General features: G+C 44.6%; 103 protein-coding genes (2 of these 103 cut by a window edge). 43 read left to right on the top strand and 60 right to left on the bottom strand.

The window, feature by feature from the left end:
• The 8 genes from rseP to rpsB all read right to left on the bottom strand — a co-directional run.
• Positions 1-570 carry the 5' portion of a sigma E protease regulator RseP gene (gene rseP / locus AC3CID_RS11925; protein WP_017093243.1) on the bottom strand. Its footprint begins 789 nt before the window's first position, so the window shows 570 of its 1,359 coding nt (coding positions 1-570); its start codon is at positions 568-570; its stop codon lies off the left edge, out of view.
• Positions 567-1,775 carry a 1-deoxy-D-xylulose-5-phosphate reductoisomerase gene (gene ispC, locus AC3CID_RS11930; protein WP_065205031.1) on the bottom strand — a complete coding sequence of 403 codons (1,209 nt, stop codon included), beginning with the start codon at positions 1,773-1,775 and terminating at the stop codon, positions 567-569. The genes rseP and ispC overlap by 4 nt, the downstream gene beginning before the upstream one ends.
• 51 nt (positions 1,776-1,826) lie before the next feature.
• Positions 1,827-2,669, bottom strand: coding sequence for a phosphatidate cytidylyltransferase (locus tag AC3CID_RS11935; protein ID WP_017084153.1), 843 nt, complete (start codon positions 2,667-2,669; stop codon positions 1,827-1,829).
• A 15-nt stretch (positions 2,670-2,684) separates the two neighbouring features.
• A complete protein-coding gene (uppS, locus tag AC3CID_RS11940; protein WP_488526597.1) occupies positions 2,685-3,437 on the bottom strand; it encodes an undecaprenyl pyrophosphate synthase in 753 nt (250 codons plus the stop codon).
• A gap of 98 nt (positions 3,438-3,535) precedes the next feature.
• Positions 3,536-4,093: a ribosome recycling factor gene (gene frr / locus AC3CID_RS11945; RefSeq protein WP_004734349.1), complete on the bottom strand. Its 558-nt coding sequence runs from the start codon at positions 4,091-4,093 to the stop codon at positions 3,536-3,538.
• Between the two features lie 98 nt (positions 4,094-4,191).
• Entirely contained in the window at positions 4,192-4,923 is a 732-nt protein-coding gene (gene pyrH / locus AC3CID_RS11950; RefSeq protein WP_017072669.1) for a UMP kinase, read from the bottom strand.
• 156 nt (positions 4,924-5,079) lie between these two features.
• Positions 5,080-5,925 carry a translation elongation factor Ts gene (tsf, locus tag AC3CID_RS11955; RefSeq protein ID WP_017084154.1) on the bottom strand — a complete coding sequence of 282 codons (846 nt, stop codon included), beginning with the start codon at positions 5,923-5,925 and terminating at the stop codon, positions 5,080-5,082.
• Between the two features lie 137 nt (positions 5,926-6,062).
• A complete protein-coding gene (gene rpsB / locus AC3CID_RS11960) occupies positions 6,063-6,794 on the bottom strand; it encodes a 30S ribosomal protein S2 (protein WP_032500394.1) in 732 nt (243 codons plus the stop codon).
• Positions 6,795-7,252: 458 nt separating this feature from the next.
• On the opposite strand from rpsB, the gene map reads away from it, so the two are divergent.
• The 3 genes from map (at position 7,253) to AC3CID_RS11975 (ending at position 11,493) form a co-directional block, all read left to right on the top strand.
• Positions 7,253-8,131: a type I methionyl aminopeptidase gene (gene map / locus AC3CID_RS11965; RefSeq protein ID WP_004734352.1), complete on the top strand. Its 879-nt coding sequence runs from the start codon at positions 7,253-7,255 to the stop codon at positions 8,129-8,131.
• A 138-nt stretch (positions 8,132-8,269) separates the two neighbouring features.
• Positions 8,270-10,891 (top strand): bifunctional uridylyltransferase/uridylyl-removing protein GlnD, encoded by a 2,622-nt coding sequence (gene glnD / locus AC3CID_RS11970; RefSeq protein WP_065205032.1) that lies wholly within the window; start codon positions 8,270-8,272, stop codon positions 10,889-10,891.
• Positions 10,892-11,109: 218 nt separating this feature from the next.
• On the top strand, positions 11,110-11,493 hold the full coding sequence (locus tag AC3CID_RS11975) for a DUF3461 family protein (protein ID WP_004734354.1): 384 nt from the start codon (positions 11,110-11,112) through the stop codon (positions 11,491-11,493).
• 110 nt (positions 11,494-11,603) lie between these two features.
• Here the strand turns inward: AC3CID_RS11975 and truC are convergent, their stop codons facing one another.
• Together truC and AC3CID_RS11985 are read right to left on the bottom strand one after the other, a co-directional pair.
• Positions 11,604-12,368 (bottom strand): tRNA pseudouridine(65) synthase TruC, encoded by a 765-nt coding sequence (truC, locus tag AC3CID_RS11980; RefSeq protein WP_488526598.1) that lies wholly within the window; start codon positions 12,366-12,368, stop codon positions 11,604-11,606.
• Positions 12,368-12,682 carry a YqcC family protein gene (locus AC3CID_RS11985; protein WP_146457440.1) on the bottom strand — a complete coding sequence of 105 codons (315 nt, stop codon included), beginning with the start codon at positions 12,680-12,682 and terminating at the stop codon, positions 12,368-12,370. The genes truC and AC3CID_RS11985 overlap by 1 nt, the downstream gene beginning before the upstream one ends.
• 87 nt (positions 12,683-12,769) lie before the next feature.
• Between AC3CID_RS11985 and AC3CID_RS11990 the strand changes: the two genes are divergently transcribed.
• Together AC3CID_RS11990 and AC3CID_RS11995 are read left to right on the top strand one after the other, a co-directional pair.
• A complete protein-coding gene (locus AC3CID_RS11990; protein ID WP_488526599.1) occupies positions 12,770-13,810 on the top strand; it encodes a DUF3549 family protein in 1,041 nt (346 codons plus the stop codon).
• A gap of 97 nt (positions 13,811-13,907) precedes the next feature.
• The gene (locus AC3CID_RS11995) at positions 13,908-14,216 is read left to right on the top strand and encodes a DUF3301 domain-containing protein (RefSeq protein WP_102453323.1); all 309 of its coding nucleotides are present in this window, start codon (positions 13,908-13,910) and stop codon (positions 14,214-14,216) included.
• Here the strand turns inward: AC3CID_RS11995 and AC3CID_RS12000 are convergent.
• Positions 14,182-14,700, bottom strand: coding sequence for a GNAT family N-acetyltransferase (locus AC3CID_RS12000; protein WP_102447344.1), 519 nt, complete (start codon positions 14,698-14,700; stop codon positions 14,182-14,184). The two genes, AC3CID_RS11995 and AC3CID_RS12000, sit on opposite strands and share 35 nt — an antisense overlap.
• A 768-nt stretch (positions 14,701-15,468) precedes the next feature.
• On the opposite strand from AC3CID_RS12000, the gene AC3CID_RS12005 reads away from it, so the two are divergent.
• From AC3CID_RS12005 to AC3CID_RS12015, 3 genes are all read left to right on the top strand, one after another.
• Complete coding sequence (locus AC3CID_RS12005) at positions 15,469-15,756, top strand: hypothetical protein (protein ID WP_488526600.1); 288 nt, start codon at positions 15,469-15,471, stop codon at positions 15,754-15,756.
• A gap of 86 nt (positions 15,757-15,842) precedes the next feature.
• On the top strand, positions 15,843-16,286 hold the full coding sequence (locus tag AC3CID_RS12010) for a YaiI/YqxD family protein (RefSeq protein ID WP_004734361.1): 444 nt from the start codon (positions 15,843-15,845) through the stop codon (positions 16,284-16,286).
• Positions 16,287-16,404: 118 nt separating this feature from the next.
• Positions 16,405-17,175 carry a MipA/OmpV family protein gene (locus AC3CID_RS12015; protein WP_488526601.1) on the top strand — a complete coding sequence of 257 codons (771 nt, stop codon included), beginning with the start codon at positions 16,405-16,407 and terminating at the stop codon, positions 17,173-17,175.
• Positions 17,176-17,280: 105 nt separating this feature from the next.
• Here the strand turns inward: AC3CID_RS12015 and AC3CID_RS12020 are convergent, their stop codons facing one another.
• The 3 genes from AC3CID_RS12020 to AC3CID_RS12030 form a co-directional block, all read right to left on the bottom strand.
• Positions 17,281-18,867, bottom strand: coding sequence for an AbgT family transporter (locus AC3CID_RS12020; protein ID WP_016800687.1), 1,587 nt, complete (start codon positions 18,865-18,867; stop codon positions 17,281-17,283).
• Positions 18,868-19,255: 388 nt separating this feature from the next.
• Positions 19,256-19,381 (bottom strand): type B 50S ribosomal protein L36, encoded by a 126-nt coding sequence (gene ykgO, locus AC3CID_RS12025; protein WP_010436457.1) that lies wholly within the window; start codon positions 19,379-19,381, stop codon positions 19,256-19,258.
• Positions 19,381-19,641 carry a type B 50S ribosomal protein L31 gene (locus tag AC3CID_RS12030; protein ID WP_016800686.1) on the bottom strand — a complete coding sequence of 87 codons (261 nt, stop codon included), beginning with the start codon at positions 19,639-19,641 and terminating at the stop codon, positions 19,381-19,383. The genes ykgO and AC3CID_RS12030 overlap by 1 nt, the downstream gene beginning before the upstream one ends.
• Positions 19,642-19,765: 124 nt before the next feature.
• Here AC3CID_RS12030 and tsaA point away from each other — a divergent pair, with 124 nt between their 5' ends.
• From tsaA to AC3CID_RS12060, 6 genes are all read left to right on the top strand, one after another.
• Positions 19,766-20,461: a tRNA (N6-threonylcarbamoyladenosine(37)-N6)-methyltransferase TrmO gene (gene tsaA, locus AC3CID_RS12035; protein ID WP_488518166.1), complete on the top strand. Its 696-nt coding sequence runs from the start codon at positions 19,766-19,768 to the stop codon at positions 20,459-20,461.
• 101 nt (positions 20,462-20,562) lie between these two features.
• Positions 20,563-22,278, top strand: coding sequence for a proline--tRNA ligase (locus AC3CID_RS12040; RefSeq protein ID WP_019821597.1), 1,716 nt, complete (start codon positions 20,563-20,565; stop codon positions 22,276-22,278).
• A 205-nt stretch (positions 22,279-22,483) separates the two neighbouring features.
• Positions 22,484-23,173: a tellurite resistance TerB family protein gene (locus tag AC3CID_RS12045; RefSeq protein ID WP_488526602.1), complete on the top strand. Its 690-nt coding sequence runs from the start codon at positions 22,484-22,486 to the stop codon at positions 23,171-23,173.
• A 204-nt stretch (positions 23,174-23,377) separates the two neighbouring features.
• Entirely contained in the window at positions 23,378-23,581 is a 204-nt protein-coding gene (locus AC3CID_RS12050) for a YaeP family protein (protein ID WP_065205042.1), read from the top strand.
• A 1-nt stretch (position 23,582) separates the two neighbouring features.
• Entirely contained in the window at positions 23,583-23,774 is a 192-nt protein-coding gene (locus tag AC3CID_RS12055) for a DUF4250 domain-containing protein (protein ID WP_004736793.1), read from the top strand.
• A 232-nt stretch (positions 23,775-24,006) separates the two neighbouring features.
• Entirely contained in the window at positions 24,007-24,333 is a 327-nt protein-coding gene (locus tag AC3CID_RS12060) for a hypothetical protein (protein ID WP_004736794.1), read from the top strand.
• 338 nt (positions 24,334-24,671) lie between these two features.
• Here AC3CID_RS12060 and glyA read toward each other — a convergent pair whose 3' ends face one another.
• Complete coding sequence (gene glyA, locus AC3CID_RS12065; protein ID WP_102516430.1) at positions 24,672-25,922, bottom strand: serine hydroxymethyltransferase; 1,251 nt, start codon at positions 25,920-25,922, stop codon at positions 24,672-24,674.
• Between the two features lie 347 nt (positions 25,923-26,269).
• Here glyA and AC3CID_RS12070 point away from each other — a divergent pair, with 347 nt between their 5' ends.
• The 3 genes from AC3CID_RS12070 to AC3CID_RS12080 all read left to right on the top strand — a co-directional run bounded on the left by AC3CID_RS12070 (position 26,270) and on the right by AC3CID_RS12080 (position 29,545).
• Positions 26,270-26,872 carry a YitT family protein gene (locus AC3CID_RS12070; protein WP_016784986.1) on the top strand — a complete coding sequence of 201 codons (603 nt, stop codon included), beginning with the start codon at positions 26,270-26,272 and terminating at the stop codon, positions 26,870-26,872.
• Positions 26,873-26,961: 89 nt separating this feature from the next.
• Positions 26,962-28,470 carry a winged helix-turn-helix domain-containing protein gene (locus tag AC3CID_RS12075; RefSeq protein ID WP_488526603.1) on the top strand — a complete coding sequence of 503 codons (1,509 nt, stop codon included), beginning with the start codon at positions 26,962-26,964 and terminating at the stop codon, positions 28,468-28,470.
• A gap of 145 nt (positions 28,471-28,615) precedes the next feature.
• Positions 28,616-29,545, top strand: coding sequence for a hypothetical protein (locus tag AC3CID_RS12080; protein ID WP_171312514.1), 930 nt, complete (start codon positions 28,616-28,618; stop codon positions 29,543-29,545).
• A gap of 98 nt (positions 29,546-29,643) precedes the next feature.
• Here AC3CID_RS12080 and treC read toward each other — a convergent pair whose 3' ends face one another.
• The 5 genes from treC to gmhB all read right to left on the bottom strand — a co-directional run bounded on the left by treC (position 29,644) and on the right by gmhB (position 35,118).
• Positions 29,644-31,329 carry an alpha,alpha-phosphotrehalase gene (gene treC, locus AC3CID_RS12085; protein ID WP_488526604.1) on the bottom strand — a complete coding sequence of 562 codons (1,686 nt, stop codon included), beginning with the start codon at positions 31,327-31,329 and terminating at the stop codon, positions 29,644-29,646.
• A 120-nt stretch (positions 31,330-31,449) separates the two neighbouring features.
• A complete protein-coding gene (gene treB, locus AC3CID_RS12090) occupies positions 31,450-32,874 on the bottom strand; it encodes a PTS trehalose transporter subunit IIBC (RefSeq protein ID WP_016791314.1) in 1,425 nt (474 codons plus the stop codon).
• Between the two features lie 204 nt (positions 32,875-33,078).
• Positions 33,079-34,023, bottom strand: a complete 945-nt coding sequence (gene treR, locus AC3CID_RS12095) for a trehalose operon repressor TreR (RefSeq protein WP_488526605.1) — start codon at positions 34,021-34,023, stop codon at positions 33,079-33,081.
• 89 nt (positions 34,024-34,112) lie between these two features.
• A complete protein-coding gene (locus AC3CID_RS12100; protein ID WP_054547584.1) occupies positions 34,113-34,448 on the bottom strand; it encodes an MliC family protein in 336 nt (111 codons plus the stop codon).
• A 118-nt stretch (positions 34,449-34,566) separates the two neighbouring features.
• Positions 34,567-35,118, bottom strand: a complete 552-nt coding sequence (gene gmhB / locus AC3CID_RS12105; RefSeq protein ID WP_004734374.1) for a D-glycero-beta-D-manno-heptose 1,7-bisphosphate 7-phosphatase — start codon at positions 35,116-35,118, stop codon at positions 34,567-34,569.
• A gap of 240 nt (positions 35,119-35,358) precedes the next feature.
• Here gmhB and metN point away from each other — a divergent pair, with 240 nt between their 5' ends.
• The 3 genes from metN (at position 35,359) to AC3CID_RS12120 (ending at position 37,985) form a co-directional block, all read left to right on the top strand.
• Positions 35,359-36,393: a methionine ABC transporter ATP-binding protein MetN gene (gene metN / locus AC3CID_RS12110; protein ID WP_054547583.1), complete on the top strand. Its 1,035-nt coding sequence runs from the start codon at positions 35,359-35,361 to the stop codon at positions 36,391-36,393.
• On the top strand, positions 36,383-37,066 hold the full coding sequence (locus AC3CID_RS12115) for a methionine ABC transporter permease (protein ID WP_004734372.1): 684 nt from the start codon (positions 36,383-36,385) through the stop codon (positions 37,064-37,066). Before metN ends, AC3CID_RS12115 begins: the two co-directional genes overlap by 11 nt.
• Before the next feature lie 109 nt (positions 37,067-37,175).
• Positions 37,176-37,985 (top strand): MetQ/NlpA family lipoprotein, encoded by an 810-nt coding sequence (locus AC3CID_RS12120; protein ID WP_488526606.1) that lies wholly within the window; start codon positions 37,176-37,178, stop codon positions 37,983-37,985.
• Between the two features lie 92 nt (positions 37,986-38,077).
• Here the strand turns inward: AC3CID_RS12120 and AC3CID_RS12125 are convergent, their stop codons facing one another.
• The 3 genes from AC3CID_RS12125 to syd all read right to left on the bottom strand — a co-directional run bounded on the left by AC3CID_RS12125 (position 38,078) and on the right by syd (position 41,013).
• A complete protein-coding gene (locus tag AC3CID_RS12125; protein ID WP_061022375.1) occupies positions 38,078-39,283 on the bottom strand; it encodes a carbohydrate porin in 1,206 nt (401 codons plus the stop codon).
• Between the two features lie 403 nt (positions 39,284-39,686).
• Entirely contained in the window at positions 39,687-40,463 is a 777-nt protein-coding gene (locus tag AC3CID_RS12130) for a Zn-ribbon-containing protein (RefSeq protein WP_017089735.1), read from the bottom strand.
• 4 nt (positions 40,464-40,467) lie between these two features.
• The gene (gene syd, locus AC3CID_RS12135; protein ID WP_054547577.1) at positions 40,468-41,013 is read right to left on the bottom strand and encodes a SecY-interacting protein; all 546 of its coding nucleotides are present in this window, start codon (positions 41,011-41,013) and stop codon (positions 40,468-40,470) included.
• Positions 41,014-41,144: 131 nt separating this feature from the next.
• Between syd and queF the strand changes: the two genes are divergently transcribed.
• From queF to xni, 5 genes are all read left to right on the top strand, one after another.
• Complete coding sequence (gene queF / locus AC3CID_RS12140; RefSeq protein ID WP_488526607.1) at positions 41,145-41,990, top strand: NADPH-dependent 7-cyano-7-deazaguanine reductase QueF; 846 nt, start codon at positions 41,145-41,147, stop codon at positions 41,988-41,990.
• A 58-nt stretch (positions 41,991-42,048) separates the two neighbouring features.
• Positions 42,049-44,307, top strand: a complete 2,259-nt coding sequence (locus tag AC3CID_RS12145) for a tetratricopeptide repeat protein (RefSeq protein WP_054547576.1) — start codon at positions 42,049-42,051, stop codon at positions 44,305-44,307.
• A gap of 118 nt (positions 44,308-44,425) precedes the next feature.
• On the top strand, positions 44,426-45,991 hold the full coding sequence (locus AC3CID_RS12150) for a GGDEF domain-containing protein (protein WP_017091057.1): 1,566 nt from the start codon (positions 44,426-44,428) through the stop codon (positions 45,989-45,991).
• 376 nt (positions 45,992-46,367) lie between these two features.
• Complete coding sequence (ppnN, locus tag AC3CID_RS12155) at positions 46,368-47,735, top strand: nucleotide 5'-monophosphate nucleosidase PpnN (RefSeq protein ID WP_004734386.1); 1,368 nt, start codon at positions 46,368-46,370, stop codon at positions 47,733-47,735.
• Positions 47,736-47,876: 141 nt separating this feature from the next.
• On the top strand, positions 47,877-48,650 hold the full coding sequence (gene xni / locus AC3CID_RS12160; protein WP_065205054.1) for a flap endonuclease Xni: 774 nt from the start codon (positions 47,877-47,879) through the stop codon (positions 48,648-48,650).
• Between the two features lie 93 nt (positions 48,651-48,743).
• Here the strand turns inward: xni and rlmM are convergent, their stop codons facing one another.
• From rlmM to pomA, 7 genes are all read right to left on the bottom strand, one after another.
• Positions 48,744-49,835 carry a 23S rRNA (cytidine(2498)-2'-O)-methyltransferase RlmM gene (gene rlmM, locus AC3CID_RS12165; protein ID WP_488526608.1) on the bottom strand — a complete coding sequence of 364 codons (1,092 nt, stop codon included), beginning with the start codon at positions 49,833-49,835 and terminating at the stop codon, positions 48,744-48,746.
• Positions 49,832-50,230 (bottom strand): DUF423 domain-containing protein, encoded by a 399-nt coding sequence (locus AC3CID_RS12170; RefSeq protein WP_488526609.1) that lies wholly within the window; start codon positions 50,228-50,230, stop codon positions 49,832-49,834. Before AC3CID_RS12170 ends, rlmM begins: the two co-directional genes overlap by 4 nt.
• Entirely contained in the window at positions 50,220-50,843 is a 624-nt protein-coding gene (locus AC3CID_RS12175; protein ID WP_488526610.1) for an alpha/beta fold hydrolase, read from the bottom strand. Before AC3CID_RS12175 ends, AC3CID_RS12170 begins: the two co-directional genes overlap by 11 nt.
• Complete coding sequence (locus AC3CID_RS12180; protein WP_017080068.1) at positions 50,836-51,744, bottom strand: transcriptional regulator GcvA; 909 nt, start codon at positions 51,742-51,744, stop codon at positions 50,836-50,838. Before AC3CID_RS12180 ends, AC3CID_RS12175 begins: the two co-directional genes overlap by 8 nt.
• 663 nt (positions 51,745-52,407) lie before the next feature.
• A complete protein-coding gene (thiI, locus tag AC3CID_RS12185; protein ID WP_474356201.1) occupies positions 52,408-53,856 on the bottom strand; it encodes a tRNA uracil 4-sulfurtransferase ThiI in 1,449 nt (482 codons plus the stop codon).
• 373 nt (positions 53,857-54,229) lie between these two features.
• Positions 54,230-55,177, bottom strand: a complete 948-nt coding sequence (locus AC3CID_RS12190) for a flagellar motor protein MotB (RefSeq protein WP_488526611.1) — start codon at positions 55,175-55,177, stop codon at positions 54,230-54,232.
• Between the two features lie 12 nt (positions 55,178-55,189).
• Positions 55,190-55,954, bottom strand: coding sequence for a flagellar motor protein PomA (gene pomA, locus AC3CID_RS12195; RefSeq protein WP_004734406.1), 765 nt, complete (start codon positions 55,952-55,954; stop codon positions 55,190-55,192).
• 298 nt (positions 55,955-56,252) lie between these two features.
• On the opposite strand from pomA, the gene xseB reads away from it, so the two are divergent.
• Genes xseB through dxs form a run of 3 tightly spaced genes read left to right on the top strand, consistent with a single transcriptional unit; the run spans position 56,253 to position 59,305 of the window.
• Entirely contained in the window at positions 56,253-56,495 is a 243-nt protein-coding gene (gene xseB, locus AC3CID_RS12200; RefSeq protein WP_004734405.1) for an exodeoxyribonuclease VII small subunit, read from the top strand.
• 20 nt (positions 56,496-56,515) lie between these two features.
• Positions 56,516-57,400, top strand: a complete 885-nt coding sequence (gene ispA / locus AC3CID_RS12205; protein ID WP_004734404.1) for a (2E,6E)-farnesyl diphosphate synthase — start codon at positions 56,516-56,518, stop codon at positions 57,398-57,400.
• A gap of 21 nt (positions 57,401-57,421) precedes the next feature.
• The gene (gene dxs, locus AC3CID_RS12210; RefSeq protein WP_488526612.1) at positions 57,422-59,305 is read left to right on the top strand and encodes a 1-deoxy-D-xylulose-5-phosphate synthase; all 1,884 of its coding nucleotides are present in this window, start codon (positions 57,422-57,424) and stop codon (positions 59,303-59,305) included.
• A gap of 125 nt (positions 59,306-59,430) precedes the next feature.
• Here the strand turns inward: dxs and AC3CID_RS12215 are convergent, their stop codons facing one another.
• The 16 genes from AC3CID_RS12215 to vcdP form a co-directional block, all read right to left on the bottom strand.
• Positions 59,431-59,790 carry a putative quinol monooxygenase gene (locus AC3CID_RS12215; RefSeq protein ID WP_004734402.1) on the bottom strand — a complete coding sequence of 120 codons (360 nt, stop codon included), beginning with the start codon at positions 59,788-59,790 and terminating at the stop codon, positions 59,431-59,433.
• A gap of 50 nt (positions 59,791-59,840) precedes the next feature.
• On the bottom strand, positions 59,841-60,347 hold the full coding sequence (gene pgpA, locus AC3CID_RS12220) for a phosphatidylglycerophosphatase A (RefSeq protein ID WP_029222303.1): 507 nt from the start codon (positions 60,345-60,347) through the stop codon (positions 59,841-59,843).
• Positions 60,347-61,321 carry a thiamine-phosphate kinase gene (thiL, locus tag AC3CID_RS12225; protein WP_488526613.1) on the bottom strand — a complete coding sequence of 325 codons (975 nt, stop codon included), beginning with the start codon at positions 61,319-61,321 and terminating at the stop codon, positions 60,347-60,349. Before thiL ends, pgpA begins: the two co-directional genes overlap by 1 nt.
• A 115-nt stretch (positions 61,322-61,436) precedes the next feature.
• Positions 61,437-61,904, bottom strand: a complete 468-nt coding sequence (gene nusB, locus AC3CID_RS12230) for a transcription antitermination factor NusB (RefSeq protein ID WP_004734399.1) — start codon at positions 61,902-61,904, stop codon at positions 61,437-61,439.
• On the bottom strand, positions 61,904-62,374 hold the full coding sequence (gene ribH, locus AC3CID_RS12235; protein WP_004734398.1) for a 6,7-dimethyl-8-ribityllumazine synthase: 471 nt from the start codon (positions 62,372-62,374) through the stop codon (positions 61,904-61,906). Before ribH ends, nusB begins: the two co-directional genes overlap by 1 nt.
• A gap of 280 nt (positions 62,375-62,654) precedes the next feature.
• Positions 62,655-63,764 carry a bifunctional 3,4-dihydroxy-2-butanone-4-phosphate synthase/GTP cyclohydrolase II gene (gene ribBA / locus AC3CID_RS12240; protein WP_004734397.1) on the bottom strand — a complete coding sequence of 370 codons (1,110 nt, stop codon included), beginning with the start codon at positions 63,762-63,764 and terminating at the stop codon, positions 62,655-62,657.
• 108 nt (positions 63,765-63,872) lie between these two features.
• Positions 63,873-64,529, bottom strand: coding sequence for a riboflavin synthase (locus tag AC3CID_RS12245; protein WP_004734396.1), 657 nt, complete (start codon positions 64,527-64,529; stop codon positions 63,873-63,875).
• A 52-nt stretch (positions 64,530-64,581) separates the two neighbouring features.
• Complete coding sequence (gene ribD, locus AC3CID_RS12250) at positions 64,582-65,697, bottom strand: bifunctional diaminohydroxyphosphoribosylaminopyrimidine deaminase/5-amino-6-(5-phosphoribosylamino)uracil reductase RibD (protein WP_488526614.1); 1,116 nt, start codon at positions 65,695-65,697, stop codon at positions 64,582-64,584.
• Between the two features lie 10 nt (positions 65,698-65,707).
• Entirely contained in the window at positions 65,708-66,157 is a 450-nt protein-coding gene (gene nrdR, locus AC3CID_RS12255; protein WP_004734394.1) for a transcriptional regulator NrdR, read from the bottom strand.
• Between the two features lie 156 nt (positions 66,158-66,313).
• Positions 66,314-67,564, bottom strand: coding sequence for a glutamate-5-semialdehyde dehydrogenase (locus tag AC3CID_RS12260; protein WP_488526615.1), 1,251 nt, complete (start codon positions 67,562-67,564; stop codon positions 66,314-66,316).
• 92 nt (positions 67,565-67,656) lie between these two features.
• Positions 67,657-68,841: a glutamate 5-kinase gene (gene proB / locus AC3CID_RS12265; RefSeq protein ID WP_017099520.1), complete on the bottom strand. Its 1,185-nt coding sequence runs from the start codon at positions 68,839-68,841 to the stop codon at positions 67,657-67,659.
• 76 nt (positions 68,842-68,917) lie between these two features.
• A complete protein-coding gene (gene crl / locus AC3CID_RS12270) occupies positions 68,918-69,307 on the bottom strand; it encodes a sigma factor-binding protein Crl (RefSeq protein ID WP_004734391.1) in 390 nt (129 codons plus the stop codon).
• A gap of 143 nt (positions 69,308-69,450) precedes the next feature.
• Entirely contained in the window at positions 69,451-70,704 is a 1,254-nt protein-coding gene (gene frsA / locus AC3CID_RS12275) for an esterase FrsA (protein WP_488526616.1), read from the bottom strand.
• Positions 70,705-70,793: 89 nt separating this feature from the next.
• Positions 70,794-71,258: a xanthine phosphoribosyltransferase gene (gpt, locus tag AC3CID_RS12280; RefSeq protein ID WP_017076234.1), complete on the bottom strand. Its 465-nt coding sequence runs from the start codon at positions 71,256-71,258 to the stop codon at positions 70,794-70,796.
• A gap of 84 nt (positions 71,259-71,342) precedes the next feature.
• The gene (locus AC3CID_RS12285) at positions 71,343-72,632 is read right to left on the bottom strand and encodes an NCS2 family permease (RefSeq protein WP_488526617.1); all 1,290 of its coding nucleotides are present in this window, start codon (positions 72,630-72,632) and stop codon (positions 71,343-71,345) included.
• Between the two features lie 521 nt (positions 72,633-73,153).
• Complete coding sequence (gene vcdP / locus AC3CID_RS12290) at positions 73,154-73,240, bottom strand: small protein VcdP (protein ID WP_004734412.1); 87 nt, start codon at positions 73,238-73,240, stop codon at positions 73,154-73,156.
• A gap of 456 nt (positions 73,241-73,696) precedes the next feature.
• Between vcdP and AC3CID_RS12295 the strand changes: the two genes are divergently transcribed.
• Positions 73,697-75,169: an aminoacyl-histidine dipeptidase gene (locus AC3CID_RS12295; protein WP_488526618.1), complete on the top strand. Its 1,473-nt coding sequence runs from the start codon at positions 73,697-73,699 to the stop codon at positions 75,167-75,169.
• Positions 75,170-75,337: 168 nt separating this feature from the next.
• Here the strand turns inward: AC3CID_RS12295 and AC3CID_RS12300 are convergent, their stop codons facing one another.
• Positions 75,338-75,877: a DUF3332 family protein gene (locus AC3CID_RS12300; RefSeq protein WP_065205066.1), complete on the bottom strand. Its 540-nt coding sequence runs from the start codon at positions 75,875-75,877 to the stop codon at positions 75,338-75,340.
• 271 nt (positions 75,878-76,148) lie between these two features.
• Between AC3CID_RS12300 and AC3CID_RS12305 the strand changes: the two genes are divergently transcribed.
• Positions 76,149-77,195, top strand: coding sequence for a succinylglutamate desuccinylase/aspartoacylase family protein (locus AC3CID_RS12305; protein WP_004734415.1), 1,047 nt, complete (start codon positions 76,149-76,151; stop codon positions 77,193-77,195).
• 194 nt (positions 77,196-77,389) lie between these two features.
• Here AC3CID_RS12305 and AC3CID_RS12310 read toward each other — a convergent pair whose 3' ends face one another.
• The gene (locus AC3CID_RS12310; protein ID WP_009847480.1) at positions 77,390-77,707 is read right to left on the bottom strand and encodes a DUF3622 domain-containing protein; all 318 of its coding nucleotides are present in this window, start codon (positions 77,705-77,707) and stop codon (positions 77,390-77,392) included.
• Between the two features lie 354 nt (positions 77,708-78,061).
• On the opposite strand from AC3CID_RS12310, the gene AC3CID_RS12315 reads away from it, so the two are divergent.
• Entirely contained in the window at positions 78,062-79,072 is a 1,011-nt protein-coding gene (locus AC3CID_RS12315) for an adenosine deaminase (protein WP_123311979.1), read from the top strand.
• Between the two features lie 91 nt (positions 79,073-79,163).
• Here AC3CID_RS12315 and AC3CID_RS12320 read toward each other — a convergent pair whose 3' ends face one another.
• The gene (locus AC3CID_RS12320; RefSeq protein ID WP_123311977.1) at positions 79,164-80,348 is read right to left on the bottom strand and encodes an NnrS family protein; all 1,185 of its coding nucleotides are present in this window, start codon (positions 80,346-80,348) and stop codon (positions 79,164-79,166) included.
• Positions 80,349-80,656: 308 nt separating this feature from the next.
• Here AC3CID_RS12320 and AC3CID_RS12325 point away from each other — a divergent pair, with 308 nt between their 5' ends.
• Positions 80,657-81,211, top strand: a complete 555-nt coding sequence (locus AC3CID_RS12325; RefSeq protein ID WP_123311975.1) for a gamma-glutamylcyclotransferase family protein — start codon at positions 80,657-80,659, stop codon at positions 81,209-81,211.
• 148 nt (positions 81,212-81,359) lie between these two features.
• Here the strand turns inward: AC3CID_RS12325 and AC3CID_RS12330 are convergent, their stop codons facing one another.
• The gene (locus AC3CID_RS12330) at positions 81,360-81,692 is read right to left on the bottom strand and encodes a tRNA-binding protein (RefSeq protein ID WP_004734420.1); all 333 of its coding nucleotides are present in this window, start codon (positions 81,690-81,692) and stop codon (positions 81,360-81,362) included.
• 197 nt (positions 81,693-81,889) lie between these two features.
• Between AC3CID_RS12330 and AC3CID_RS12335 the strand changes: the two genes are divergently transcribed.
• Positions 81,890-82,888, top strand: coding sequence for a substrate-binding domain-containing protein (locus AC3CID_RS12335; protein ID WP_017080052.1), 999 nt, complete (start codon positions 81,890-81,892; stop codon positions 82,886-82,888).
• Between the two features lie 219 nt (positions 82,889-83,107).
• On the opposite strand, the gene galM is transcribed toward AC3CID_RS12335, so the two are convergent.
• The 4 genes from galM to galE form a co-directional block, all read right to left on the bottom strand.
• Complete coding sequence (galM, locus tag AC3CID_RS12340) at positions 83,108-84,187, bottom strand: galactose-1-epimerase (protein ID WP_102463148.1); 1,080 nt, start codon at positions 84,185-84,187, stop codon at positions 83,108-83,110.
• 111 nt (positions 84,188-84,298) lie between these two features.
• On the bottom strand, positions 84,299-85,459 hold the full coding sequence (gene galK / locus AC3CID_RS12345; protein WP_123311971.1) for a galactokinase: 1,161 nt from the start codon (positions 85,457-85,459) through the stop codon (positions 84,299-84,301).
• 322 nt (positions 85,460-85,781) lie between these two features.
• Positions 85,782-86,834 carry a UDP-glucose--hexose-1-phosphate uridylyltransferase gene (locus AC3CID_RS12350; protein WP_052878877.1) on the bottom strand — a complete coding sequence of 351 codons (1,053 nt, stop codon included), beginning with the start codon at positions 86,832-86,834 and terminating at the stop codon, positions 85,782-85,784.
• 119 nt (positions 86,835-86,953) lie between these two features.
• Entirely contained in the window at positions 86,954-87,964 is a 1,011-nt protein-coding gene (gene galE / locus AC3CID_RS12355) for a UDP-glucose 4-epimerase GalE (protein ID WP_123311969.1), read from the bottom strand.
• Between the two features lie 393 nt (positions 87,965-88,357).
• On the opposite strand from galE, the gene ebgR reads away from it, so the two are divergent.
• From ebgR to ygjK, 7 genes are all read left to right on the top strand, one after another.
• The gene (gene ebgR / locus AC3CID_RS12360) at positions 88,358-89,341 is read left to right on the top strand and encodes a transcriptional regulator EbgR (protein ID WP_017060801.1); all 984 of its coding nucleotides are present in this window, start codon (positions 88,358-88,360) and stop codon (positions 89,339-89,341) included.
• Positions 89,342-89,665: 324 nt separating this feature from the next.
• Positions 89,666-92,782, top strand: a complete 3,117-nt coding sequence (gene ebgA, locus AC3CID_RS12365; RefSeq protein ID WP_488526619.1) for a beta-galactosidase subunit alpha — start codon at positions 89,666-89,668, stop codon at positions 92,780-92,782.
• 3 nt (positions 92,783-92,785) lie between these two features.
• Positions 92,786-93,238 (top strand): beta-galactosidase subunit beta, encoded by a 453-nt coding sequence (locus AC3CID_RS12370; protein WP_488526620.1) that lies wholly within the window; start codon positions 92,786-92,788, stop codon positions 93,236-93,238.
• 166 nt (positions 93,239-93,404) lie between these two features.
• Complete coding sequence (locus AC3CID_RS12375; protein ID WP_004734429.1) at positions 93,405-94,829, top strand: amino acid permease; 1,425 nt, start codon at positions 93,405-93,407, stop codon at positions 94,827-94,829.
• Positions 94,830-95,404: 575 nt separating this feature from the next.
• On the top strand, positions 95,405-96,838 hold the full coding sequence (locus AC3CID_RS12380; RefSeq protein ID WP_017080740.1) for an amino acid permease: 1,434 nt from the start codon (positions 95,405-95,407) through the stop codon (positions 96,836-96,838).
• A gap of 427 nt (positions 96,839-97,265) precedes the next feature.
• On the top strand, positions 97,266-98,330 hold the full coding sequence (gene ygjJ / locus AC3CID_RS12385; protein ID WP_488526621.1) for a protein YgjJ: 1,065 nt from the start codon (positions 97,266-97,268) through the stop codon (positions 98,328-98,330).
• Between the two features lie 15 nt (positions 98,331-98,345).
• On the top strand, positions 98,346-100,739 hold the full coding sequence (gene ygjK / locus AC3CID_RS12390) for an alpha-glucosidase (protein WP_488526622.1): 2,394 nt from the start codon (positions 98,346-98,348) through the stop codon (positions 100,737-100,739).
• Positions 100,740-100,933: 194 nt separating this feature from the next.
• On the opposite strand, the gene AC3CID_RS12395 is transcribed toward ygjK, so the two are convergent.
• The 4 genes from AC3CID_RS12395 to AC3CID_RS12410 all read right to left on the bottom strand — a co-directional run bounded on the left by AC3CID_RS12395 (position 100,934) and on the right by AC3CID_RS12410 (position 107,401).
• Positions 100,934-104,065 (bottom strand): beta-galactosidase, encoded by a 3,132-nt coding sequence (locus AC3CID_RS12395; RefSeq protein WP_488526623.1) that lies wholly within the window; start codon positions 104,063-104,065, stop codon positions 100,934-100,936.
• Between the two features lie 161 nt (positions 104,066-104,226).
• Positions 104,227-105,453: an ABC transporter substrate-binding protein gene (locus AC3CID_RS12400; protein WP_004734434.1), complete on the bottom strand. Its 1,227-nt coding sequence runs from the start codon at positions 105,451-105,453 to the stop codon at positions 104,227-104,229.
• Between the two features lie 176 nt (positions 105,454-105,629).
• Entirely contained in the window at positions 105,630-106,481 is an 852-nt protein-coding gene (locus tag AC3CID_RS12405) for a carbohydrate ABC transporter permease (protein WP_004734435.1), read from the bottom strand.
• Entirely contained in the window at positions 106,481-107,401 is a 921-nt protein-coding gene (locus AC3CID_RS12410; RefSeq protein WP_004734436.1) for a carbohydrate ABC transporter permease, read from the bottom strand. The genes AC3CID_RS12405 and AC3CID_RS12410 overlap by 1 nt, the downstream gene beginning before the upstream one ends.
• Positions 107,402-107,697: 296 nt before the next feature.
• Here AC3CID_RS12410 and AC3CID_RS12415 point away from each other — a divergent pair, with 296 nt between their 5' ends.
• Complete coding sequence (locus AC3CID_RS12415) at positions 107,698-108,780, top strand: ABC transporter ATP-binding protein (RefSeq protein ID WP_488526624.1); 1,083 nt, start codon at positions 107,698-107,700, stop codon at positions 108,778-108,780.
• 281 nt (positions 108,781-109,061) lie between these two features.
• Positions 109,062-110,402, top strand: coding sequence for an MATE family efflux transporter (locus AC3CID_RS12420; protein ID WP_488526625.1), 1,341 nt, complete (start codon positions 109,062-109,064; stop codon positions 110,400-110,402).
• 94 nt (positions 110,403-110,496) lie between these two features.
• On the opposite strand, the gene AC3CID_RS12425 is transcribed toward AC3CID_RS12420, so the two are convergent.
• Together AC3CID_RS12425 and AC3CID_RS12430 are read right to left on the bottom strand one after the other, a co-directional pair.
• Positions 110,497-112,191 carry a solute:sodium symporter family transporter gene (locus AC3CID_RS12425; RefSeq protein ID WP_016796738.1) on the bottom strand — a complete coding sequence of 565 codons (1,695 nt, stop codon included), beginning with the start codon at positions 112,189-112,191 and terminating at the stop codon, positions 110,497-110,499.
• Positions 112,192-112,293: 102 nt separating this feature from the next.
• Complete coding sequence (locus AC3CID_RS12430) at positions 112,294-114,396, bottom strand: alpha-galactosidase (RefSeq protein ID WP_488526626.1); 2,103 nt, start codon at positions 114,394-114,396, stop codon at positions 112,294-112,296.
• A 248-nt stretch (positions 114,397-114,644) separates the two neighbouring features.
• Here AC3CID_RS12430 and AC3CID_RS12435 point away from each other — a divergent pair, with 248 nt between their 5' ends.
• On the top strand, positions 114,645-115,343 hold the 5' portion of the coding sequence (locus AC3CID_RS12435) for a LacI family DNA-binding transcriptional regulator (RefSeq protein WP_488526627.1). The gene runs 375 nt beyond the window's last position; the window shows 699 of its 1,074 coding nt (coding positions 1-699); its start codon is at positions 114,645-114,647; its stop codon lies beyond the right edge, outside the window.

Here is a 115,343-nt window from a genome sequence, read left to right on the forward strand (position 1 = left end):
AAAGCCAATATCGTCTTGAGAAGAAACCGTTACTGTCATGGATTGGTCACCAATATGTGAGATCAAACCCATATTGACTGATTCCCAATCTGCGGTTTTGATTCCTGAAATAGATTTAAGTTCCATTCCAGTTTCAATTCCGGCTTGTGCAACAATAGATTGCGGGGTGACCTCACCGATCACCGGTTTAACCGCAGGCACGCCAATCAAAAATACCAGCCAATACGCAAACACAGCAAAGATAAAGTTAAATGCTGGGCCTGCACCGACTATGGCCGTGCGTTTCCACAATGGCTTCTTGTCAAAAGCGTATTGCTGCTCTTCTTCAGAAAGGTCGTCAACACGCCCATCGAGCATCTTAACGTAGCCGCCCAGCGGAATCACTGACAAGCTGTATTCAGTACCATCACGGCCGATCTTGCTCCAGATTGATTTACCAAAACCAATCGAGAATTTTTCTACTTTCACACCACAACGACGAGCAACCCAGAAGTGTCCAAACTCATGAACAGCAACCAGAATACCAAGCGCTACAATAAAAGATGCGAAGTTCCACAGAATTCCACTCATGCTAGCTGCTCTTTAATAAATTGAATGGCTATTTGACGAGACATATTATCTAGCTCAAGAAGGCTTTCCAAGCTATCTAAGCCCTCAGAGCTATATTGTTCACATACTTTGCTCATAACATGCTCGTTAATGACAGCAATATCGGTAAACTTAACCCGATTGTTCAAAAAGGCATCGACTGCAATTTCATTGGCAGCATTAATTGCTGTTGTTGCATGCTGCCCTAAGTAACACGCTTCAATTGCTAATCTTAAACATGGGTAACGGCTAAAATCGGGTTCTAGAAAAGTAAGCTCGCCCACTTTGGTGAAATCCAGAGGCTTAACGCCAGCTTCTGTACGCTCAGGATAAGACATCGTCAAAGCGATTGGCGTCGCCATATCGGGTTCACCCATTTGAGCAAGTACCGAGCCATCCTTGTACTGGACCATTGAATGAATCACAGACTGAGGATGAATAATGACTTTTAACTGTTCTTGAGAAGCATTAAATAGCCACTTAGCTTCAATGTACTCAAGACCTTTATTCATCATGGTCGCAGAGTCAACAGAGATCTTAGGGCCCATAGACCAGTTAGGGTGTGCAATAGCGCGAGCCGGTGTTACCGATTCTAACTCAGCAACATCCGTATAGCGGAAAGGACCACCAGAACCCGTCAAGAGAATATGGTTGATACCGTTCTCTTCCAGATTACAACGACCTAGATGGGTTTGTACATTTTGCGGTAGGCATTGGAAGATAGCATTATGCTCACTGTCTACAGGAAGTAGTTCAGCACCGTACTTTTCCACGGCGTCTATAAACAACTGCCCTGACATCACTAAAGCTTCTTTATTAGCAAGCAAAATACGCTTACCAGCCTTAACCGATGCCATCGTAGGAAGCAAGCCTGCTGCTCCCACAATCGCAGCCATTACCGTGTCCACTTCCTCTAGAGAAGCAACCTGACACATGCCTTCTGGGCCTGAAAGTACTGTAACGTTAGGGTAATTAGCGGACAGCATTTCAGTCAGCTGAGATGCTGCATCTGGGCAAGCCATAGCAATATAGCTTGGTTGCCACTTTTCAACTAACGCCAACATCTTTTCGACATTCGACCCGGCAGCCAGTGCCACGACCGAATAGAGATCTGGGTTTTGTTCAACGACTTTTAGTGTACTTGCACCAATTGAGCCGGTAGCACCAAGGATAGTTAGATTTCGCATCACATATGACCGTAGAAATGAAATAAAGGGCAGAATCACTGCCCTTTATTATTAGAATGCTAAATAAAGCAGAGCAAAGACAGGGAATGCAGCCGTTAAGCTATCTATTCTATCAAGTATACCACCATGACCAGGAATCAGATTACTGCTGTCTTTCACCCCGGAAACACGCTTAAACATGCTTTCAACAAGGTCACCAAGAACAGAGATAACGACAGTCACAAGGGTAATTACAATCATGTGAAGAGGACTTGTGAATTGGATATCAAACAAGTCAGCAAAAATCCAAGCTATGATCACCGCTGTAATAATGCCACCAATAAGACCTTCAATCGTCTTATTAGGGCTTACCGCCGGTGCCATTTTACGCTTACCAAAACTCTTTCCTGAAAAATAAGCACCGCTGTCAGCAGCCCAAACGAGCAAACAAACAAACATCACCAATTTTGCGCCGTGGTAAGGATCAACATCGATACCGTTAGCGCGCAGAATAACCACACTCCAGAAAAATGGCAGCAGAGTCAGCACGCCAAATGCGTGACGAAGGAGAGAAGAATCTTTCCATGCGGGCATAGACTTAGGATAAGTCACTGCCATACCACTCGCTATTACCCACCAAATAGAACCAATCGTTAGAATGGTGTAGTGAGCGCTAGATAAATGATTAAGGCTAAATGCATCAAAAGGGATAAAAGCAAAACTTGCAGCACTGACTACAACCGTTGGAATCAGCGCTAAATAACGCGATTTGCTTTCAACAAACTGAGTCCACTCCCAAAAGCCCAATAGCGAGATTACTGCTAGTGAAAGAATAAACGTGGGAAGTGATAACTCGAAAATACCTAGAATAACTAGGGGAGCTAAAATCAACGCTGTAATAATTCGTTGTTTCAAACCAAAAAATCCTTATTAACTGTCCATCAGAGCTTTAATTTGCTCACCAGTGCATCCAAAACGACGCTCGCGGTTTACAAACCAAGTCACAGCTTCTACTAAGCTGTCTTCATTAAAGTCTGGCCAGAATTGTTCAGTGAAATACATTTCGGCGTAAGCCAATTGCCAAAGCATAAAGTTACTAATGCGGCACTCGCCACTGGTGCGGATAAGTAGGTCAACTTCAGGAATATCTGCCATAGTCAGGTGCTGTGTAATCATAGCTTCATCAATGTCATCTACATTAATATCGCCAGACTTTACCTGTTGAGCAATTGAGGTCATTGCCTGCTGGATATCCCACTTGCCGCCATAGTTAGCAGCAATATTAATAACCATACCCGTATTGGTACTAGTCAAAGCTTCTGCTTCTTCTATCTTCTTTTGTAGTCGATCATTGAAACGACTTTTATCACCAATAACACGCAATTGTAGATTATTTTTATGAAGTTTTTTGACTTCACTCGACAGCACTGAAATAAACAGTTCCATCAAGATACCGACTTCTTCTTCAGGACGACGCCAGTTCTCGCTACTAAACGCAAAAAGTGTAACGGCCTTAATGCCAAGTTTGGCAGATGAAGAGATGGTTTTACGAACGGCTTGAACACCGTTTTTATGACCAAAGACGCGAGGCTTGCCCTGAGCTTTTGCCCAGCGGCCATTACCATCCATAATGATAGCAATGTGTTTAGGAAGAGAGTCTGTGAACGCTTGAGAATTATGCATAAAAGAGTGAATCAAATTCTAATAGTCGAACAGAGTAGCATAAAAAAACGCTGAACCGTGAGTACAGCGTTTTTCCGGAAAGAAAAGAATATGGAAAATTAAACTTCCATCAACTCTTTTTCTTTAGTTGCTAGAACTTCATCTACGTTCTTAACCGCAATGTCAGTTAGCTTTTGAATTTCGTCTTGTGCTCTACGATCTTCATCTTCAGAGATTTCTTTGTCTTTCAGAAGTGCTTTTAGATCGCCATTCGCGTCACGACGGATATTACGGATAGCAACACGGCCACCTTCAGCTTCACCACGAACGATTTTAACGAGGTCTTTACGACGCTCTTCCGTTAACGCTGGAAGTGGTACACGAATAACCGTGCCAGCAGACATAGGGTTTAGGCCTAGGTCAGATGTCAGGATTGCTTTTTCAACTAAAGGAGTCAGTGTTTTATCAAACACTGTAATTGCTAGTGTACGTGCATCTTCTGCAATAACGTTAGCAACTTGAGCCAAAGGCGTTGGTGCACCGTAATACTCTACAGTAAGACCAGACAGTAGGCTTGGGTGAGCACGGCCTGTACGAATCTTTTGCAGGCTATTTTTAAGTGCATCTACACTTTTATCCATACGCTCTTGAGCGTCTTTTTTGATTTCGTTAATCACAATTTCACCTTGATTATGTTCTTTCTTCAAGAAAGCTTTTTATTTGGAGTGATAAGGATAAGCTTACCAAAGCATAACACCTCAGTAAGCCCGAAAAATTAGTCAGCGTCGCTGATTAATGTACCTTCAGTTTCACCCATAACCACGCGACGTAATGCGCCTGGTTTATTCATGTTAAATACACGGATTGGCATTTTGTGATCACGTGCTAGCGTAAATGCAGCCAAATCCATCACTTTAAGTTCTTTTTCAAGAATAGTGTTGTAAGACAACGTATCATACAGCTCTGCGTCTGGGTTTGCTACTGGGTCAGCAGTAAATACGCCATCTACCTTTGTCGCTTTTAGAACTACGTCAGCTTCAATTTCGATACCACGTAGACACGCAGCAGAATCTGTAGTGAAGAATGGGTTACCAGTACCCGCTGAGAAGATCACAACACGACCTTGACGTAGTTGGCTGATTGCATCTGCCCAGTTGTAGTCGTCACACACACCTTTAAGAGGGATAGCTGACATTACACGTGCATTTACGTAAGCACGGTGCAGAGCGTCACGCATTGCAAGGCCGTTCATTACCGTTGCTAGCATACCCATGTGGTCACCAACAACGCGGTTCATACCTGCTTCAGCAAGGCCTGCACCACGGAAAAGGTTACCGCCACCGATAACAACGCCTACTTGAACACCTAGTTCAACCAATTCTTTTACTTCTTGAGCCATACGATCAAGGACCGTCGCGTCAATACCAAAACCTTCTTCGCCTTGTAGTGCTTCGCCGCTAAGTTTTAACAGAATACGTTGATACGCCGGTTTAGGGTTCGTAGTCATGGAGTTTACCTTCCAAAGAGTTGATGATTAACAGTCATGGATAAAAACTGAAGAGCTCAGTTTGCATTCATAACAGCTAACAGCCAAAAAATAATTCATTATTCATAAAAAGACCGCAGCATTTGCCACGGTCTTTTTCAATCAATACACTAAGGATTAACCTTGTTGTACCGCTGCAACTTCGTCTGCGAAGCTCATTTCAGCCGCTTTCTCGATACCTTCACCAACTTCTAAACGAACGAAGGTAGTAACTGATGCGCCTTTCTCTTTAAGAATGTCAGCAACAGTTTTCTTAGGTTCCATGATGAAAGCTTGACCAGTAAGAGATACTTCGCCCGTGAATTTCTTCATACGGCCGATAACCATTTTCTCAGCGATCTCTTGTGGTTTGCCTTCGTTCATAGCGATTTCAACTTGAACAGCTTTTTCTTTTTCTACTACGTCTGCAGGTACGTCAGATGGGTTAACGTACTCAGGCTTAGAAGCAGCAACGTGCATAGCGATGTGCTTAAGCGTTTCAGCTTCGCCTTCACCAGCAACAACAACACCGATTTTCTCGCCGTGACGGTAAGAAGCTAGTGCAACACCTTCAACAAGCTCAACGCGACGGATGCTGATGTTCTCACCGATCTTAGTTACTAGAGCGATACGTGCGTCTTCAAATTTAGCTTGAAGTGCAACGATGTCTAGACGTTCAGCTAGAGCAGCTTCAGCAACTTCGTTAGCGAATGCAAGGAAACCTGCATCTTTAGCTACGAAATCAGTTTGGCAGTTCACTTCAAGAAGAGCAGCAACGCCAGCGTCTTCTTTAATGATGATTGTGCCTTCAGCAGCAACGTTACCAGCTTTTTTAGCTGCTTTCGCTGCGCCAGACTTACGCATGTTTTCAATTGCTAGCTCGATGTCGCCTTCAGCAGCAACAAGCGCTTTTTTACATTCCATCATGCCCGCAGCTGTGCGTTCACGAAGTTCTTTAACTAGAGCTGCAGTTACAGTTGCCATTCTCTATTCCTCAGTAAATTCTAAAAAAGATAAAAAACAGGGGCCTAATTAATTGGCCCCTGATATTGACTGTATTCAGTTCTTAAGCCATCGATTATGACCGCTTAATGTGAACTAAATATGGCTCAGAGCCGCTATTATTCAGCTTCTACAAAACCGTCTTTTTCAGCAGCTACAGCAGCAACATCTTTGTTACGACCTTCTTTAACCGCGTCTGCAGCAGCGTTTAGGTAAAGCTGTACTGCACGGATTGCATCATCGTTACCAGGGATAACGAAGTCAACACCGTCTGGGTTAGAGTTAGTATCAACTACAGCGTAAACTGGGATACCTAGGTTGTTTGCTTCTTTAACTGCGATGTGTTCGTGATCAGCATCGATAACGAATAGAGCGTCTGGAAGGCCGCCCATGTTCTTGATACCACCAAGAGATTTCTCTAGCTTCTCCATTTCACGAGTACGCATTAGAGCTTCTTTCTTAGTAAGCTTGTCGAAAGTACCGTCTTGAGCTTGCGCTTCAAGTTCTTTCAGACGCTTGATAGACTGACGAACAGTTTTGTAGTTCGTTAGCATACCGCCTAACCAGCGGTTGTTAACGTAGAACTGGTTGCTGTTGATAGCAGCTTCTTTAACAGCTTCAGATGCAGCACGCTTAGTACCAACAAAAAGAACTTTACCTTTCTTCTCGCCAACTTTAGCAATTTCAGCTAGAGCTTCGTTGAACATTGGTACAGTTTTTTCTAAGTTGATGATATGAACTTTGCTACGAGCACCAAAGATGAATGGCTTCATTTTTGGGTTCCAGTAACGAGTTTGGTGACCGAAGTGAACACCAGCTTTAAGCATATCGCGCATTGATACAGTTGCCATTTTAAAATCCTCTATGGGGTTAGGCCTCCACACTCCCCATGAATCCGACCCCTAACAACTAACCACTTTTCAGCCGTTATCTGTGTTGTTGAGGCACCCCGGAACATGTGTCGGAATGTGTGTGATTTAAAGAAATAAGTTAGTGGACACAAAGCTTGTTTCGCCAAATGGAGAAAACAGTCCTGATGTCCGGCGCGCTTTATACCATATTTTGTCTATCTATGGCTAGAAAAAAATCTAAAAATGGCGACTGCTATACTGATCCCTAGCGGTGAATTTTCTCTATAAAATAGTGTCCTATTCAAATCGCGTCTGCGTCATTAAACCGAACATTATCTACTCAGACTGAGCAGTATCCACCAACATTGTGCGGACATGGGAATGTTGCGCTAAAATGCTGCACTGATAGAATAGCCCCAATATGCACACTTAGGTGCTACCAAATTAAGAGATATGCAATGGCTGTAAAAATTAAAACTGCTGAAGAAATTGAAAAAATGCGCGTTGCCGGCAAGCTGGCTTCAGAAATTCTAGAGATGATTGAACCTCACATCCAAGTGGGTACAACGACAGAAGAGCTAAACCAAATCTGTCATGAGTACGCTCTAGAAAGAGGCGCATACTCAGCACCACTTGATTACCACGGTTTCCCTAAGTCAATCTGTACGTCTATCAACCACATCGTGTGTCACGGTATTCCAGCATCACAAGATGAGACGGGTAGCACAGGTCAATTCAAACCTGCAGTATTAAAAGATGGCGACATTCTCAACGTTGATATCACTGTGATTGTTCCTGATGACGAAAATGCTGATCTAAGTGTTCGTCCACAAGGCTACCACGGTGACACCTCTAAGATGTTCCTTGTGGGTGAAGTTTCTCCAGCAAACAAACGTCTGTGTATGGTTGCTCAAGAAGCACTTTACGAAGGCATGCGTCAGGTTAAACCAGGTGTTCAACTTGGCCAAATCGGTACTGCTATTGAGAAGTACATCAAAACAAACAACAAGAACAACCCACGCGCTAAATTCTCTATTGTAAAAGATTACTGTGGCCACGGTATTGGTTCTGAGTTCCACGAAGATCCACAAGTCGTTCACTACAAAAACAGTGACCGTACCGTACTGAAAGCAGGCATGTGTTTCACAATCGAGCCAATGATCAATGCGGGTAAGTTTGGCTGTCGTCTAGATGACGAAGATAGCTGGACAGTGTACACAGCAGACAGCAAGAACTCCGCTCAGTGGGAACACACTCTAGTTGTGACCGATACTGGTTGTGAGGTACTAACACTACGCAGCGACGATACGATCCCACGTATCATGAAGAACGCTTAGTTCAACAAGCTGAATACCTCAGACTTTTAAAAATATCCTCGCCTGTCGAGGATATTTTTTTATCCCCTCAATTTCGATTTTCCATCAGCTTCTGTTAAATTGTTTACTATTCTCATTTGCTTGCACGGATAGCAGACTATGCCTTATCAATGTCCCCTTACGTTCAATGACGAACAAATTGAAATCTGCGAAATAAAAAATCAGCTCGAAATCTTCACGCAGTATCAAAAAAATGAATTTCTCAATCATCATCCAGTCACCGATTTGGTGCTGCTTCGTTCCGAATACATGGATTTGCTTCTCAATCGTTTATGGGAGCATTTTGGGTTCAACAAACTGCCTCATATTTCACTTGTTGCGGTGGGAGGCTATGGCCGTGGTGAACTACACCCTTTGTCCGATATTGATATCCTCATCGTCTCGCAAAAAACACTGCCACCCGCACTGGGTGAAAAAGTCAGTCAATTCATTACCCTACTCTGGGACTTGAAACTCGAAGTCGGCCACGCGGTGCGTACCATTGCAGAGTGTCTTGATATCGGCACCGATGATTTAACCGTTGCCACTAACCTGCAAGAGTCACGCTTACTGTGTGGCAGCGAAGACACCTTTCAAGAACTTAAGCTAAAGATTCATTCTGATTCATTTTGGCCAAGTGAGACCTTCTACAAAGCCAAGATTCAAGAACAGAGAGAGCGTCATGCTCGCTACCACGACACCACCTATAATCTAGAACCGGACATCAAATCGACTCCGGGAGGGCTCAGAGACATCCACACCCTGAGCTGGGTTGCGCGTCGACATTTTGGTGCAACGTCTTTATTGGAGATGAGCAAATACGGCTTTCTAACGGATGCTGAATATCGTGAGTTGGTCGAGTGCCAAGATTTCTTATGGCGTGTTCGCTTTGCACTGCACATTGAACTGCGCCGTTACGACAACCGTCTCACGTTTGCCCATCAAGCTCAGGTAGCGGAACACCTGGGTTACAGTGGTGAAGGTAACCGTGGCGTCGAGATGATGATGAAAGAGTTTTATCGAACACTTCGTCGCGTAGCCGAGCTCAATAAGATGCTGCTTAAGCTGTTCGATCAAGCGATCATCAATGGCGGCCAAACACAAGAAGCCGAGATTCTCGACAACGACTTCCAACGTCGAGGTTCATTAATCGAAGCGCGTAAGCCGGCTCTATTCCAAGCGAGACCAGAAACGATTCTCGATATGTTTATCCATATCGCGAATGACTCTTCTATCGAAGGGGTAAGCCCACCAACATTGCGCCAACTGCGAACCGCACGTCGCCGATTGAATCGCTTCTTACATACCATTCCTGAAGCTCGTGACAAGTTCATGGATTTGGTTCGCCACCCAAATGCACTGCACAAAGCCTTTAGTTTGATGCACAAATTGGGCGTGCTATCGGCCTATTTGCCACAGTGGAGCCAAATTGTTGGTCAAATGCAGTTTGATCTGTTTCATGTTTACACCGTGGATGAACACAGTATTCGCCTACTCAAACACATCAACCGCTTTGGCCAAATCGAGAACCACGATAAGCACCCTATCTGTTGTGAAGTGTATCCACGAGTTCAAAAGAAAGAGCTGTTGATTCTGGCGGCTATCTTCCACGACATAGGTAAAGGCCGCGGCGGAGACCACTCAGAAATTGGCGCTGTTGAAGCTTACTCTTTCTGTATTGAGCACGGGCTATCAAAACCAGAAGCCAAACAAGTCGCGTGGTTAGTACAAAACCACCTGTTAATGTCAGTGACCGCTCAACGCCGTGATATCTACGACCCTGATGTCATCACAGAGTTTGCTAAAAAAGTCCGCGACGAAGAATCATTAGAGCTACTGGTGTGCTTAACCGTCGCTGATATCTGCGCGACTAACCCTGAGTTGTGGAACAGCTGGAAACGCACCCTGTTAGCCGAGCTATTCCACTCTACGCAGCGCGCACTACGTCGTGGCTTAGAAAACCCAGTCGATGTCAGAGACCGTATTCGTCATAACCAGCAAATGGCATCTGCACTGCTGCGTAAAGAAGGCTTCACGGCTCGTGAGATTGAGGTGTTGTGGCAGCGTTTCAAAGCTGACTATTTCTTACGTCATACACACACTCAAATCGCATGGCACTGTGAACACTTACTTCGCTTAGAAGATCCGAGCCAACCTTTAGTGCTTATCAGCCAAAAAGCGACACGTGGCGGCACAGAGGTATTCGTTTACTGTAAAGACCAAGCGGCACTTTTTGCGACCGTGGTTGCCGAGCTCGACAGACGCAACTTTAACGTTCACGACGCACAAGTCATGGTCAGTAAAGATGGCCACGTTTTGGATACCTTTATCGTACTGGATCAGCACGGTGAAGCGATTGATGAAGCAAGACACAAAGCCGTCGCTAAGCATCTAACTCATGTTCTGGCTGATGGCCGCCCAACTAAGATTAAGACTCGTCGTACGCCACGTAACTTGCAGCATTTCAAGGTAAAAACCTTAGTTGAGTTCCTACCAACCAAGAGTAAAAAACGCACCTTGATGGAGTTAAGAGCTCTTGATACGCCGGGGTTGTTGGCTCAAGTCGGTGCAACCTTTGCTGAATTAGACATTAACTTGCACGGTGCGAAAATCACCACCATAGGTGAGAGAGCTGAAGATTTGTTTATTCTGACCAGTGACGCGGGAGGAAGACTGTCTGAAGAACAGGAACAAGCGCTAAGAGAAAGGTTAACAGAGCATGTTTCAGAACTCGCACCTTAGAAAGCTAATTTAGTGCTAGAAGTAAGTTATGACTAGGAAACAAGTTTAGCTTTAGGAACAGCTTTAATAGCCAAATAAGTGTGGGCAAAGATAGAGAGCGATCTTGCCCACAACTTACAATCAATTCCCATATATCAACTATCTAGCTCGTCATTAGGCTGCTACATTGATTAAGTCAATTACATAAAAGTATTACATTCATAAACTAGAGGTCGCTTATGTATCCAAACCTCACTGGCTTAGGTATCCACGAACCTAAACAGATTGAACGTTACTCCCTTCGCCAAGAAGCACATAAAGATATTCTCAAGATTTACTTTCGTAAACAGAAAGGCGAATTGTTCGCGAAAAGCGTTAAGTTTAAGTACCCACGACAAGTAAAAAGTGTGCTTGTTAGCGGCGGCAATAATCAATACAAAGAAGTGACAGAGATTAACCGCAACCTCACTCTTGTGATTGATGAACTCAACAAGATCACCAAACCTACGCCAACCGCTGAGGTCGATGTGAAGCAGAAGATCCTTACCGACTTACGCCACTTAGAGAAGGTTGTATCAAGTAAGATCGCAGAGATCGAAGCCGATCTAGAAAAGCTAAAATGATCCCGCGATGAGCGACTAGCTAACATTAGTTTTACCGCTAAGATTGCATAGACACAAAAAGGGCTGATATCACTATCAGCCCTTTATTTTTATTCTATTTTCTATGTTTACTAGACGCCTGGTCTTGACTTAGACGACCGTGCTTCAGCATTCACCAAGCTCGCATCCCACTCAAAGGTTTCAAATAACCTTAACCACGTTTCATCTAGGCTGGCCTTCATTACTAATTCTTTCTTTGTAAAAGGATGAATGAAACACAACTCAGAAGCGTGCAACAACAGACGGTGTGAGTCTAAATCATCGCGGAACAGTCGGTTGTGCTTACCATCACCATGTGAAGTATCGCCCACAATCGGATGTCTTAGATGAGCCATGTGACGACGCAGCTGATGTTTACGTCCTGTCTTAGGCATCATCTCAACTAAGCAATAACGACTGGTAGGAAAACGGCCTGTTGAATACGGCACTTCGACTTTCGCTAACGGCTCGTAAACGGTGACAGCTTCTTGTGGTTCTTTATCTTCTTTTGCAAACTTGTCTGCGATCTTATCCAACTCGACCTTGAGTGCGTAGTCGAGCGTATCACCTTCTTCTATCCAACCACGCACAATCGCATGATAGGTTTTTTGCATCTCATGGTTAGCGAACATCGGCATCACCTGTGAAGCAACCTCGCTCGACAACGCAAACACCAACACACCAGATGTCGGTCTGTCTAAGCGATGCAATGGAAATACATGCTGACCAATTTGATCACGCAGTGTCTGCATAACAAATTGAGTCTCGTGTTTATCGAGCCATGAGCGGTGCACCAGCATGCCGGCTGGCTTATTCACCGCGACAAAGTACTCATCTTGATAAATGATCTCTAACATTACGCACATACCTCATCAATGCTCTGAATCGTCACTAGCAGTTCAGCTTTGTCTGCCTCATTTTTCCATACTTCACCAAAATAAGGATGAATCGCAAAGCCTTTCGGTAGGCTCATTTGGGCATTCATCATTGCGTTGATCTTTACGATAAAGATCCACTGTAACCACTCTTCTGGCTGTAGCGAGTCAATCGCAAAAGGCTCAACGCTCGCCAGAGCTTCATCCGAAGGCGAAACATCGCTCCATAGGGAACATTGGCGCATTTGTTGTTCTAATTGTTGAAGTAAAAGAGGTAACTTTGTGGCAGCTGTCATTTTTCACCAAGTTATTTATCTAGTGACCTTGAAATTGGGGCATAGAGTACCATCTATTTAGGAAAGAAAGTTAGGAGCTTTATTACTATGGAAACGATTCACACGCTCACTCAGTTGCTAAAGAATAGCGGTTGCCAATACGACATCTACGACCTAGGTCGTCGTATCCAGAAAATCGACAACACCCTATTCTCTGATGTTGAGCAGGGGAAACAGCCATACCCGTTTCCACTTCAGAAACAAGCTCACTTAGCGATTAGCTACTGGAACGAACACAAGCAACCTTGGATCTGGTTTCTAAAATTCAAACTAGACGAAAGAGGCCTACTGCATCAAGGTGATGTGGGTAATTTTCTTAAGTTTGTTATCGAAGCAATGGGCACGCGTTTGAACGGCGATATCAGCGAAGAGCAACAGCAAAAGCTGTCAAACAACCCTTATACCTTCAAGCCTTCTGAAGACAAAATGGCTGTATTTCATAGCCAAGTAAGAGCAGGTTTAGACCTTGCGACGAGCCAATATTACGAGCACGCTCAGCATTACTTCACTGGCGAGCTAGGCTGGGATAACTGGAAAACGGTTGGTCTACAAGGCATCACCGATATGTGTGCGCGTTTAGGTAGCCAACAAAACGGTGTTTCTATTCGCAAAGCCATCAATAAGCTGCCATCAGAACCACTATACGCGACGTTAGGTGCGCTTGAGCATACACAAATCAATGACAAACTCGCGCAACGCTTACAAGAGCTTGCAGAGAATGAGATAGCTAGTAAAGAGCCTGATTTGTTCTTACTTTCAGCTTTGGTTCGTGCCCTTTCCGGTGCAGAACAAGGGATCGCGAATAACATCATTAACCAAGTTCTCGCTAGTCCACGCTTGAGCCACCAAGAAGTGTTGATTGGTTTAGCAGGTCGCAGTTGGCACGCACTACAAGACCCTGCTATTGCTGAGCAATTCTTACTGCGTCTCGCACAAACGGGCAATCAAAACCTGTTCAATCAGTTATTTGCAGATTTAGTGATGATTCCGACACTAAGAATGGTATTTTTACCCTTGTTGAATTCGAACCCATCACCTGAGCTCGCAAACGCATTGATTGAGTTACAACAAGCGACTAAGTCTCAATAACGAACTGACGACTAACTCAGGAACGGGCTTGCTCTATAGCTCGTTGAAATACGCTGTAATGACAATTGGAATAGAGATAAAAGGAAGTATGGATTAAATGATAGATAACTTATTGGCTATTTTGATGCTGTGCTTCTTTTGCTTTTTCTTTTGGCAGCAGCGCAGGCAATCAGAGCTTGCGAAAACTGCCATTACGAGAAAATGTAAAGAGCTCGACTTGCAGCTATTAAGCGTTGCCTTCAGTGGTCATAAATTTAAGATGCGCCATGAACTAACCACCATTTGGCGCTGGCACACTGTGTACCAATTTGAGTTTTCAGCATTGGGTGATGACCTGTACCAAGGAAAACTGACCATGGTGGGGTTCCGCTCTATGCGGTTTGAGCTACAGCCTCATAGAATGTAACGTCGCAAAACTCGGTATAACGATATTCATGATAAGGGCCAAACTGATCTTGTTTGGTCTCTTTAAATGCAAAGCCTAACTTTTCGAGTAACTTAATCGATGGGTTATGACCGACATTAACGGTCGCAACAACATTCGTTAGGTGCTCTTCAAAACACACCAAACTGAAGAAAGGTTTTAGCACTTCGCTAGCAAGACCTTGATTCCAAAATTCTTTATCCAAAATAAAGCCAAGCTCATGCTGACCCTCTTCTGATGAAACAAAGACATGTCCAAGATATTCACGGGTTTGGTTATGGATAATCGCGCGGCAGAAGCCGACGTTATCGTTCAGTATTTCTTGAAATAGGTGTTTTGCAGAGGCGATAGAGTGCGGCCCATTCATTTCAGCTCGATTAATGGGGCAGCAATTCAACTTGATAAAGTCGTGTTGTAGCTGTTCGGTATAAGGTACCAACAGCGTTCTTGAGGTTGCTATCGTCATAAAACACTCCTTGTGTTGACCATTAGCAGAAAAGCAGATGTCGCGCTCTTAGATATAAGCTCCTGAATTAAAGAGAGCCCCTAGATAGAGAAAAGCCTCAGATAAAGAAAAGCCCCGACACCGAAGTGTCAGGGCTAGGGTCTTACTCGCAGCAGTCCGGCTACTAATAAATGCTCCATGCATCATCCATAATAGTGGCTGTAATCCTTCAGCTCTTTCCTTTACTTCGCCGTCTTAGCGGTGTCCAATCATCCTGAAAGCTAACAATCCTAGTTAGCGCACATCACTTGTTCCGTGAGCGGTGTCCTTTACATCGTCCTGATGCTAATCCAACCCTTTAAACCCTAAAGGTGTCCATTGTCATTCCGTTGCAGCCAACTTCCTGTTAACTGACTGTATCCCTACAATGTCCTTACGCTCCATGCTTGACTACTCAATCCTAAGTAACCAAATCTTCATCCTGAAGATAACCAAATCCTTGGTGCTTTCCTGTTCCGTGTCAGAATCCTTCCGACAAGGTTTAATTTACGCGATTTAGGATTTTGGACAATAGATTTGCATCACACTTTCAATTCAATAAAGTTGTTAATTATATAAAACAATTAAAATTCAGCAATTTAACCATATGCACTTAAATCTCTCTAGTGATGTATTCGTGTTATCTCACAGCCTTTGTAAGAGATCTCTCACAAGCTATGGGCGGTTTTATGATTCGCTATCATTCACCGGAGCGAGTAAAATGACCAAAGACTAAAAATGGAGGTCAACATGCTGACAAAAGATGTGTCTGAAGAGTTGAAATCAGTGCTTGAAGGACTGCAAGCACAAGGGAAAGAGCCGACAGTTGCTTTAGTTAAAGCTCGTATGAGCACATCCGTTCCGATGCCAGCTTTAATCATGACTATCAAAAGCTGGAAAAGCGCCAATCGCGTCCCTAAAGTGGAAGTCGCGACACAAGAAGCGCCGACACTTGATCGTGTTAGCCAACTAGAAAAGCAAATCCTTGAACTTACCACTCGCGTTGCCACGCTTGAAGCTAAGTTAACGAAACAATAAGTTAACTGAACAATAAGCTAACTGGTCAATAAGGCAACTGAGCAATAAGTTGACCGATAAATAAGCTAACAGAGAAATAGAACACTATGAAGATATGGGTTGATGCGGACGCTTGTCCTAAGGTTATCCGAGAAACAATCGTACGCGCAGCTGAACGCACAGGGGTGGAATGTACCTTTGTCGCGAACCATTTGGTTCCCGTTCCCAAGCGTAATAACATTCACTCAATTCAAGTTCCAAGCGGATTTGATATTGCAGATGATGAAATAGTAAAGCGCACTGAACCCGGCGATCTCGTGATTACCTCCGATATCCCTCTCGCTGATGAAGTGATCACCAAAGGTGCGCTTGCTTTAAGCTCTCGCGGCGAGCTTTACACCAAAGAGACCATTAAAGCGCGTCTCAACATTCGTGACTTTATGGATACTATGCGTTCAAGCGGTATCCAAACTGGCGGACCAAGCACTCTTTCTCAAACCGACCGTCGTGAGTTCGCAAACCACCTCGATCGCCTACTAGCTAAACGCTAACCGCAGTCTTTCTAATGACGACAACTTTAGAAATCGTCACTTAGTCGATACAGCCCCGATGAAATTTTAATCGACATACTCCGTTCTTAATATTTATTACAATAACGGAGTATTGCTTATGATTCGTCGAATCGCCCTCTCACTATCCATTGTTTTTGGCAGCACCCAACTTTCTTTTGCCGGTGAGGACTTTGCTGATGAAGTCTTTGCCAATGAAGACGTTGCTGATCAAGAATACGGAATCATCGGAGGCAGTATCACCTATGGTGAAAGTGTTTTCTCCACTAAAAGTGCCCCTCAATTTAGCGCGACACCAAACCTATTCTACTCAGGTCCAAAAGGTTTCATCGATGGCAGCCTAGCCAATTGGCAACTGCTACCTTATGTGGGGTTATCTGGAAACTGGCGCTTTGCAGAGGTGTCAAACACTTTTGTAGACCTACCTAACGGCATTCAAGACAGAGATGGTAATGGAGAACTGGGGATAACTTTAGGAACGGTAGGGGCACGCCTCACCTACTTACACGATGTGACTTCAGAACATAACGGCTACGAAGTTCAGCTTCACTTAGGCAGAACATTAGAAACCTGGACGCAACCATTTACTATTACGCCTTACATAGAAATCGACTATCGAGACAAAAAGCTCTCAAATCATCTTTACAGTATTTCCAGCGCCGAATCTTCTTCCTCAGGATTGAGTCAGTTTGATTCTGGGTCAACCTTTGTCTATCAAGCCGGGTTCATCGGACTCTACGAGTTTACGCCGACTTGGATTGGTATCGCGAGAGCAGACCTTATTCATCATGATAGCGACAGTACTTTAATCCAACGAGATTTGGGCTGGTCATTGGAGTTTGGCGTCACCTATCGGTTTGCAGGATTGTAAGTTTACTGGCTCATACAAAAAGAGCCTGCATCAATGCAGGCTCTTGGGTATACCATCTTTTATTCAGTTAATAAGCGAATCGAAATGTTCGCCCATCACTGTTAACTAAGGCGTGTAGAAAGTTGCAGCGCCTGGACCTACTGGTAGACCGAATACGAATACCCATAAGTAGAACAAGATACTCCAACCGAACATGAATACCATTGAGTAAGGTAGCATTGTCGCAATCAGTGTACCAATACCTAGGTTCTTCATGTAACGAGTCGCTACTGCAAGGATAAGACCGAAATAGCTCATCATTGGTGTAATGATGTTGGTTGTTGAATCACCGATACGGTAAGCCGCTTGAATCGTTTCTGGTGCATAGCCTACTAGCATCAACATTGGAACGAAGATTGGTGCTGTTACTGCCCACTGTGCAGACGCTGAACCGATCATCAGGTTAATGAAGCCACACATTAAGATAAACGCGAAGAACAACATTGGACCCGTTAAGCCAATATCTTGTAAGAAGCTAGCGCCACCTACAGCAACGACTTGACCAAAGTTCGTCCACTTAAAGAAAGCAACAAACTGTGCAGCAAAGAAGACAAGAACAATGTACATGCCCATTGAAGACATAGACGTCGCCATTGCATTAATCACATCACGGTCATTCTTCATTGAACCGGTAACTTTACCGTAAACAAAACCAGGAATAGCAAAGAATACAAAGATAAACGCGACGATACTTTTCAGGAATGGAGAGCCTGAAATCGTGCCCGCCTCTGAACGTAGAACACCATCAGCAGGAACAACAGTCCAAGCTAAAAGCGCACTGACGATTAATACTGCAACACCCGCAAACTTAAGGCCTTTCTTCTCAGTATCATTGAGCTTACCCATTGAGTCATTTGAAAGGTCTTCAGACGCGTCTTCGTCGTTGTATTTACCCAGCTTAGGTTCAACAATCTTCTCTGTTACAAATGCACCGGCAATCGAGATAAAGAAGGTCGAAACAAACATGAAGTACCAGTTTGATTCAGGGCCAACAGAGTAAGAAGGATCAAGCATTTGTGCCGCTGTTTCTGTGATACCAGAAAGCAGTGGATCAACCGTACCGATAAGTAGGTTTGCAGAATAACCACCAGATACACCAGCAAATGCTGCAGCTAGACCTGCTAATGGGTGACGACCCAATGAGTGGAAAAGCATTGCTGCAAGAGGAATAAGAACTACGTAACCCAGCTCAGATGCCGTGTTAGAGATAATACCGGCAAATACCACGGTTACAGTAACCATACGCTGAGATGCGCCCATTACCATGCCGCGCATTGCAGCAGATAAAAGACCAGAATGTTCAGCAATGGCTACACCTAACATGGCAACAAGCACGGTGCCTAAAGGAGCAAAGCCAACAAAATTTGTAACGAGATTTGTAACGATAAGTTGTAGGCCTTCAGCATTAAGCAGGCTTACAACGTGGATCATACCATCAGCAGCACGACCGCTAGCACCTTCTGGGCGAGGATCCATTACAGATACTTCGAAGTAACCAGCAATTCCTGAAGAGACTAGGATTGCGACACAGAAGATTGCAAAAAGAGTGATTGGGTGGGGTAAAAGGTTCCCCAAATATTCAACGCTGTCTAAAAAGCGAGTGAAAATAGGTTTCTTTGGTGCGTTGTTTTTTATTGAAGCAGATGAACTCATCTGTTCCCTCCTTGTGTAGTGATTCCTGTGCAATTGTGACAAAGATGTTCAAATTGCCAGCGAAGGGTACGCGACAAAATTATCAATTAGAAATTCAAAATGTTACAAGATGTGTAACAAACAACTACTTTTAACTCCATTTGAACAATTAATTAGCAAATAAATCTACATTAAATACAAAAACTAGATTTATAATTTACAATCACACATTCACTACAGATATAACTAATGATATAACTCATTGATTCATTTAAAAACAAAGCACAGCGTACTTTAAATAAGCACTCAATATTCAGCAAGGTTCCTCTCGAAGGAAAAGAAAAACAGACAAATGAATGAAGTTTGACTTTCCCCTCGTTTTTACACACGTGTCACATCATATTGACGGTTATTTTTGAACCGCTTTAAATCTTGGATTGGATTTACAGATCACATAGTGACGCCCTCTACGCTTAACTATCTGGCAATCAGGGTGACGGCTTTTCGCACTTTTAAGTGATTTAACAACTTTCATTATTTAGATCCCTTACCTAATTGACCAAAGCGACGAGTAAAGTTAGCAACACGTCCCTCTTTATGTAGCACTCTCTGTTTACCCGTATAGAAAGGATGCGATTTTGCAGACACTTCAATCGTGAAATAAGGGTAAGTATTGCCATCTTCCCATTCGATAGTACGTTCTGTTTTCAACGTTGAGCCAATCAAGAAGTACTCATCAACACTGGTGTCGTGGAACACCACTGTGCGGTAGTCAGGGTGGATATTCGGTTTCATTGTATTTCCCTAAATATTAAAATTGATACGTTATAACATATCAAGTGATAATTATTATCAAAAGAAAAACAAGCGATTTTATGATATTTTTCCGCCATAGATCGTAATTAGAGAACGTCCACTCATGTACTCCATTGAACCAATTGGCTTTATAGAGTCTCCCTATAAAGAGAAGTTCGCGGTACCCAGGCAGCCTAGATTGGTGCCAACATCCACCTCAAGAGTCAAGTTGGTTGACGCAGCAAACTGCCTTGAGTCTGTGCGAGATATTGAGCAATTTAGCCATGTGTGGTTGTTGTTTTTGTTCGATAAGAACCTTGAAGCAGGCTGGAAACCAACAGTGAGACCACCTCGCCTTGGCGGGAATGAACGTATTGGTGTCTTCGCGTCTCGTGCCACATTCAGACCGAATGGAATAGGCATGTCTGCAGTTGAACTCAAAGGGGTATCTCAAGAAAAGGGACAAACTTGGTTGGACTTAGGCAGTGTTGATCTCGTTGACAGCACACCTATCATCGACATCAAGCCTTATATCCCCTACTCGGATTCGATTCCCGATGCACTAGGAGGGTTTGCCGCCGATGAACCTGAAGTGTTAGATGTGAGCTTCTCGCAGCAAGCCCAAAGTAAGCTGTCTGGTCACCCACAGGCGCGCCATATCATTCAGGTGATCAAAGAAGTGTTAGGCCAAGATCCACGACCCGCCTATAAGAAAGACAAGCCAGACAGTAAAGAATATGCGGTAAATTTGTTCGATCTTAACGTGAAATTCGTTGTCGAAACGCTTTTCATCAATGTTACCGACATTGAACGCTTTTGAGATCCCAAATAGGCTGATATTATATACGGCTATATCAGATTTGCTGTCGTCACTAACTGCAGCAAGTTTTCTTTTATCAATGATGAAACGGATACCATAGAATGCGTACCAGTAACTACCTTCTTTCTACTCTGAAAGAGACTCCAAACGACGCAGAAGTTATCAGCCACCAGCTGATGCTACGTGCAGGTATGATCCGTAAGCTAGCTTCAGGTTTATATACTTGGCTACCTACTGGTCTACGTGTACTGCGTAAAGTCGAAAATATCGTTCGCCAAGAGATCGATAATGCAGGTGCCGTTGAAATCTTGATGCCCGTAGTTCAACCATTTGAGCTTTGGGAAGAGACTGGCCGTTCTGAAAAGATGGGTCCTGAGCTACTTCGTTTCACAGACCGTCATTCTCGTCCGTTTGTTCTTAGCCCAACAGCAGAAGAAGTGGTAACGAGCCTAGTACGTAACGAGATCAGCTCTTATAAACAGCTTCCTCTAAATCTGTACCAAATCCAGACTAAATTCCGCGATGAACGCCGCCCTCGTTTTGGCGTAATGCGTGCACGTGAATTCTCTATGATGGATGCGTACAGCTTTGATATCGACAAAGAAGGCTTAGAAAAGTCTTACCAAGCGATGCACGATGCTTACTGTAAAGCATTCGACCGCATGGGCCTTGAGTACCGTCCAGTATTGGCAGACTCTGGCGCAATCGGCGGCAGCGGCTCTCAAGAGTTCCACGTTCTTGCTGAAAGCGGTGAAGACCTAATCGCATTCTCTTCTGAGTCTGATTACGCAGCGAACATCGAGAAAGCAGAAGCACTAGCTCCAACGACTGAAGCGGCAGCGCCAACTCAAGAGATGGAACTTGTTGATACGCCAAACGCAAAAACAATCGCAGAGCTTGTAGAACAACACGGTCTAGCAATCGAGAAGACAGTTAAGACTCTATTCGTTAAAGCTTCTGATGAAGTAGATGCAGACATCATCGCACTGATCATCCGTGGCGACCACGAACTGAACGAAGTGAAAGCAGAGAACCTTCCACAAGTTGCTTCTCCGCTAGAGATGGCTTCTGAAGAAGAAATCCGCGCACTTGTTGGTGCAGGTCCTGGTTCACTTGGCCCTGTTGGTCTAGAGCTACCATTCATCGTTGACCGCTCTGTTGCTGTAATGAGTGACTTCGGCGCTGGCGCAAACGTAGATGGTAAGCACTACTTTGGCATCAACTGGGGTCGTGACGTTGAACTTGCTCAAGTTGAAGACCTACGTAACGTTGTTGAAGGCGACCTTAGCCCATGTGGTCAAGGTACTATCCAGCTTAAGCGCGGTATCGAAGTTGGTCACATCTTCCAACTAGGTAATACTTACTCTAAAGCAATGAACTGTAACGTGCTTGGTCCTGATGGTAAGAGCGTAATCCTAGAAATGGGTTGTTACGGTATCGGTGTTTCACGTGTTGTTGCATCTGCTATCGAGCAAAACCACGATAAATTCGGTATCACTTGGCCAGACGCACTAGCGCCGTTCCAAGTTGCTATCGTACCAATGAACATGCACAAATCTGAGCGCGTTAAAGAAGCAGCTGAGAAGCTATACGCTGAATTAACAGCTATGGGTATCGAAGTACTATTCGATGACCGTAAAGAGCGCCCAGGTGTAATGTTTAAAGATATCGAGCTAGTGGGTATCCCTCACACTATCGTTATCGGTGATCGCAGCATGGACGAAGGTAACTTCGAATACAAAAACCGTCGTACTGGTGATAAAGAAGCTATCGCAATGGACACGGTTATCGAGCACCTTAAAGCTCAACTAGCTTAGTAATCCGATTGCTTGTGCTTGCAAGCTGATAGATAGATAAACATTGAAAGGCTGCCATTAGGTGGCCTTTTTTGTGCCTGTTGTTTCTCTTCAAATTCCCTTCTATTTATCACAAGAGTAAATAACGTAAGTTAATCCCCTGTTCATCTTTATATCCGTATATTGGTCTCAACTACTCTTTGACACATTTACATTGGAGGTATCGATGGATATCAAAAGCTTACTGAACCAAGCACTTAAATCAGATCTCGTTAAACAAGGCACTCAGAAACTGTCACAAGGGTCTTCAAGTTTAAGTGGCCTTTCTAAAGGCAGCAATGGCAAGAGTAGCAGTAAAAGTACACTAGTAGCCTTCGGTGCAGGCGCAGTTGGCGGCGGTCTGTTAGGTGCGTTAATGGGCTCTAAGAAAACCAAGAAAATGGGTAAGAAAGCCGCTGGTATTGGTGGTGCAGCGGCACTTGGCGCACTCGCTTACAAGGTCTATAACGACTATCAATCTAAACAAGGCCAAACACCGAATGTCGAACAAGCTCAATTTGATGAGAACGACTCAAACCATAGTGTGCTGATTCTAAGATCTATGATTGCTGCGTCCAAAGCCGATGGTCATGTCGATGAGGAGGAAATGGCCAAGATCGAGCAAGCGGTCGAAAATATGGGTGCGGACTATCAACTGACTAAATTGGTCTCTGAAGAACTTCACAAGCCACTCGACCCAAGCGAAATCGCTCAACTGGCAACGTCGCCTCAACAAGCGAGTGAGATTTATTTAGCCTCTTTGATTGTAGCGGATGAGCAAAACTTCATGGAGAAGGCTTACCTCAAAGAACTAGCTAAGCAACTCAACCTTGCTGATGAAGTTACTTATCAACTTGAACAACAAATATCCGGCTAATCATTAGATACTAAGCGACTCAATAAATACCAGCGAATCGTAAAGAACGACTCAAATGGCAAGCTAGCAAAGTAATACATTGAGCATTAACAGAATGAGATATTGAGCAAGAACAAACTAACTCTGAACTTAATCAGATCCACTTTGTTTTTGCTTATCTCTATGTGTATATTGAGATCAGTTATCATTTGGTTAGGTATAAAAATGAAAGTATACGATTGTTGTGATTTGGTGCGTGCACTGTATTCTCAAATTGGCAGTGGCGACCAAGGCTATATCCCTAAAGCGATCACCTGCGCGGTAAAAACATTGAATGACCTTGCTGCAGATGAATCTCTTCCTAAAGAAGCACGTGATCGCGCTGCATTTGCCGCAGCCAATCTGCTGATCTCAGATTTCGAGGACTAATATGAACCTCGCTAACTTTGAAAAGATGGACTCTGTGATGTTGATGAGCATCGTCAACATGAAGCTACGTGACGACTTCGGCGGTGATTTGGATCGAGTAGTCAACTTCTACGAAATCGACAAAGCAGCCTTGATCGCTAAACTTGCATCTGCTGGTTTTGAGTTCCTTCCAGAAGCCAAACAGTTTCGATAGCCATTTAAAACAAGCTTGATTTTGAAAGGCCAGCCTCAGTGTTGGTCTTTTTTATTGGTGATACGTATTGGATAAACATGTAGTTAGCCAGTTATAAATTATCTGTCTACATCTATACTTTTATATCTTAGAGTCAACGAACGCTCCTTGAACCAAAGCGTATTGTTGTATAGGCTACCTCAAATAGCATATAAAACTCATCACCCAATCTGATGATAGCGAAGGATTAACAATGAAAAGACTCGGACTTTTGGCAGTTTTCGCTGCAACACTGACTGCAGGTTGCGCTTCAAATACTCAGCAAGACAACTTTCGTGAAGCCTCTTTTGAGCTGTGTAATACCGAAGTCGATATCTACTCAGTAAGCCATGATGAGCGAATTCGTATCGTCTGTTCTGATGGTTCTAAATTCGCTTTGAACAGCGAAGATACACTAGAAGTAATGCGTGATATCAACATCGACTATTGTGATGGCGAAGGCTTAGGCAAATTCAACGAGAGCCGCAGCTACTACTCGTTTAGATGTAAGTCAGGTACTTTACTGAGCATCAAAAAGTAAAATCGATACCAACAAACAGCAAAGGGTTGATGTGCAAACATCAGCCCTTTTTAGTACCTGCCTTTCTGTATTCTCAGATAACCCAACGCTCATACCGACAAATACAAAAAAGGCCCCTATACAGGAGCCCTTCAAATCGTATGTTTCAATCAAATAGATTTAGTTCAAGGAAAAGGCGCGGAGTTTTCAGCACCTTTCCCTAAAACAAAAAGGGACTCAATGAGCCCCTTTAAAAGTACTTTTCAAAGTAGTCGTTTGAAATTTTAGGAGAGCACGCGGAGCTTACGGATGTAAGTGAGCATGCTCGACAACGAAGTTCAAATTACTACGAAGAAAAATTAAGCGTAAACCGGTAGACGCTTACAGATCTCTAGTACTTTTGCTTTAGTTGCTTCGATAACAGACTCATCACCCATGTTATCTAGGATGTCACACATCCAACCTGCTAGCTCTTTCGCGTCAGATTCTGAGAAACCACGACGAGTGATAGAAGGAGAACCGATACGGATACCTGAAGTAACGAACGGGCTACGTGGATCGTTTGGTACTGAGTTCTTGTTCACTGTGATGTTAGCTGAACCTAGTGCTGCATCTGCTTCTTTACCTGTGATGTCTTTGTCGATTAGGTCAACTAGGAACAGGTGGTTCTCTGTAGAACCTGAAACGATGTTGTAACCGCGTGCTAGGAATTCAGCAACCATTGCTTTTGCGTTAGCAACTACGCGAGCTTGGTATTCTTTGAACTCTGGCTCTAGAGCTTCTTTGAACGCTACTGCTTTACCAGCGATAACGTGCATTAGAGGGCCACCTTGGCCGCCTGGGAATACTGCTGAGTTCAGCTTCTTGTATAGATCTTCACCTTCGTTAGAAAGGATAAGACCACCACGAGGACCAGCAAGCGTTTTGTGCGTTGTTGTTGTTACAACGTGAGCGTGTGGAACTGGGTTCGGGTAAACGCCTGCAGCGATTAGACCGGCAACGTGAGCCATATCTACGAAGAAGTAAGCACCTACTTTGTCAGCAATTTCACGCATTCGCGCCCAATCACAAACTTGAGAGTAAGCTGAGAAACCACCGATGATCATCTTAGGTTTGTGCTCGATAGCGAGAGCTTCCATCTCTTCGTAATCGATTTGACCTGCTTCATCGATACCGTAAGGGATGATGTTGTAAAGCTTACCAGAGAAGTTTACTGGAGAACCGTGAGTTAGGTGACCACCGTGCGCTAGGCTCATACCTAGAACAGTATCGCCAGCATTCAGTAGTGCCATGTATACAGCGTTGTTTGCTTGAGAACCTGAGTGAGGTTGTACGTTCGCGTATTGAGCGCCAAACAGTTCACATGCACGTTCGATTGCTAGAGTTTCAACTTTATCTACGAACTCACAACCACCGTAGTAACGCTTACCAGGGTAGCCTTCAGCGTATTTGTTTGTAAGTTGAGAACCTTGAGCTTCCATTACACGTGGGCTTGTGTAGTTTTCTGAAGCGATAAGTTCGATGTGCTCTTCCTGACGAAGAGTTTCTTCTTGGATAGCTGCGAATAGGTCCGCATCGTAATCAGCAATGTTCATGTCACGCTTAAGCATCTGTATCTCCTGACTCAGATTGTACTGAAAGTTTCAAAAAAACCACACAACGACCGAAAGCAAACGTTTCCGTCACCGTTTTGATGTGACGCATTCTACATAATTTGATCTAGGTCATAAAGAGCTAATTGCAATTTTATCATGCAGTTTTTTCATAATCACATATAAGATTCATCATGGTTATTAAGCTTATCCAACCAAAGATGACGCTTACTGTCAATTTTACGCTTTACACCCTGTAAAACGCAGATTACATAGGTTTACCTTAATTTTACCCCTCAAGCTACCGAAAGCTAAGGTTTTTCTCTACTATGCACGCCTTTATTGGTTAGGTAATTATTAAAACGATGGAAAAACACTCACGTAAAGAAGATTGGGTAGCTATTCTCACTGGCACGTTTTTAGTGGCGTTAGGCGTCTTCTTTTTACAGTCAGCGAACCTGCTTACCGGTGGTACTACTGGCTTGGCTCTGCTTTTGAGTCAATTCTTACCTGTAACCTTCGGTATTTTGTACTTTGTGGCCAACTGTCCATTCTATTTATTAGCGTGGAAACGATTTGGCCGTAGCTTTGCCATTAGCAGTGCAATTGCTGGTGCGTTAGTTTCTGTGTTTGCCGATCATTTATACCTAGTTATCTCACTAGAAGTTCATAACGAGATCTACTGTGCTGTTGCCGGTGGCTTATTAATGGGCTTAGGTATGTTAATCCTATTCCGTCATCGCTCCAGCTTGGGTGGCTTCAACGTATTATGTTTGTTCATCCAAGACCGCTACGGCATCTCTGTAGGTAAAACTCAGATGGGCATTGATGCCTGTATTCTGTTTGCTTCTTGCTTCTTCGTATCGCCTTGGGTAATTGCCGTTTCGGTATTGGGCACCGCAGTATTGAACATCGTATTGGCAATGAACCACAAGCCTACTCGTTATTCGGTCAACTACGCGTCTTAATTCCAGTTATCCAATCAATGAATTACTAGCTGTTTTTCATAACAAAAACAGCTAGTATTTAGCTTTTATAAGCTACCCTCTCTTTTCTTATGCAAGATTACCTCTCTAACGCCAAAGACACTCAAACCTCGATCTCTATTGAAGGTTTAGAATTCAACCCAGTCACACGTGTCTTGAGTAGCAACGAGCAGGTCATCGATTTAGAACCTCGTTCTATTGAATTACTCGAACTGTTTCTTACTAGCGTGGGTGAGCCTATCGCAGCTGAGCAGATCATCGAATCAGTTTGGCAAAGTAACTTCATTTCAAAGAATGTTCTCACTAATAGAATCAGTACATTGCGTTCTGTATTGCAAAAGCACCTACCAGAAAGCGATGCTACTAAGATCTTGGTGACCTATCCACGCAAAGGATACTTTCTCAATCCGAGCTCAGTGAGTCTGGCCAATACAGCAGTCGAAATTACAGAAGTAACCGAGCCACCTCAGGCCAGCCAAAAGACGTCACCGCTTAACCTCTTATTACTGTCATTCTCTGTTGTGTTGCTGATAAGCACCGCGACTCTAGGTTATATGTTTTGGCACTCGTCAAACCAAGCCTCCGAGCTAGAACGCACACAGAGGCTGATTCCTAAGGTCGAACTATTACTGAACCGCATCGATGCCATTGGTGATAATGCGAGAACGCGCCGAAAATCCGTTAAAGCGCTACTGCTCCAACAGCAAATTGAATACGCTTATACCGATTTAGCCAACCAAGATGCGCCGAGTTACTTCGTTGACCCAATAGACAGTACTCCTTTCTTTCCGGGCGCAAAAAACATGCGTACCAGTGACTACCTGCTCAATATTCAATTAAAGGATCAGGAGGTCGATACACGCCTTGCAGCTAAAGTCAGCCTTATTTATCCAAGCTCGGGCAAGCTTGCCTTTCGTGGGGTCTACTCAATAGAGTTAGATAACCTCAATGAAGACTTGATGGAGATAAATAGAGAGCTGGCAAACTACTTTGCTCTACCTGCTCCGCTATCACCAGAATGGTCTGTCAGCGATAAAGAACTAAACCATTTGCTTAATGAACAAACGCTAAAGCTGGATAGCGTGCCAATCAACGTGATGACTGCAACATTGATTGCACGACAAATGGCGCTCTTTGAGACTGACCACCAGCGACTGATCAGTTTCACTAGCCTTGTGCAAACACGCTTTAAGTTGATTCCCGATGAGCTCAAACTCTGGCTTGGGATTATCCACTTCAAGTTAAGAGACCTGCAAACTGCCAAAGAGTTTCTGACCAATACGGCGGGTAACTCGACCATCGAGAACGCACTGGTCTATATGATGATTTCCCATATTGCCTACAAGCAAGGGGATATGGATAAGTTTCGCCTCAACTACATGGAATCCTTGGTCGCGTTACTGCGAGTGGTTCCTTCAGAAGAGTTGTTTGCCCGCTTATCCAAACCTGAGTCGAAATCGACCTGTCTCCAGCCTTGGAAAAATCTAAAATTGAGCATCAAAGAGCCACTGATCATCAAGCAATGGGAAAACCTAATGCTTAACTACTGCACGAATGTCGGCCATCAATTTTCCGAATGAATAAATATAAAGCACTTAAAAACAATAATTTAAACATAAATTAAGATCTTATGTATCTTCGTTTTTTGCCCTATTAACCCTCTCAACAATAGCATTCCTAAAAACAACAGGCCGCTCTAGGCCAACTATATTAGGAATGCTCAACATGAATAAATCTATGACGCTGCTTGCGACTTCTCTCTTTGCTTTATATGGCTGTGGAGGTGGCTCTTCTTCATCAGGCTCAACTGGTACAACTCAGTTCGATTACCCGATCAACAACTCTCAGTTTGCACCGAAGAACATCACACTATTATCGTACCTAGTATCAGAAGATGGTGAAGAGAACACAGTGTTGGATCTTGCATACCGAGACATCAGTTCTGAACTGATGTTGGCCAATATTCAGTTGGAATTGGATAAGCTAGCTATCTCTAACACTACTAAAGGTGTTGCTGAACTAGAGAAGCTAAAGGCAACGGTAGAGAGCATGGTAAACAGCGGTATCAACGACTTCTATGCTGCAGATGTGACGGTGCAAAGTGAGACAGACAGTGAGCTGTTTTACAAAGGCAGTGATGGCTTTGTTAACTCAGTTGATGCCAATATAGAATTGAGCAACGGTGAGACTGTCGACTTTTTAGTGACCAACCCAGTATTCAAATCCTCAGGCAGTACAGTAAAAGAAAAAAGCCCAAATATTAGCCACAGCAGTAGTTCAGTCGGGCTTTCGTTTGAGGTTACTACTGGCCAACTAGAAGCCTTGCTTGATGATTTTTATGAAGGTGATATTGATGATTTAGGACCGTCAGACACACAATGTGAATTCCATTGGCAGCAACAAGTTTCTGAAAATGGTCAGCGCTCAACGGTAACGGTTAAAGGTAAGAAAATTGAAACGGCGTACCTGAAAGTTGAAAACACTTACAACGTTGTTTGTGATGGGTATGATTCAGCTGAATTTCAAAGCAATACCGAGACATGGTTTAACCCAAACTTTGGCGTTGTGAAAATGATGGACTGGGATGAAAAGAATGGCACGCAACTGAGCGAAACAGTGTGGGTTCTCGATTCATTTACGGTCAATAAAGGCTAAGCAATCGAATAAGACTTCAATGTTAAATTAGAAGAAAGCTTTGAGCCTAACATCTAGAGTTCAGGCTCAAAGCTTATACTCGCATAGGGGTACGAGTATTATTGCTCTATCAAGAAAATTCTTGTTTCATATGGTCGTAAGGTCATCGTATATTCAGAAACTGGCGACTGATCATCAGGGTAATTCCCCAATAGCAATTGCGCTTTATCCAGCTCAAGTTCATTAGGTAACTCAACCTGACACGCTTCACCATAGTAGTTATTAATACAAACCAAAGTCTGGCTTTTACTCTCACGAGAGTACGCAAATACCGACGGGTGCTCAGGCAATAAATCTTGATAGCTGCCATAAGTAATCACGGGCACTTCTTTACGTAACTCAATCAAACTCTTATAGAAATAGAATACCGAGTCTTTATCTTCAAGCGCTTGCTCAGCGTTGATCTCAGTGTAGTTATTCGCAACATCTAACCATGGCTGTGATAGCGAAAAGCCAGCGTACGTTTCACTGTTCCATTGCATTGGTGTACGAGAATTATCACGTGATTTCTGAGCTAAAATAGCCATCATATCTTGATGAGCCACACCATCACGGTTCACCATGATGTCGTACATATTGGTACTCTCTACATCACGATACTGGCTGATCTCGGTGTAACCCGGGTTGGTCATACCAATCTCTTCACCTTGATAGATATAAGGTGTGCCTTGCATCATGTGGACTGACGCAGCAAGCATCTTGGCTGATTCAACGCGATATTGCTGGTCGTTACCCAAGCGGCTCACGACTCTTGGTTGGTCGTGGTTACACCAGAATAGTGCGCCCCAACCTTTGCCGTTCAAACCGGTTTGCCAGTGATTGAAGATCGACTTGAGCTGTAAGAAATCAAACGGCGCATTGGTCCACTTCTCACCATTGGTGTAATCGACCTTGAGGTGGTGGAAGTTAAACACCATCGATAGCTCGCTGTTATCAACGTTTGAGTATTTCTGACAATGTTCCAACGTGGTTGAAGACATCTCGCCGACGGTCACGCTGCCGTATTTCTGGAATACCGCTTCGCTGATCTCTTTCAGGTATTCGTGCACACGTGGACCATCGGTATAGAAACGACGACCATCACCGATATCATCGTTAGGGAAATCTTGTTGCTTCGAAATTAGGTTGATCACATCCAAGCGGAAACCGTCAACGCCCTTCTCAGCCCAGAAGCTGATAACGTCTTTCACTTCTTCGCGTACAACCGGGTTCTCCCAGTTGAGGTCAGCCTGTTCTTTGGCGAATAAGTGTAGGAAGTATTGCCCTGTCGCCTCATCGAGTTCCCACGCATTACCACCGAACTTAGACTGCCAGTTAGTTGGTGCTTGGCCATCTACGGGATCTTTCCAGATATAGTAATCGCGATACGGGCTGTTTTTATCGCCCAAAGCAGATTGAAACCATGCATGCTCTGTCGAGGTATGGTTTACCACGATATCCATCACGATGCGGATACCACGTTGATGCGCTTCAGACAGCAGTAGGTCGAAGTCTTCCATGGTGCCGAATTGGGGGTTAATCTCATAATAGTCTGAGATATCGTAACCATTATCGATCATGGGTGACGCGTAAACTGGGGTTAGCCAAATCGCATCCACGCTCAAATGTTTGAGGTAATCCAGTTTCGAAATGATCCCTTTGATATCGCCAGTACCTTTATTGCCGCTGTCACAAAAGCTCTTTGGGTAGATTTGATAGATGGTTGCGGTTTTCCACCAACTTTCATCATGCTCAGTCATCGCCATCTCTAACACTCACTTACCAGAAAATATAAATAAAAAATCACCATGCTTACATGGTCAAATAGGAATCATTCCTAAGAGAAAAAGCGATGACTCACTTGAAGTCATCGCTTGCTAAATCCATTACGCGTTGGCGGTTTCTAGTTCGCCTTTCATCTGTGCTCGCTTATAGAAGAACAATGTCAGCGTTATCGGCAGTACAACCGCCACCAGCATCGCGACTAAGTAAATCGACCAATATTGAGGTTGAATCGATAAGATACCCGGCAAGCCACCAACACCGATACCATTCGCCATCACACCTGCACTACCACAGATTGCAGCCGCTGCGGCACTGCCGATCATTGCGCTCAACATAGGGAATTTGTATTTAAGGTTGATGCCGTACATCGCAGGTTCCGTTACACCTAGGTAAGCAGAGATTGCTGCTGGTACCGAGATGTCTCGTTCACCTTCACGTTTACTCAAAATAATGATGCCGACAACCGCTGAAGCTTGTGCAATGTTTGATAGTGCAATCAAAGGCCAGATTGGTGTGCCACCTAAGTCTTGCATTAGTTGTAAGTCCACAGCGTTGGTTGTGTGGTGAATACCCGTAATAACCAAAGGTGCGTATAGGAAGCCAAATACCACTGAACCAAGAATCGCGAAGTCACCAGTCATTGCCACTTTGGCAGCGAAAGCCACACCATCACCCAACATACGACCAAATGGGCCAATAAAGGCGTGAGCTAGAATCACAGATAAGATGATCGAGACAAATGGCACAACAACTAGATACAGATAAGAAGGTACAATGCGCTTAAGGTTGGTCTCGATGAAGGCCAGAGCCACACCCGCTAACATCGCAGGGATCACCTGAGCTTGATAGCCGACTTTCTCAATCACGAACAAACCAAAGTCCCATACTTCAGGCACCGATTTACCTATCATGTAAGCGTTCATCAACTGTGGAGAAACCAAGGTCACACCGAGTGTGATACCCAGAATTGGCGTTCCGCCGAGTTTCTTAACCGTCGCCCAACACACACCAACCGGTAGGAAGAAGAAAATCGCTTCGCCAATCAACCATAAGAAAGAATGAACGGTTGCCCAAAACTGGCTGATCTCAACCAAGGTTTTGCCGTCGAACATGCGAATGTCGCCAATCACATTACGGAAACCAAGAATCAAACCACCAGTAATAATGGCAGGCAGCAGTGGTACGAAAATTTCGGCTAAATGGGAGATACCACGCTCAAGGAAGTTCATATTTTGACGAGCAGCCAACTTCGCCTCATCTTTTGATGATGCATCTTTACCAGTTTGCTCAATCAAAAGTGCGTACACCTCATCAACTTCGGTGCCAATCACGACTTGGAATTGACCTGCGTTAGTAAAGCAGCCTTTTACCAGTTTAAGCTTCTCTAACTCTGCTTTGTTCGCTTGTTCCGTATCGTTCAATACAAAACGCAGCCGAGTTAGACAATGGCTGACACTCGCAATATTCTCTTTGCCACCGACTAACTCGATAAGACGCGCAACGTCTTGCTTCGCTATCTTACTCATACTACCCCACCCTGGTTTCATTCAATTGCTCTTCTAAACCATGCAGCTATAACCACTTCGATTTAGATTAATGGGAACATTCCCAATTACGGTTATTATAATGCCCACATGAATGATAAATTAAAATGGGAACAGTCCCATTAATTGAAAGAGATCACACTCTAATTTTAATCTAAGCGGTTCAATTTCGCTTGATTGAGTGGATTATAAAATCGGAGATTGAGTGTGATGAGAGATCTCTGAATTGCCTAAGAGCTGAGAGATCAATAGATTAGCGGCCAATTTACCTGCAGATTGATACCCAGGATCAATGCTAAATACTCGAGGGAACAAGAAAGAGAGAAGATCATTGCCACCGACACCAGTCACCACCACATCTTCACGTTGTAACTCTTGCAAACGCTTGATTACGCCAAGAGCCAATGTATCACTCGCACAGACAATCGCTTGAGTCGTAGGAACAAGCACCTCATCCACCAACTGATAAGCGCTTTCATGATGAAGTTGACCAGTACGATAGTTCGCAATTGAACCTGTATTTTCACACCACTCGAGATAAGCCTTAAGACGCAGTTCACCGGTTGATTTGTCACTAGGATCAACGCCAATGAAGCCAACATCAGAGATCCCCTGCTCCGATAGATGCGTTAACGCACTATTGATCACTTGTTGATTATCATAGTTAATCGACGTCACGTTCTCGGTATCCAGAGCAATCACTACCGCTTTGTGTTCCCAAGCTTCAATCGCAGGAATGTCACAATCCGTAAAACCAAACACAATGATACCGTCTACATTGCGACGCTTGAGAACCTGCAGATGCTCATTGGCTTTTTCTCTATCAAGCTGACTTTCCATGATCACCACATCGTAATCCGCTCGATACAATTCGGCCAGCATCGTACTTACCGCTTTGTTTTCAGAAGGAGAGTCCAGACGAGAAATGATTACGCCGATGACTTTTTGACTGCCACCGCGCATAGACTGTGCAGACTTTGAAGGCGAGTACCCAGATTCTTGAATTACTCTTTCCACCCTTTCACGGGTTTCAGGTTTCACTTTTGGATCATTGGTCAGAACGCGAGATACGGTTGACTTACCAACACCGGACAGCTTAGCAATATCGAGAATAGTGAGTTTTTTGCTCATAAAAAGTCTAACGTTAAAGGGAAGAGAGGAAAAAGCGAGGGTATAACCCCTCACTTAACTGTTTGTAAATCCTAGAAGTTAACTATGACTTACTTTCGGCAATTTTTATAGACGACACGACCAAGTTCTAGACGTGCGTTGTCACCTTTAGTGCGTAAAGTGACGCTATTGATCAGTTCAGAGGTTCCATCATCTAAGATGTACTTCGTTCCTGAACCTGCCGCTATTTGAGTTAGGCGATATTCATTCTCTGGCAAACGTAATACCGCTTTTTCATTACCAAGGTAAGCGACCTTAAATGAAGCGTCAGACTCACATTGATAAGTCACGAATTGGTCATCCGAGACTGCACCATCAGGCGCCGCGGATTTAGAACACCCAACTAACGCTACCGTACATAGAGATGCTGCCAACAATGCTTTCATACTGCGTTCCTCATCTTTATATAGTTAACGGCGCTGATATCTTATTTATGGGTTAGTACCCCAGTTGACTGGTTAGAACACACGAAATAAGTAAGCCTGTTAACGATAGGAAAATGTATCAGCCTTTCAGGAAAGCTGGTACATCCTTAATGCTATCCAGCACAACACTGGCAAGTGCTTCACCCTTTTCAGTCACGGGTTTACCGGTTCTCACCAACACTCGGGTACCAACACCTGCAGCTTCTGCTGCCATCATATCTTCAGCTTTATCACCGATCATGACAGAGTTCGCCATATCAATTTTCAGAAAGTCACGCGCTGAAATGAACATACCAGGTTTAGGCTTGCGACATTCACAATCTTGCTTGTAGTCGCCAATGCCGTGTTCAGGGTGATGAGGACAGTAATAGATACCATCTAACTCAACGCCATTATCGACAAAGTTCCAATCCATCCACTGCGTCAAAGAAAGAAAACGATCTTCGCTAAACTTGCCACGAGCAATACCAGATTGGTTGGTCACAAGTACCAATAAATAGCCCATATCTTTAAACGCTTTTGCCGCTTCAAACACACCATCGATGTATTCAAAGTCATGCTCATCATGTACGTAGCCATGATCAACGTTAATCACACCATCACGATCTAAAAAAACAGCAGGTTTAGACAAAATTCAGTTCTCTATTAACTCTCTATTAATCATTAATTATTACACGCTTTATTTGCTTCATCACTATCTATTTAGTTTTGCGTTCGTTAACGATTTGTTTCTACCTTAGCAACACAATCGACGTTTAGCCGTCTAGACGTAAAAATATCTATTGACTTAGATCATAGAACACCATAGCATCGTCTGTAAATCGAGCGAGCTATCGACATATTATTCTGTTCCACCTGCACGGGTTTCTCTATGATTAAAGTGAATCAAGTCAACAAGGTTTTTTATCAAGGCACTAAAGAAATCAATGCCTTAATCGATATCAACCTTCACATACCTCAAGGTCAAATCTTTGGAGTTATCGGCTCTTCAGGTGCAGGCAAAAGTACCCTGATTCGTTGTGTAAATATGTTGGAAGCCCCGACCTCAGGTGAAGTGATTGTTGACGGTATTGACCTGACAAAACTCAGCAAATCAGAACTCAGCGAAGCTCGCCGTAACATCGGCATGATCTTCCAGCACTTCAATCTGCTGTCTTCTCGTACTGTATTTAACAACGTAGCACTGCCTTTAGAGCTTGCTGGTAAAGATAAAGCTGCGATTGAAGCGAAAGTGAGTGAACTACTTGAGCTTGTTGGTCTATCAGATAAGCGTGATACCTACCCTGCGAACTTAAGTGGCGGTCAAAAGCAGCGTGTCGCGATTGCTCGTGCGCTAGCGTCAGACCCAAAAGTACTGCTATGTGATGAAGCGACCAGTGCGCTGGATCCAGCAACGACTCAATCTATTCTTGAGCTGCTACGTGAAATCAACCGTAAGTTGAGTATCACTATCCTACTGATTACTCATGAAATGGATGTGGTTAAAAGCATCTGTCACGAAGTCGCAATCATCGGCGGCGGTGAGTTAGTAGAGAAAGGCACCGTAGGTGAAATATTCGCACACCCTAAAACAGAACTGGCACATCAGTTCATTCGTTCAACGCTCGATCTAACGATTCCTGAAGATTACCAAGCACGTTTGCAAGAGACTCGCGTAAACAGCAGCTATCCACTGGTACGCCTTGAGTTTACAGGCGCAACGGTCGATGCTCCGTTGATGACGCAAATCGCACGCAAATTCAACATCGACGTCAGCATCTTAAGCTCTGACCTTGATTACGCCGGCGGCGTGAAGTTCGGCATGATGGTTGCTGAATTGTTCGGCAATGAAGCAGATGATAATGCTGCTATCCAATTCCTACGCGACAACAATGTAAAAGTAGAGGTGCTTGGTTATGTCCTTTAGTTTCAACGAGATTGCTGACTGGATCAGCCTTAACGGTAACCTTCTATTAGGCGCAACAGGCGAGACTCTTTACATGGTTGCTGTTGCAGGCATCGTTGGTTTCGCTGTCGGTATCCCATTAGGCGTGATTCTACATACGACTAAAAAAGGTGGCCTATTAGAGAACACCAAGCTAAACAAAATTCTTGGTGCGGTTGTCAACGTAGGCCGTTCAGTGCCCTTCTTAGTACTGATGGTTGCGATCATCCCACTGACTAAGATGTTGATTGGTACCTTCATCGGTACAACAGCAGCGATTGTTCCATTGACGATTGGCGCTATCCCATTCGTGGCTCGACTTATCGAAAGTGCACTACTAGAAGTACCAACAGGTCTAGTGGAAGCAGCTCAATCAATGGGCGCAACACCAACACAAATCATCAATAAGGTTCTGCTTCCTGAAGCGCTACCGACTATCATCAACTCAGTAACGATTACATTAGTAACGCTTGTGAGCTACTCAGCAATGGCAGGAACTGTTGGTGGTGGTGGCCTAGGTGATGTCGCGATTCGTTACGGATTCCACCGTTATGATGTGACCATCATGGCTGTGACGGTAGTGATGTTGATTGTACTGGTACAAATTATTCAATCAATCGGTGATTCATTAGTTCGCCGCGTTGACCACAGATAAAAACTGACAGCGTTATGCATTAATACCAAGCTATTGATCAATAACGAGTTATTAAAAGACGTAACGTCATCTGAACCAAATTAAATAGAGTTATTAAAAGGAGATTATTATGAAATTTAACCTTAAAGGTTTACTTACTATCGCAGCAGCGGCATCAGCGCTAGTACTAGCAGGTTGTGGTGACAAAGAAGTCGACACTTCTAAAGTAAAAGTTGGCGTAATGGCAGGTGCTGAAGCACAAGTTGCTGAAGTTGCAGCTAAAGTAGCAAAAGAGCAGTACGGCCTAGATGTTGAACTAGTAACTTTCACAGATTACGTAACACCAAACGCAGCACTGGATGACGGCTCTATCGACATCAACGCATTCCAACACGCACCGTACCTAGATCAGCAAGTGGCTGACCGTGGTTACAAGCTAACTATTGCTGGTAACACGTTTGTTTACCCAATTGCGGGTTACTCTAAAGAAGTTAAATCGGTAGACGAAATCCAAGACGGTGCTCGTATTGCTGTACCAAACGATCCAACTAACCTAGGTCGTTCTCTACTGCTTCTTGAGCAACAAGGTCTACTTGAACTTCGTGAAGGCGCAGGTCTTCTAGCAACCGTTCGTGACATTGTGGGTAACCCTAAGAACCTAACGATTGTTGAACTAGACGCAGCTCAACTGCCACGTTCTCTTGATGATGTTGCACTGTCTATCATCAACACAACTTACGCGAGCTCTATCAACCTGACTCCGCAAAAAGACGGCATCTTCGTTGAAGACAAAGACTCTCCATATGTAAACCTAATCGTTTCTCGTGAAGAAAATCTAAACGCTGAAAATGTACAGAACTTCGTAAAAGCTTACCAAACTGAAGAAGTGTACAACGCAGCTTCTGATATCTTCCAAGGTGGCGTAGTTAAAGGTTGGTAATCAACTAAACGACAGCAACCTATAGATACCCGAAGGGGCTGACATAACGTCAGCCCCTTTTTTAATGGTTATGATTTACAAGAAAGTTCGACTTACCACCAAGCTTCCACTTGCATACCAACGCTCATTTCACTGTTTTTACCTTCACCGAAGGCATTGTCATTTTCAGCATCGTTTAGGTAAGTCGCAAAGATACGGAATTCAGGACGAGACCAGAAACCCACTTGTGGAACCCAGGCCTGAGCGATTGTAAATTTACCACCCGCCCCATCTTTGTTATCGATAGTTTCAACAAAGCCACCAATTTCAAGAATGGTACGCATACGCTTGTCCCACTTGTAAAGCGGGCGAATTACCGCACTGAAAGAATCATCATCGCTATTATTGGCGCCAACACCAGTTGATGCTGCATAACGAACAGTGTGGCCAAACTCGATGTTCTCGCCAATCGCAAGCACGCCCCAGTTAATCAATCGGAAGCCCTCGGCGTCATTATTGTTTGCATCACGTACGATGCCCTTACCGGTACCAAAGGTTGTCATCTGCTCTGCATAACCAGAGTTAGCAACCTGTAGAATCGTTTTATTGAAGCCACCAGAAAGGTTTTGATTCAAGCTTGCCGTTAGCATTACGCTGTCATCCGCGTCGATCGTTTGACCTTGTTTTTCATTGGCGAAGTTCATATCAATACCGACCTCAAGATCCGCATTTTTCCACAGTGGAATCCCGGCATAGCGCACGTCTGCAATCATGGCTGTGGTTTCTTTGCCATCAAATACATCACCAGTAACGGTGTCTTGAATCAAAGCGACCGATAATTTACCTGGTCCCATATTGATGTGCTCTACGCCAGCACCAATACCGCTTACATCCCAGTAGTAGTTATCAACGATGTGCACATCATGACGTTGGTAGTAACGTTCACCTGCCCAAATTCCAATGTCCTTATCTTCAAATAGCCCGACCGCCTGAACATTCAATTGCACCACATCAACGCTTTTATCCGCCGCGTTTTCATCTTGGCCTTGCCAGTACGACAACATGGAATCAACTAAAAATGAAACGTCGTCCTCTGCATACACCTCTTTCTTAAAACCAAACTCACCATACAGGTCATTTTCGTTGCCGAGTCGGCCAACTTTACTCACTTCCCACTTGCTGTTTGAGCCGCCTTCATTACTCAGGCCAACGCCTCCGCGCATGTAACCATTGAACTCCAATGGCGTGGTTTCATCAGCGTATAAATTAGGGGCAAGTAAAGCAGTAGAGAGTGCAGCAGCAATAGGTAACAGTTTCATCGTCCATTCCTTTCAGATCTAGAATCAGGTTGTTTTTATGAATGGGAACATTCCCATGGGATCGATCCCATTTATATTGAGAAGAATATAAATTGAAAGAGAACTGATTGATTATTGTGATCAGGCTAACTATTGAGGTAACTAAAAGTTGATGGGTGTTGGATTATTTCTATGAATACGTTGGAGCTACAGAAAGAGGGAAATATCACGTTCTGTACCTACTTGGGGGAACAGTAGTTAACAATTAGGGGGAATAAAGATTGGGAAAAGATAGCTTGTGAGTCGCGAAATCGAGTAAGAAAACAAGATGGTAAACGATTAATATAAAAGGGAAAATCGATATCGGAGCACTTAAGCAATACTCCGACACCTAAAATATGACGTTTAAATAACCGCCAAAGGGTTACTTCAGGTGATCCCAAGAGATGTTTGACACCAATCGGCAGTCATCACACTTGAAATAAAAAATATCGTGAATAGGCGCATCAAGCAGCCATTCACCACCACATTGCGGGCATTTACGCTCTTTTTCAGCTTTCAGGCTAATCCCACCGACACGATATAAGTAGTAATAAGTTGGAATCTTAGTCAAAAATTCAATGCGCCCTCTCAAGCCCCAACCGCGTTTAAATAATACGCTTTTGGTATCACTGATCTCGGTTAAGGTTGCATGTTCAGCTCGACAACCACCGCCCATTTGTACTTCATCACAGGCTTGCCATTCTGTCTGCCATTTCAACACGGCTTTATGGTCACCATTGAAGGTTGGCGGGTTGCGGTACAAAGGGATCGGCAACAAGCTATCGCCACTACGCAGCGGCGAACAGGTATGCACGAATGTCGTGTATAGCACCTGCCAACTTGGCGTTTCATCTTCTGCCACTTCTTCTGAGTTCAGATCTCGACCAAGCAGACGCATCTTAGGCGCTAATAAACTCGCAGCTGATAAGCGTTCAAAACAGACCTTTACGAAATCTGAATGATTACGTGGGTGTAAGCTGTCTTGCTCAGGGCACACAACGCGAACATAGAATTCGCCGTCGCCCATCACGATTGGAAACTCACGACCTAACACTTGTCCGTTGTAACGAAGTGCATCCATTAAGCCATTAACTGCCTTATCGACAGCGCTGACCGTTGTGTTATCAAAACACTCAAATTGAAGTTCTAGTACGTACATCTATTTATACCGCTGGTTGTAGCTTTTCTAAAAATTCTGCCAATGTCTCGGCTAGTACATCACGATTTTTGGTGCCTAAGCGCTCTAGGATCACGTTACCCGTCAGATTACAGATAGAGATAACATCAAGCTCTGCATCGGTCGCGGCAATGAAAACCGTTGGTTTTAGCTTTAAACGACGCTGAGTGACTAGGTGACCTAAAATATTTTCTTGCAGGCATTCGAAGTCTTCATCACTCCAAATCTGTAACAGAGTCAATTCGTTACCATCGAAGGTCGCGTTCATATCTGCGCTGAATTGTGCACCGTAGAAAGTCTTAATGTCTTCATGCAGAGTCAACTCAATACCGGTTTCAACGTTGGTGAAATCCGCAAATTGCTCACGTGGATAGTGCTTCCACAACACGGCATCGCCACTCTTTTCTTCTACGCATGGCGATACGATGTCCACCAATTCCTCATTACGAGGTAAGCTTTGATGTTGCTGCTGCCACGCGTCAATGTATCGCTGACTAAAAGAAAGTAGTGCGTCTTGAGCACGTTGAGTCATGAAAATCTCCTAAACACAAAATAATAAATAGAATCCGAGCCCTTTCAGCACCGATTAAGCGATGACTTAATGACAGGGTAATGGGGATTCAGTAAAATCGACCCCATTCTAATCGAATTTGAAACGAAAGTATGAGCAAATATTCTGACGCAAAAGAGCTAGCGGGTTTAACCCTTGGCCAAAAAACTGAGTACTCTAACCAATACGATGCAAGTTTATTGCAGCCAGTACCTCGTAGCCTTAATCGCGATGATCTTGCGCTAAACGGCGAGCTGCCTTTTGTTGGTCATGATATTTGGACGATGTACGAGCTTTCGTGGCTAAACACCAACGGCCTACCACAAGTAGCGGTGGGCGAAGTTTTCATCCCAGCCACCAGCCAAAATTTAATTGAATCAAAATCTTTCAAGCTGTACCTAAACAGCTATAACCAGACTCAATTTGAAAACTGGGCTCAAGTCACTGAGCGTCTTACTCAAGACTTGTCGGCATGCGCTGGCGAAGCCGTGACTGTGAACGTTAACTCGGTAACCGACTACACCAACCAACCTATCGTGACGATGGAGGGTGACTGTATCGACAACCAAGACATCCAAATCACCAGTTATGATTTTGAAGCGTCATTACTTGAAGGTGCTGCTGGCGAGCAAGACATAGAAGAAACACTGCACAGCCACCTATTAAAATCGAACTGTTTGATCACCAACCAACCCGATTGGGGCAGTGTTGAGATCGCATATTCAGGCAAGAAAATTGACCGTGAATCACTGCTACGTTATTTAGTTTCTTTCCGTGAGCACAACGAATTCCACGAACAATGTGTTGAGCGTATCTTCACTGACATCATGAAATACTGTGCACCATCGAAGCTAACCGTGTTCGCACGTTACACGCGTCGTGGAGGTTTAGATATCAACCCATACCGTTCAACAGAGCAAGATAGACCAAGCCACAATAAGCGTATGGCTCGCCAATAATCAGGCGTGAACCACCCACACTTATTTGAACCTACCAAATCTTTAAAGGGACATTGAAATGCGTTGGTTATACGTTGTTAGTCTATTTATTTTAAGCTTAAGCACATCGGTCAATGCGTCGGTTTATTCGTCGGCGCTACTCAACGAGGCTAACAACCTTGTAGAGATTGAGCCGAGCCAAGCAAAACAAATGGCCAACAGTTACCTAACGCTGCGTGTCCTTTCTGATCAACGCGAGAAAAGCCCATCGGCGATTTCTCGCGAAGAGACGGACTCTTCAATTAGAACACCAAACAGCAGTATCGATGCGTATAAGATCTTAGCCAAAGCGGAATACAACCTAGGCAACATTCGTATTGCGATTAAAAACATCGACAAAGCCTCTGAGCTCGCAAAAACCTATAAGCTTAATTACTTAAAGCTGGATCTTCAGATCCTAAAAGTTCGCTTACTTTGGCTGAGTGACAGAAAGTCAGCCACAGCAACAGCAGAGCTGACAAGTATTGAAGCAAACCTAGAATCGGTGAATAAAACCTTACGTTTAACAGAGGGTATTACCTATCGTTTGATCATGCTGAAAGCTGATATCGCCTCTTATGACAATAAGGTCGACGAAGCCGAGAAGTTCTACCAAGAAGCGAAAACCTACCTCGATCAGCGTTACTCAGAAAAAGTTACCATCGACTACCACATCACGGTCGGTGAATTTTATCTGACTCACAAAGAGTACAATCACGCGTTATCTGAGTTACTGTATGGCTATTGGAAATCAGTAGAAGGCAATCTGAGTTCACGCTTAGCTAAGGTAAACCGCCTACTTGCGCAACTTTTCTTTGAGCGCCAAGTGTTAGATAAAGCATTAGAGCACCTCTCTCAAGCCGCTGATTTTTATGATAACTTTGAAAACTCCCCCATATTAGCTCAAGTACTTAAAAAGATGGGTGATGTGTACTTCTATCAAGGAAAATATAACCTTGCCCTAGTGCACTTTTTCAACGTTCTTGATCACGAAAGTACCGACAGAGATATACACCAAGTCATCGATATTCGTCTAAGTCTATCGGCAACTTACTTACGCCTCTATAATTACCCTCTAGCTGAGCAGTACTTAACCCGGGCCCTTGAACTACTAGAGTACACCGACATTCCAAAACTGGAAGGTCGTGCCGCGCTATTATCAGCAGGATTGGCTTACCACCTGCAAGAGAGCGAAGATGTGATCAAGCATGCGACACGTGCACTTGAGATATCGCGTCAAGTAGAAAATATGCGTCTGTCGCAACGCTCATACTATTTACTTTCTTTGGGTTATGAACAGGCAGGTCGTCCACAGCAAGCATTGGCAAATCTCAAGCAATACAACAGCCTTGTCTCTTTAGAGCAGCAAAAACTCAACCGTGTTGGGGAAGACGCATTCCGCCAACAAAAAGAGTTTGCCGAACAAACCCTGCACTATGCAGGCCAAGAACAAGAGCTAGAGAAATACAAACTAGAACATCGTAAGTTCCAAAAGATTTCGTTTGCCCTATTCTTGTTCAGCATTGTCTTATTCTTCTTTGTGCTGCGCCGAGGCTACCTCATTCAAACCTTAGCCAAAGAGGTCGATTCACTACGTACCGACCTCTTTACGCATTCCCGTTCTAAGCTTCCTAATCTAAGAATGCTGAATGCGAAACTCTCAAATTCATTGGAACAAACCAGCCAAACCTTTGAGCAGTGGCAGCTTGGTGAACTGATTCATGAACCGCTCAACGACCGTTTACGCTTCGTGATGATTGACTTACCTTTCCTACGTAATATGTACACGCAGAACGGTTACAAAGCGGGTCTAGAACTCGAAGATGCTTTTGGCGAATTCCTCAAATCTAAGCTTGAAGGCCCAGCTCGTGTCTACCATTTCTCGGATGCGAACCTGCTTTATATCGAGCCCAACGCTGACCGTGATTTATCACCTGAGGCCCTGTTCAGAAAGATTCAATCTTGGGTTAATAACTTCGAACCCGAGCGAAACATCAATCGAACCGTCCGTATGGGCATCGCTGACTACCCGTTCCTACCACGTGCTTACACTGCAATTAACGACCAAGAACTGCTCGATGTGTTATTGATGTCGACCAATCTAGCGCGTGAGATCAGTCTCAAAGAGCGCAGCAGTCAATGGGTATACTTAAAAGCTATCGATAATGCGCCCGCAGCGAGCCTTGCAACTGGTAACATAAGAGAAGCGTGTAAACATGCGATTAATCAAGGGTTAATAAAGATACAATCGTCATACCAGAATGAGGACAACATCAAAAAAATGCTAAAAGATGACTGATTTGCGAGCGGTTAAGAGCGGCAAGCCGTGACCTTATTTTTAGTTTTGTTATTATCGATGCAACGGAATTTCATCAAAATGATCGAGCTCGGTCTACGCGGCGCTAATTAATACATCTATGGGCATTCTTGAAAAAGACATTCAGGCGCAACTCCACCAGCTGAAACTTCAGTTGGAGCAGGTCCGTTTGACGCAAAGAGACACCTCGTTCAAATTTATTAGAGAACAAAAAGTTCTAAAGCGTATCGTCACATCTTTAAGTGACGCATGTGTTGGCAGTAACAGCCATTTAGATGAAAACCTCATTGCCCTTCGGGAAGAGCTAGAAAAGCAAAAAGACATTAGCTCGATGATCCCAAAGCTGGCAGTATTAGAAAGGATGCTTAAGCAGAAAACGTTGGCTATGGATAAACAGAACGGATATCTGGACGATAGCATTAAGCACAGTGGGGAAACGCTGCAACGCATAACAGGCCTTCCAGCGCAGCTTAAACGCGACCTACGAAACTTACTTAGCTTCTCCGAATGCAATGGCAGTCAGAAAGTCGACCATGCCATGAAACTTCTCGGTATTTATGAGCGTGCCATTAAGATTATGGCGAATAACTCACGCACTCATTTTGCCGACGTTACGCATTCTCCGGAACAAGAACTCCTTTCCGACCTATCAAACGAATTACAACATCTGATCACTGAACTCGATTTCGAGGGTGAGTCGGGTGATTTGCTTACCGATATTCGAGCGAAACTGTTACTGGGTGTTTCCACACAAAATCTGCTTGAGCTGACACTTCAGATCCTCAAACTGGTAATTGAAGGCACCAACCTAGAGCGTAAGAAGTCTGAACAATTTATCGATCAGCTAAACTCCTCGCTGGCCTCCAGTATCAAAACGGCAGACCAAAATTCCGATCAGAGCCAAAGTTACTTTGAGCACCGCCAAGGCCTTAACTCTGAGTTAAGTGAACTTGTCATTAAGAGCCAGAACTCTGTAGAGAAAGCGAAGGAAATTGATAGTTTAAAGCGAACGATTAATCCGCTACTCACTGAAATCGCCTCTCTTTCAGAAAGACTGAATCACGCAGAACAGAAAGAACAAGCTCTAATAGAGAGAATGAGTTATGGAAAGACTCAGTTAGATTCACTCTATGAAGTCACCCAAGATTACCGCAAGCGCTTAGAAGATCAGGCTCAGCGTATGCTACTTGACCCGCTCACAAAAGTTTACAATCGCACCGCCTTTACTGATCGCTTAGAGCTTGAGTATCGCCGTTGGATTCGTGCACAACACTCACTGCGCGTAGTGCTGCTCGACATCGACAACTTCAAAGCCATCAACGACAGCTTTGGTTATACCGCGGGTGATAAGGCACTTAAAATCATCGCGAGAACTATTACTAAAGAAGCAGGCACAACCGATACCGTGGCTCGCTTTTCTGGTGAAGAGTTTGTCTTGCTGTTGCCAGAACAAACCGATGAATATTGCCACCAGGTGATTCAAAACATCCAAGCTCAAGTAAGCCGCCTACCCTTTAAGTTCCGTGACCAACAAATCACGATTACCTTGTGTGCGGCAAGTACTCAGTTTAAAGAGTCTGATACGCCTGAAGAAGTATTAGAGAGACTTAATAAGACGCTAAACAAAGCAAAGCAACGCGGTACCAACCAACTTGTTTGGAACTAAGTCAGCCTTAGATTTAATTTATTTCATTTTTTCAAATACTTATCACATACCATTTCCCTCAATGTTTGCTAAGCTAATGATTAACATTCGCTTAACAAGCATTCTTGGCAAGCAATGCTGTATATACGCTCTTAATTTATTTTATATTAGCTCTTAAGCATCTATACATCTGCTATTAAGCACCCATGTATATACCGTTAAGCACCTGCATATAGACTGTTAAGCAAGATTATATAATCCATTAAGCAACGCTGTCGTAACGGTTTCGTCTGGTTAACTCTCTCACCTTTAACCAAACACTTTCAACGTTTGCTTCTCACTCTCGAGCCAGAGGGTCACTTCAACGTCCCCCTGCTCTTTTCAACAAGGAGGCACTATGATCACTCATATCAGCCCTGCCGGTAGCATGGATTTACTCTCTCAACTTGAAGTTGAGCGTCTTAAGAAAACCGCATCTAGTGATCTGTACCAACTGTATCGTAACTGTACGTTAGCGGTACTTAACTCGGGTAGCCACACCGACAACTCCAAAGAGTTGCTCGACAAGTATCAATCGTTTGATGTTGAAGTCGTGCGACGTGAGCGTGGTATCAAGCTCGAACTGAGCAACCCACCAGAGCACGCCTTTGTCGATGGTGAAATCATCAAGGGTATCCAAGAGCACCTATTCTCAGTGCTGCGTGACATTGTCTACGTCAACATGCATCTTGCAGACAACCAAAGACTCAACCTGACTAATGCCACTCATATTACCAACCTCGTATTTGGTATTTTGAGAAATGCAGGCGCACTTACGCCGGGCATCGAACCGAACCTGATCGTGTGTTGGGGTGGTCACTCAATTAATGCCACTGAATACCAATACACTCGCGAAGTAGGTAATGAACTTGGCCTACGTGAACTCAACATCTGTACGGGTTGTGGACCAGGTGCAATGGAAGGGCCAATGAAAGGCGCGGCGATTGGTCACGCTAAGCAGCGCTATACTGATCATCGTTACTTGGGGCTTACTGAACCTTCAATCATTGCTGCTGAGCCGCCAAATCCGATAGTGAACGAATTGGTGATCATGCCAGATATCGAGAAGCGTCTTGAGGCATTCGTTCGTATGGCGCATGGCATCATTATTTTCCCTGGTGGCCCCGGTACGGCTGAAGAGTTGCTGTATATCTTAGGGATCATGATGCACCCAAATAACGTCGACCAACCCATGCCGATTGTATTAACGGGTTCAAAAGAGAGTGAAGCTTACTTCCGCTCTATCGATAAGTTCATCGGTGAAACCCTCGGGGAAGAGGCTCAGAAACACTACGAAATCGTGATTGATGATCCAGCACGCGCAGCGAAAATCATGAAACAAGCGATGCCAGATGTACGCTCTCACCGTAAAGAGACCGGCGATGCTTATAGCTATAACTGGTCACTGCATATTGAGCCTGAGTTCCAACTGCCCTTCGATCCGACACATGAATCTATGGCGGCACTTGATCTTCATATGGACCAGAAAACAGAAAGCCTTGCGGCTAATCTACGTAAAGCGTTTTCTGGCATTGTGGCAGGTAACGTCAAAGCCGAAGGTATTCTAGAGATAGAGAAACACGGCCCATTCCTGATTGATGGCGACAAAGAGCTGATGACCAAAATGGATCAACTGCTGAATGACTTTGTTGAACAACATCGCATGAAACTGCCGGGTGGCACTGACTATGTTCCTTGCTATAAAATTATGCCTAGCAGCGAATAACGACAAGTGACTGATAACAGGCCACAAGCATAAAGCTAAACAAGTCATGACGTTTACGTCGCCAACGTTTCAACTCACCAAGTGATACGTTACTATAAGGGGCTAGCAGCCCCTTATTTATTGCCTATTTAGTGGAAACTTATGTCTATCCATCTTGTTATTATCGATGCTTTGAATCTCATCCGACGCGTTCACTCTGTTCAGCCGGACCCAACCGATATTGCAAGAACCATCACCACTACTGCTCGTACTCTTAATCGCATCCTAAAAGAATCAAAGCCAACCCATATCATTGCGGTATTTGATCATCACCTACAAGATCGAGGCTGGCGCGCTGAAGTCCTTCCTGCCTACAAGCAAAACCGCAAGCCGATGCCTGAACCATTAATGAAAGGCCTTGATGCTATCCAACAAGCTTGGTGGGAATTAGGGATTGATTCACTGCTATCTGATGGTGATGAAGCGGATGACTTAGTAGCAACACTCGCTAAGAAAGTGGCAGACCACGGCGAAAAGGTCACAATAATCTCTACCGATAAGGGCTATTGCCAACTGTTATCACCAACGCTACAGATCCGTGATTACTTCCAACACCGCTGGTTAGACAAGCCCTTTATTGAAGCGGAATTTGGCGTAAAACCTGAACAACTCGCTGACTACTGGGGATTAACTGGCGTTAGCTCAAGCCAAGTACCGGGGATTCCTGGAGTTGGACCAAAAGCTGCCAAAGAGATATTAACAACGTATCCAGATATAGAAACGGCATTCCTAGCTGAAGATTTACCGAAAAAGTATCGTAAGAAATTCGATGAGCATATTGAATCGGCTCGCGTATGTAAGCTCGTTTCAGCACTCAAAACCGACATCGATTTGGGCTTCAACCTTCAAGATATTCGCTACGAAGCTCATTCTTAACTCCTGATAATGGATGAGCAGATACAAAAAATGCCCCTTAAAGGAGCATTTTATTTGTCACTGGCAGTACTAAACTTTCACTTAAGTAAATAATTAGTACGGCGAGATATTCGAAAGCGACTTAATATGCACCGTGATCTCTTCGCGATCGTGGTATAGGTGCTTCGCCTGCATCTTGAATTTAACTTTGTTATCAATCAGGAACTGTTTCAGGTTCTCGATATCCTGCAGTACTTCATCGTAACGGCCTTTCATTGGCAGTTTAAGGTTGAACAATGCTTCTTTCGCCCAGCCTTTGATGATCCACTCACCCATTAAGTGAGCAACACGAGCTGGCTTCTCAACCATGTCACAGATAATCCAAGTCACGTTCTTACGGTCAGGTTCAAATTTAAAGCCATCCACCATATGGTGCTTGATTTGACCCGTTTCCATTAGGCTGTCCGCCATCATGCCGTTGTCAACACAGTGAACGAACATAGAACGCTTAACCAGCTGGTAAGTCCAACCACCTGGACACGCACCTAAATCTACGCCCCACATACCTGGAGCAAGACGCTCATCCCACTCATCACGAGGGATGAATACGTGGAACGCTTCTTCTAGCTTCAATGTAGAACGGCTTGGCGCATCTGATGGGAACTTCAAACGAGGAATGCCCATAAAGAACTGTGAGTTGTTAGTTGGGTAAGAGTAACCCACTAAGCAGTGACCCGGAGCGATAAAACATAAGTGAAGCACAGGCTTCTTAACATTGTCTTTCGCAGTCATCAGGCCTTTACCACGCATAGCTTGACGCATTGGCACGGTAAACTTACGGCAGAACTTCAAAAGCTCTTTCGCTTCATTGGTGTCTGGCGTTTCAATACGGATATCGCCACAACGTGGGAAACCTTCTTTCTCAGAAAGCGCCTCAAGAATTGGAGAGATACGATCATCAGTCGGCAGATCTTTGATTTCAACCGCTACCGCGATCATTTGACGAGCAAAGATCAGCGATTGGAAGTCGATCTCTTTAACCAGTTTATCGGCTTCGCCTGCTTGATAACATTCAAACAATACAAAGCCTGTATTGTTCTTTAAGCGAGGAAAACCAAACACTTCCAGTTGTGTTGCCTTGTCTTGAATTTCGCCAGCACATTCTTTTTCAAAACCAGAGCGACAATAAAGTAGTACGTGTTTCACTGAGTTACCTCTTTTATATTCAAAGCAGCGAAGGAGAAGACTCCCCAACCAATGATAAATAGTAGACCACCAAACGGAGTGATAGGGCCAAACCATTTTATTCCTGTCAGTGCCAAGCCATAAAGGCTGCCACTAAAACAAAGGATGCCGATGATAAAGCAAATTGCCGCAATGAAAAAATATTTTTGTGATTTAGCGCCAAGTTTCGTCTGCAGCAGAGCGCCACACGCCAATATCGCCAAAGTATGGATAAACTGATACTGAACACCCGTCTCAAACACGCCTAGCAGATATTCAGGTAAAATAGCTTTCAACCCATGAGCCGCGAAGGCACCAAGCATCACAGCAATCGCGCCAGAGATACCTGCAAACGTGAGTAAATACTTACTTCTCATCGAGTACCTCTTTGATAAACGCCGACAGCTTCTCAACGGTTAAGGCAATATTCTGCTGCTCTGTATAACCAGAGCTCTTACGAGGCTTAAAGCTGTGGTCGCCATCAGGAATAAATTCAACACGAATAGAATCAGACAGATTAAAATCAGCAAACTCTTCACGCTTACCAAAGGTATCGCGTTCACCCTGCAGAATAAGACATGGCTTTTGTAACTCAGCTAAGTGCTCACCTTTGTACTTCTCTGGCTTACCAGGAGGGTGGAAAGGAAAGCCTAAACACGCCATCGCTGCCACCTTATCAACTTCAGACAAATGGCTCGCCATGCGCCCTCCCATCGATTTACCGCCAATCACAAGCTTATCGGCATCGCACTGCTCAATGATGTCTTGGTAAGCTTCAAGCAGCTTAGGGGCTCTGTCAGGTGGACGACGTTTGCCATCTTCAGCACGTTTAATCATGTAAGGGAAATTAAAACGAATCACTCGTATCCCTTTAAAGGCTAACCCTTTTGCCACCGACTGCATGAATTCATGATCCATACCTGCGCCAGCACCATGTGCAAAGACAAAGGTGATTGGATTGTTTTCACCATCAATGATGACGTTATTCATCGAGTAAATCCTCTTGTTCACTTTGCGCTTTCGCCAGCATCCAATCGCGGAAGGTGGCGATACGGCCCATATCGGCTTGTTTCTCATGACAAACCACATAGAAGGCATTCTTGCTCACCAACACTTCGTCAAAAGGCGCAATCAAACGACCCGCTTCGATTTCAGGTTGCGCCAACACGTTGTTACCCAGCGCAATACCTTGGCCGTGAGCTGCCGCCTGCAACACCATGGTTGAGTGACTAAAGATAGGACCGTGATTGACGTTTACCCCATCGATGCCATTTTGCTTAGCGAACTGTTTCCAATCCTTTCGAGAAGTATCATGTAATAGCGTATGACATGCCAAATCGCTTAGAGATTCTAATGGTTTCGTACCAAGCAACACTGAAGGTGAGCAAAGAGGGATCAAGTATTCTTGATAAAGCTTATCGGCTCTAAGCCCCGACCAATTGCCTCGACCATAATAAATAGCTACGTCTACGTCATCGGTCAGCGAGCCTTCATCCATATCAACGGCTTTAATTCGTACGTCGATATCAGGTTCTTGCTGATTAAAGTCTGCAAGCCTTGGCACTAACCATTGAATGGCAAAGCTTGGCGGTAAGCTGATGGTCAATGCGCCCTTCTCACTTCGCTCAAGCACTTTATCCGTCGCTTCTGCCAGTGATGTAAAAATATCTTTGATGTCTAAGAAGTAGCTCTGACCTTCTTCAGTCAGCAGCAAAGAGCGATTTCTTCGACGAAACAGCTTCAAAGACAAGAATTCTTCAAGCGCTTTAATCTGATGACTCACTGCAGCTTGAGTAACAAACAACTCTTCTGCAGCGCGCGTAAAACTCAAGTGTCGAGCAGCGGCTTCAAACACTCTTAGCGAGTTTAATGGGGGTAATCGACGAGACATAGGTACTCTCTAAATAAGCATTAGTTTTTTTTATCTGAAACATTATAATTTGTCCATTGCCTAGCGGCCAGAGAAATTCTATATTTCATCCCGCAGCAGCTAGCCTGAACGGCTTGATTCTCTCTAGAATCAATTGGTTTAGCTCCTGCGATGTTGTGTTTGCAAACTCGTTCTTTTCGAGTTGGGTAGAGTTCTACCAAATGTTTTGTTGCAGTTCTATACTGAAACGAGACATGTACTTCCTGTATTTATTTTGACCTGTCTGTCAAATTTGTTTACACCGCCTTATGGGCGGTGTTTTTTTATGTGCAAAGAAAAATAACAACAAGTTTATCAATAGCTGTACTAATTAATCTTTGTTATTTTTCATCGTTAATCACAGAATCAGACACCCACTCAAATAATCAACTGAACACATACAAATACAACCATTGAATAGCACTAAAAAGTAACAGAGTTCCTCAGGTACTCACACTTCTTCGGTCACCTACAAGCCAACTCAAACCCCATCATTTCAATCTCAGAATCTCAAGACAGAGCATGATGATAACTCGACAAACTCGCGCCTCTTACTGCCTACTGTAAAACAATCACAATAGAAAATAAAAAAGCCGCTTACTTTTCAGTAAACGGCTTTGCAAAATATTCGGCTACTCTATACCACTATGGGCGGTAAACCTTCACGTTATGGAAGCCTTGCTCTTTTAGATAAAGTGCCTGTAGACGGCTCATTACACCACGATCACAGTACAGCAAGTACTCTTTTGCTTGGTCCAAGTCGCCAAACTGAGTCGAAAGCTTGAAGAACGGGATATGTTTAATTTCAACACCATCGATCTCTAGTGGGCTTTCGTCTTCTTCGTCTGGGCTACGGATATCAAGAACGATCGAGTGCTCAGCAACAGCTTGAACTTGTTCAACTTCAGGCGCTTGCTCTTGGCTCTCTTTCTCGATGTCACGGATATCCATAACTCGAGCGTTCTCGATCACTTGCTCTAGCACTTCGAAGTTAAACTTAGCTTCTTCCGCTTCTAGTTTGCCTTTCTTCGCTTTCACGGTTGGCTTCTTAGAGATAACACCACAATACTCAGGCATTACTTTAGCGAAGTCTTCAGTACCAATCTTACGAGACAGATCGATGATGTCTTCTTTGTCCCAGTTAATAAGCGGACGAAGGATCAAAGTATCGGTCACGTTATCGATATGACGCAAGTTAGTTAGTGTTTGGCTAGAAACCTGACCAAGAGCTTCACCCGTTACTAACGCTTCAATGCCGAAACGCTCTGCAACCATACCACCAGCACGCATGAACATACGCTTAAGAACAACGCCCATTTGGCCGTCTTCAACGTTCTCAAGGATCTCTGCAACTACCGGTTCAAAATCGATAGAGATAAACTTCACCTTTGCAGATGAACCGTATTTATCCCATAGATAGTGAGAAACTTGCTTAACACCAATCTCGTGAGCAGGGCCACCAAGATTGAAGAAGCAGTAATGCACTTTAGAACCACGTTTGATGTGTAAGTAGCTTGAAACACCAGAATCAAAGCCACCAGAGATCAAGCTAAGCAGATCTTCTTGAGTACCAAGAGGGAAACCACCTAGGCCTTTATGACGTTCAATAACTTGGTTTAGCTTCTCGTTCTCGACTTCAACTTTAACGGTAATATCTGGATTTTTCAGTTTTACTTTTGCTGATTCAACCGCTTGGTTTAAACCACCACCTACGTAGCGTTCTAGCTCAATAGAGGTAAAGTCATGTTTACCACGACGCTTAGCACGTACAGAGAAAGTCTTACCTTCAATAAGAGCACCGCTTCGTTCAAGAACTTGCTCGTAAATATTGTGCAGGTCTTTAAATTCTGATTGCTGAACCTCAAGGGAGTGATGAATACCCGGAGTTTGCGTCAATACTTCGAGTGTTTCTTTAAAGTACTTGTCGCTCTCAGACGTCACTTCGATGTAGTCACGGCGGTTGAAGACAGCCACAGACTCAGTACGACGCTGAAGAATAGTACGAATATTACGTTCTAGAATCTTTGTGAAGCGCTTACGCACCGATTCACTTTTAATAAAAATTTCCGGATGAGGCTTAACAATAAATTTCATAGTACTTTCACGCCAATAAGGTTCACAAATTTTAGTAGGTTCATCACCACGTAAAAGGTCATTTCACATAGTTATTGAAGCAATAATAGATCAATATTAAATCTAAGGGCGCGAATTATACATGAGAAAGTGAAGCAAGGAAAAGAGTGGTTGCTTTAACCCGATAATTAAACTGCCTGTTATTAAAAGTAGCAGGTTTCAAAACGACATAAATACCGCTGAGAGCATCATTGAAGACCAGAAAACAAAAAGCCCAACCTCATCACAAGGTTGGGCTTTCGATGCTATCTGCTGACTAACGTATGTGTATCTAACTAACGTCTGTATATCTTACGTATGTGTACCTGAAGACTAATCGCTGTCTCTCTGCCTACTACTGACCAATAACAGGCACTTCATCACTGTAAAGCGGCTCACCCTGCATAATGCTGATTTCAACACGGCGGTTGAGGCTACGCTGCCATTCAGTATCGTTCGGCTCTACTGGCTCTGTGTCGGCCATACCGCGCACTCTCAAGCGTTGATGAGAGAAGCCACGCACCTTTTCCATCTCTTGAGCCACAGACACCGCACGCTGCGATGATAAGTCCCAATTAGAACGATAAAGCTCTGAATCCAGTCTCTGGTTATCGGTGTGACCAGAAATACGAACAATACCTGGTACATCTTTTACCAATTCAGCCACCTGTCTAACCAATGGTCGAAACTTAGGTTGTAGGAAAGCAGAACCCGACGGGAACGCACCTTTCTCACGAATTCGAATGACGATCTGCTGGCCAAGGTTTTCCACCTCAATCGCGCCTTGGTCGATCTCTCGCTCCAACGCTTTCTTGATACTTTCCATCAAGGTTTCCACCTCTTGCGATTGAGCTTCGGCTTGCTGTTGCTGTTGGTCTGACTCAGAGTTTTGATTGTCGTGAGTTGAAACCTCTGGCGACTTGCCTCCCGTCATCTTGCCTTGGTCACGCATTGTGCCGCCAGCACGCTCAGATTCACCTTCATGAAACTCAAGCGTTTGCTGCGTAATATCAATGGTCTGCTGCATGATCACATCGATAGGAGTCGGCTCTGGGCGACCAGGGCGAAACTCTTGCGCAATGATGCTAGTCCCTTTAGGAATATCTTTCACTTCCAAGCGGTTTTGTACACCAAACGCAAATTTCATCGATCCAGCGATCTGTTTGAACTTCAGTACGTCCATCTCAGAGAATGAGAGCAGCAGTACGAAGAAACACATCAGCAGTGACATCAAGTCAGCAAATGTCCCCATCCATTGAGGTAACCCCGGAGGAGGACATTTACATGGATTTTCTTCATCCATCTTCAAATCCTCTTACGCGGGTTCACCATCAATCGTGCGCTTACCTTCATTGAGGTAGCTCTTGAGGTAACCATCGATAACTCGTGGGTTCTGACCATCTTGAATCGCTAATACACCATCCATAACCAAACGACGGTTGAGTGTCTCTTGGTCACGACGCAGCGCAAGCTTGTCCGCAATTGGAAAGAACACCATGTTCGAAAGAATTGCACCGTACAGGGTCGTTAAAAGTGCCACCGCCATCGCAGGACCGATCGCTTTTGGATCATCCATGTTAGAAAGCATGGCAACTAAGCCAACCAAGGTACCAATCATACCCATCGCGGGTGCTACATCACCAAATGCAGAGAACACCTTCGCGCCCTGCTCATGACGCTCTGTGGTTAATGCGATGTCTTTTTGCAGTGCAGCACGCACCACATCACCATCATGGCCATCTACCAATAGGTCGATGCCCTTTTGCATGAAACTGTTGCTGATTTCCATTTCTTCAAGTGCCAAGAAGCCACCTTTACGTGCTGCATCCGCCATCTCTACCACTTTAGCGATAAGATCTTCAGGCTCATCGGCCTTAAACATAAATGCTTTGCCAGCGATTTTGGTTGCTCCAAAGAATTGTCCCATGGTGAACTTCATTAGAACAACAAACGTTGAACCACCCACCACGATCAAAATGGATGTCGTGTCATAGAACATCCCGAGGCTTCCACCTAGGATCATTGCCATGATTACAAAGGCAAATCCACCAATCAAACCTATTAGGGTTGCTAAATCCACTGAGCACTCCTCATGCTTTTTTGTAGCTCTACGTCGACGATAATCTTTTTATCGGCCAGACTATAAGATCTTTTAGTAAATTCTTGGCCTAAATATCACACTTTTCGTTTTTGAATCACAATTATTGGCTTACTTTGCTCTTATCCTTAGCGCATAAACTCGATAAAGCTAAGGTTATTCAACCAAAGTGAGTTCAAGCCCCTTAAAAACGAACTTTCTAGCAAAATTTCTTGGTTACATTTGACCATCTCAGCGGCCTAGGGTAACGTTCGTTCATATTTCCAAACGCAGATTTATTATGGCTACTAAGAAACCTGAAAATATGAGCTTTGAAGCGGCTATCGAAGAGCTTGATGGCTTGGTTGATCAACTAGAAAATGGTGATCTAGCTTTAGATGATGCGCTGAAAAAGTTCGAACGAGGCATCTCCCTCGCTCGTGCTGGTCAAAGTAAACTAAATGATGCTGAACAGCGTGTTAGCATCTTACTGCAAAATGATGAAAATGCAGAACTTAGTGACTTTAACCCACAACCAGAATAACGAATTGTATGAGATCCCCTATGATCGAGACTTTATTGTCTTATCAAGCACGTAATAACGAGCAGCTGAACCTTTGGCTTGATCGCCTGCCACACCAAAATCAGAACCTTATCAACGCGATGCGTTATGGGTTACTTTTAGGCGGCAAACGCGCACGTCCATTTCTTGTCTACATTACAGGGGAAATGCTCGGCTGTACCGCTGAAGAACTCGATACTCCAGCTTCTGCAATCGAATGTATTCATGCCTATTCTCTGATTCACGACGACCTTCCGGCAATGGATGACGATGAACTTCGCCGTGGCCATCAGACTTGTCACATCAAATACGATGAAGCAACGGCAATTTTAACTGGCGATGCCCTACAAACTCTCGCGTTTACTATACTTGCGGAAGGCACATTAAGTGCTGACGGGGAAAGCAATCGCGTTCGAATGATTCAACGCCTAGCTGAAGCGTCTGGCGCACAAGGTATGTGCATTGGACAAGCTCTTGATATTGAAGCTGAAAACCGCTCTGTCACGCTAGAAGAGTTAGAAGAAGTTCACCGTAACAAGACTGGCGCTCTAATGAAGAGTGCGATTCGTTTAGGTGCTCTGGCTGCTGGCGAAAAAGCGTTTGAAGTGATGCCTCAATTAGATAAGTACGCCGATGCAATCGGGTTAGCCTTCCAAGTTCAGGATGATATTTTAGATATCATTAGCGATACCGAAACTTTGGGTAAACCACAGGGCTCTGACCAAGATTTGAACAAAAGCACCTACCCTTCTTTGTTAGGTTTAGAGGGCGCTCAAGAAAAAGCGCAAACTCTGCTACAGGAAGCGCTTCAAGCTTTGGCTGCAATCCCATACAATACCCAGTCACTCGAAGAGTTCGCCCGATACGTCATCGAGCGCAAGAACTAAGACAATAAGCGCGCATTACCTATGACTCTTGATATATCAAAGTACCCAACTCTTGCTTTGGCTGATAAGCCAGAGGATTTGCGTCTACTTCCAAAAGAGACGCTTACACAGCTTTGTGATGAATTACGTACCTATCTTCTTAACTCAGTGAGCCAGTCAAGTGGTCACTTAGCGTCAGGCTTAGGTACAGTAGAGCTGACAGTTGCTCTGCACTATGTGTACAACACGCCTTTTGACCAGTTGGTTTGGGATGTTGGCCACCAAGCCTACCCACACAAGATTCTTACAGGTCGTCGCGACCGCTTGTCGACTATCCGTCAAAAAGATGGACTGCACCCATTCCCATGGCGTCAAGAGAGCGAATACGACACCCTATCTGTTGGTCACTCTTCAACATCGATCAGCGCCGGACTCGGTATGGCGATCAGTGCGAAGAAAGAAGGTAAGAACCGTAAAGTCGTGAGTGTGATTGGTGATGGCGCAATTACCGCAGGTATGGCCTTCGAAGCCATGAACCACGCGGGCGATATTCACAATGACATGCTGGTTATCCTTAACGATAACGAAATGTCGATCTCTGAAAACGTCGGTGCTCTAAACAACCACCTCGCTCAAGTTCTTTCTGGCAGTCTTTACACGTCAATTCGTGAGGGTGGCAAGAAAGTGCTATCAGGTGTTCCGCCGATTAAAGAGCTCGTTCGTCGTACAGAAGAACATCTAAAAGGCATGGTTGTCCCTGGCACCATGTTTGAAGAGTTAGGCTTTAACTACATTGGTCCAATTGATGGACACGATGTCAATGAGCTGATTAAAACGCTGAAGAACATGAGAGATCTTAAAGGCCCTCAGTTCCTGCATATCATGACGAAGAAAGGCAAAGGCTACGAGCCAGCTGAGAAAGATCCAATTGGCTACCATGGCGTACCTAAGTTCGATCCTGCACATTCAAGTCTGCCTAAGAGCACCAGCTCTAAACCAACTTTCTCTAAGATTTTTGGCGACTTCCTGTGTGATATGGCCGCTCAAGATCCTAAGCTAATGGCGATAACGCCAGCAATGCGTGAAGGTTCTGGTATGGTGCGCTTCTCGAAAGAGTATCCAGATCAATACTTCGACGTAGCGATTGCTGAGCAGCATGCTGTGACACTAGCAACCGGTATGGCGATTGCCGGTGATAAGCCAATTGTGGCTATCTACTCGACTTTCCTACAACGTGGCTATGATCAACTGATCCACGATGTGGCAATCATGGATCTACCGGTTATGTTCGCTATTGACCGTGCAGGTCTTGTCGGTGCCGATGGTCAAACACACCAAGGTGCGTTCGACCTAAGCTTTATGCGCTGTATTCCAAACATGGTGATCATGGCGCCAAGCGACGAAAACGAATGTCGCCAAATGCTATACACTGGCCACCAGCACATAGGTCCAAGTGCCGTTCGTTACCCTCGTGGTAATGGCATGGGTACAGAGATTCAAAGTGAGTTTACTGCGCTAGAGATTGGTAAAGGCCGTATCGTTCGCGAAAGCGAAAAAGCAAAAGATGGCTCGAAAGTCGCGATCCTAAGCTTCGGTACTTTCCTTGAGAGTGCACTTCAAACCGCAGTCGCTATCGATGCGACAGTTGCAGACATGCGTTTTGTGAAACCGCTAGATGAAGCTCTGATCAAACAACTTGCTGCTGACCACGATGTACTAGTGACTATCGAAGAAAACGCGATTGCAGGTGGTGCGGGCGCGGGTGTGATTGAGTTCTTGATGCAAGAAAAACTACTGATGCCTGTTTTAAACCTTGGCCTACCTGACAAATTTATTGCTCAAGGTACTCAAGGTGAACTGCATGAAGAGCTTAGCTTAGATGCGAAAGGTATTGAGAAGTCTATCTCCGACTACCTTGCCAAATAGCTTTCACAAGCAAACAGCATAAGCTACAAAACAAAAAAGGTTGGCCCTAGGGTCAACCTTTTTAGTATCTGCTAACTGATAAACTATTCGTTGTTTAGCTGTTAGTTATTAGCAATTAAGCCTGCTTAGCAACAAGGCTTAAGCACTGGTGCGTCATAGTTCTCTGGTTCGTCAGAGTAGATAGCAACGTTGAAGTTCTCAACCAAGCCTGTCTCTTCAACACACTGCTCTTGGAAGAACTGTTGAATCTCACGACGTTGACAGTGTGCTTCGAATGCTTCGTTGTCCGCCCAGATCTCATTGAATGCAATAGGGAAACTCTCACCCTCTGCAAATGGGCTCTGAATGTGACGAGTCACTGTATATTGGATACAACCGTCTTCACGCATTGTGTTTGGCTCTAGTGATTTCAGAACTTCAAACAACTCGTTCAATTTGCCTTCTTTAGGCTGAAATTGAGCAACGCAGTAAACCTTCTTAGACATTGTAATTCCTTGTTTTTATCTATTATCGTCAGTGCTTTAGATATTAATTCTTAAACGAGCCAACCTGAAAAATGAGCCACTGCATACAGCGAAATCGCCGCCATAATACCCGCCACGATATCATCAATCATGATACCTAAACCGCCGTGAACTCGCTTGTCTAACCAACCAATTGGCCAAGGCTTTACCATATCGAAAAAACGAAACAGCACGAAGCCAGCAAATAGCCATTTCCAATCATTAACAGGAATACCCAACAACGGCACTAGGCCCATGGTGATCCAAAAGCCCGCAAACTCATCCCATACAATAGAGCCGTGATCGTGCACACCCATGTCATCAGACGTCACTTGGCATATTTTGATACCAATAATGCAACTCACAACCACAAGAATGACATAAATAGGGAAAGGTAACTGAACCAGCAATAGATAAAATGGGATCGACGCAAGCGTGCCCATGGTGCCGGGAATAATCGGCGATAAGCCACTACCAAAACCCGTTGCCAATAAGTGCCAAGGATTTTTAAGAGAGATTGCAGAAAGTGGGTTTGTCATCAATTAACCTTAAAGTGATCGTAACCAGTTAAGTTCCAACTCAGTGGTTCACCATTATTGTGTAATTCAAAATATTCTACAGGTCTTATCTGGCCAATGCAGGTGACTTTTGTTCCAGTGTGTGACAAAGCACTTTCCAATGAACCTTTATTCTCTTCCGGTACAGTAAAGCAGAGTTCGTACTCTTCACCACTGGTCAACGCATACTGTTGAGCCGAAGCAATATCAGATGTGAACTGGCGTAGTTCTGGAGAAATTGGCAACGCACTCACATCAATGCTTGCACCGACCTGAGAACGCTTAAGGATATGTTTTAAATCGGCAATAACGCCATCAGAGATATCAATAGCCGATGAAGCTAGGTTCACGAGCGCCTGACCCGCCAATACTCGTGGAGAGCTGATGTAGTGCCTCTCTTCTAGCTCAAGTGCATAAGGCTTAGCTTTGCTCTGTTCTGGGTCTAATATCACCTCTAGCCCAGCTTTGCTGTCACCTAAGTTACCCGTTACGTAAATCCAGTCCCCCACTTTCGCGCCATCTCTGCGTAGTGCTCGGCCTTCTGGCACAAAGCCCTGTACAGTCAGCGTTAAACTCAGCGGCCCTTTGGTCGTGTCACCACCAATAAGTTGAATACCAAAATAGTCTGCGAGTTTGAAGAAGGAATCACAGAAGGGAGCAAGCCATTCTTCATCGACTTCTGGCATGGTTAACGCAAATGAAACCCAAGCAGGCGTCGCACCCATCGCAGCAAGGTCGCTAATATTGGAAGCCAAAGCCTTGTGTGCCACCCAAGCAGGGTTAGCCTCTGCTAAGAAATGTGTGCCTGCAACTAAGGTGTCGGTGCTGATCGCTATCTCAACATTACTTGGCGCTTTGACTAAAGCACAGTCATCGCCCGCAGCCAGATGTACGTCTTTACGTTGTGGTTGTCGATTTACAAAATATTTTTCAATCAGGTTAAATTCGCCAGACATCACATGCCCTATCTTTAGTCTTCATACAAATCACCGTAATTATTGATATTACAGAAATTTAGTTACAAAAAAGGCCAGCATAAAAGCTGACCTTTAGATTCAATATACGAACGTCTTATTTCTTACGAACGTGTGGTGCAGCTTTATCAAGCACACCGTTAACAAACTTATGGCTGTCTTCTGCTGCAAATACTTTTGCAAGCTCGATAGCTTCGTTGATAACCACTTTGTATGGTACATCTTCGCGACGAGTCATCTCGTACATAGCTAAACGTAGAAGCGCTAGTTCCATCAAATCCAGATCTTGCATAGGGCGAGATACGAATGGACGAAGCTTGCTATCAAGTTCCATGTGGCTAAGAGCAACACCAGTTAGTAAGTCGCGGAAGTATGCAACGTCTGTTTCTGGCATAGCGAGAGCAGGTTCTGCGGCATGATGCTCTTCTTCATCATACTTACCACCAGATAAGAACTGTTCTTCAACGGTAGCAATATTTTCTTTAGTAATTTGCCAAGAATAAATTGCTTGTAGAGCAAATTGACGTGCGTTACGACGTGCGGCTGGTTTCACACTGGCCCCCATTAGGAATCGATTTCAGAAAGAACGTTGATCATCTCAAGTGCGCTAAGTGCGGCTTCTGCACCCTTATTACCAGCCTTGGTTCCTGCGCGTTCAATAGCTTGATCGATCGTATCAACAGTAAGAACACCAAACGCGACTGGAAGAGAAAATTCCAGAGACACTTGAGCCAAACCTTTATTACATTCACTACAAACATAGTCAAAGTGAGGTGTACCGCCACGGATTACTGTACCAAGAGATACAATCGCATCGAACTTACCTGTTTTTGCAACGCGTTGCGCTACAAGTGGAAGTTCTACTGCACCAGGGCAACGAACAACAGTGATGTTGTCTTCGCTTACTTGTCCATGACGCTTTAAAGTATCGATTGCACCAGAAAGTAAACTTTCGTTAATAAAACTGTTGAAACGAGCAATAACGATAGCAATTTTTGCATTTGGCGCTGGGAAGCCACCCTCGATCACTTTCATAAGCCTTCCTTTAACTATTTTCATCAAGTGAGAATCGCCGGATTCTAGCACAAAACTGTGAGCAATATCTAATGCTAATTTAGAAGAACAGACACCGGAGATGTAAAGATGATAACGCAGCACGGCTCTCAACCATATAGGAGCAACCAGTAGTCAAGCTCGTGTATTTAACACGTTTTGGATCGGGCTTAACTACTTTGCTCTTTTGGCAAAACTAATCACCAAAAGAGCCACTGGAATCATCGGTAAATTATGTTGCTATAAACAGAGATATATCGACTTACTCGCAAACATACTCAACAACGTTAAGACCAAAACCACCTAATGCGTGGTAACGCTTAGTACTTGAAGACAGCAAACGCATATCGTGAACGCCTAGGTCTTGTAGAATCTGAGAACCTACGCCAACACGACGAGAGGTACCCTGCTTCTTCGCCATGGTTGGTTGCTCATTCTTATCTTGAGCTTCGAATGTCTTCACTTTGTGAATCAAAGAATCAGACGACTCTTCGTTGCCCAGAATAACCAACACACCGCCTTCATCGCCAATGCGCTTCATCGCTTTATCTAGTGACCAGCTACGCTCTGTACCACGGTCTGAGTGAAGTAGATCGGTGAACGTGTCATGCAGGTGAACACGTACTAGAGGAGCGCCCACAGACAGGTCACCTTTTTGCATCGCGTAGTGGATCTGGTTATCAATCGTGTCACGGTAAGTCACAAGCTCAAAGTCACCAAACTCTGTTGGCAAATGGCATTGCGCTACACGTTCAATTGTCGTTTCAGTGTTATTGCGGTATTCAATCAAGTCAGCAATGGTGCCTAATTTGATATCGTGTTTTTCAGCGAAGACTTCAAGATCAGGGCGACGAGCCATGGTGCCGTCGTCATTTAGGATCTCAACGATAACAGATGCTGGCTCACAGCCTGCTAGACGAGCTAAATCACAGCCTGCTTCAGTGTGGCCTGCGCGTGTTAGAACACCACCTTCTTGAGCTGTCAGTGGGAAGATATGCCCGGGTTGAACAAGGTCAGCGGCTTTCGCATCTTTTGCCACAGCCGCTTGAACGGTAACGGCGCGATCTGATGCAGAAATCCCCGTAGTTACACCCTCAGCAGCTTCAATCGAAACCGTAAAGTTGGTTGTGTATTGAGCATTATTATCTTGAACCATAGGCGCTAGACCCATACGGTTTGAACGCTCTTTGGTCAACGTTAGACAAATTAAGCCACGGCCGTACATCGCCATGAAGTTAATCGCTTCAGGCGTGACATGTTCTGCTGCCATGATTAGATCGCCTTCATTTTCACGATCTTCATCATCCATCAGGATAACCATTTTTCCTAGGCGAATGTCTTCAATAATTTCTTGAGGAGTACTAATTGGCATTGTTCTATATCCTTTGAAATGGTTCTGCTTCCTAGAACCGACACTATTTAAACCTGATGATATTGCTCGCTTTTACAAAGTGATGTTTAGTGCACTTTGTACCAACGGTTAGGCAAAACCATTCTGCTGTAAGAATTCCATCGTTAATCGAGATTCAGGCTCAGATTCTTGTTGCTGACCTTGCAGTAAACGCTCCATGTAGCGCGCTAATACATCGACTTCTAGATTCACTTTACGACCAACATTGAATTGGTCGATGGTGGTTTCTGAAGAAGTGTGAGGAACGATCGTCAGCTTAAAGGCATTCTTGCGTAAATCATTCACAGTCAGGCTAATGCCGTCAACGGTGACTGAACCTTTTTGAGCCACGTACTTTGAGATCTCTGCTGGCATTTCAACCCAGAACTCAATCGCACGACCAACTTGGTTACGCTCAACAATCTCACCGACACCATCAACGTGACCCGATACGATATGACCACCGAAACGCGTGGTCGGTAGCATTGCTTTCTCTAGGTTGACCTTGTCGCCAGCTTGGTAATCGACAAAACCCGTTTTTTTCAGGGTCTCAAGCGAAAGGTCTGCACTATAGCTGTGGTCGTTATACTCAACGACCGTCAAACACACACCATTGGTCGCGATACTGTCGCCTAACTTAACGTCAGCCATATCAAGATTACCAACATTAACCGTTACGGTGATGTCTTCTCCGCGGGGAGTAATTGCACTCAATGTACCTACGGCTTCTACAATTCCTGTAAACATTTTAAAACTCTTTTTGTTGTCAACGACACGTATGCTGTTGGAATGACTATTTCTACTGTGGTTTCGTCGCGATAATAGGTTTCGCGACGATGCGAATATCCACACCAACCTGTCGAACATCTTTAATTTCTAGGTCAATCACATCAGACATTGAAGTGAGCCCTAATGCGCCCATTAAACCTCGCCCGTCACTGCCCATAAGTTTAGGCGCTAAATAGAGGATTAGCTCATCCACTAACTGCGCTTCAATCAAGCTTTTTGCCAATGTCGCGCCCGCTTCGACCCAAATATGATCGATATGGTTCGCTGGCAATTGACGCATCAAATCGTGTAAATCAAGCTGACCAGCGTCCGTTGTTCCGACCTCAATATCAGCAGAGGTTTCAGCGACTCTCAATACCGAAGTGGGAGTCTGGAATAACTTGAGCTCAGGATACAGCTGATTTTGGCGATCAAGGATCACGCGAATCGGCTGACGCAGCTCGTCTTCAACGTAATTTGTTTTGGTAATGCTTGGCAATTCGGCCCAGCGAACATTCAGCGACGCGTTGTCTTCAATCACCGTTTGGCTGGTTGATAACACAGCACCTGATTTGGCTCGGTAGTTCTGAACGTCACGACGCGCTTCTGGCGACGTGATCCACTGGCTTTGACCATTTTCCAATGCCGTTTGGCCATCAAGGCTCGCCGCCATCTTTAACTGAACAAATGGCATGCCCGTTTGCATACGCTTGATAAATGCAGGATTCAAGTCGAGAGCATCTTGCTCTAACAAGCCGATTTCAACCTCAATACCGGCGTCGCGTAACATTTTGATACCACGACCTGCAACTTTTGGATTTGGGTCCTGCATCGCACAAATCACTTTGGCTACTTGAGCCTTAATCAAACCTTCAGCACAAGGTGGCGTTCGACCATAGTGCGAGCAAGGTTCTAGCGTGACATAAGCGGTTGCACCTTTTGCCTTGTCGCCCGCCATTCGCATGGCGTGCACTTCAGCATGAGGTTCGCCAGCTTTAGCATGAAAACCTTCACCAACGATCTGACCGTCACTTTGTACGATGACACAGCCAACATTAGGGTTGGGGGCAGTGGTGTAAATGCCGCGCTTTGCTAACTGAATAGCACGCGACATCATTTGAAAATCTAGGGGAGTAAAGTTTGACATGACTGAGGCGTTAATCCTCTAATTTAGCGATTTCTTCGCCAAACTCTCGGATGTCTTCAAAGCTGCGGTAAACAGAGGCAAAACGAATGTACGCCACTTTATCCAATTCTTTCAATTGACCCATAACAAGATTACCAATCATCTCGCTTGGTACTTCACGCTCACCAGTTGCACGGAGTTGTGACTTAATCGTACTGATCGCAAGTTCAATCGCATCAGCACTCACTGGGCGTTTTTCTAGGGCGCGCTGTACACCACCCACCATTTTATCTTCATTAAATGGTTCGCGGTTTCCATTCGACTTTATGACTTTCGGCATCACAAGTTCTGCCGATTCGAAAGTCGTAAAACGTTCACTACATGCAAGGCATTGACGGCGACGACGAACCTGATGGCCATCGGCTACCAGTCTTGAATCGATTACTTTAGTGTCGTTCTCTGAACAAAAAGGACAATGCATATCACCTCCAAATAATTGAATATCAGTGTAACGGAATTGCCAAACGTTAGGAAAGAAAAAGGGCCAATTAAGGCCCTTTTGTGTGGTGATTCATTGATTATTGCTACTCGATCGCCATTTCAAAAATGAGCTGAGGAGTAAAATTAACGACCAGCGTTATCCGCGAATCAAATAGTTCGCTTTACCTACCCATTTGTAGCTTGTCAGTTCTTCTAAGCCCATTGGACCGCGAGCGTGCAGCTTCTGGGTTGAGACTGCGACTTCAGCGCCTAAACCAAACTGTGCGCCATCAGTAAAACGTGTTGATGCATTCACATAAACCGCCGCAGAACCGACAGAGTTAATAAAGCGCTCTGAGCTCTCTAGGCTGTTGGTCATGATCGCATCTGAGTGACTCGCGTTATGTACACGCATGTGGTCAATCGCCTCTGCCACATCCGCTACCACTTTTACGCCTAGCGTGTAGCTTAGCCACTCAGTGTCAAAGTCACCTTCCACTGCATCACGTTGGTCTTCAAAACCCGCTATCAAAGATTTTGCACTAGCATCGCTAACCAAGGTAACCTTGCCCGCTAAACGCTGTGTTAGCTGCGCTAAGAAAGCTTCAGCAACCGCTTCATGCACTAGCAGCGTATCCAATGAGTTACATGCAGATGGACGTTGAACTTTCGAGTTTTCAACCACATCAACAGACTTCTCAAGATCAGCGCTCTCATCAACAAAGATATGGCTGATACCGAAACCACCGATGATAACTGGAATAGTACTGTTCTCTTTACACATCTTGTGCAGGCCAGCGCCGCCACGAGGAATGATCATATCCACGTAGTCATCCAGTTTAAGCAGTTGAGAAACTAATTCACGATCAGGTTTCTCAATGTACTGAACTGAAGCGGCAGGAAGTTCCGCTTTCTCTAATGCAGACTGGATTACTTTAACCAGCTCCATGTTTGAGAAGAATGTCTCTTTGCCGCCACGTAGGATGCTTGCGTTACCAGTTTTCAGACACAGTGCTGCAATATCGATAGTTACGTTTGGACGCGCTTCATAGATAACACCGACCACACCAAGTGGCACACGGCGGCGAGACAGTGACATACCGTTTTCCAGTACCTTACTGTCCATTTCGCTGCCCACAGGGTCGTTCAGGCTAATCACGTTACGAACATCGTTAGCGATACCGGTTAAGCGCTCTTCGTTGAGAAGTAGACGATCAAGCAGTGCGTCAGTCAGACCGGCTTCACGGCCAAGTTCGATGTCTTTTGCGTTCGCTTCTAAAATCGTAGCTGCGTTTGCTTCTAGCTCATCAGCGATGATCGCCAATGCTTTATTCTTTTGCGCCGTAGATGCGGTCGCTAGGTGGAAAGCAGCGTCTTTTGCTGCAATACCCATGTTAGTTAAATCCACGTTTAACTCTCCCTAAATTCTGTCTGTCTTTGGATGTAAAAAGGCGATTTACGATTATGTATATTCGCAGCGCATCGCCTTATCATCACGAACTACTCTTGAATCACAACTAGGTCGTCACGATGAATGACTTCTGACCCATAATCGTATCCAAGAATGTCGCCAATATCTTTACTGTGCTTGCCTGCAATTTTTGCTAGGTCTTGGCTTGAATAGCTAGCGATACCACGCGCAATGACTTTGCCTTTGCTGTCTGTGACTTGAGTGACTTCACCACGAGAGAATTCGCCTTTAACTCGAACAACCCCTTTCGCCAACAAGCTACTGCCCTTGGTGTTAACTGCGTTCACCGCTCCATCGTCGACTACGATGTCACCAGCAGAAGCTGGGCCCGCTAGAATCCAACGTTTACGGTTTTCAAGCGCTTCAGCTAAAGGCAAGAAACGTGTGCCTTGTGGGTTGTCACTCAATGAATCAAACACCACATTTTCAGCACTGCCTGCTGCAATAATCACTTCGATACCCGCACGACGAGCAATATCAGCCGCCTGCAGTTTTGTCGCCATGCCGCCGGTACCTAACGTAGTACCACTGCCACCTGCGATCTTACGCAGTGTGTCATCAATGGTTTTTACTTCTTTGATAAGTTCAGCATTCGGATCTTTACGTGGGTCTGCCGTAAACAGGCCTTTTTGGTCAGTGAGTAACAAAAGCTTATCAGCGCCACATAAAATACCAACCAGTGCCGATAAGTTATCGTTGTCGCCCACTTTAATTTCATTGGTGGCTACTGCGTCGTTTTCGTTTACTACCGGAATAATATCGTGCTCAACGAGCGCGTTGATCGTGTCACGTGCATTCAGAAAACGCTCGCGATCATCGAGATCAGCACGAGTCAGTAGCATCTGGCCAATCTTAAGGCCATAGATAGCAAACAAAGACTCCCAAACTTGAATCAACTGACTTTGCCCAACTGCTGCAAGCAATTGTTTGCTCGCCATCGAGTTGGGAAGTGCGGGGTAACCAAGGTGCTCACGTCCGGCTGCAATTGCACCAGACGAAACCATAACCACAGAGTGGCCTTGTTTTTTTAATTCAGCACATTGACGAACCAGCTCAACCATGTGAGCGCGGTCTAATGCCAATGTTCCACCAGTTAAGACACTGGTACCCAGTTTAACAACGACAGTTTTACTCTGTGTTGTTGTCCCGCTTTGATGATTTGTTGTCATGAAGTCTTTTATGAATAAAACAAATAAGAGGTGATGTTTTAGCAATCAACAGGGGAATTCACAAGCAGAAAAGGTGCGAAATCGCACCTTTTTGCTTTATAGAGAAGAGTAACCTTCAAAATCAGACGAATTCGACAGACTCTTCGTCTAACTGAACGCCGATTTCAAATTTCTTTTGAAGTTCGTCAACCAGCTTTTGGTGAAAGGCTTCTTGAGTTCGAGACACCTCAGCGACCGCCTTTTTAGGTAATGGCAAAGGATCCCAGTTACCATCAATGTTGTATTTACCCGTGTTGTACTTCGCCGAGAATCCTTCTTCCGACTTATCCAACTCTAACCACCAGCCCCAGAACTCACGCTCTTCTGGTGACTTTTTATCGTTCACACACACAGACAAGCAATCAAAAATGTAATGACCATCTTCTGATTGCGGCTCCCTCAAGTAAGGCCCAATAGCCTTTAAAACGTTTAACAAGCGATAATGCGTAGGTTGTTGTGTCACTTCTGACATATTGAATCTCCATTTCAATGTTAAGAATGACGTTACTCAGACTGCAATACGTAGAAAGCACGCAGTTGGATTTTATAAATTATCTCTGAGTATCAGGTACTTACTTTGTACACTTTTCATGCTTAACTAATTTCGGAGAAATGTCATCTAAATAATTCATCCTCAAGCCACTTTATCGCTAATTCGAGGGATTGCTCATACCCCTGTGTAATTGATTTGGTTTTGATTTTCTTCGCTTTGCCGTAATCACTGTAAATAGCAACCAGTTGATTATCCAGATGCGGTGAAACAGGGTCACCTTCCAAAGCCAATGCCAAAATAGGAACACTGGTTTTACTATTAGCCAGCAAGCCTTGCACCTTCAATGACCAAGCCATCAGTTGCCCAGAAAGGCTATTGATATCCACAGCTCCTTTGCCAAGGCGAGAAGCCAACACATCCAAATGCATCTTGGGCATCTGCTTTAGTTTGTCCGCATGAACAAAGATATCGTGGATCGGTGCGCCAAGAGAGATACAGGCTTTAAGTTTGTGCTGCTCAAGGAAGGATAACCTCACCATCGCGTTACCACCGAATCGGAAACCAAACAGACCGACTTTATGATGGTCCACCCATGGAATGTTAGCCAGTTCATTCAACACGGCTTGATGCAGGCAAGAAGAGTCTTCCGTCAAAGGCCAATGCGAACTGTGCCCTATCGACGGCATATCAATCGTTAGCATCGCAATGTTTTTCGGTGCTAGGTAATCTCTAAACAAACGCCACATGTCAGTTTGCAGACTATCTAAACCTGCACTCACGATCACGACAGGTTGTGGTTTGTCTGTTTTGGTTAGATGTAAGTTCGCCTTAATCTTTTTGTTTTGATACGGCACTTCGATTTGTTTGACGATCAATTTGGTGTGTTTGATCGCTTCAGAATACGCCGCATTCGCTAATACCTGTGCCTGAGCAGCAAGGTTATCGTTCTTTAGATGTGGGTAGCCCGCAATGCTGAAACACAGCGATGCTGAAAATAACTCTTCAGCCATTTCTTCGCCGTTCTTTTCATTCGAGCGATTCTGATGCTGCATACCCAGCTTGGTCCACTCGTATGCCCAGTTACCGCTGCGGTAACCCATCACGGTGTCTAGCCACTCATCAGTCGTGCGTGAATTGTCTGATGACGCAATGCGAGCCAATACCGCTTCTTGCTCAATTGGGTTAACGCCTTGCCATACCCACTGAAGACGTCTTAGGTTTCGATACCAAGATGAGTTCTGCTCTTCACGCTTTTTATCCAACAGTTCTTCTGAACTTGGCATGTAGCGAGTAAGCATTGAGGTCTCTTTGGCCTGCTTGTGCTTTACAAACAAGGTTTCCGAAAGGTTTGAGCTCGTTTCTTCTGATTCAGACATTGGGATACTTAATAAGAAATGGTTGTTACTAATCATATAAAAAAAAATGACCCTATAAAGGGTCATTTCTCAAAAAACTAAGTTTACGCTTATTTTGACTTGCGATTTACTGGCTCAATGAAGCTTAAGCTAGTATCCCAAGGTTGCTCAATCCATGTGTCTTGAGCGATATCCACGATGTACTCGTCTAATAAATGTGCACCAGATGGTTTTGCACAAACAGCAATCAGTTTCGCTTTAGGGTACATTTCGCGAAGCTTGCGTGCAGTGTCACCACTATCAACAAGATCTTCAACGATTAAGAAGCCTTCACCATCACCTTCAGGTGCTTTAACTACAGTCATATCACGCTGGTGATCGTGGTCGTAGCTAGAAATACAAATCGTATCTACGTGACGAATACCTAGCTCACGAGCCAAGATTGCACCAGGAACCAAACCACCACGGCTTACCGCCCAGATGCCTTTCCACTGCTCTGCTGGCATTTGCTTTTCAGCAAGTTGACGGCAGTAAGTCTGCATGTTGTCCCAAGTGATAATGAATTTGTTGCTCATAGTATAAAACCTAATAATTTTGTCATGTTATTAGAGGCTATTTCAAACATAGCCTCTTCAGCGATTAAGCAGAAATCTAGACGATTAAGCGAAAATGTATTTAAGAATAAAGATAACGGACATTACCCATACCGCAGGTGAAACGTCGCGACCTTTACCACTTAGCAGCTTAATTGCAGCGTAAGCGATGAAACCTAGTGAGATACCCTCAGCGATAGAGTACGTCAGCGGCATAAGCAGACATGTTACCATGACTGGTGCGGCTTCCGTAAGATCACGCCAATCAATGCCAACTAGGCCAGACATCATCAGAATTGCTACATAGAAAAGTGCACCTGATGTTGCGTAAGCCGGAATCATACCTGCAAGTGGCGAGAAGAAAAGAGCCAGTAGGAATAAGATACCAACAACAACAGCAGTTAGACCTGTACGACCGCCTTCAGCAACACCCGCAACACTCTCAACATAAGAAGTTGTGTTTGATGTACCTAGCAATGCACCAATAGATGTTGCTGTAGAGTCAGCAAGCAGTGCTTTGTTCAAGCGCGGTAGTTTACCGTCTTCTTTGATTAGGTTTGCTTTCGTTGCAACACCAACCAGAGTACCCGCTGTATCGAACAAATCGACGAACAAGAATGCGAATACAACTGAAATCATACCGATTTCAAATACAGCAGAAAAATCAAGCTGCATGAATGTAGGTGCAAGGCTTGGTGGTGTCGACATGATGCCGCCGTATTGAACGTCACCGATCGCAATACCAATCGCTGTGATAGCGAGAATCGCGATCATTACTGCGCCTTTCACACCACGGTGAACAAGAGCAATAGTAATGAAGAAACCAAGCGCGCCTAAGATAGGAGCAATCGCGGTAATGTCACCCAGTGAAACTTTAGTCGCTGGGTTAGAAACAACGATGCCTGCATTGCTAAGCGCGATAAACGCTAGGAAAAGGCCGATACCAGCAGAGATACCAACACGCAGAGACATAGGGATCGAGTTGATAATCCATTCACGAATCTTAAAGATACTTAAGAAGATGAAGATTACGCCTGATACGAAAACCGCTGCCAGAGCAACTTGCCATGTATAACCCATACCCATTACAACAGCGTAGGTAAAGAATGCGTTCAAACCCATGCCTGGAGCTTGAGCAATTGGGTAGTTAGCAACAAAGCCCATGATGAAACAGCCAATAGCAGCCGCTAAACAGGTTGCTACAAATACAGCGCCATGGTCCATACCAGCATCAGCTAGAATCATTGGGTTTACAAAAATGATGTAAGCCATTGTTAGGAAGGTTGTTAGACCTGCGATGATTTCAGTGCGCACATTGGTGCCATTTTCACTGAGTTTGAATAGCTTTTCGAACATTATCGAATCCTATAAGGGTAAAAAGTAAACGGTTGCGTAAACGATTGGCTGTGGATTATAAAGTTATCAAATAACAAATTCCAGATAGAATTAAGGCTCTAATCGATATTTATCAGAATGCCGTATGAAACAAAGCGATTAAAAACGAGAAGTAACAAGAATAATAATGATTAAAAACAATGGTTTAATCAAAATAAAGGCGATAATGTTACTTGGTTATTTTTTCAACCATCGGTTATTTCCATTGAGAATGTAGCCATCATATTCTCAATTTAAACCCACAAGAGTTGTGTATTTTTCAACAGAATCAGTAATAAGACGCAAATTGATATTTTGGCGTTTAAAAAACAACCACTAAGAACAGCAAAGAAAGTGACAAGCGAAAGCGGTTTGGGAAAGTAGCAGGCAAAAAAAACGCCACTCAAAACTGAGTGGCGGTAGAATCTGTCAACCAAAAGGGCTGTAAAAGAATTCCAATATATAGGGGTGAACAAAACTGTTCGAGTTACATGCTTACGGTATTAGTAACCAAAGCTTGTAGGGTATGCAAAGTTGCTAGTGTAAACAGAGCTGTTAATCCAGAACATTGCAGATGGTAAACCTTTCATAACTATCACCTTAATAAATCAATAAAAAACGAATTTGATTTCTCGGTTCCTTGGAGGCGATAAAACGGACTCATCCTTTGAGCATTTACTCTTCATCTCAGAAGTTGGTTATTAATATACTCTAAAGAAAAAAGATTACAAGTATTTTTTGCTATACGTCACACTTTTGGTCAATTTTGGTTATTTTGAAAACTTATTTATGTAATTAAATTACACAATAGAATTAAACAAACGTTTGCCTACGCCATTTATAAGCATCAAGTCTCTTAATTATGATCAGATGGACAAGACCGCTTTCAAAATTTGAGGTATTTGAGGTTTATAACCGCTACTCGTCAAAACGCTCAAGTGGTATGCTGTTGCCATCAAAACAGACCCATATTTTAGATTTTTATTCTAAGTTTTTACCTATAGAAACCCTAAATATATGGTTATCAAATAAAAAAGGAGTCATCCGTGTCTGAATTCCATTCTGAGATCAGTAAATTGTCCCCTGCCCCTATTTGGCAGTTTTTCGATAAAATTTGTTCAATCCCGCACCCTTCAAAACATGAAGAGGAGCTTGCTCAATACATTATTGCGTGGGCAACAGAGCAAGGCCTAGATGTACGTCGCGACCCAACAGGCAACGTATTCATCAAAAAGCCAGCAACGCCGGGTATGGAAAACAAAAAAGGTGTCGTGCTACAAGCTCACATCGATATGGTTCCACAAAAGAACGAAGACACTGATCACGACTTTACAAAAGATCCAATCCAGCCATACATCGATGGTGAGTGGGTTACAGCAAAAGGCACAACGCTTGGTGCTGATAACGGCATGGGCATGGCTTCTTGCCTAGCGGTTCTTGCTTCAAACGAAATCCAACACGGCCCTATCGAAGTTCTACTCACTGTAGATGAAGAAGCAGGCATGACTGGCGCGTTCGGTCTTGAAGCCGGTTGGTTAGAAGGCGATATCCTTCTTAATACTGACTCAGAGCAAGAAGGCGAAGTGTACATGGGTTGTGCGGGCGGTATCGACGGTGCAATGACATTTGAAATTGCACGTAATGCGATTCCAGCTGAATTCGTAACACGCAAGCTAACGCTAAAAGGCCTAAAAGGCGGTCACTCTGGTTGTGACATCCACACCGGTCGTGCAAACGCAAACAAACTGATTGCTCGCTTCCTAGCGGGTCACGCAAAAGAGCTAGACCTTCGCATCGTAGAATTCAAAGGTGGTAGCCTTCGTAATGCGATCCCTCGTGAGGGTTTCGTAACGGTTGCAGTTCCTGCTGCAAACCAAGAGAAATTAGCTTCGCTATACAACTACTACACTGAGCTGCTTTCAACAGAGCTAGGTAAAGTAGAAGACAGCATTGTGACTTTCAATGAAGAAGCTTCTGTAGAAATGGGCGCACTAGCGTCAGCAGACCAAGCTCGCTTTATCGCGGCACTTAACGCATGTCCAAACGGCGTGATTCGTATGAGTGACGAGATTGAAGGTGTTGTTGAAACGTCTCTAAACGTAGGTGTTATCACAACGGAAGAAGATTCAATCACAGTACTTTGCTTGATCCGTTCTCTTATCGACTCTGGTCGTAGCCAAGTAGAAAGTATGCTTCACTCTGTTGCTGAACTAGCAGGCGCTAACATCGCGTTCTCTGGCGCTTACCCAGGTTGGAAACCAGACGCAGATTCAGAGATCATGCATATCTTCCGCGACATGTACGAAGGCATCTACGGTCACAAGCCAAACATTATGGTTATCCATGCTGGCCTTGAGTGTGGTCTGTTCAAAGAACCTTACCCGAACATGGATATGGTTTCTTTCGGCCCAACGATCAAGTTCCCACACTCTCCTGATGAGAAAGTGAAGATCGATACTGTTGAATTGTTCTGGAACCAAATGGTTGCATTACTTGCTGCGATCCCAGAAAAAGCATAAATCGATTAGCTATGTGTTTTTCAGTAAATGGTGTTTTCCAATAAATGGGCTCTTCAATAAATAGCACTTTTCAGTAAACACCGTTTATTAAGAACAAAATAAAACAGGTACTCAATGAGTACCTGTTTTTGTATCTAATCTTTGTCACTGCTACTTGTGACTAAATAATTAAGCGCGTGAAGCCGCGTAGCTTTCTAGCTCATCAATTGAAGTTTGTGCCACGACTTCGCCGTCGATGAAGTACGTCACCATCTCGCCATCACGAACACCGATTAACGTCGCACGCTCACCAGACTGGTAAGTGATGTCCATTTGGATAGTGTTTTCGTCGATCTGCTGCATTTGACCTTTCTCAATCATATCGGCACTCGTGATCGGGCCTACTGGCGCTTCAGTCAGTGACTTATCAAGCTGATCGTTGATATCAAGGTAAGTATCAGTCTTAGTATCAAAGATGTGCGGAGCACCTGTTAGTGGGTTGCTACCCGTCCAGAACTCTAGTGAGTTAAATACTAGGTAATCGGCAGCAACCGTTAGACCGTACGCAGGTGCAAGTAGTATGTTCAAACCACCACGAGCGTAGCGGTTGTCAACAGCCTTGATGTTGAACTTCATTAGGTAACCCGTTACTGCGTTACTACCCACACAGCCAGATAGAGCAACAGATACCACCGCTAGTGCTACAACTTTTGAAATTGTTTTTTTCATTTTGATCTCGATATTTGAATTTGGCCGCCAAAAAATGGCGATGGATAGTACCAACCAACCGAACAATAAATATCAGCGTTAAATCAATGTATTGTCAGGAAATTCACAATTCTAAACTCCTTCTAACTAGCCAAATCAAAAACAGAAACCAATTAAGAAACCCCTCCATAAAAAAGTTTTGTCGTCACCGTAAAGCGATTGATTCGTACTAAAAATCAACGATTGATACATTCCGTGTTAACGAATTATCACCATGTTGAGAACAACCTAAATGGCAAGACTAAAACCTAATCAACCATTCGAATTACTTGGTTATACTGTTCAGCCAGGACAGAGAATGGAGATTGAACTGCAAGCGGCTCAGCTTTACACGCATTCTCCACTTTCGATCCCGATTGAAATTATTCATGGTCGCCAAGCGGGTCCAACACTGATGGTAAACGCGGCGATCCACGGAGATGAATTAAACGGTGTTGAGATTGCACGACAACTGACCAATGCGATTGATCCAAAGAAACTGAAAGGAACACTACTTGTTGTGCCTATCGTTAACGTATTTGGTTTTATTCATAAGTCTCGTTACCTACCAGACCGTCGTGACCTGAACCGTTGCTTCCCTGGAAGTGAAAAAGGATCACTGACATCACGCATCGCTCACACCTTCTTTGAGAACGTAGCGAAGCACTGTGATTACATTCTGGATCTACACACCGGCGCGATTCACCGTACTAACTTGCCACAGATCCGTGCAAACCTGTCGAACCCTGAAACACTGCGCATCGCAAAAGCGTTCGCAACACCCGTGATCATAGATTCTCCACTGCGTGATGGTTCATTGCGCAGCGAAGCGGAAAAACTGGGTATTCCTGTATTAACTTACGAAGGTGGTGAAGCGCTGCGTTTTGATCACCTAGCGATTCGTGCGGGTTACCTTGGCGTGCATCAAGTGATGAAAGAAATCGGCATGCTGCGCCCTAACCGTAAGAAGTTACCAGAGCCAGTATTGAGTAAATCGACCAGTTGGATCCGCGCTGAATCAGACGGCATTTTGCGTAATATGGTAAGGCTTGGCGAACAAGTTGAAGCAGGACAAACCCTGGCTTACATCAGTTCTCCATTGGGTCACCAAGAAGGCCAAGTAATCACCACTAAAGGCGGTATCGTGATTGGTCAACAAACTCTACCGTTGGTAAACGAAGGTGACGCAGTATTCCACATTGCTTACTTCAAGCAAGATGATGATGAAGTGGGACAGTCTGTAGAGAGTTACATTGAAGAAGTCGCGGAAGACGATTGGCTGACAGCGCTAAACAACTAAGGACCAGATTCGGGTAATTAGTGAATCAGATACGTAGCCACCAACCATGAGTGGTTACGTGATCCAGACTAATACGCCACAAATGAAAAAGCCCCGATAAACTTTTAACTAGAAAGAGAAAAGCTATATCGGGGCTTTTTTTACTTGTCCCTTATCTTAAAATTAAGGGACCTGTAAATTAATTGTGCACTGGATTACTCAGCGTCTTCTTGCTCTTCTTCACGAGCTTTTGCGCGTGCTTCACGTGCTTGCTCAGCTTTAAGCTCTTTAGTGTGACGTAGTTCGTCACGCTCTTTACGCTGCTCTGATTTACGCTCGTTACGTTCAGCTTGGTTTGCGATGAAAGATGCTAGCTCTTTCTCTGCCCACTCTTGTGCTAGAGCTTCAGTTTCGAAACCAGACTCACGCTTAGATACTGTTGTGCTGCGAGACGTTACTTGACGAGTAATCTCTGCACACCAACCGTTGCGTTTTTCTGTAAGGCGGATATCAAATTTTTTGTTCTTAGACATGTTCTATTTTTTCCTAAGGGAGATCATTAAGGGATCGGTCACTTTGATAACTCCATCTAAGTGAGCATCTTTTAACACCATCCCTTGGTAAGCGCGGTATTAGAGCACAAATCAATGAATATTGCTGCAAATATTTGCAGCGGATCACACTCCCATGCTGCAAATCGTTTGCGCCTGATTTCAATGGGTTCGTAACTCTCGATTCATCATCAACTTCTGTGCAGTTTTATCGACAACAATGAAATGAACTACGCTCAAACAGAGATAAATGAAAGAGATAATCTGCAGGCTCAGGTTTACAGACTCTACTGTCTCGCCTACTCCGCCCATAATTAAAATAGCTAAGGAGTTGCTATGGATAGCTTCATCAAACATTTACCCAAGGTTGAGCTGCATTTACATATTGAAGGCACGCTAGAACCTGAGCTGATGTTCCAACTGGCCAAGCGCAATAACGTGTCGATTCCCTTTGATAACCCAGACCAAGTAAGAGACGCATACCAATTCCACAATCTTCAGTCTTTTCTCGATATCTATTATCAAGGCGCTAACGTACTGATTCATGAACAGGATTTCTATGACCTAACTTGGGCTTATCTACTCAAGTGCCAACAAGATAATGTGGTTCATACTGAGATCTTTTTTGACCCTCAAACCCACACCGAACGTGGCATTGCCTTTGAAGTCATCATAGGCGGGATTACTCGAGCTTTGAATCAAGCGGAGCAAGAACTTGGCATCAGCAGCCAACTGATCATGTGCTTTCTGCGCCACCTTGATGAAGACAGCGCTTTTGAAACGCTCAAACAAGCCCTTCCCTATAAAGCTAAGATCATTGCCGTTGGGTTAGATTCATCAGAACAGGGCAATCCGCCAGAGAAGTTTAAACATGTATTCCAAAAGGCGATCAACCAAGGCTTCCTGACTGTCGCACACGCCGGAGAGGAAGGCCCTGCGCAAAATATTAGTGACGCACTGAGCTTATTAGGCATCACCCGTATTGATCATGGCGTTCGTTGTGTTGAAGATGAAGACTTGATGGAACAGTTGATAGCAAAGCGCACACCGCTGACCGTATGCCCGCTGTCGAATACCAAGCTTAAAGTCTTCAACACCATGCAAGAACACAATATCGTCGAGTTGCTGAGAAAAGGGTTGTGCGTCACCATCAATTCCGATGATCCGGCTTACTTCGGCGGCTATATGAATGATAACTTCCTCGCCGTCGCCAATGCTCATCCACTGACTAAAAACGAATTAGCGCAATTCAGTATTAATGCTGTCGAAGCGAGTTTCATCTCGCCTCACGCCAAAGAAGATCTCATTGCACAAGTGCGCCAATATCTTGCCGAGAATACTCACTAAGAGAATAGACCTTTGAGAATGGAGCTTTGCTGCGATCAAAAAAGGGAAGCTCAGTGCTTCCCTTTCAAAATGGGCTCGAAAATCAATACGCTTACCCCGGATGACCATCCACTCTTGGCGTTAAAAGCATCATACCGAACTTCCAGATAAACAACCCAAATGCTAACGTCCATAAACCCGCGCTGATGTTAACCATCTCAAATAAATACGCCGGGAAGAATGTCACACCTACGCTGCGAACCAAAGCCGCGATAAAAATAGCCGAGAACGCTAAAGCCATACTTGGCCCTTTATAGATTGCACGACCTGTGTGCCCCATTGTCACGCGCGTAATCATCGCTAAAATCAGCCCACTCAAACCGCCAATCGCAAACAAGTGCAACATGTTGTGGCTCGCGAACGGGTTGTCTAATAAACCACGTAGCAGCAAGCTTAAAGGGATACATAGGTAAGCCGCATGCAGCGACCACACCAAGGGCTCAGATAACGTAGTCCAAGGTTTCCAGCGGATAAAGCGCACCAATTGAGTCACACCTGCAAATACCATTAACTCATTGCCGACTTGAGCAAAGGTCAATGGGAAGAAGCTCAATACAAATAAACCAACCAAAGGTAGATTCGCTAACCATTCTAACCAAACGAGTGGCTGTGCTTTTTCAAAATCAAAACGACGCGCCGTAAAGAATGGAATCACTCGTCCACCCATTACAGACAATAACAACGTAAACCACCACAACATCGCGTGCCATACTGCAGACGATGGAAATGGAGGCATGCCCTTAACGGTTGCATAGCTAGCAAAATTCGCCACGATAGCCAGTATAAACAACGGAACAAAGAACAGGTTCTTCCAGCCTTTTGATTTCACAACTCGGAAACCAATCTCGTAAGCGGAAAAGATCAAGAACAGTGCCTCAACCGATGAGATCAGCCACAAAGGCGCAGGAGTCCAAAATAGAATACGCGGTGCAAGCCATAATCCCACCAGAGCAGCCAATCGATAATGCTTAGTGCCATTGACTCCAGTCCACGTTTGCACCGCCGTTAAAACAAAGCCGACCACAATCGCCATGGCAAAGCCAAACAGCATTTCATGTACATGCCACCAAAGCGCCGGTACTTTTAGCATTTCTGGCTGACCGTTTTGGAACATGATGACCCAAGCCACAATCGCGATCACAGCATAGAGACTGCCTAAAAAGAAGAAAGGTCTAAAACCTAATCGAAGATATGCAGGAATCGCATCTTCTACACTTTTATCTGTGATATTTAACAAACTCGTTCCTCACTTCAGATAACAAGCCAAGAGTGGCTTCTGGGAATTGCTATTTCATAGTCAAATTCATGATGCAGTAATCATCACTGCAATATTACCTAACGTAATGCATGAAACGCGCCAAAGGTATAAAGCCAATAAAAACAATCAACAAGGAGTCTTTAGGCTTCAAAAAAGTGTCAATTAAACACACCCCATAAAAGTCATTTAGACTCATGAGTGTGTAAAATAAAAAACTACTGACATTTGATGAAGCCAAACATATAGTAAGACTAGTCTCAAATACAAAAGAACAGACAGGGAACGCGATGTATATTTTTGGTTATGGTAGCTTGATCAACTCCTCTTCTCGTCAACTCACAGGTCAAACAGGACAAGCGATTCCTGCAATAGTGCATGGCCTAGTTCGTCACTGGAGTAAGATCGATGACAGCTATGTTTTGTCTCCTTTGATCGTCAATCTCGGTGAGGGACAAGTGAATGGAGTTTTACTTGAGGTGGACGATATTGCGCTGACTGAGTTTGATCGCCGTGAGCGTGGTTATCACCGAATCGAATTAAAGGCCTCTCAGATAGAAAGCCAAAATGAGTTTAAACAGGATCAATCGATCTGGGTTTACATCAAAGACGAGATTGAAGCACCTTGCGAAAACAGCCCTATCGTTCAAACCTATGTCGATACGGTATTAGCAGGATGTTTAGAAGTGTCTGAAAGCTTTGCGGCGCACTTTGTTCAACACACACAAGGTTGGCATCACCCATTAGAAAATGATCGCCACCAGCCTAAATACGGCAACCTGGCAGGGGTTTCTGATCACCATCACAGTGTGATTGATGATTTAATCCTGACTGCTCGAAGCTAGTTGATGCTCGTTGTTAATGGATGGGTGTATATAGTTAATTGATCTACATAATCACCTGATCTACATAGTTAATTAGTCTACATAATTAATCTGCATAGCGAGTTAACCTAAGTTGGTGAACTCGATCGTTCACCAACTTAAAGCGAGCTTAAACGACGCGAATACCTGCTGGCATCGCACGTTCCGGTGTCAGCAATACACTTTCAGATTCATCTTCCGTTTCGGCACATAACAACATGCACTCAGAAGTGTGGCCTCTCATCTTCGCCTTCGCTAGATTACACAAAACAACAACCTGCTTACCCATCAACTCTTCTTCGGTGTAGTAAGGCACTAGGCTGGTCACCGTTTGTAGCGTCTTCTCACCGATATCCACTTGCACGATGTAAAGCTTATCTGCGTTTTCATGACGCACAACTTCAATGATCTTACCGACACGCATTTCTAACTTAGCAAAGTCACCATAAGAGACAGTATCCATTTCTCACTTCCTATATTGATTTATTTTCACTCATTAAATCATTTACTAAAATTAAGTAAAATGTAAATGTTTACACTAGCATTAAGCCTAATAATTACAAGCGGTAAAGATCTCATTACTGGAAGTAAAATGAGAGTTTCGTTGCCTTGCACTCATTGTCGGTGTTAAATAGATGCAGCAATGTATAGAGGTTAAAAATGGCAACAATTAAAGATGTCGCAAGAGAAGCTGGTGTTTCTGTTGCAACCGTATCTCGAGTCGTGAATAAGTCTCCGAAGGCAAGTGCGAACTCAATTGAATCCGTCACCAAAGCGATGTCTAAACTCGGCTATCGCCCGAATGCCAATGCTCGCGCGCTGGTAAGCCAGAGCACCAATACCGTCGGTGTGTTGGTTGGTGATATCTCCGATCCTTTTTTTGGCACGCTGGTTAAGGCTGTCGATAATGTCGCTCGTGAGAACGGAAAGCATATCCTCGTCGGTAATGGCTCACACGATCGTGAAGAAGAGAGACAAGCGATTGAGTTACTGATCAATAGCCGTTGCGACGCCTTAGTGATCCATTCAAAAGGCCTGACAGACGAAGAACTGATTGCCTATGCAAAAGAAGTAAAAGGCTTAGTGCTGATCAATCGCTATATTGCTGAGATTGCCAACCGTTGTATTTTCTTGGACAACAAGAAAGGCGCGTATCTTGCGACTGAATATCTGATCCGTCATGGTCATAAAAATATTGCCTGTATCGCTTCATCGCACAGCATTGAAGATGCCGATGAGCGTGTACAAGGTTACTTGTCAGCACTCTCGGATTACAAAATAGCGTTATCTGACAGCTATATTGAGTACTCAGCTCCCACCAGTGAAGGGGGTGAATACGCGATGACTAACCTATTAACCAAGTCTCTGCCGATCACAGGCATTGTTGCGTACAACGATTACATGGCGGCAGGTGCTTTGTCTGTCCTAGATGAAAACGGTATTCAAGCGCCGGACAAAATGTCGATCATCGGTTTCGATGATGGCTTGATTGCACGCTATGTTCATCCAAAGCTAACCACCATTCGCTACCCGATTCAGATGATGGCAGAGAAAGCGACACGACTCGCGTTGCACTTAGCCAAAGGTGAAAACACCTCAACGGAGCCAATGATGTTCTCTCCGACTTTGGTGCGCCGTAATTCGGTAGAGAAAATCTAAGCTCTGGTCAACTCACCAAACAACAAACAAAAAAAAGCCCTAACAGAATCGCTTCTGTTAGGGCTTTCCTACCTTACTCTGATACCCAACAATCGCGCTTAATAAATCACACACTTGTTGAGCGCCACTTTTGCTCATCCCCCAAGAACAACGCGATAACTCACATCGTTCTATTCACAAACAAAAGCAATTGGCATAACCGTTTTGAGCTAGAGCGTACTAGTTTGAAGAATCCCCCGAAAATTCAAACTGGTAACAGGTACGGTAGTTATATTCTTGTTCAGGCTTGAGAATACAACTGTCCTGCTTCCACTCTGGGTGGTTAGGAGAGTCAGGTAAGAACTGGGTTTCTAACGCCAAACCAGCGTAGTCTTCATAGCTGCCACCACTTCGGTTTGGTGTACCACCAAGCCAGTTTCCGGTGTATAGCTGCATCGCAGGTTTGGTTGAAAATACTTTTAGTGAGACTAGCGCGTCCGGTGACGTTACGGTCGCAGCGCATTGAGTGCGCTTGCAGCCGTCAGCTAATAAGAAAGAGTGGTCGTAACCCTTTGCTGCTTTCTGCTGTTCATCACCCAACAAACGCTCTGAGATCATCATAGGCTGATTGAAGTCGAAGCTGGTCGATTTCACCGATTTAAGATTGCCTAATGGAATACCTACCGAGTTGGTCGGTAAGAACTGATTGGCGTTGATGCTCACAATGTGTGACAAACAATCGTGGCCGGCTTCTGCACCAAGTAAATTGAAGTACGCATGATTCGTTAGGTTGACTACGGTCGGCTTGTCTGTGGTTGCAGAGTAATGAATGGAAACTCGATTGTCTTCGGTGATGTCATAACGCACCGACACATTCAAATTCCCCGGGAATCCTTGGTCGCCATCAGCAGACTCAAGAGTAAACATCACTGACGTTTCGGTTTGCTCGGCAATATTCCAACGACGTTTATCAAAACCGTTCGGACCACCATGTAAAGTATTGCCCGCTTGGTTGGTTTCCAGCTTGTAGTTTTGACCATCAATTTTGAAACGACCATTGGCTATGCGGTTAGCATAACGACCAACAGTTGTACCCATATAGCTGGCTTGTTTATCGAAGTTCTCCATTGAGTTAACACCCAACAAAACCTCTCTTTTATTTCCCTTTACTGGCAGGATACAGCTCAACCATGTAGCACCAATGTCCATGAATGTCACTTCCATGCCACGCGTATTTGATAGCGTCACTAACTGAGCGGGTTGGCCATCATAGGCTGGAGTTTGTGTCATGGATTGATGCAGGTTTTGCTCTTGTGTCATTCTAAATTCCTTCTAGTGCCAGTAAAAAGCCTCTACCTGAAATAAAGGCTTTAGCATTTGGCCTACCATGATCTTTTCACTTGGTAAGCTCTATATTAAGTCTCGAAGCCGTTAGATTACTTCAACTAAGCCTGCTCCGTCTTTCGCTTGGCACACATAAATAGATTCTTTTAGACCCGTCGCCGCTTGATATTTCTGTTCAACGGTTGTTTTAATTTCATCAACCAATGCAGGTGGAACCAATGCCACAATACAACCACCGAAACCACCGCCAGTCATACGCACGCCACCTTGGTCACCGATCACGTGTTTTACCAGCTCAACTAAGGTGTCGACTTCTTTGACTGTAATTTCAAAATCATCACGCATTGACGCATGTGATTCAGCCATCAATTCGCCCATGCGTTTCATGTCATGAGTACGCAGAGCTTGAGCCGCTTCAACGGTACGGTCATTTTCAGTGATCACGTGACGGGCACGTTTCGCGACCATTTCATCCAACTCAGACTCTTTCGCTTTGAACTGTTCAATAGTCACATCACGAAGTGCAGGAACACCAAAGATGCGCGCCGCTTCTTCACACTGTTCACGACGCGTATTGTATTCGCTGTCGACCAAGCCGCGTTTCTTGTTCGAGTTGATGATAACCACAGCCATATCTTCTGGCATAGAAACCGCTTGAGTCTCTAGGCTACGACAATCCAAAAGCATCGCATGATTTGCACGACCTTCAGCTGAGATCATTTGGTCCATGATGCCGCAGTTACAGCCTACAAATTCGTTTTCGGCTTGCTGACCATTCAATGCAACTTCAGCTTGGCTGATCTCTAGGTTGTAAAGCACCTTGAATGTCTGACCGATGACCACTTCCAGTGCCGCAGAAGAACTTAAACCTGCACCTTGAGGCACGTTGCCCGTTACAGAGATGTCTGCACCTGTAAATTCAAAACCACGACCTTTTAAGCACTTCACCACACCACGAATGTAGTTAGCCCACATCTTATCTTGTTGGAATGTGATCTCTTGAGTTAAGTCGAACTCATCCACTGCATTTCCGTAGTCCACTGATACTACGCGCACGATGTTGTCGTCACGCTTAGCCGCTGCCACTACCGTTTGGTAGTTAATGGCACACGGTAGAACAAAACCATCGTTGTAGTCAGTGTGCTCGCCAATCAGGTTCACACGACCCGGAGCTTGCACGATATGAGTCGCTTGGTAGCCAAGGACTTGCTCAAAAGATGCTTTCACGTTTTGGATTAGATCAGACATAAGTAAACTCTCTGCTTAAACTCTTTAATCAATTGGTAGTGGCCCCTTTACGGCACCACTTTAATTCTTTGAGATGCTCTATCTCGTTCGTCTCTCACGGTAGGGAATGACAACATCAGCTTCTAAGCTTCTAAAACCTTAAGTTCTTAAGCTCCTAGGCTCCTAGGCTCCTAGGCTCCTAAAACCTTAAGCTCCTAAGCTCCAAACTTATATGCCTTTCACCTGCCGTCATTCCAGAATCGAGGGACGAGATATCAGGAATCTCGCTTTTTTATTTAGTAACCGAGTTATCGATTAGTTTTACTATCAACGAAACAGGCGATTACTGCTCTTTGTAATGAACATCACTCAAGTCACGAAGACGCTGCGCCGCTTGTTCTGCGGTTAAATCACGCTGAGACTCAGCCAACATTTCGTAGCCGACCATGAACTTACGAACCGATGCGCTGCGTAGTAGCGGTGGGTAGAACAAAGCGTGTAGCTGCCAATGGTCAATGTCAGTACCTTCTTCGAAGAACGGCGCATAGTGCCAGCCCATTGAGTAAGGGAATGAACACTGGAATAAGTTGTCGTAACGGCTCGTCAGCTTCTTGATCGCAAGCGCTAAATCATCACGCTGCTCGTCAGTCAGTTCACTCATTCGGCGGATGTGTGTTTTTGGTAGCAACATGGTTTCAAATGGCCACGCCGCCCAGTAAGGCACTACAGCAATCCAATGTTCAGTTTCAACCACAGTGCGAGAGCCGTCTTTCATTTCAGCTTCAACGTAATCCACTAAAAGATTAGAACCTTGTTGTTCGAAGTACTCTTTTAACAGTTTTTCTTTGCGTTCAATCTCATTGGGTAAAAAGCTGTTTGCCCAGATTTGACCGTGTGGGTGTGGCTGAGAGCAGCCCATGGTCTCACCTTTGTTTTCAAACGCTTGAACCCATAGGTAATCTTTACCTAGCTCTTCAATCTGCTCGTTCCAGGTATCAATCACACCACGGATTTTATTCACTGGCAGCTCTGGCAGCGTTTTGCTGTGATCCGGAGAGAAACAGATAACACGGCTCAACCCACGAACACCTTGAGTCTTGAATAGAGGGTTATCAGACTCTGGAGCATCAGGTGAATCAGGCATCAACGCCGCGAAATCATTACTGAAAACATAAGTGCCGTCGTAATCTGGGTTTTCATCGCCCGAAATACGCGTATTGGTTGGGCACAAGAAACATTCTTTCTCATACGCTGGAAGCTGTGCAGTCGATGGCTTTTCATCTTGGCCACTCCAAGGGCGCTTTGCACGGTGCGGTGATACTAAAATCCACTGACCTGTTAATGGGTTATAACGACGGTGCGGATGGTCTACTGGGTTAAATTCAACTTTTGACATGCTACTTACTCAACTCTTTAAAATTCTTTTCTTCAGCACTTACCAATGAGAAAAAGTGCCGATACTAGCTACTAGCTACTAGCTATCAGATAAAAGCACTGTGGCTTCAATTACACTGACTAATAACCGTTTGGATTATTCGACTGCCAATTCCACGTATCCGCCGTCATTTCCATCACGCTGCGTGTCGCTTTCCAACCTAACTCGCGTTCCGCTTTTTCAGTGCTTGCCCAACATTCAGCAATATCACCAGCACGGCGTGGACAAACTTCATAAGGAACAGGTTTGCCTGATGCTTGTGCAAAGGCTTCTACCATTTCCAAAACACTTGAACCTTTACCGGTGCCTAGGTTGTAGATATGTAGACCCGCCTTCTCACCAACCGCTTTTAATGCCGCAACATGACCATCGGCTAAATCCATAACATGAATATAGTCTCGAACGCCTGTGCCATCGACTGTTGGGTAATCGTTTCCAAAAACAGCCAATTTGTCGCGACGACCTACCGCTACTTGAGCAATAAACGGCATCAGATTGTTTGGGATACCTTGTGGGTCTTCACCCATAGTGCCCGATGGATGGGCGCCAACTGGGTTGAAGTAACGCAGTAATGTCACACTCCAATCGTTCTCAGCGTTGAACAAATCACCCAAACATTCTTCGACCATGTACTTACTGCGACCATAAGGATTAGTTGTTGCACCCGTTGGAGAGCTTTCAGTAATTGGCACCACTTCTGGATCACCGTAAACGGTAGCCGAAGAGCTAAATACAATGCTCTTCACACCCGCTTTCTTCATGCTGCGAGCTAACACCAATGATCCATTGACGTTGTTATCGTAGTACTCCAAAGGTTTAGACACCGACTCCCCAACCGCTTTCAGGCCAGCAAAGTGAATCACAGCTTGGATATCGTTTTCTGAAAAAACGCTATCTAGAAAAGATTGATCACGAATGTCGCCAAGATAAAAAGTTGGTCGCTTGCCGGTCAGTGATTCGATTCGCTCCAGTACTAGCTCTTTGCTGTTGCAAAGGTTATCAACAATGATTGGCTTCATACCCGCCTGTATCATTTGAATACATGTATGACTTCCGATGTAACCCATGCCGCCCGTAACCAGTACTTCCACAATCAACCTCTCTTTGTCGTCATTCTTGGACTAACTCGAACTGACATTCAGCTCAGTAGCACCGTATGCCAGAAATAGTAGCAGCCATTTTGACTATAATTCTGTGATCAAAACCACGAAGTGTAAACGTTTACACTAACTCATATCATTGTTACTGAACGTGATATAGGGATAACCTATAAATAAACACATCTAATCCATTGAATTTTAATAAGATAATTATAGATAGTTAGATTTGAGACATCATAGAGGAGTTGAACATTTATTTTACTAAAAGTTAATGCAATGACTTCCAGTTTGATTACAATAGGTCTGTAGAATAAAGAGGTGCATTGCTTTTTTACTAAATACCAATTTCAAAGCAGCGCAATGTTCCAATAACAGGAAGTGAGTATGGCAACGTTAAAAGATATCGCGACTGAAGCACATGTTTCATTGGCTACAGTTTCAAGGGTTCTCAATGAAGATCCAACATTAAGCGTCAAGGAAGAGACCAAAAGGCGTATCTTTGAAATTGCAGAGAAGTTGGAATACAAAACCAGCAGCTCACGAAAAGCCGTTAGCAGTAAAAAACAAAATCATCACTTCCTTGCGCTGTATAACTACAAGCAAGAAGCTGAAGTGAATGACCCTTACTATCTATCGATTCGCCACGGGATTGAAACCCAATGTGACAAGATGGAAGTTAAACTAACCAACTGTTATGAAAGTAAAATACACGTAAATTCAGCGCCTATTACTGGTGTATTGTTGGTGGGAAGAATGACACCGGAGGTTATCGAACAAGCCAAAAAGCTAAGCGATAATATCTGTTATGTCGATTTCACTGATCACTCTGAACCTTATGACTCTGTCGATATCGACCTGGCTTTGATCAGCAAAGAGATCACCAACTTCTTTATCAACCAAGGCTATCAACGCATTGGTTTTATTGGCGGACAAGATAACGTCAACACTCCTGATATTCGCGAAGTCGCCTTTGCTGAATACGGTAGCCTTAAGAATGTTGTCAGCGAGCAAGACATCTATCGTGGAGACTTCTCTAGCTCTTCAGGTTATAAGCTTGCAAAACAGATGCTAGCGACTGGCGACTACCCTAAAGCCATGTTTATTGCGTCAGATTCCATCGCAATTGGTGTTTTACGAGCCGTTCATGAGCACGGATTAAACATTCCTGAAGATATTGCGCTGATTAGTGTAAATGACATCCCAACAGCTAAATTTACCTTCCCATCTTTATCGACTGTTCGTATTCACTCTGAACTAATGGGAATTCAAGGCGTTAACCTGTTGATTGAGAAAGTACGCGACGGCCGTACTATCCCACTACGTGTCTATGTACCAAGCAAATTAAAGCTGCGCGACACGACAAAATAGTTAAAAATATCAAATAGATAAACTAAGGCTACCTTTGTTGAAGGTGGCCTTTTTTGTGCCCATCACATACGCCTATATACACATACCTGCCTCTTTAGCCTGCTTCATAAAACAGCCAATAGCATTCTTTTAAGTGGATCACACAGCACTGTAAAAAGACCATAAAAAACGTGATGTAGTTAAAGTAAAACGTTTTCACCAATTTCATTTAGTAAAAGTTTTACTAATAATTACCTCAGTCCAAAAATACTCGTATTCACTACGACCCAATTACGCATAAGAACGTCGGTCAGCAAATTGCATCTAGGCCGAGAGAGAGGCAACGTGAACAACTGGGAAAACTTCCTGAACTTACATGAGAACCGTATGGCACCGCGTGCATACTTCTTCTCATACGCATCAGAAAAGAATGCAAAAACGTTTCAGCGTGAACTTAGCAGCCACTTCCAACTATTGAGTGGCCAATGGAATTTCAGCTATTTCACCAATCCACTATTGGTTCCTGAAGAGTTCTACTCTCAAGAAATGAAAGACTGGGGCCATATTACGGTTCCAAACATGTGGCAAATGGAAGGCCACGGTGATCTTCAATACACAGATGAAGGTTTCCCATTCCCAATTGACGTGCCTTTCGTACCATCAGACAATCCAACCGGCGCATACCAACGCTCTTTCTTCCTAGGCGAAAGCTGGGACGAGAAACAAACCATCATCAAATTCGATGGCGTTGAAACTTACTTCGAAGTTTACGTAAACGGTGAGTACGTGGGTTTCAGCAAAGGCAGCCGCCTCACCGCTGAGTTCGATATCTCTAGCCATGTAAAAGCAGGCAACAACCTACTTTCTATTCGCGTGATGCAATGGGCCGATTCAACCTACATTGAAGACCAAGACATGTGGTGGACGGGCGGTATCTTCCGTGATGTTTACCTAGTAGGTAAAGAACAACTGCACGTTCAAGACGTTACCGTTCGCACAGACTTCGACGACGCTTACCAAAGCGCTACCCTGTCGTGCAAAGTGGAACTAGAAAACCTAGCAGCAGCAACAAACGCAACCCTTGAGTACGCATTGCTTGATGGCGGCCAAGTTATCTCGCAAGGCTCTGTAGATAGCTTAGCCGTTCCTAATAGATTGACTGACGGCAATGCGAATACTCAATTCTCTATTGATGTGGTTAACCCAGTTCAATGGAACGCTGAAAACCCTTACCTGTACCAACTGCTACTAACGCTGAAAGACGCTGACGGCAAGGTGCTGGAAGTGATTCCACAACGCGTTGGTTTCCGTGATATTAAAGTTCGCGATGGTCTGTTCTACATCAACAACAAGTATGTGATGCTGCACGGTGTGAACCGTCACGACAACGACCACCTAAAAGGCCGTGCTGTCGGCATGGATCGCGTAGAGAAAGATTTAGTACTGATGAAGCAACACAACATCAACTCAGTACGTACCGCGCACTACCCGAACGACCCACGCTTCTACGAATTGTGTGATATCTACGGCCTATTCGTGATGGGTGAAACCGATGTCGAAACACACGGTTTTGCGAACGTTGGCGACCTAAGCCGCATCACTAACGATGCAGCATGGGAAGCGGTGTTTGTTGAACGTATCGAACGTCATATTCACGCTCAAAAGAACCACCCTTCTATCATCATGTGGTCACTGGGTAACGAGTCTGGCTACGGTTGCAACATCCGTTCTATGTACGATGCAGCAAAAGCGATTGATGACACCCGTCTAGTTCACTACGAAGAAGACCGTGATGCTGAAGTGGTCGACATCATTTCAACCATGTACTCACGTGCTCAACTGATGAATGCCTTCGGTGAATTCCCGCACGAAAAACCACGCATCATCTGTGAATACGCACACGCAATGGGTAACGGCCCAGGCGGTTTAACTGAATACCAAAACGTGTTCTACAAGCATGACGCGATTCAAGGTCACTATGTTTGGGAATGGTGTGATCACGGCATTCTGGCGCGTGATGAAGCAGGCACAGAGTTCTACAAGTACGGGGGGGACTATGGTGACTACCCGAACAACTACAACTTCTGCATGGACGGCTTGATCTACCCAGACCAAACACCAGGCCCTGGCTTGAAAGAGTACAAACAAGTGATTGCCCCAGTGAAGCTTCGCGATTTCGATGCAACAACGGGCACCTTCACAGTAGACAACAAGCTTTGGTTCTCAAACATCGATGACTACACCATCACTGCGGAAATCCGCGCTGAGGGTAAAACCATTGCGGTACAGCATATCAAGGTTGAAGAGCTGGCTGAGAACTCTAGCCGTGAACTGACGCTTAATTTGCCAGAGCTTGATGAGCGTGAAGTGTTTGTGAACTTTACAGTTCGTAAGGATTCTCGTACTTCATACAGCGAAGCGAACCACGACATTGCGGTTTATCAGTTCCAAGTGAAAGAGAACACTGCACAACTTGACGCCTTCACTAACAATAATGCGACAGCACTGAATGTTGAAGAATCTCGCTTAGCCTACCTAATCAAAGGACACAACTTTGCTCTGAACTTCTCGAAAGTGAACGGCAAACTGACGTCATGGTTAGTGAATGGCGAGGAACTGATTAAGTCTGATCCTAAGCTGAACTTCTTCAAGCCAATGATTGATAACCATAAGCAAGAGCACGATGGTTACTGGGAGCCTGCACACCTACAGATCATGCAAGAGCACTTCCGCACGCTAAACGTGGAAGAGAACAACGGCAAGATTGAGATCACCACCACCAGCATCATTGCTCCACCGGTATTTGATTTCGGCATGCGTTGCGAATATCGCTACCAAATCAGTGCAGAAGGCCAACTGAACGTTGAACTGAGTGGCGAACGCTACGGTGATTACCCACATGTGATTCCAGTGATTGGTTTCGACATGGGTATCAACGGTGACTTCGACCAAGTTCAATACTACGGCCGCGGTCCTGAAGAGAACTACCAAGACAGCAAGCAAGCCAACATGATTGATGTTTACCAATCAACCGTGGCTGACATGTTCGAGAACTACCCGTTCCCACAAAACAACGGCAACCGCCAACACGTTCGTTGGGCTGCACTTTCAAGCCGCGCGGGTAATGGTATTGCAGTAAAACCACAGCGAGAAATCAACTTCAGCGCATGGTTCTACACCAACCAAGATCTGCATCAAGCACAGCACACCATCGAACTAGAGAAGAGCGGTTACATCACGCTAAACCTAGACCACCAAGTGATGGGCTTAGGCTCGAATTCTTGGGGCAGCGAAGTGCTCGACTCTTACCGAGTTTACATGGACGAGTTCCGCTACGGCTTAACTCTGATTCCATTCCAAGCAGGCGATTGCGACGCGCAACACCTAATCAGTCACAATTTTGGCGATGAGTTTTTTACGGTGAATACACCGAAATCTCAACCACAAAAGAACGAGGCATAAGCGATGATCGTTTTAGAAAACTTAGAACAATTTAAAGTCGTTTACCGCGACGGTCGTAAATGGCAACGCTGTGTAGAAGCGATTGAAAACATCGGCAACATCAAAGATGGCGTGATGTATTCAATTGGTGACTCACTGGCTTACATGATTGAAGACAGCGTGGCTCGTAACACCGAAAACTTTACTGGCAACCGTCGTTACTTCGACGTGCATTACTACCTAGAAGGTCGTGAAACCGTCGAGTTCGCAGCCAAGTCAGAGCTAGAGCAAATCCAAGCTTACAGCGATGAGACTGACCGTGAACACCTAATGGGTAACGGTGAAACTCGTGAACTCATTGAAGGTCAAGTAGCGATATTTGATAACAGCAAAGCCTACCGATTCCACGGTGATAACCGAGTACGCAAAGTGGTGCTGAAAGTAACTATCGAAGACGGTTACTTCCTTAATAAGTAAGTAACTGAAAGCTAAACAAACGAAAGCAACAACAAGATCTATTCACAGTGTGTACTGAGGCTTGCCGTTCAAGGCTCAGTCACACTGCATAACGCCTTTATGCTTCTTCCCTACAAGGAAGCCTAAAGAAATAACGACTATAATTACGTGACCCTTGGAGGACACTATGTCTGAATCTGTACGCGGTAAGCTAGGTAAATTTGCCTTGCTCTCCATGACATTTGCAGCGGTATTTAACGTTCGCAACATTGTAAATAACAACATCGAATTGGGATTGAGTTCTGCTCCTATCTTTTTGCTCGCCACCCTTATTTACTTCATTCCATTTGTGTTCATTATTGCTGAATTCGTATCAGCAAATAAAAACTCTGAGTCAGGCATGTATGACTGGCTTAAACAACCGCTGGGTTCAAAAGCGGCCTACTTAGGTTCATTCCTATATTGGTTCGTGAACCTATTCTGGTTTGTATCATTGCTGCCCAACGTTATCGCATACGCGTCTTACGCGATGCTTGGCTACGAGTACGCCTTCTCTCCGATAGTGACTTCGGCAATATCAATAGGTCTATTTGCAGCAGCGACACACATCTCGACCAAAGGTGCGAGCTGGTTAGGTAAAATTGCAGAGATCGTGGCATACGGTGTATTTGCACTGTTCGCGGTTTACGTTATCGGCGCCATGATGGCACTCGGTGGTAACCATGAACCGGTAGAGCCAATCACGCTTGAAGCTATGACACCAACCATCAACTGGGCAACGTTAGGCATTATGTGTTGGATCTTCCAAGCAGCCGGTGGTGCAGAAACTGCAGCCGCTTACCTAAACGATGTTAAAGGCGGTCATAAGTCTTTCATCAAGGTGATCATCAGCGCGGGTATCGCTATCGGTATCATGTACGCAGTCGGTTCTCTATTAGTGAACGTATTCGTTGCACGTGATGAACTCACTTATGCTGGCGGCATGGTTGAAATCTTCACTGGTATGGCGAACTACTTCGATATTTCACAATCTCTAACGGGTCGCTTCGTCGGTATTATCCTATTCGTTGCGATGTTCGGTTCAATGATGATGTGGACAGCAGCTCCAGTAAAAATTCACTTCTCTGAAATCCCTAAAGGTGTTTACGGTGAGAAGACGACTGAGCTTAACGAACACGGTGTGCCAGTACGCGCAGCATGGTGGCAGTTTGCGTTCGTATTCCTAATGCTAGTGGTTAACGGCTTCGGTTCTGAGTCTGTACAAGACATGATGAACACAGCAATCAACCTAACAGCAGGTACCGCAATGTTACCGCCTATCTTCATCATGGTGGCGTACTTTGTATTCCGCTTGAAACATGACGATACACCACGTGACTTCCGCATGGGTACTCGAGTTCAAGGTATGTCTGTTGTGTCAGTACTTATCGGTATCTTTGTTGTCAGCATGACGGCATCAGCATTCCCAACAGGCGTAGACCTAATGCAAGCGTTCTTCGTCAATGTATTTATGACGGCTGTATTCTCAGCTATCGCTTGGTGGTGGATCTCTCGCTTTGAAAAGAAGCAAGCAGGTAAAGATGCAAAGCTAGAAGCGGCTAAGCAATCGTAATACTTAGCAGCATTAGAACCAATTTCAAAAGCGCCTACCATGGCGCTTTTTTTGTTTTAAATCAGATAATTAAAAACCAACACCCAAAAATAAAAACGCCATTCCGTCAAGGGTTCACTTCACGAAAAACGTTAATTAAATCGTAATGAAACCCGAACAAAAACAAAGGTAAAATATTAACTAAATTTATTTACCCAAGGTCACATATTTGATCAATTTTGATTAACTTCCCGCCGCTTAATCTTTAATCTTCTTGCTGAAGAGACGAACGAGTTCATATTTAAAAACGACAAAAAGCCCCTACAAGCCTTACAAATCGTCGTTCATGAAACAAACAACCTCTTTGATGAACCTCTTAACCTTTAACTCTTTGTTTTGGTAATAACTTTACTGAAAATCAAGAAGGAAAAGCACTAAGAAGTCCGATCGTAAATCTATAAAAACAACAATGAGCCAACCCTGACAAAACAAAGCGGGTGTTTGCCAAACCAACATAACAATAAAAGTGCGGCCTAGAGCCTCCCTCTCTAGGACCAAGTTATAACGATCATCAACGTGATTCACCGGAGAACATCATGTCCGAAAATAAACGCAGTACGATAGGCAAGTTTGCCCTACTGTCTATGACCTTCGCGGCGGTATACAGCTTCAACAACATCATTAACAACAACATCGAGATCGGCCTTTCCTCGGCGCCGATGTTCTTTCTAGCCACCATCTTTTACTTTGTGCCTTTTTGTTTGATCGTCGCAGAGTTTGTGTCACTGAATAAAAACTCTGAAGCGGGCGTTTATTCTTGGGTTAAAAGCTCTCTAGGCGGCCGCTGGGCGTTTATTTCGGCTTATACCTACTGGTTTGTTAACCTGTTCTTCTTCACCTCTCTGCTGCCTAGAATCATCGCTTATGCGTCGTATGCGTTCTTAGGGTTTGAGTACATATTCACGCCAATCACCACGGCGATCCTCAGTACCATTTTGTTTGCGATTGCTACGCACATTTCAAACAATGGCGCGAAACTGCTTGGCCCCATCACCTCACTAACATCGTCGCTTATGTTGTTGCTAACAATGTCTTACATCTTGTTGTCTGGCGGTGCTTTGATCGGTGGTATCGAGCCAGCAGACCCAATCACCATTGAAGCGATGACACCAAGCTTTAACTGGGCATTCCTTGGGGTAATAACTTGGATCTTCATGGCGGCTGGCGGTGCAGAATCGGTAGCGGTTTACGTTAACGACATCAAAGGCGGTCACAAGTCTTTCGTTAAAGTGATCATCATTGCCGGTATCTTCATTGGTGCGCTTTACTCGGTGGGTTCAGTACTAGCAAACGTGTTTGTGTCGCGAGAAGAGCTTAAATTTACTGGCGGTTCAGTGCAGGTATTCGAAGGGCTAGCACGACACTTTGGGTTGTCTGAAATCCTAATGAATCGCTTTGTGGGCGTGGTTTCATTCACGGCGATGCTGGGCTCTCTACTGATGTGGACAGCGACACCCGTTAAGATTTTCTTCTCTGAAATCCCTAAAGGTATCTTCGGTGAGAAAACGGTCGCTCTAAACAAACAAGGCGTTCCAGAGCGTGCGGCTTGGATTCAGTTCTTGATTGTGATTCCACTGATGTTCATTCCGACACTGGCGTCCGATACGGTTCAAGATCTGATGAGTACCATTATCAACATGACAGCTGCAGCATCGATGTTGCCACCGCTATTCATCATGATCGCGTACCTTAATTTACGTTTGAAGTTGGATCACTTACCTCGTGATTTCAGAATGGGCTCACGTATGACAGGCATTACCGTGGTCTCGATTCTGATCGGCATTTTCACTGTTGGTTTCTTTGCGTCTACTTTCCCAACAGGTGCTGACATCATGACCATCATCTTCTACAACGTGGGCGGGATTGTTATCTTCCTTGGCTACGCGTGGTGGAAGTACGGCAAATATGAAAAAAGCTTATCTCCAGAAGAGAAAAAACTAGAGGCAAAACCGGAACCGGCGAACGCTTAGTTTACCCTGCACTCTGACTTAAACTTCAGGCACTCGCATTTAAACTTCAGGCACTCGCATTTGGTGAGTGCCTTTTTATTTGTCGGTACATTTCCACTAACCATCTCGATTAAATCAAAGCCATTCAAGAATCAAAGCATTCGAACCAATAATCTAACTACCCATCAAACAATTCACCTCCCGAATACTTACAACCCTAGCCATACCTCTGCAAATTCAACTAAAAGTCAAAATAAAAACAAAGTAAATATTTACTAAAAATAGATCACACTTTTAAACTTAATTAATTTTAAACATCAAAATTATCATTAATATTGGTTTTGCGATCGTAAGTAACCTGACCAATACGCCTTGAAGAGCACCCCATATTAGAAGTCAGAACTGCTTGCGAACCTTCATTTATAACCCCGACACAGAAGTGATTAAAATGAAAAGTAGTTTTACTAAAAATACTCTTATTACAAGCTGTATTCTTGCTGCCTTAAGTACCACTGCCCACGCGGAAGAGTCCGCAGCAAACCACAGTGATACTCAGCCTCCTCAGACAGAAACCGAAACCCTAATTAACTTTTATGGTGAGCTTGGCCTTGGTGGTCACGTGGCACTCGAAGGTGATGATAAAGGCCGCTACGCAGACGGTACTTACATTGAAGCTGGCTTGGCTATCGAGCACGGTAATTGGTTTGGTCTTGCTTATATGGAAGGCTGGACAGTACAAGCCGACGACGAAGGCAATGCTTGGGCAACGGGCCACGGCTGGGGCGGCTTTGAAGGTGGGTTCAACCGCTTTTACGCTGGCTACCGCACAGATAACAAAACAGAATTCATGATTGGTCGTATGGACTCTTCATTAGATGACGTTCAATGGTGGGGTGACCCTACGGTTGAATACGGCTACGCGATCTCAAACACGCGAGACGTGCACCTTGGTGTGAAGATTCAAAACCTAGAAGGCAAGCTTCGCTACAGCGTTTCTTTCGCGCCAGAGTCTGACTTCTCGGAAGACGATGCTCTCGTTCACTTCGGTAAATACGACAGCTTCGCAGACCAATGGAAAGATAAGAACGCCATGGTCAATGGTTACCTCCAATACGATCTGACCGACGACTTAACCCTAATGGGTGGTGGTGAAGTTCGTAACAACGATGGTGGTGAACTATTGCTATTGGGTGCTGAGTACAAAAACTTCGCCACTCGTGTTTGGCACGATACAGATAAAGGCAACCAAGAGTCTTTCGGTAGCGAGTCTGGTATTCAAACCAGTGCATGGTACGAAGCGGCACAAGGCGTTTACCTATCTGCAGCCTACAACTACGCAAACTTTGACGGTGACAATGGCGACAAAGAAATCACCTCTTACATCAATGCTGGCGTTTGGTATGAATACGGCAACGGCGCGTTTGCGACTGCTTTCGACAGCCGCTTTGGCGTAGGCAGCGACACTGAAATCGGCGACGCGCAAGTGTTCGCAATGCAATACTTCTACTGGTAATAACAGGAATTCATCATGAAACTGAATAAATCATTCGCAGCTCTCGCTATCGGTGCAGCCCTTGTCGTTACTGGTTGTACTTCAAACTCAATCTCTGGCTCAGGCTCTGACACAGAACAACTGCAAGCCAACGAATTTAAGAACGTTATCGACCGTACTGGCTCACCTGAATACATGCGTGACTACGACTTCGATGACCACCAACGCTTTAACCCATTCTTCGACCTAGGTGCATGGCACGGTCACCTGCTACCAGACAGTGCAGAAGGCATGGGCGGATTCCCAGGTACAGCACTGCTTACCGAAGAATACATCAACTTCATGGCTGATAACTTCGACCGCCTAAGCGTGTTCAAAGACGGCAAAAAAGTGGCTTTCACTATGGAAGCTTACAGCCTACCGGGCGCATTGGTTCAGACGCTAAAATCTGACGATGTCACGGTAGAAATGACGATGCGTTTTGCTTCAAACCGTACCTCTCTGCTAGAAACTAAAATCACTACCGACTCCCCAGCCGAATTAGTGTGGGATGGTGAACTACTAGAAAAAACGCACGCTAAAGAAGGCGTGGCACAAACCGACAAAACCATCGCTGAAACTTACCCTGAGTATGACCGTCAAATCGTCGCGACCGACGATGGCCTAAAGGTGACCTTCGGTAAGGTTCGTTCGACATGGGATCTACTGACTTCGGGTGAGTCTGAGTACCAAGTTCACAAGTCGATTCCAACACAAACCACAGTGGATGGTTTAGCGTTTACTTCAACCGCAAACATTGAAGCATCGACCACCATCTACACTACTTACTCGCATGTTCTAACGGCAGAAGAAGCGCAAGCAGAACAGCCTGAAATCAAAAAGATCATGGCAAACCCTACCGACTTCTTAGCGGCATCAGCAGAACGTTGGGAAGGCTATCTAGAGATGGGCTTAACCAACCCGAACGCAACACCAGAGCAAGAGCGTGTTGCGGTTAAAGCGATGGAAACCCTAAACGGTAACTGGCGTGGCGCTGCAGGTGCGATGGAGTTTGACTCAGTCACGCCATCAGTAACGGCACGTTGGTTCTCGGGCAACCAAACTTGGCCGTGGGACACATGGAAGCAAGCTTACGCAATGGCTCACTTCAACCCAGACGTAGCAAAAGACAACATCCGCGCGATGTTCGCATACCAAATTCAGGCTGACGATGCAGTTCGTCCTTGGGATGAAGGTTACGTGCCAGATTTGCTTGCTTACAACCTAAGCCCAGAACGTGGCGGCGATGGTGGCAACTGGAATGAACGTAATACAAAACCAAGCCTAGCAGCATGGGCAGTAATGGAAGTCTATAAGACCACCAGCGATCAAGCTTGGCTCGAAGAGATGTATCCAAAGCTCGTGGCATACCACGATTGGTGGCTGCGCAACCGTGACAACAACGGCAACGGCGTACCTGAATACGGCGCAGCACGTGATAAAGCACACAACACACCGGAAGGTGAAATGTACTTCACTGTGGTTCGTGGCGATAAGCACGAGACAGTTATAGGCCAAGCTGCGCTAGATAAAGTGATTGCTGAAGGTAACTACGATTACATCGAAAGCCCAGCACAAACAGCCGCTTCTTGGGAGTCAGGTCGTGACGATGCAGCCGCATTTGGTTTCATCGATAAAGACCAGCTAGACGCGTATGTCGCGAATGGCGGCAAGCGCAGTGATTGGGATGTTGAGTTCGCTCAAAACCGCGCTGAAGATGGCACGCTACTTGGCTACTCACTACTGCAAGAATCTGTCGATCAAGCAAGCTATATGTACAGCGATAACAAGTACCTAGCAGAAATGGCTGACATTCTTGGTAAAGACGCAGAAGCGAAAGAGTTCCGTGAAAAAGCTGAGCATCTATCGAACTACATCAACACCTGTATGTTCGATGAAGGCACTAACTTCTTCTACGACATTCGCATTGAGGACAAACCACTAGCGAATGGCTGTGCAGGTAAACCGATTGTAGAGCGTGGTAAAGGCCCTGAAGGTTGGTCACCATTGTTCAATGCTGCTGCCACTCAAGCTAACGCTGATGCAGTTGTCTCTGTAATGAAAGATACAGAAGAGTTCAATACCTACGTTCCACTAGGCACAGCAGCGCTTTCTAGCCCTGCATTTGGCCCAGATATTTACTGGCGTGGACGTGTATGGGTAGATCAATTCTACTTCGGCCTAAAAGGCATGGATAGCTACGGCTACCGTGACGATGCGATTGAAATGGCAGGTGCGTTCTTTGACCACGCCGATGGATTAGTTCAAGACGGTCCAATCCGTGAAAACTACAACCCACTAACCGGCGAACAACAAGGCGCACCAAACTTCTCTTGGAGTGCGGCTCACTTGTACATGCTTTACAACGATTTCTTTACTGACGCAGAGTAAATCGAACCTTTTTACCTGTCCTCTGAGATTCATTAATACACCGGTTCAATAAGATACTGCGAATTAACAAATTTCAGGCTTTGGCACTCAACATAATGTTGAGTGCCTTTTTTATATCTGAAGCCAAATAATCGAACAAACAAGCATTTATACTATTTGGCCTACTATGATCCTTTTACTTTATTCGCTGTACTTTAACCGTTCTCACCACAATAGAAGCGCACCTGATAATGGTAATGCTCTTTCAATAATTTGTATTCATCATGGACACTTGGCGTCCATGAGTCGTCACCGCCGACGCCCATATGGAAGCCATCGACATAAACAAACAGCTGTTCTTGTTCGGTTAAGTCACAAGTATGTTTTGCCTTCTGTAGCTGCTGTAACTCAAAACGACTGACTGAGAAATGGAAGTCTCCTTTCAGTTCAAATGCGCCCACTTTTGCCTCACGAACATCACAACGCAAGCCGCAATCAGAAGGGAAAATATACGGGGTATGCATTTGTTCAATACTCTGCTGATGTAAGCCAACGTGTGCCGACATCTTTCGATCTGGGTAGTTTTCGTGTGGCCCACGACCAAACCATTCCACCCCATCAGGTACATGCTTCAAAGCAAACTCAAAACCGACTCGTGGCAGAGACGGTAAACCTTTCGCCGCTTGTACATCCACATCTAACTTAACCTCACCATCGGTAAATAATTGGTACCGCCAAGTCGACAACAAACGAACCTGCCCTTCCACTGTGTGAGCAATGATTGCCGTCACCGACACCCCGTTTTTCTGAGTGATGGATGAAAATTCGATACACTCTGGAGTGAGCCTATCCAACCTCATCGCCTGCCAGCGTGCTATCCATGAATTGGGGTCGACGCGGTTTGCTTCACTGACACCGATATCATTGTCTAATGGTGCACGATAAAAGTTATCTCGAAGACCACTCGCAAGCTGTTCCACGCCTTTGATTTTCCAGCTCTCTAATGTCCCAGATAATCTGTCGAACTCTACTTGATAAGCATCACCACTCACCGTCAGCAGCGCGTCGGTTTCAGTCACTTTCGGTGGGAATTGAGAGAGGTTGGCATCCAACATCAATTGCGGCTGAGTGGGTAAGGTAAGCTGTTCAATCGCCGTCACATGGCCTTTATTCGCCCACGCAGTATTGGCATTTAATACCACTTCGAGATTAAGGTAATTAAGCGCATTGGCCGTATGAGGAATAGTCACACCATTAAGCTCTATCTGGACGCTCTCCCCCACATCAACCATCAATTCGATACAACCATCGCTCGTCACCACACCATTCTGGGTAACCGTCCAATTCAACGTTTCAACCCTGCTGGTCACAAATAGGTGTTCGCTGTGTACTTCAATCACCAGTGGTGATGCAGACACCAGCTTGAACTGATAAAACTGTTGCGCCTTTTTCACTTCATGCAGCGTTGGATGTACCGTTCTGTCTGGGAATACCAAACCATTAATGCAGAACTGGCGATCATTAATCTCGTCGCCGAAATCACCACCATAGCCCCAATATTGTTTGCCGCTCGAATCGGTTTTGGTGATCCCTTGATCGACCCAATCCCAGATAAATCCGCCCTGTAATCTTGGGTTGTCTCTAAACGCCTGCCAGTATTTATCAAAGCTACCTAGACTGTTCCCCATTGCATGGGCGTACTCACAGAGAATCAAAGGACGTTGCTCGTTTGGTAGAGCGATGGCTTTGCGAATACCCACGCGAGGTGTCACTTCAGGTTGACTCTCAACCACAGGTAAATCCCAATCAACCCGCGCATACATAGGACATAAAATATCGGTCGCAGCTGTATCAGCCCCGCCACCTTCATACTGAACGGGACGTGTTGAATCAGCTTGCTTCACCCATTGATACATCGCATGGTGATTACGACCAATCCCCGACTCATTACCCAACGACCAAATGATCACGCTGGCGTGGTTTTTATCGCGCTCCACCAGCCTTGTCATTCGTCTCATGTACGCATTCAACCATGACGCATCGTCGGATAAACGGCACATCGGAAATTGACCATGGGTTTCCACGTTCGCTTCATCAACCAGATACAGGCCATACTCATCACACAATTCATACCATAATGGGTGATTCGGATAATGAGCGGTTCTAACGGCATTGAAGTTATTTTGTTTGAGCAGTTTGATGTCTTGAATCATCCCTTCACGAGTCATGGTGTGACCCAATTCAGGGTGATGTTCATGGCGATTCACACCACGAATCAGCAACGGCTTACCGTTAACTTTGAGCAAACTATCGGTAATTTCAACACATCGAAATCCGACATCGTAAGCCTCACAATCGACAAGCTCATCATGTTCATTGAGCAATGACACCACACAACGATACAGATAAGGTGATTCGGCACTCCACTTGTTCGGATTCACCACTGAAATGCGGTGTTCAGCGACTTGAGACCAAGGCCCTTTCTCATCCACAACTCGCTCACCAAAGCCCACGATTTGAGGCTCAGAGATGAGTTGCCCCTGCACATCAAACAGCTCGACTTTAACTCGGTTTATTTGTTGAGTTTGGTTATCTTGATCTAATGGATTTGGTTTCGATATTTGTGTCGACACCTTCAAACACGCATCTCGATAGCAAGCGTCCAGTTGAGTTTCAACCCGAACATCCTCAATGGCGACCTTAGGTTTTCTCAACAAAGTCACATCACGGAAGATGCCGCTGAGCCACCACATATCTTGGTCTTCAAGATAGGAACCATCGGACCAACGCAGCACCATCACCACTAGCGTGTTCTCACCCACTTGCAAGTATTCAGACACATCAAATTCAGCTGGTAATCGACTGTCTTGCGAATAGCCAATCCACTTCCCGTTACACCACAAATGAAATGCCGAGTTAACTCCATCAAAGGTCAGCCTATGGGTATCTAATAGCTCCGGTTCCGTGCAGTTAAAATGCGTTCGGTAGAGCCCTGTCGGATTATCGCTAGGGACGAAGGGAGGGTTATCAGCGAAAGGATATTTCACATTGGTATAGATCGGTTTATCAAAGCCTTGCATCTGCCAATTGCTTGGCACTGCGATCGACTTCCATGAGGAATCATCAAAATGCTCAGAGACAAACTCTTCGCTGACCAACTCAGGCGAATCGAACAGCTGAAACTTCCAAACCCCATTGAGAGACAAGGTGCGTGACGAGTTCTTCCCCACAGCCTCAGCCAACGAGGTGTAACCATTCAAAGGAGCATGAGCCTCAACAACGTTATGATGAGTGATGTGTTGGTTTTCCCATTCACGGGCAGAGATGATTTGAGAGAAAGTTCTCATGGAGTGTTCCTTACGATAAACCGTTCAAAGTGAATCATTGCAAGTGATACTCAGTGCTCCATAACATTCAAATATGACGAACACCAACGAATCAGCACTGGCAATAATCCCTAGAGAGACAAAAGAAAGCCGCAGCCTGAACCGCTGCGGCTATTGAGATATTACTTAAAGGTACGCTTGCTCACCTTATCGAGTTTCTTCAAGATTTTTTCGATTCGGTCAGGGTGAACCATAAACTCTTGGAAACCTTTCATGCCCTCTTTGGCCATCGCAGGATCGGTATCACGGTCATAGAACTGAGCCGTACCATCGGTAGAAGCGAGCATTGCTACACCTTTATCTAAGAACGGATCTGACTTGGCTTTGGCTTTATTGTTGGTCGGAATTTGCAACAGCATCTCATTGATCAGCTGTTGGTTTTCAGCGCGAGCAACAAACTCTAAGAACTTACGAGCATCTTCCTTATTTTTTGCTTTAGAAGGAATGTGTAACGTATCCATTGGCGCGTCTTCTGACATCGGAATACTTGGGTCGATGACAGGGAATTGGAAGAAATCCATCTTGCCATCTAACTCAGCAGGGAAGTTTGGCGTAATGAAGTTCCCCATCAGGTACATCGCCGCTTTACCGTTGTACAAGAAAGGTTGAGCTTCTTGCCAAGAATAAGAGGCGTGATTTTCTAGATAGTAACCAGGCTCAACAAGCTCAGCCCAGTTAGCGAAGGTTTTCTTCACACGTTCGTCAGAATAAGGCACCTTGCCTTCCATCAACTGAATATGAAAATCCAAGCCGTTAGTACGCATGTTGATGTAATCAAACCAACCTGCAGCGGTCCACAAGTACTTAGTGCCAATCGCAAACGGTGCCACACCATTTTCTTTCAGCGTTGCCGATGCCGATTTCAGATCATCCCATGTTTTAGGTTCAGCAATTCCATACTGTTCAAAAATGTCTTTGCGGTAGTAGATACCCCATTGGTAATACGTGTATGGCACACCAAATTGCTTGCCATTTACCGTCATTGCAGGTGCGGCTGACGCAAAGTCTTGCTTCATGTTGTTGTCAGTCCAAATATCACTAACATCTTCAAACAGGCCGCGGTCAACAAAGGCTTTCATTCGGTTACCCGCATACCAAAAAACCACGTCCGGCGGCGAAGTGACCAACCAATTACGAATCGTTGTTTTGTACGACTCGTGATCGTACAAGTTGTACTTGACCGTAATATCTGGGTTTTCTTTTTCAAAGCGGTTAATGATCTCACCCCACGCCTCTTTTGGCGCTGGATCAGAAGCATCTGAGTTGATGACTAAGGTGCCTGCAAACGATGTTGCAGACATGGAGGCAGCGAGCACTGCAGAGGCAGCGATATGTTTCACGTATTTCATATTGAGGTCCTTGTTATGGAGCTAAGCTCTCTAAGTCCAATTCTTATTGTTTTCTCTCGTAGGGTGGTTCGTGTTTTAGTTACTCTTCAATGATTCATCCATTCGGGATGTCGGTAGCAATAACGACTAAAGCCGTCGCTATTGCTAGATTCGTGTATCGATTCTTATCTCGTTATTTACCCTTTGGTCGCACCTAATGTCAGACCTGCGATAAAGTGCTTTTGCATGGTAAAAAACAGCACAACCGGTGGGATAGCCGCGACTACAGCACCCGCCGACATAAACTGCCAAGACGCCAGCCATTGGCCTTGAAGTGAGCTCAACCCCGCAGTCACAGGGCGAACGTCATCACTCTGAACCAGTACTAGTGCCCAGAAGAAATCGTTCCAAATAAAGGTAAACACCAACACGGCTAGCGCAGCTAATGCAGGGCGAACCAAAGGCAGCACCACATGCCAGAATATTTTCCATTCACTCACCCCTTCAACACGCGCCGCTTCGATCAAGGCATCTGGGATCCCGACGATAAAGTTACGCATAAACAAGGTACAAAATCCGGCTTGAAAAGCGATATGGAAGAAAATCAATGCCCAATGGGTATCGTAAAGGCCAAGTCCAATTGTTAAATCACGCACTGGAATCATCAAAATTTGGAACGGAACAAAGTTGCCCGCGATAAACATCGCAAAGATCCAAACGTTGGCTTTAAAGTTGTATTTCGCCAAGGCATACCCAGCCAAAGTCGAAAGAGCGACAGCCCCTGCGACCGCTGGCAGTGTGATGATCAAGCTATTGATTAGGTACTGCCCCATAGAGGTCGAGGTAAAAACTTGGGTGTAGTTCTCTATGAATTGAATCTCGCTCGGCCAGCCCCAGTAATTACCTTTGTTGATGTCATCCATCGAACGAATCGACGTCATCATCACGGCGATAAGCGGTAACAACCACATCACGATCGAGATAGGTAACGCGACTCGGTAGCTGATATTAGTAAAGCGACCGGCTTTTTGAATTGGTTGCGGAAACATTATTTTTCACTCCTTAACATGCGCCACAAGAAGTAAGCGATATAGATATCCATAATCAGAAACAGCACCACCGAAACCGCCGCACCGTAACCCATTCGATAATTAAAGATAGACTCTTCATACATTTGATACGCCAGTACCGTCGAGCTGCCCCAAGGTCCACCCGCCGTCATGGTTGCCACTAAATCGAAAGAACGTAGGGCACCAATCACGGTCACGACCACAGCAATAAACGTCGCCGGTCTTAGTTGAGGAAGCACCACATACCAGAGCATGCGCCACTTCTTTGCACCATCCAGTCGCGCCGCTTCCAACTGCTCTGGGTCGAGGTTGTTCAACCCCGTGAGATACAAGATCATGCAGTAAGAAATTTGTGGCCACAGACCAGCGGCAATGATTCCGTAGGTGACATAGTCTTCGTCAGCAAGTATTGATATGGGCTCAAAACCGAAGGCACCCAATACCATATTGAAAAGGCCAAATGAGGGGTCATAGAACCAGGAGAACACTAGACCAACCACCACTTGAGAGATAACAAAGGGGAAGAAAAATAAGGATTTAACGACACGAATGCCTTTCACTTGTTGGTTTAAGAAAAGGGCAATCGCCAAGCCACACGGTGGCGCAAGCATAAAGAAAATCAACCAAAGGAAGTTATTCGTTAACGAAGTATAAAAAGCATCTGAGTCAAAAAGCTCACGATAGTTCTCAAGCCCCACCCACTCTTTTTCGCCTAACCCATCCCACTCAAAGAAGCTCAGCCAGATACTGTCCAAGATGGGGTAGATAACATAGAGAGAGAAGATAGCGATGGCTGGCGCCAAAAACAGCCAAGGCGACACCTTAGAACTAATGCGCCTTTTCTTTTTCGCCGATGGGATGCGATTTTCTGGGTATATCGTTTTCACAGATTGCTCCATTTCCCGAAATTCCTTGTATTAAAAGCTTCATTTACTATTTGATTAATTTCCACCTAGGTTTCTAAATTTAATCGAGCAACGCAGCATTTATAGTAATTACGTTCAAATATTAGGCTTATTGATAACATTGCGCACAGTTATGTTTTATTTTTGTAAACGTTTCCACAAAAATCAGTATAGATCGCCAAATTTACATGACCACGATCAATAAATCATGCGAGGCACCTAACAAATTTCTGATGAAAGCGTATGTTTTAAAGGCAAAGAGATGCAGTCCAACGAAGCAAGGAGAGAGCATGGCTGATATCAGCTTAAAACAGGTCATCAAACGATATGGTGATGTTCAAACGATCCATGGTGTTGATCTAGAAATAAGTAACGGCGAATTCGTAGTATTCGTTGGACCGTCTGGTTGTGGTAAATCAACTCTCTTACGCTTAGTTGCTGGCTTAGAAGAGATTACTGAAGGTGAGATCCATATTGGCGATGATCTGGTTAACGATGTCGATCCTGCCGAGCGTGGTGTCGCGATGGTATTCCAGTCCTACGCCCTTTATCCGCATATGACGGTTGAAGAAAACATGGGCTTTGGCCTGAAAATGAACGGTGTTGCTAAAGAAGTCGTCGAGAAACAAGTCACCAGTGCAGCGAAAACGCTTCAACTAGATCCTTTATTGAAGCGTAAACCTAAAGAACTTTCGGGTGGACAACGTCAGCGTGTTGCTATCGGTCGAGCAATTGTTCGTAACCCAAGAGTGTTCTTATTCGACGAACCTTTATCAAACTTAGATGCTGAACTTCGTGTCGATATGCGCTTACAAATCGCCAAATTGCACCAAGATCTGCAAAATACCATGATTTATGTCACGCACGATCAGGTCGAAGCAATGACGCTTGCTGACAAGATCGTAGTACTGAGAGATGGTCGAGTAGAACAAGTCGGTTCACCTCTCGAACTGTATCATTCTCCACAAAATGAGTTTGTGGCCGGCTTTATTGGCTCTCCGAAAATGAACTTCTTACCGTGTGTCGTGAACAGCACCTCAGAAACTCATGCCCAACTGACCGTCAATGGGCTTAATAAAATCACTCTACCATTGCCAAGTGATGGCCTTGCCGAAGGACAAAAATTGACTCTTGGTATTCGACCAGAACATTTGGAGATCAATGGCAAGTCAGATATCACGATTGAGTTCCAGAGCGAAGTGGTAGAACGATTGGGCAATAGTACCTATATGTTTGGCCAATCATGTGGTGTTGATAGCTTCAAGGTTCATCTACCCGGGGATCAAGAAGTCGCACGCTATCAGTCTCTCAATTTAAATTTCGCATCAAAAGATTGTCATCTGTTTGATGCTGAAGGTCAGCGTATTAACTAGGCTTTAAAAACGGTAGAGCTAGCTCGATGTCGCTAGCTTTACCACTTCATTTCAAACTCATTTCTTGTGCCACTTTTAAGTAGTTAAACGCTTCCACTTTCTTCCTCTTTACCTTATGAAACATCTCTCAAAAGTGTCATAACTCACACCTAAATGTTGGCCTCTGGAGACTTATTCGCACTTTATTTACCCTTAATAGCTATCCGGACATTAATTTGATAGTCGTTTACTCCATAATGGCTAAACTATAGTGTCGCTTACCCCTTTCTGAGAAAACCCAAATGCCTAATGCTGATTCCACCCTAAATAAACGCATGGGAATCGTTGCGCTCACCTGGCCAATTTTTATCGAAGTTCTTCTAAGAACCGCACTCAACACCAGTGATGTATTCATGTTATCGGGATACTCAGACAAAGCCGTGTCTGCCGTTGGTGTTATCTCTCAGATATCCTTTTTTCTGATCATCGTCTCAACCATGGTCAGCAGCGGTACAGGCATCCTAATCGCACAATATAACGGTGCCTCTCGCACTCAAGAGAGCGCTCATGTGGGCGTGGCGAGCATTATCTTGGCCATTATTACCGGTGTGTTACTCAGTATTATTGCGATTCTCGGTGCTGAATATTTTATTCCGCTCTACCAACTGGAAGCTCAAGTCGAACAGTACGCTCAAGAGTATCTGTTTATCAGTGGTGCTCTCACCTTTAATGTCACGATAGGTGTCGTTCTCACCACGATTCTGCGCAGCCATGGCTATTCAAAATCACCGATGGTCATCAACATGATTGCAGGTGTGATCAACATCTTCGGCAACTACTGTGCACTTTACCAACCTTTCGGGTTGCCAGTTTACGGCGTACAAGGGGTTGCAACGGCGACAGTCATTAGCCAAGTGATCGGCTTATTGATCTTAATCGGTGTCGTAAGAAACAAAGGCATTGACCTACCGATGAAACAGTTCAAATCTGTGCCTAAAGCTATCTATCAAAAAATCATGAAGATCGGCTCTATGAACGCTGGAGAAGTACTCTCTTACAACATGGCGCAAATCAGTATTACCTTCTTTGTGGTTCAGATGGGAACGTCTTCACTGGCCGCGTTTACTTACGCACAAAACATCGCACGCCTCTCTTTTGCCTTTGCCTTAGCCATCGGCCAAGGTAGCCAAATCCAAACGGGTTATTACATTGGTAAAGGTTGGATAGATGAGATAGCCAACCGTGTACAACGATACTTTGTAGTAGGCTTCATCGCCTCTATCACCATTACCTGCGTGGTCTATATTTTCCGATTCGAGATTTTGGATTTATTCACTCAAGACCCAGAGATCATCGCACTGACTGCCGCACTCATCGCAGGATCGATACTTTTAGAAGCTGGCCGTGTTTTTAACCTTATCTTCATCTCATGTCTAAAAGCGACAGGCGATATTAAGTTCCCCGTAAAGATGGGAATATTGAGCATGTGGGGCATTGGGGTTGCAATGAGCTATTTGCTTGGTGTGCACTGGGGCTACGGTGTATTTGGTGCCTGGATGGCTATCGCGATGGACGAATGGTTCCGTGGAATCATCATGGCCTATCGCTGGCGAGCTAAGAAATGGACTCGATTCTCTTTTTAGATCATTTAGCCTTCCATTTATCTTCATCAGACAAACAAACGCCGCTCTCTATTTCCAAGGAGCGGCGTTTTCGTTTTTAATTACTCGAACTCATCTACGCGGTCGCAAGTGCTTTCTTGCGCTTCGCTAATCGGCCAAAAATACCGACTAACATCACGATGCCACATACACCATAAACCTGCATGATGGTTGGATCATCCGACACAAAGCCAACATCAGAGAACATCACGTAAGCACCAAGTACCATGTAAAGAATGATCGCTGAAGCTTCGAAACGGAACGCCCAAGGCGTAACATCGATATTTTCATTCACTGGCATCACGTAATCATCTTCACGTGGCATAAAGTAACCAATGATGAACATCAGAGCCGTACAGACAACAAACAGAATCGCCAGTTGGTGTAAGAAGTGGATTGGTGTTTTGAACACTAACTGCATCGCAGCGTATGAGCTTACAAATACCACCAAGGCCACTTTAGCCGCTAGAGCTGGCACTCGTTTAGAGATATAACCCACAAACACGATAGTGAAGATTGGCACACTGAAGAAGCCCGCTACCATTTGTAAGTATTGGAACAAACCTTCTGGCGCATACATGATGAACGGTGCGATACATACCGAGATAATCGCAATCACGACACCAAAAATACGCCCTTTACCCACTAGCTCTTCATCGGTTTTTCCTTGGCCAAACAAAGGCTTGTAAACGTTCAATGCGAACAGAGTCGTCGAGCTATTCAACACGCCATTAAAGGTACTCAAAATCGCACCAAACATGACCGCTACGAAGAAACCCACCAGCGGCTTAGGTAACACTTCGTTTACCAAGCGCGTGTACATGGTGTCTGGATTACCTGCATCTGCACCAAACATGTGAAAAGCGATGATGCCTGGAATGATTAGGAACAACGGAGAGATAACCTTAATCGCACCAGCAAGAATCACCCCTTTCTGACCTTCTTTTAAGTTCTTAGCACCCAACGCACGCTGGATGATTGATTGATCCGTACCCCAGTAGTAAAGGTTCACAAGTAGAAGACCTGTAAACAAGGTTGAGAACGGCAGTGGATCAGTCTCTGTACCAACCGATTGCAGTTTCTCTGGCGCTGCATAAAGCAGAATATCCAAGCCAGCACCAAAGCTACCCTCTCCCAGCACCATCAAACCGAATACTGGAATCATCATTCCACCAACAATCAAGCCTACGCCATTAATAGTATCCGCAATCACCACTGCTTTTAGGCCACCATAAATCGCATAAAAGAAGCCAAGTAGACCGATCGTCGCGGAAATTAGGGCAATAGAGCTAAACTCTGAAATATTAAGCAGAGCTTGAACATCAAAGATTTCACCCAGAACAACGGCGCCAGCATAAAGTGTGGTTGGCAAAATATTAATGACGTACTGACATAAGAAAAGCAAGGTCACAAACTTCTTCACCGACATGTCGTAGCGGCTCTCTAAGAAGTCTGGAATCGTCGTGATCCCTTGCTTGAGGTAACGCGGTACCAACATCAGAGCAATGATTACTAAGGTGACACCAGACGCCACTTCCCAACCCATGACGCTCATGTTGTGGGTATAAGCTTGTGCACTCATGCCAACAAAGCTAGTCGCGCTCAAGTTAGTTAAGATAAGCGAGCTTGCAATTAAACCGCCGGTTAAGCTTCTTCCGCCGAGAAAGAAACCATCTTGTGAGGTGTTTTTGTCATTCTTCACTTTGTTGTAGGTAAACGCGACTACAAACCCAGTAAATAACAAAAATGACAGTAGAACTGTAATAGACATTTTGTTTTCCTTAAGTTGAGTTATTGCGGCAGCAATACCTCGCTGCCGATTATAATTTTTATATTTAGATTTTTATTTGTAGGGGTACTCAGAGTCAGCGATTCACATCTTTTTCAAGTGCACAATCAAGGCAGACTCTGGGTCGAGGATAGGTAAGGTCAATCCAATCTCTTTGAGGTTATCGCCGCTTAAGGTTAGAGTTTTGTCTAACCATTGAGGGCGTTGTTTCATCAACTGGAAACTGGTTTTTGGCATGTCCACTAACTTCACTTGATACATCGCATTGTCTTCCACGCAGCTAATACGAAGTGGTGAAGGCAGAGCATACTCAGGCATAGCTAGTTGACACACGGTGATCAGCATTTCATCGTCATTTTCAACGCCATAAATATTCTGATTTTTGTCCGAAGGGTCCATGCGGAAACTGCGACCTGAATGCAAAATATGACGAAACTGCTTATGCAATGAAATGTAATGTGAGAATGCTTGTTTCTCTTCTGGTGATTCTTTAACAGGGTCAAGCTCAACACCCATGTGCCCCATGAGTGCGGTGACACCACGCATATTGATACTGTGACGACGGTTGGTTGAGTGGCACTCAGCAGGACCAATGTGTGCACCCATAACTTCTGGAGGGAAGAAGTAACTCATGCCCTTTTGAATCGCTTGGCGTTCTAAGGCATCGTTACAGTCAGACGCCCAGAATCGGTGTGTTCTCTTTAGGATTTCAAAATCGATACGGCCACCGCCTGAAGAACAAGACTCAATCTCGACTTCTGGGTGTGCTAGGTTCAACTCATCAACAAGACGATAAAGCGCTTTCGTTTGACCATGTACCGCAGCCTTACCTTGGTGACCAGGTTGAACCAACTCTCGGTTCATATCCCACTTAAGGTAAGTGATGTTGTACCGAGTCAGCAGCGCATTGAGGCGCTCATACAAATAGTTAAAACACGCTTCATTTTGTAGGTCTAACACATACTGCCAACGGCCAGATGGTTGATGATACCCTTGTAAACCAAGCACCCAATCAGGATGATTTCGGTAAAGATTAGAATCTTGGCTTACCATCTCAGGTTCAACCCAAAGGCCAAACTCCATACCCTGTTGGTTTACATGTTCAATCACAGGTTCTAGGCCATTTGGATATTTCACCTCATCCAAATACCAGTCGCCCAGTGCGGTACGTTCACCATCACGCCCCACAAACCAACCATCATCAATAATGAAACGTTCAACGCCCATCACGCCCGCTTCCGTTGCCATCTTCATGATGTAGTCAGGCTTGTGATCAAAATAGATCCCTTCCCATGTGTTTAAATGAACGGGACGAGGTTTTTCGGTTGGGAATTTAATAATGTTGTCGCGAACAAATTGCTGAAAACGCTGAGCAATACCGTTCAAGCCAGAATTGCTGTAACAGCCATAGAGCCAAGGTGTCTGATAAGTAGCCTCTGGTTCTAGAATCGATTCACCCGCTAGCAATAACTCTCCCGCTTGAACAAAGCGGCGACCATCACTACGAACATCTGCGCGCATTTGGTGGTTACCGCTCCAGCCCAAATGAAATCCCCATACCAAACCATGTTGCTCTGAGAACCCTTGAGTCCCTGCAAACATCCCCGGAAAATTCTCGTGAGATGTGCGACCACGACGGTTTTCTTGCATGAAGCCACCGTGTTCAAAGCGCTGACGTTGCGTTTGGAACTCATGACACCAACGGCCATGGAACGTCATGAGTTCGTTAGCATGATTCGGCAATGGCAGCGTTGAAGACAGCTTATTCAGGTAGTATTTGTTGCTGCCTTTATTGATGACGGTTACACGCTTTTGGACGACGTCAGATTCGAAATCCAGTTTGATCTCAACCTTAATCTCCAGCAGAGCAACCTTGTCTTCAAGGAGGAAACTCACTTCTTGATCTTGAGCATCGTAACGAACGGTCTTAAAGACGGGAGCCCAATCAAGCCCTTCTCTATGACCTTCAATGCCTGGAGCGTTAAAGTGCCCACTGCCTAACTCAGGACAAAGAGAGAGAGGCACATCCACATCAAGTCGAGCTTGAGAAATCGGTCTCTCTGTCGAAAGCAGAAGATCTTCATCAATACTTGCGATCTTTGCCCCCCAATGCAAAACCTCTGGAACGCGCCCTGATTTAATGATCAAACTATGGTTTTTACTCTTTAAGTGAATAAATTCGTTCATTACTAATCTCTACTGTTTTCGTAAACATAATATAGAAATAATAGTGAACCCATCACGCCAAATTAGTATCCAAAACCGACAAAATCGTGATGTAAATTGGCTTTAACATTCGAAAAACTTGCACAAGATCGACTGTTTCCGGAAACATTTTTAATGTTTTGAAAGACATTTATTTGAGAGTGAGCAGAGTTTAGTTTGGTAAATTTCGGTAGGCTTATTTCACTCTAAAATATTCGATGAGCAGAGCAATGAGTATCACCTTTAAAGACGTAGCAAAACTGGCAGGGGTATCCACCCAAACGGTATCTCGAGTAACCAATGGCTCACAAGACGTCGCGGAATCCACCCGCAACAAGGTTAACGCCGCCATAAAGCAACTTGGTTATGTACCCAATAAAGGTGCTCAAATGCTCAGTCGAGCCAAGTCCACCAGCGTTGGCTTAGTCACTCTCGATATGGCACTGCATGGCGCAGCAATGATCGCAAATGGCGTGCGAATGCAGGCTCATGATATGAGTTATGGCGTCGCTTTCTCTGTTGTTTCCGAGCCCAACCTCGCGAATACCCGTGAGGCCATTCGTGAACTGATGGCTCAGCAGGTCGACAGCATTATTCTGAATGTGCCTTTAAAGAGTGCCGATGCAGAATTGTTAGTGGAACAATATCAGCACCTCAACCTAATCTTCATTGATGTCCCTTCTAACAGCCAAGTTAACTATGTTTGCGGTGATCATGCGGAAGGAGCAAAACTGGCGGCTCAACATCTACTTGAGAGCGGACGAACGGAATTCCTGCTGATCACTGGCCCAAACGAATCCAGTGCCTCAAAGATTCGTCATCAAAGTTGGTTAGCCGCGTTATCAGATGCAGAGAGTAAGGTGCAGTACCAATATCAAGGAAACTGGCAAGCAGAAAGTGGTTATCTTGGCGTTCGAGAAGCTGTCGCT

The organism is Vibrio sp. QJM3NY_21, from assembly GCF_057785975.1.

Bases quoted from the DNA above. Each gene is read 5' to 3' on its own strand.
- AC3CID_RS12410 (WP_004734436.1), bottom strand. From the start codon at position 107,401: ATGGAGCAATCTGTGAAAACGATATACCCAGAAAATCGCATCCCATCG.
- AC3CID_RS11975 (WP_004734354.1), top strand. From the start codon at position 11,110: ATGTATCCAAACCTCACTGGCTTAGGTATCCACGAACCTAAACAGATT.
- nusB (WP_004734399.1), bottom strand. From the start codon at position 61,904: ATGGGGGCCAGTGTGAAACCAGCCGCACGTCGTAACGCACGTCAATTT.
- ppnN (WP_004734386.1), top strand. From the start codon at position 46,368: ATGATCACTCATATCAGCCCTGCCGGTAGCATGGATTTACTCTCTCAA.
- galM (WP_102463148.1), bottom strand. From the start codon at position 84,187: ATGACACAAGAGCAAAACCTGCATCAATCCATGACACAAACTCCAGCC.
- AC3CID_RS12030 (WP_016800686.1), bottom strand. From the start codon at position 19,641: ATGAAACCGAATATCCACCCTGACTACCGCACAGTGGTGTTCCACGAC.
- AC3CID_RS12045 (WP_488526602.1), top strand. From the start codon at position 22,484: ATGGATATCAAAAGCTTACTGAACCAAGCACTTAAATCAGATCTCGTT.
- AC3CID_RS12215 (WP_004734402.1), bottom strand. From the start codon at position 59,790: ATGTCTAAGAAGGTTTACTGCGTTGCTCAATTTCAGCCTAAAGAAGGC.
- AC3CID_RS12055 (WP_004736793.1), top strand. From the start codon at position 23,583: ATGAACCTCGCTAACTTTGAAAAGATGGACTCTGTGATGTTGATGAGC.
- glnD (WP_065205032.1), top strand. From the start codon at position 8,270: ATGCCTTATCAATGTCCCCTTACGTTCAATGACGAACAAATTGAAATC.
- tsaA (WP_488518166.1), top strand. From the start codon at position 19,766: ATGTACTCCATTGAACCAATTGGCTTTATAGAGTCTCCCTATAAAGAG.
- AC3CID_RS12175 (WP_488526610.1), bottom strand. From the start codon at position 50,843: ATGAATAACGTCATCATTGATGGTGAAAACAATCCAATCACCTTTGTC.
- ygjK (WP_488526622.1), top strand. From the start codon at position 98,346: ATGAAACTGAATAAATCATTCGCAGCTCTCGCTATCGGTGCAGCCCTT.
- AC3CID_RS12415 (WP_488526624.1), top strand. From the start codon at position 107,698: ATGGCTGATATCAGCTTAAAACAGGTCATCAAACGATATGGTGATGTT.
- AC3CID_RS12335 (WP_017080052.1), top strand. From the start codon at position 81,890: ATGGCAACAATTAAAGATGTCGCAAGAGAAGCTGGTGTTTCTGTTGCA.
- AC3CID_RS12190 (WP_488526611.1), bottom strand. From the start codon at position 55,177: ATGGATGAAGAAAATCCATGTAAATGTCCTCCTCCGGGGTTACCTCAA.
- metN (WP_054547583.1), top strand. From the start codon at position 35,359: ATGATTAAAGTGAATCAAGTCAACAAGGTTTTTTATCAAGGCACTAAA.
- AC3CID_RS12285 (WP_488526617.1), bottom strand. From the start codon at position 72,632: ATGTTCGAAAAGCTATTCAAACTCAGTGAAAATGGCACCAATGTGCGC.
- AC3CID_RS12100 (WP_054547584.1), bottom strand. From the start codon at position 34,448: ATGAAAGCATTGTTGGCAGCATCTCTATGTACGGTAGCGTTAGTTGGG.
- treC (WP_488526604.1), bottom strand. From the start codon at position 31,329: ATGGCGATGACTGAGCATGATGAAAGTTGGTGGAAAACCGCAACCATC.
- truC (WP_488526598.1), bottom strand. From the start codon at position 12,368: ATGTTAGAGATCATTTATCAAGATGAGTACTTTGTCGCGGTGAATAAG.
- frsA (WP_488526616.1), bottom strand. From the start codon at position 70,704: ATGTCTGAATCAGAAGAAACGAGCTCAAACCTTTCGGAAACCTTGTTT.
- uppS (WP_488526597.1), bottom strand. From the start codon at position 3,437: ATGCATAATTCTCAAGCGTTCACAGACTCTCTTCCTAAACACATTGCT.
- ykgO (WP_010436457.1), bottom strand. From the start codon at position 19,381: ATGAAAGTTGTTAAATCACTTAAAAGTGCGAAAAGCCGTCACCCTGAT.
- AC3CID_RS12005 (WP_488526600.1), top strand. From the start codon at position 15,469: ATGCTGACAAAAGATGTGTCTGAAGAGTTGAAATCAGTGCTTGAAGGA.
- crl (WP_004734391.1), bottom strand. From the start codon at position 69,307: ATGTCAGAAGTGACACAACAACCTACGCATTATCGCTTGTTAAACGTT.
- AC3CID_RS12060 (WP_004736794.1), top strand. From the start codon at position 24,007: ATGAAAAGACTCGGACTTTTGGCAGTTTTCGCTGCAACACTGACTGCA.
- galK (WP_123311971.1), bottom strand. From the start codon at position 85,459: ATGTCTGATCTAATCCAAAACGTGAAAGCATCTTTTGAGCAAGTCCTT.
- AC3CID_RS12245 (WP_004734396.1), bottom strand. From the start codon at position 64,529: ATGTTTACAGGAATTGTAGAAGCCGTAGGTACATTGAGTGCAATTACT.
- nrdR (WP_004734394.1), bottom strand. From the start codon at position 66,157: ATGCATTGTCCTTTTTGTTCAGAGAACGACACTAAAGTAATCGATTCA.
- AC3CID_RS12115 (WP_004734372.1), top strand. From the start codon at position 36,383: ATGTCCTTTAGTTTCAACGAGATTGCTGACTGGATCAGCCTTAACGGT.
- AC3CID_RS11985 (WP_146457440.1), bottom strand. From the start codon at position 12,682: ATGACAGCTGCCACAAAGTTACCTCTTTTACTTCAACAATTAGAACAA.
- AC3CID_RS12395 (WP_488526623.1), bottom strand. From the start codon at position 104,065: ATGAGAACTTTCTCTCAAATCATCTCTGCCCGTGAATGGGAAAACCAA.
- AC3CID_RS12070 (WP_016784986.1), top strand. From the start codon at position 26,270: ATGGAAAAACACTCACGTAAAGAAGATTGGGTAGCTATTCTCACTGGC.
- tsf (WP_017084154.1), bottom strand. From the start codon at position 5,925: ATGGCAACTGTAACTGCAGCTCTAGTTAAAGAACTTCGTGAACGCACA.
- ribH (WP_004734398.1), bottom strand. From the start codon at position 62,374: ATGAAAGTGATCGAGGGTGGCTTCCCAGCGCCAAATGCAAAAATTGCT.
- AC3CID_RS11995 (WP_102453323.1), top strand. From the start codon at position 13,908: ATGATAGATAACTTATTGGCTATTTTGATGCTGTGCTTCTTTTGCTTT.
- rpsB (WP_032500394.1), bottom strand. From the start codon at position 6,794: ATGGCAACTGTATCAATGCGCGATATGCTTAAAGCTGGTGTTCACTTC.
- AC3CID_RS12400 (WP_004734434.1), bottom strand. From the start codon at position 105,453: ATGAAATACGTGAAACATATCGCTGCCTCTGCAGTGCTCGCTGCCTCC.
- ebgR (WP_017060801.1), top strand. From the start codon at position 88,358: ATGGCAACGTTAAAAGATATCGCGACTGAAGCACATGTTTCATTGGCT.
- AC3CID_RS12120 (WP_488526606.1), top strand. From the start codon at position 37,176: ATGAAATTTAACCTTAAAGGTTTACTTACTATCGCAGCAGCGGCATCA.
- AC3CID_RS12170 (WP_488526609.1), bottom strand. From the start codon at position 50,230: ATGAGAAGTAAGTATTTACTCACGTTTGCAGGTATCTCTGGCGCGATT.
- AC3CID_RS12180 (WP_017080068.1), bottom strand. From the start codon at position 51,744: ATGTCTCGTCGATTACCCCCATTAAACTCGCTAAGAGTGTTTGAAGCC.
- AC3CID_RS12150 (WP_017091057.1), top strand. From the start codon at position 44,426: ATGGGCATTCTTGAAAAAGACATTCAGGCGCAACTCCACCAGCTGAAA.
- vcdP (WP_004734412.1), bottom strand. From the start codon at position 73,240: ATGAAAGGTTTACCATCTGCAATGTTCTGGATTAACAGCTCTGTTTAC.
- gpt (WP_017076234.1), bottom strand. From the start codon at position 71,258: ATGAGCAACAAATTCATTATCACTTGGGACAACATGCAGACTTACTGC.
- thiL (WP_488526613.1), bottom strand. From the start codon at position 61,321: ATGTCTGGCGAATTTAACCTGATTGAAAAATATTTTGTAAATCGACAA.
- AC3CID_RS12325 (WP_123311975.1), top strand. From the start codon at position 80,657: ATGTATATTTTTGGTTATGGTAGCTTGATCAACTCCTCTTCTCGTCAA.
- ispC (WP_065205031.1), bottom strand. From the start codon at position 1,775: ATGCGAAATCTAACTATCCTTGGTGCTACCGGCTCAATTGGTGCAAGT.
- AC3CID_RS12300 (WP_065205066.1), bottom strand. From the start codon at position 75,877: ATGAAAAAAACAATTTCAAAAGTTGTAGCACTAGCGGTGGTATCTGTT.
- AC3CID_RS12370 (WP_488526620.1), top strand. From the start codon at position 92,786: ATGATCGTTTTAGAAAACTTAGAACAATTTAAAGTCGTTTACCGCGAC.
- AC3CID_RS12350 (WP_052878877.1), bottom strand. From the start codon at position 86,834: ATGTCAAAAGTTGAATTTAACCCAGTAGACCATCCGCACCGTCGTTAT.
- AC3CID_RS11990 (WP_488526599.1), top strand. From the start codon at position 12,770: ATGGAAACGATTCACACGCTCACTCAGTTGCTAAAGAATAGCGGTTGC.
- pyrH (WP_017072669.1), bottom strand. From the start codon at position 4,923: ATGACTACGAACCCTAAACCGGCGTATCAACGTATTCTGTTAAAACTT.
- AC3CID_RS12010 (WP_004734361.1), top strand. From the start codon at position 15,843: ATGAAGATATGGGTTGATGCGGACGCTTGTCCTAAGGTTATCCGAGAA.
- AC3CID_RS12310 (WP_009847480.1), bottom strand. From the start codon at position 77,707: ATGTCTAAGAACAAAAAATTTGATATCCGCCTTACAGAAAAACGCAAC.
- AC3CID_RS12040 (WP_019821597.1), top strand. From the start codon at position 20,563: ATGCGTACCAGTAACTACCTTCTTTCTACTCTGAAAGAGACTCCAAAC.
- glyA (WP_102516430.1), bottom strand. From the start codon at position 25,922: ATGCTTAAGCGTGACATGAACATTGCTGATTACGATGCGGACCTATTC.
- AC3CID_RS12425 (WP_016796738.1), bottom strand. From the start codon at position 112,191: ATGTCTATTACAGTTCTACTGTCATTTTTGTTATTTACTGGGTTTGTA.
- AC3CID_RS12130 (WP_017089735.1), bottom strand. From the start codon at position 40,463: ATGTACGTACTAGAACTTCAATTTGAGTGTTTTGATAACACAACGGTC.
- treR (WP_488526605.1), bottom strand. From the start codon at position 34,023: ATGAGCAAAAAACTCACTATTCTCGATATTGCTAAGCTGTCCGGTGTT.
- AC3CID_RS12305 (WP_004734415.1), top strand. From the start codon at position 76,149: ATGGCAAGACTAAAACCTAATCAACCATTCGAATTACTTGGTTATACT.
- AC3CID_RS12015 (WP_488526601.1), top strand. From the start codon at position 16,405: ATGATTCGTCGAATCGCCCTCTCACTATCCATTGTTTTTGGCAGCACC.
- AC3CID_RS12080 (WP_171312514.1), top strand. From the start codon at position 28,616: ATGAATAAATCTATGACGCTGCTTGCGACTTCTCTCTTTGCTTTATAT.
- xni (WP_065205054.1), top strand. From the start codon at position 47,877: ATGTCTATCCATCTTGTTATTATCGATGCTTTGAATCTCATCCGACGC.
- AC3CID_RS12420 (WP_488526625.1), top strand. From the start codon at position 109,062: ATGCCTAATGCTGATTCCACCCTAAATAAACGCATGGGAATCGTTGCG.
- AC3CID_RS12430 (WP_488526626.1), bottom strand. From the start codon at position 114,396: ATGAACGAATTTATTCACTTAAAGAGTAAAAACCATAGTTTGATCATT.
- AC3CID_RS12330 (WP_004734420.1), bottom strand. From the start codon at position 81,692: ATGGATACTGTCTCTTATGGTGACTTTGCTAAGTTAGAAATGCGTGTC.
- xseB (WP_004734405.1), top strand. From the start codon at position 56,253: ATGGCTACTAAGAAACCTGAAAATATGAGCTTTGAAGCGGCTATCGAA.
- AC3CID_RS12020 (WP_016800687.1), bottom strand. From the start codon at position 18,867: ATGAGTTCATCTGCTTCAATAAAAAACAACGCACCAAAGAAACCTATT.
- pgpA (WP_029222303.1), bottom strand. From the start codon at position 60,347: ATGACAAACCCACTTTCTGCAATCTCTCTTAAAAATCCTTGGCACTTA.
- AC3CID_RS12380 (WP_017080740.1), top strand. From the start codon at position 95,405: ATGTCCGAAAATAAACGCAGTACGATAGGCAAGTTTGCCCTACTGTCT.
- AC3CID_RS12405 (WP_004734435.1), bottom strand. From the start codon at position 106,481: ATGTTTCCGCAACCAATTCAAAAAGCCGGTCGCTTTACTAATATCAGC.
- AC3CID_RS12000 (WP_102447344.1), bottom strand. From the start codon at position 14,700: ATGACGATAGCAACCTCAAGAACGCTGTTGGTACCTTATACCGAACAG.
- queF (WP_488526607.1), top strand. From the start codon at position 41,145: ATGAGCAAATATTCTGACGCAAAAGAGCTAGCGGGTTTAACCCTTGGC.
- treB (WP_016791314.1), bottom strand. From the start codon at position 32,874: ATGAGTAAGATAGCGAAGCAAGACGTTGCGCGTCTTATCGAGTTAGTC.
- ribD (WP_488526614.1), bottom strand. From the start codon at position 65,697: ATGTCAAACTTTACTCCCCTAGATTTTCAAATGATGTCGCGTGCTATT.
- syd (WP_054547577.1), bottom strand. From the start codon at position 41,013: ATGACTCAACGTGCTCAAGACGCACTACTTTCTTTTAGTCAGCGATAC.
- ribBA (WP_004734397.1), bottom strand. From the start codon at position 63,764: ATGCCAATTAGTACTCCTCAAGAAATTATTGAAGACATTCGCCTAGGA.
- thiI (WP_474356201.1), bottom strand. From the start codon at position 53,856: ATGAAATTTATTGTTAAGCCTCATCCGGAAATTTTTATTAAAAGTGAA.
- map (WP_004734352.1), top strand. From the start codon at position 7,253: ATGGCTGTAAAAATTAAAACTGCTGAAGAAATTGAAAAAATGCGCGTT.
- AC3CID_RS12145 (WP_054547576.1), top strand. From the start codon at position 42,049: ATGCGTTGGTTATACGTTGTTAGTCTATTTATTTTAAGCTTAAGCACA.
- AC3CID_RS12315 (WP_123311979.1), top strand. From the start codon at position 78,062: ATGGATAGCTTCATCAAACATTTACCCAAGGTTGAGCTGCATTTACAT.
- ygjJ (WP_488526621.1), top strand. From the start codon at position 97,266: ATGAAAAGTAGTTTTACTAAAAATACTCTTATTACAAGCTGTATTCTT.
- ispA (WP_004734404.1), top strand. From the start codon at position 56,516: ATGATCGAGACTTTATTGTCTTATCAAGCACGTAATAACGAGCAGCTG.
- AC3CID_RS12075 (WP_488526603.1), top strand. From the start codon at position 26,962: ATGCAAGATTACCTCTCTAACGCCAAAGACACTCAAACCTCGATCTCT.
- dxs (WP_488526612.1), top strand. From the start codon at position 57,422: ATGACTCTTGATATATCAAAGTACCCAACTCTTGCTTTGGCTGATAAG.
- AC3CID_RS12050 (WP_065205042.1), top strand. From the start codon at position 23,378: ATGAAAGTATACGATTGTTGTGATTTGGTGCGTGCACTGTATTCTCAA.
- AC3CID_RS12375 (WP_004734429.1), top strand. From the start codon at position 93,405: ATGTCTGAATCTGTACGCGGTAAGCTAGGTAAATTTGCCTTGCTCTCC.
- AC3CID_RS12125 (WP_061022375.1), bottom strand. From the start codon at position 39,283: ATGAAACTGTTACCTATTGCTGCTGCACTCTCTACTGCTTTACTTGCC.